Raw genomic sequence first — 115,343 nt, 5'->3', positions numbered from 1 at the left:
GGACGGGCCGGCGTTCTCCGCCTTCGAGGTGAACACCTCGACGGTGTCGCCGTTCTCCAGCGTCGACTCCAGCGGCACCAGCCGGCCGTTCACCCGGGCGCCGATGCACCGGCAGCCGACCTCGGTGTGCACCGCGAACGCGAAGTCCACCGGGGTGGCCTGCGCGGGCAGCGCTATCACGTCGCCCTTGGGGGTGAAGACGAAGACCTCGTTGCTGGACAGGTCGAAGCGCAGCGACTCCAGGAACTCGCTCGGGTCCTCGGTCTCCTTCTGCCAGTCCAGCAGCTGCCGCAGCCAGGCCATCTCGTTGACGGCGTCGGCCTTGTCGTGCTGCCGCCCGTGCGTCGGCGTGTCGGTGCGCACCTTGGAGGCGCCGGCCACCGCCCGCTGCTTGTACTTCCAGTGCGCGGCGATGCCGTACTCGGCGCGGCGGTGCATGTCGAAGGTGCGGATCTGCAGCTCGACCGGCTTGCCGCCGGGACCGATCACCGTGGTGTGCAGCGACTGGTACATGTTGAACTTGGGCATCGCGATGTAGTCCTTGAACCGCCCCGGCACCGGGTTCCACCGCGCGTGGATGGTGCCCAGCGCCGCGTAGCAGTCGCGGACGGTGTCGACCAGGACCCGGATGCCCACCAGGTCGTAGATCTCGGCGAAGTCCCGGCCCCGGACGATCATCTTCTGGTAGACCGAGTAGTAGTGCTTCGGCCGACCGGTCACCTGGGCGGTGATCCGGGCCCCGCGCAGGTCGCCCTGGACCTGGTCGATCACGGTCGCCAGGTACTCGTCGCGCTTGGGGGCGCGCTCGGCCACCAGCCGGACGATCTCGTCGTACATCTTGGGGTAGAGGATGGCGAAGGCCAGGTCCTCCAGCTCCCACTTGATGGTGTTCATGCCCAGCCGGTGCGCCAGCGGGGCGTAGATCTCCAGCGTCTCGCGGGCCTTCTTCTCCTGCTTCTCCCGCTTCAGGTAGCGCATGGTGCGCATGTTGTGCAGCCGGTCGGCGAGCTTGATCACCAGGACCCGCGGGTCCTTGGCCATCGCCACGACCATCTTGCGGACGGTCTCGGCCTGCGCGGCCTCGCCGAACTTCACCCGGTCGAGCTTGGTCACGCCGTCGACCAGCAGCGCCACCGCGTCGCCGAAGTCGGTCCGGAGCGTCTCCAGGCCGTAGTCGGTGTCCTCCACGGTGTCGTGCAGCAGGCCCGCCATCAGGGTCGGCGCGTCCATCCCCAGCTCGGCCAGGATGGTCGCCACCGCCAGCGGGTGGGTGATGTACGGGTCGCCGCTCTTGCGCTTCTGCCCGCGGTGCCACTTCTCGGCGACCGCGTACGCCCGCTCGATGTCCTTCAGCAGCCCGGGATCGGCCTTCGGGTCGTTGGCCCGGATCGTCCGGAACAGCGGTTCCAGCACCGGGTTGACCATCGAACTGCGCTGTCCGCCCAACCGGGCGAGGCGGGCCCGCATCCCGCCCGGCGAGGGACGGGAACTGGCAGCCGCAGCCGTGGGCACAACCTCGTCGGGCAAGGACACTCCTACGTGCAGACGGATCAACCTTCATCGTACCGGCGGCGCACCCCCGTGCGGCCCGCGCGCCCGCCCCGCGCGCCCCGCGCGCGCCCCGTACCGACGCAGGAGCCGTCCGCGAACAGGACCTGTTCCCGGACGGCTCCGCGCGGACCGGCTGCTCAGACCAGGATCAGCGTCTCCAGCGGCGCCCCGTGCAGGTGCGGGACCAGCCGCTCGCGGCCCGGCAGGAAGCCGAGCTCCATCAGCACCACCACGCCGACCAGTTCGGCGCCCGCCTCCCGGACCAGGTCCAGCGAGGCCGCGATCGTCCCGCCGGTGGCCAGCACGTCGTCCACCACCAGGACCCGCTCCCCCGGCGCGAAGGCGTCGCACTGGACCTCCAGCGTCGCCGAGCCGTACTCCAGGTCGTAGGAGCGGGAGAACACCTCGCCGGGCAGCTTGCCCTTCTTCCGGATCGGGACGAACCCGAGCCCGGCCGCGAACGCGGCGGGCGCGGCCAGCACGAACCCCCGCGCCTCCAGCCCGACCACCTTGGTGGCGCCGAGCTCCTTCGCCCGCCCGGCCAGCGCCCGGGTCAGCGCGCCGAACGCCTCGGCGTCCGCGAGCAGCGGGGCGATGTCCTTGAACAGGACGCCCGGCTTCGGGTAGTCCTGCACGTCCCGGATCCGGCCGGTGAGCAGCTCGGACAGGGCGGGGTCGGTGGTGGAGGTCACGGGGGTTCCTTTGGGGAAGGGTCAGTGCTTGCCGGACGGCCGTCCCTTGCCCCGGGAGCGGCCGGTCGGCTGGTTCCGCTGTCCGACCATACCGGCCGGGACGCCGTCCCCGTCCTCCTCGCCGCCCTCGAAGGTCTCGCCGCGGGCCTCCGCCTCGGCCGCGGCCTTGGCGTCGGCGGCACGGCGCTGTGCGACCCGCTTGGCCAGCGCCTTCATCTCCGGGCTCTGCTCCTTGAGCTGCGCGAGCAGCGGGGTGGCGACGCAGATCGAGGAGTAGGCACCGGCCGCGAGGCCGATGAACAGCGCCAGCGAGATGTCGTTCAGGGTGCCCGCGCCGAGGATGCCGCCGCCGATGAACAGCAGCGCGGCGACCGGGAGCAGGGCGACGACCGTGGTGTTGATGGAGCGCACCAGGGTCTGGTTGAGGCCGTGGTTGGCGGCCTCGCTGTAGGTGCGGCGGGACTGCTTGGTGAGGCCCCGGGTGTTCTCCTTCACGGTGTCGAAGACGACGACCGTGTCGTAGAGCGAGTAGCCGAGGATGGTCAGGAATCCGATCACGGTGCCCGGGGTGACCTCGAAGCCGACCAGGGCGTAGACGCCGATGGTGATCAGCAGGTCGTGGATCAGGGCGACCAGGGCGGCCACCGCCATCCGCCACTCGAAGGCGATCGCCAGGTAGACCGTCACCAGGACCATGAAGACGACCAGGCCGGTCAGCGCCTTCTTGGAGATGTCGGAACCCCAGGAGGGGCCGATCACCTGGGCGTTGATGTCCTTCTCCTGGACGCCGACCGCCTCGGAGAACTCCTTTGTGAAGGTGGTCGCCGACACCGAGTTCTCGGCGCTGATCTGGATCCGGACGTCACCCTTGTCGGTGGTCTGCACCAGCGCCGTGTTGGAGTTGATGATCTTGTTGGTGGCGTCCTTGGCCTGGGAGACCGTCAGCCCGGGCTTGTGCACGGTGTAGACCGAGCCGCCCTTGAACTCGATGCCCAGGTGCAGGCCCATCGCCAGGCCGATGCCGGCCACCAGGACGATGACTGCGGAGATCGAGTACCAGATCTTCCGCTTGCCCACGAAGTCGAAGGACACCTCGCCCTGGTACAGGCGGTGACCGATGTTGCGGAGCGACATGGGTCAGACCTCCTGGGTCTGGGACGGGGCCGAGGTCCGGGTCTGCTGGCCCGGGCGGCGGCGCGAGCTGCGCAGCGGCGGGCGGGCGCCGAGCCGCTTCGGGTCCAGGCCGGACCACGGGTGACCGCTGGAGAAGAACTTGGTGCGCGCCAGCAGGGTGATCAGCGGCTTGGTGAACAGGAAGATCACCACGACGTCGAGCACGGTGGTGAGGCCGAGGGTGAAGGCGAAGCCCTGCACCTTGCCGACCGAGACCAGGTACAGCACCGCGGCACACAGGAAGGACACGAAGTCCGAGACCAGGATGGTGCGGCGGGCGCGCGGCCAGGCGCGCTGCACGGCGGCCCGGAGCTGGGCGCCGTCGCGGACCTCGTCGCGGATCCGCTCGAAGTACACGATGAAGGAGTCGGCGGTGATGCCGATCGCCACGATCGCGCCGCAGACCGCGGGCAGGTTCAGCGCGAAGCCGATGCCCGCGCCGAGCAGGCTCATGATCGACCAGGTCAGGATCGCCGAGACGACCAGACCGGCGATCGAGACCAGGCCCAGGCCGCGGTAGTAGACCAGCGAGTACAGGACCACCAGGACCATGCCGATCAGACCGGCGATCAGACCGGCCTCCAGCTGGTCGGAGCCGAGCTGCGGGGAGACGGTGGTGACGTCGCTCTTCACGAAGTCCAGCGGGAGCGCGCCGTAGCTGAGCACGTTCGCCAGCGACTTCGCCTCCTCCTGGGTGAAGGTGCCGGAGATCACCGCGCTGCCGCCGGCGATCGCCTCCTGGACGTACGGGTGCGAGACGACCTGGCCGTCCAGCACGATCGCGAACTGGTTGGCCGGGGAGGGCTGGGTGGCGAGCTTGCCGGTGGTCTCGCGGAAGGCGTCGGAGCCGGTGCCGTTGAACGACAGGTCGACCATCCAGCCCTTGGCGCCCTGCTGGTCGTAGACGGCCTGCGCCTTGGAGACGTCCGAGCCGTTCACGGCCACGCCGCCGAGCGCGAACTTGTACCAGATGCCCTGCTCGGCGTCGTAGGAGCAGGCCACCGCGTTCGCGTTCGGGTCGTTGGTCTTCTGGTAGTTCAGGCGCTGCGCCTGCACCGAGCAGTCCAGCGCGGCGAACTGCTGCTGCACGTCGGCCGGGACGGTGCCCTGGGTCAGCGCGGCGCTCATGTCCGCGGCGCTCGGCGCGGAGGCGGCGGCGCTGGGGGCGCCCGAGGCGGGGGCCGAGGCGCCGCCGGAGGCGGCGGGCGTGCTCGGGTCGGCCTGCAGGGCGCCGGAGAGCGCGCGGCCGGCCTTGCTGGCGGACGCGGACGGCTGGGCGGCCGCGGAGGCGCCCGCGCTCGGCGCGGACGAGGCACCGGCGCTCGGCGCGGCGGAGCCGGAGGGCTGCTGGCCGGGCTGCGCGGTCACGCCCGTCATCGCGGTGGCGAGCACCGGACGGAAGTAGAGCTTGGCGGTGTCGCCGACCTTGTCGATGGACTGCTGCGTGTTACCACCGTCGGGGATGTTGACGATGATGTTGCTGTTGCCCTGGGTCTGGACCTCCGCCTCGGAGACGCCCATGCCGTTGACACGCTTCTGGATGATGCCGACCGCGGTGTTCAGATTGGTCTTGTTGACCGCGGAGGGGTCGTCCGACTTGGCGGTCAGCGTGACGCTGGTGCCACCGGCGAGGTCGATACCGAGACGCGGCTTGGTGTAGCCCGTCCCGAACATGAGGGCCACAAGGCCGACGGTGACCACCAGGATGAGCGCCAGCGCCCGTCCCGGGTATCCGTCGCGCGACCGCGACTTGGGTGTTGCCACCTTGCTCGTTTCTCCCTGTCCATGCCGCGCGGCGCCCGGTCCCTCCGCTCCCGGCCGGGAGCGGGGAGGGGCGACGGGCGCACGGCGGCCCAAGAGGTCCTGATGGGCTTGCGGCGGGTGCCGCCGGCCGGGGGAAGGCCCCGGGCCGTCCTTACTTGCTCTCGGGAGCCTCGGTGCCGGCCTTCGCCTCGTCCTTGGACAGGCTCAGCGGCTTCTCGTCGGCGTCCGCTTCCTCGACCGCGTCCTCGACCGACTCGTCCTCGGCGGGGCGACCGTTGATGATCGCGTCGTACTCGAGCGGCTCCAGCACGGCCGCGATCGCACCCTTGGTGTAGTGCGCCACCACGCCGGGGGCCACCTCCAGCTCGACGGTCTCGTCGTTGACCGCCTTGACCAGGGCGTACATGCCGCCGATGGTGCGCACTCCCGAACCCGGCTGCAGCGCGGTCTGCATGCTCTGCATCTGGGCCTGACGCTTCTTCTGCGAGCGGAACATCACGAACATCAGCAACAGGATCGGGACAAACATGATGTAAGAAAACACAGCAAGGGTCCTTTGTAGGCCGCCGGAGCGGCGGCCTGTGCGTGTACGTCGGCCCGTCGGGCGAGAGGGGCGGTCCGGCGGAGTCTAGGCGACCCGCACTGAACGGACAACGCCAAGCATGCCAGTGTGCCGCCGAAAGTGGCGAGCCTTGGCATGGACATAAACCACCGATAAGGCGGAGGTGTTATGCCTGGCCGTCCGCCCACAACCCGGCCTGCGCCCCGCCCCGTCCCCCGCGCGGGGCGCCCGGCGCCTGCGGCGGGGTGAGGCCGAGGTGCTGCCAGGCCGCCGCGGTGGCGATCCGGCCGCGCGGGGTGCGGGCCAGCAGCCCCTCCCGGACGAGGAAGGGTTCGGCCACCTCCTCGACCGTCTCGGCCTCCTCGCCGACCGCCACCGCCAGCGTGGACAGGCCCACCGGGCCGCCGCCGAACAGCTTGAGCAGCGCCGCCAGCACCGCCCGGTCCAGCCGGTCCAGGCCGCGGGCGTCGACCTCGTAGACCTCCAGCGCCCGGGCCGCGATCTCCGCGGTGACCAGCCCGTCGTGCCGCACCTGGGCGAAGTCCCGCACCCGGCGCAGCAGCCGGTTGGCGATCCGCGGCGTGCCCCGGGAGCGGCCGGCGATCTCCGCCGCGCCCGCCGGGTCGATCCGGACGTCCAGCAGGCCGGCCGAGCGGTGCACCACCCGCTCCAGCTCCGCCGGGGCGTAGAACTCCATGTGGCCGGTGAAGCCGAACCGGTCGCGCAGCGGCGGCGGCAGCAGGCCGGCCCGGGTGGTCGCGCCGACCAGCGTGAACGGCGGCAGCTCCAGCGGGATCGCGGTGGCGCCGGGGCCCTTGCCGACGATCACGTCGACCCGGAAGTCCTCCATCGCCATGTAGAGCATCTCCTCGGCGGGCCGGGACATCCGGTGGATCTCGTCGAGGAACAGCACCTCGCCCTCGGTCAGCGAGGACAGGATCGCCGCCAGGTCGCCGGCGTGCTGGATCGCCGGGCCCGAGGTGATCCGGATCGGGGCGTTCAGCTCGGCCGCGATGATCATCGACAGCGTGGTCTTGCCCAGCCCGGGCGGGCCGCTCAGCAGCACGTGGTCCGGCGTCGCGCCGCGCTGGCGGGCTGCCTGCAGCACCAGCGACAGCTGCTCGCGCACCCGCTCCTGACCGATGAACTCCTCCAGCAGCCGGGGCCGCAGCGCGGCCTCCACCGCCTGGTCCTCACCGTCGGCGGACGCCGTCACCAGGCGGTCGGCGGGCTCGGACTCGTACGGGTTCATCGGAAGACTGCTCCCCTTTGTTTTGTCGACTTGGTGACGGATCGTCAGACGGACATGGCGCCGATCGGCGGGCTCAGCGGGCCCGGTTCAGGCCGCGCAGCGCGAGCCGCAGCAGGGCGCCGACGTCCGGCACGGACTGCGCCTCGGCCTCCGGCGCCACCCGGGACACCGCCTCGTCCGCCTCCCGCGGAGCGTAGCCCAGGCCGACCAGCGCCTCGTGCAGCTGCTCGTTCCACGGGGCCGGGCCGGTGGCGACCGGCTTGCGGACCGGCGCGCTGCCGTGCGGGACGCCCAGCTTGTCCTTGTACTCCAGCAGCAGCTTCGCCGCCTTCGCCTTGCCGATGCCGGGCACCGCGATCAGCGCCTTCTCGTCGCCGCCGGCGACCGCCACCCGCAGCGCCTCCGGCGAGTGCACCCCCAGGATCGCCTGCGCCAGCTTCGGCCCCACCCCCGGCGCGGCCTGCAGCACCTCGAAGGTGGCCCGCTCGTCGTCGTCCGCGAACCCGAACAGCGTCAGCGAGTCCTCCCGCACCACCAGCGAGGTCGCCAGCCGCGCGACCTCCCCCACCCGCAGCCCGGCCAGCGTGTTCGGCGTGCACTGCACCGCCATCCCCACGCCCCCGACCTCCACCACGGCCACCCCGGCCCCCAGCACGGCCACGGGCCCCTGCACGAACGCGATCACGGTGAAGCCGTTCCTTCCACTGCTCGACTCGACTGTCCTGGACGCCCCGTCAGGGGCGCGGGGAACTGCGCGCCCGGCCCGGCGCCCTGCCGTACGCCGCGCGCGGTGCCGCCGGTGGCTGCTCGGCCGGTTCCGACGGCTGCGCGTGCCAGGAGCCGCCCGCGCCGTGCGCCTTGATCGCCGCCGTCAGGCGGTTGGTGGTGCCGCCGCGCCAGATGTGGCAGATCGCCAGGGCCAGCGCGTCCGCCGCGTCGGCGGGCTTCGGCGGGGCGTCGAGCCGCAGGATGCGGGTGACCATCGCGGTGACCTGGGCCTTGTCGGCCCGGCCGGAGCCGGTGACGGCGGCCTTGACCTCGCTGGGGGTGTGCAGCGTGACGGGGATGCCGCGCCGGGTCGCGCAGAGCACCGCGACCGCCGAGGCCTGCGCCGTGCCCATCACCGTCCGGACGTTGTGCTGCGCGAACACCCGCTCCACGGCGACGAGTTCGGGCCGGTACCGGTCGAGCCAGGACTCCAGGCCCTGCTCGATGGCGAGCAGCCGGGGGCCGATCTCGTCCTCCGCCGGGGTGCGCACCACGCCGACGCCGAGCATGGTGAGCTGCCGCCCGGGCAGCCCTTCGACCACCCCGACACCGCACCTGGTCAACCCGGGGTCCACACCCAGCACTCGCACGGGCCCGCCTCTCTCCGATCTGCGCAGGTTACCCCCGGCCACCGACAACCGGCCCCGGACACGCCTCCGCCCGGCGGCCAGCGACGGGCCACCGGGCGGATGCGCCGAGCGGGACTCAGGCGTCCAGCTCGGCCATGATCTCGTCCGAGACGTCGAAGTTGGCGAAGACGTTCTGCACGTCGTCGCTGTCCTCCAGCGCGTCGATCAGCTTGAAGATCTTGCGGGCGCCCTCGGCGTCCAGCTCGACCTGCATGCTCGGGACGAAGTTGGCGTCGGCCGAGTCGTAGTCGACGCCGGCGTCCACCAGCGCGGTGCGGACCGCGACCATGTCGGTCGCCTCGGAGATCACCTCGAAGGCCTCGCCGAGGTCGGTGACCTCTTCGGCGCCGGCCTCCAGCACGATGTCCAGGATCTTGTCCTCGTCCACCCCGTCGGCCTTGGGGACGATCACCACGCCCTTGCGGTTGAACAGGTACGAGACCGAGCCCGGGTCGGCCATGCTGCCGCCGTTGCGGGTCATCGCCACCCGCACGTCGGAGGCGGCCCGGTTGCGGTTGTCGGTGAGGCACTCGATCAGGACGGCCACGCCGTTCGGGCCGTAGCCCTCGTACATGATCGTCGAGTAGTCGGCGCCGCCGGCCTCCGCGCCGGAGCCGCGCTTGACGGCCCGGTTGATGTTGTCGATCGGGACGGAGCTCTTCTTGGCCTTCTGGATGGCGTCGTAGAGCGTCGGGTTGCCGGCCGGGTCGCCGCCGCCGGTGCGGGCCGCCACCTCGATGTTCTTGATCATCTTGGCGAAGAGCTTGCCGCGCTTGGCGTCGATCGCGGCCTTCTTGTGCTTGGTGGTAGCCCACTTAGAGTGGCCGGACATCGCCAGCTCCTTTTCGTCGCCAATGGGAAATGAACAGGGGAGATCCTACCGGTGCCGCCACTGCGAGGTGGCACACGGTCACCGTCCGGCGGCCTCGACCATGCGGACGAAGTACTCGTGGACCCGGTGGTCGCCGGTCAGCTCCGGGTGGAAGGAGGTCGCCAGCAGGTTGCCCTGCCGGACCGCGACGATCCGGGCGTCCGGGCCGTCGGCGGCGGGCACCTCGGCCAGCACCTCGACGTCCGCGCCGACCGCCTCGACCCAGGGGGCGCGGATGAACACGCCGGTGACCGGGTCGCCGGGCAGGCCCGCGAACGGGATCGCGGTCTCGAAGGACTCGTTCTGCCGACCGAAGGCGTTCCGGCGGACCGTCATGTCGATGCCGCCGACCGTCTCCTGGTCGTCCCGGCCGTCCAGGATCTTGTCCGCCAGCATGATCATGCCCGCGCAGGTGCCGTAGACCGGCATGCCGGCCGCGACCCGCGCGCGCAGCGGGTCCATCAGGCCGAACAGCACGGCCAGCTTGGAGATGGTGGTGGACTCGCCGCCGGGCAGCACCAGGGCGTCGACCTCGGCCAGCTCTTCCGGACGGCGGACCGGCCGGCCCAGCGCGTCGGCGGCGGCCAGCGCCACCAGGTGCTCGCGGACGTCGCCCTGCAGCGCCAGGACGCCGATGGTGGGGGTACTCACGGGTCTCACTACCTCTGTCGTCGAACTGTGCGGTGGGTCGGGAACGCCACGCAGCGGCCCGCCGCCCAGGGAACTGGCACGGCGGGCCGGAGCGGACGGGGCTTACCAGCCGCGGTTGGCGTACCGCTCGGTCTCGGGCAGGGTGTCGCAGTTGATGCCGACCATGGCCTCGCCCAGGTTGCGGGAGGCGTCCGCGATGATCTTCGGGTCGTCGTAGAAGGTGGTGGCCTTCACGATGGCGGCGGCGCGCTTGGCCGGGTCGCCGGACTTGAAGATGCCGGAGCCGACGAACACGCCCTCGGCGCCGAGCTGGCGCATCAGCGCGGCGTCGGCCGGGGTGGCCACGCCGCCGGCCGAGAACAGCACGACCGGGAGCTTGCCCAGCTCGGCGACCTCGCGGACCAGCTCGTACGGGGCGCGCAGCTCCTTGGCGGCCGCGTACAGCTCGTTGTTGTCGAAGCCGCGCAGCTTGGCGATCTCGTTCTTGATCTGGCGCAGGTGGCGGACCGCCTCGACCACGTTGCCGGTGCCGGCCTCGCCCTTGGAGCGGATCATGGCCGCGCCCTCGGCGATCCGGCGCAGCGCCTCGCCGAGGTTGGTGGCGCCGCAGACGAAGGGGGTGGTGAACGCCCACTTGTCGGAGTGGTTGACCTCGTCGGCCGGGGTGAGCACCTCGGACTCGTCGATGTAGTCGACGCCGAGCGACTGCAGGACCTGGGCCTCGACGAAGTGGCCGATCCGGGACTTGGCCATCACCGGGATGGAGACCGCGGCGATGATCTCCTCGATCATGTTCGGGTCGGACATCCGGGCGACGCCGCCGTCCTTGCGGATGTCGGCGGGGACCCGCTCCAGGGCCATGACGGCCACCGCACCGGCGTCCTCGGCGATCTTCGCCTGCTCGGCGTTGACCACGTCCATGATCACACCGCCCTTGAGCTGCTCGGCCATGCCGCGCTTGACCCGGGCGGTGCCGATCTGCGGCTGGTCTGCGGTGGTGGGGGTGCTGGACACGTAGGACCTCACTCAGAGATGAACCGGTGCTATCGATCTATCGTAGGCCGGGGGCTTTCCGAACCCATGTGCCACATGGTCCAGAGCCGTCCTCGGCATACGACAACTCGGCATACGACGAAACACGACGAAGCGGCCGGCGAACCGGCCGGGCGGCGAAACAGCGCCAAGCCTACGCGGGTGCGCCTTCGGGCGTGAGGGCCACCGGCGGTTCGTCGTCCATTTCGAAGGCCATCGGGAACGGCGCCCGCCCCGCCAGCCGGAAGTAGCGAACCAGCCGGTGCTCGCGGACCGCTCGGGCCGCCCGCACCGCGTCGTTGTGGAAGCGCCGCGCCATCGGCACCCGGCGCACCACCTCCACCAGCTCGCGGACCGCCTCCTCGCCGCCCGGCGCCGACCGCAGCGCCGCCACCTGCTCCGGCCCGTCCAGCACCGCCCGCAGCGCCAGGCTCAGCTCGCTCTCCGCGACCTCGCGCTGCTCGGCCTCCGCCTGCCGGGCCGCGTGCCCGGCCTCCAGCAGCAGGATCGAGGCGGCCGGGTCGAGCAGCGTCGAGGTGGCCAGTTCGGTCGCCACCGAGGCCCGGCGCAGCAGCTGGGCGTCCAGCGAGGCCCGGGCCGCGTCGATCCGGGCGTGCAGCCGGTCGAGCCTGCCCGCCGTCCAGCTCAGGTAGACGGCGAACAGGACGACGGCCGCGAGGCACCAGATCCAGGTAGTCACGGGGCGTTACGGTACCGGTTCAGCCGCCCAGGGTGGCCGCGCGGTACACCGCGCTGTCCAGCTCGCCGATCGAGACGGTGACCTGCACCGGCCCGGGCAGCGCCGGCAGGTACTCGGGCAGCGCCGCCAGCACCGCCTCGCCGAGCGCCGCCTTGGCCTCGGTCGAGCGCCCCGGGAAGATCCGGAACTCGACCGCGACCAGCGCGTACGTCTCGGCGTCCGCCCCGACCACCGCCTCCCCGGTCCGCCGGAACCAGGTCTTGCAACCGGCCGGCTTGGCGTCCAGCAGCTTCACCGCGAGCCGGTTCAGGGCCAGCCCGAAGCCGCGCCGGTCGAAGGAGTCGGCGATCCGGTCGGTGTAGTCGACGGTGATCAGCGGCATGGCACTACCTCTCGCACGGGGTCACCGGACCGGACGCGAACGCCGGCCGGACGGTTCGTCCTCGGCCACCGGCGGACGCCCGTCGGTGACCGTCTCGTACACCGACAGCACCTCGGCGCCGACGGTCTCCCAGTCGAAGCGCCGCACGTGCCGGGACGCCGCCGCGCGCAGCGCCAGCAGCCGGTCGGGGCTGCCCAGCAGCTTCACCGCCGAGGCGGCCAGCGCGTCCGCGTCCTCGACCGGGAACAGCTCGCCGGCCGCGCCGCCGTCCAGCACCTGGCGGAACGCGTCCAGGTCGCTGGCCAGCACCGGGGCGCCCGCCGACATCGCCTCGACCAGGATGATGCCGAAGGACTCGCCGCCGGTGTTCGGCGCCACGTACAGGTCGACCGAGCGCAGCAGCCGGGCCTTGTCGCGGTCCGAGACCATGCCGAGGAACTCGACCTGGGCCCGCACCTCGGGCGCCAGGCCCGCGACGGCCTCCTCCTCGTTGCCCTTGCCGGCCACCAGCAGCCGCGCCCCCGGGCGCTCCGCGAGGATGCGCGGCAGCGCGGCCAGCAGCGTCGGCAGGCCCTTGCGCGGCTCGTTGATCCGCCCGATGAAGCCGATCGTCCCCGGCCCGCCGTCGGCCGCGCCGCCCTGCCACTTCGGCTCCGGCTCGGCCTCCGCGAAGAACCGGACGTCCACCCCGTTCGGGATCACCACCGCGTCGCCGCCCAGGTGCTCGACCAGGGTGCGCCGGGCGTACTCGGACACCGCGATCCGGCCGGACATCTTCTCCAGGCCGGGCTGCAGGATCGGCGAGGCCGCGATCATCGCCCGCGAGCGCGGGTTCGAGGTGTGGAACGTCCCCACCATCGGCCCGGACGCCGCCCAGGCCGCCAGCATCGACAGCGACGGCGAGTTGGGCTCGTGCACGTGCAGCACGTCGAACCGGCCCTCGCGCAGCCAGCGCCGCACCCGGGCCGCCGACAGGATGCCGAAGCTGAGCCGCGCCACCGAGCCGTTGTACGGCACCGCGACGGCCCGCCCGGCCGAGACCACGTACGGCGGCAGCGCCTCCTCGTCCTCCGCCGGGGCCAGCACCGACACCTGGTGCCCCCGCCGGATCAGGTGCTCCGCCAGGTCCCGGATGTGGAACTGCACCCCGCCGGGCACGTCCCAGTCGTACGGGCAGACCACGCCGATCCTCACGGCGCCTCCCGACGGGGCGTCAGATCGGCCAGCCACAGCTTCTGCAGCATGTGCCAGTCCTCCGGGTGCTCGCGGATCGCCCCGGCCCAGACGTCGGCCATCGCCTGCGTCATCGCCGCGGTCTGCTCCTGCCTGGTGCCCGCTCCGGACGGCCGCACCTCGGGGTGCACCTCGGCCCGCAGCATCGGCCCGTCGTACCAGAGCGACACCGGGAACAGCGCCGCGCCGGTCCGCTGGGCCAGCGCCGCCGGACCGGCCGGCATCCGGGTCGGCTCGCCGAAGAAGTCCACCGGCAGGCCCGCCGCGGACAGGTCCCGGTCGCCGACCAGGCAGACCAGCTTCCCCTCCCGCAGCCGCCGGGCCAGCGTCCCGATCACCGACACGTCGGAGCCGGTCAGCGCCAGCACCTCCATGCCCAGGCTCTCCCGGTACGCCACGAACCGGTCGAACAGCGACTCCGGCTTCAGCCGCTCGGCGACCGTGGTGAACGGGAACCCGCCGGCCGAGGCGATCCAGGCGCCCGCCAAGTCCCAGTTCGCCATGTGCGGCAGCGCCAGCACCGCGCCCCGCCCGGCCGCCATCGCGGCGTTCAGCTCCTCGATGTTCTTCACCGTTATGGCACCGGCGATCCGCTCCCGGCTCCAGGTCGGCAGCCGGAACGACTCCCTCCAGTACCGCATGTACGAGCGCATCCCGGCCCGGGACAGCTCGCGCAGCCCCGCGGCGTCCGCGTCCGGGCGCACCCGCGCCAGGTTCGCCTCCAGCTGCCGCACGCCCTTGCCGCGCCGCCGCCACGCCTGGTCCGCGATGACCTCGAACAGGCCGCGGGCGGCCGGCTCCGGCAGGTGCTTCAGCCCCGCCCAGCCGGCCGCGTAGGCGGCGTCGACCAACCGTTCCTTCACCGGCCCCCCTCGACCGCGGCGGTCGCCGCCTCCAGCTCCGCCGACTCCCGGCGCACCGTGAGCATCCGCTGCGCCACCGTCACCAGGCTGCCCGCCGCAACCACCCACAGGGCGGTCGGCAGCAGCCAGTCGACGTACGGCACCCCGAAGGTCCGCAGGCCGGTGACGCCGGCCGCGACCAGGCTGATCACCAGCCGCTCGGCCCGCTCGACCAGCCCCGACACGTTCACCGGGAAGCCCAGCGCCTCGCCGCGCGCCTTGGTGTAGGACACCACCTGGCCGCTGGCCAGGCAGAAGATCGCCACCGCGCACAGCAGGTCGTTGTTCCCGCTCCCGGAGTACCACATCGCCAGGCCGCCGAAGATCGCCGCGTCGGCGACCCGGTCCAGCGTCGAGTCCAGGAACGCGCCCCACTTGCTGGAGCGACCGGCCTGCCGGGCCATGTTGCCGTCGACCAGGTCGGAGAAGATGAACAGGGTGATCGTGATGGTGCCCCAGAAGAACTCCCCGCGCGGGAAGAACACCAGGGCGCCCGCCACCGACCCGGCCGTGCCGATCAGGGTGACCGCGTCGGGGCTGACGCCCCAGCGCAGCAGCAGCGCGGCGAACGGGGTCAGGACACGTGTGAAGAAGGCACGCGCGTACTTGTTGAGCATGGCCTTCCGGTCCGCTCCGCTCCTCGGATTGGCGCCCGCGGACCGCTGGCCCGCCGGGCGTCCGCGCGGATGGCCCCGCCCGGCGGGACCATCGTATCCGCGCCGATCCGGCTGCCGGAGGCCAGCCATGCCGGTCCGGACGGGTCAGGACCGGCGCGGCACCGCGCAGGCCGGCGTCCCGCCCGGCAGCCGGTCCCGGTTCCGCGCCACCCAGCGGTAGACCAAGTCCGCCACCGGCCGCACCGGCGCCAGCGCCAGCAGGCCGCCCGCCCACGCCCACAGCCCGCCGGAGCGCATCAGCAGCCGCGCCACCGCCTGCGACCCGCCGTACACCCGCCGGTCCGGCGTGATCCACAGCACCTCGCGGACGGCCCGCTCCGCCGTCGCCTCCCCGCCGGTGAACGACTCCAGCGCCGCCAGGTCCGCGACCTGGAACGGCACCGCCTCCCAGCCCGCCGAGGACAGGCTCTGCCGCGGGTAGCGCTCCGCCCAGCGCACACAGCTGGAGCAGAACGCGCAGTCGCCGTCGAAAACCAGCACCGGCCCCGGTGCGTACCCACTCGTCATGCCGCCGATCCTCCCGCCCCCGCGCACCGTGCCGCAAACCCGTGGCGTCGAACCCACCGGTACGGGGCACCATCACCCCGGAGGCCCGCAAACCCGTTCGCCCGGCCGAGATGTGACCCCGGATCAGCTGATGATCCGCGCGCCCCGGCCGCCGCGCGGTACCCTGCGGCAGATCGACAAGGGGAGGAGGAGCTGCACAGGTGACTCAGCTCGACATGACGCCGGGCGCGCAGGTACCACGGACGGACATCGGCCACCAGACCGCGGTCACCCAGGCCTTCTCCTCCGCCGCCTACCGGACCGGCGACCTCGACGAACTCGCGGCCCTCGACGGCGTCACGGTCAAGAAGGGCAAGTTCGCGCTGTTCCGGCCGAGCGCCGGCGAAGCCTTCAGCCGCGCCCTGATCGACCGCACCCTCGGCGGCAAGCGCAAGCCGCTGGTCCCCTCGCCCGGGGTCGACGTCCGGATGGTGGTCGAGCACTGCCTCGCCGCCCAGGACCTGCGCGACGCCCGGGACCGCCGGATCTCCGGCATCACCGTGGTCTGCGGCCTGCTCTTCCTGCCCGGCACGCTGCTCTGGCTCGCCGCCTACCAGGCCCGGGCCTGGCTCGGCACCAAGAAGTCCGCCGCCCGGGACGGCTTCGTCGGCACCCTGGCCCTGCTGGCCGCCGTCGTGCTGGCCCTGCTCCTGCTGGTCCGCCCGCCGTTCGGCGGCCTGCTCGGCCTGTACTGCCGGATCGTCATGCTCGGCCCCGTGCTCGGCTGGTACCTGGCCAAGCGGACGGTGGTGGCCAGCGTGATGCAGCAGCGCGCCCGCTGGGGCGACCTGGTCGGCGGCAGCGCCGTCGCCGCCGTCGTCCCCAAGGCCGTCCCCAAGCACGACCTGGACAAGAAGGCCAACCTGCTGAAGTCCGCGCTGGACCGGCTCACCGCCGAGCAGAACACCAACATCCAGCACTACGCCGGCACCAAGGGCATCCTCGGCATCGGCGCCCGCTGGGCCGAGTGGTCGCTGCGCGAGGACCTCCGCCCGGCCGAGGGCCACCACGACTTCCGGACCTTCCACGTCTGGGACGTCGCCCGCCGGATCACCGACCGCCTCGGCGCGCTGTCCGGCAGCGAGGTCCCCGGCGGCGGCCTGCCCAAGCCGCAGATCAGCCAGTGGGTGGTGCTCGCCATCGGCGAGGGCGCCGACGAGATCGAGCGCCCCTCCGGCGCCGACATGGACGGCGACCGGATGCGCGACTTCGCCGTCCAGGAACTCGCCAGCAAGCAGAGCGTCGGCAGCGGCACCCGGCACCGCACCGCCGTCCAGTTCGTGCTGCACAACGGCCAGTTGGTCACCACCGTGGTGATCGACATCATGGTGCTGTCGCACAGCCTGCAGATCCACGTCACGGCGCACGCGCTCGGCCCGATCGCCGGCTACTTCACCGGCAAGCCCAAGGTCCCCGAGAAGGACGTCCCGCAGACCTTCCGGTTCTGGGAGAACCGCACCGTCCAGCTCCCGATCGTCACCGACGACGAGGTGGTCCGGGAGGCCGTCCGGGCCCCCTTCCACAAGATCCCCAACCTGCTGAAGTGGCTCGGCGGCTCGATCGCCTTCCCCGAGCCGCTCAGCCTCCGCCAGGCCTGGGCCTCCCCCGTCTGGGCCGACCGCTTCAAGGCCGACGACTCGATCTACCTCCCCACCCCCGTCGTCGGCATCGTGCACGCCGCCGTCGTCGAGTTCCTGGAGGAGCACGACGTCGCCGTCGACCGGATCACCAACCGCTCCAACATCCTGCGCTCCGAGATCCAGGGCTCCCGCCCCTACCGCGCCGACAAGTACGACGCCGGCTGACCCCGGCCGCACCCACCCGCACACGTCGGAGGGGCCCGGGCGGAATCCTCCGCCCGGGCCCCTCCGACGTTCCGTCAGCTCACGCCGACCACGCCTCGGCCAGCACCTTCCGGGTGTCCGCCAGCAGCTGCGGCAGCACCTTGGTGTGCCCCACCACCGGCATGAAGTTCGCGTCCCCGCCCCAGCGCGGCACCACGTGCTGGTGCAGGTGCGCCGCGATCCCGGCCCCCGCCGCCGCACCCTGGTTCATCCCGATGTTGAACCCGTGCGCCCCCGAGGCCGCCCGCAGCGCCGTCATCGCCCGCTTGGTGAACTCCCCGAGCTCCGCCGTCTCCGGCCCGTCCAGCTCGGTGTAGTCCGCGACGTGCCGGTACGGCACCACCATCAAGTGCCCGCCGTTGTACGGGTACAGGTTCAGCACCGCGAACACCGACTCGCCGCGCTGCACGATCAGCCCGTCCTCGTCGCTCAGCTTCGGGATCGAGCAGAACGGACAACCGTCGTCCGGAGCCGGGCCGGTGGGCTTGTTCTCGCCCTGGATGTACGCCATCCGATGGGGTGTCCACAGGCGGCGGAAGCCGTCCGGCTCCCCCACACCCCGCTGCAGTTCCGGCTCACTCGTCATGCCCGCCAGCATAAGCGGCACCGCTCGCGAAACGAGCAGTGCGGGACGGACTCCCGTGGGAGACCGCCCCGCACGTCACACCGGCAACGACCGTCAGACCTGCACCCGGCTGCGGACCGCCTCGACGATCTCCGCGATCGCCTCCGCCTTCGGCACGCCGTTCTTCTGCTCGCCGTTGCGGTAGCGGAACGACACTGCGCCGGCCTCGACGTCGTCGTTGCCCGCGATCAGCATGTACGGGATCTTACTGCGCTGGGCGTTGCGGATCTTCTTCTGCATCCGGTCGTCCGAGGTGTCCACGTCCACCCGGACGCCGTGCTTCTTCAGCTCCGCCGCGACCTCCTGCAGGTACGGCACGTGCTCGTCGGTGATCGGGATGCCGGTCACGGTGACCGGGGCCAGCCACGGCGGCATCGCGCCCGCGTAGTGCTCCAGCAGCACCGCGAAGAACCGCTCGATCGAGCCGAACAGCGCCCGGTGGATCATCACCGGCCGCTGCCGCGAGCCGTCCGCCGCGGTGTACTCCAGCTCGAAGCGCTCCGGCAGGTTGAAGTCCAGCTGGATGGTGGACATCTGCCAGGTCCGGCCGATCGCGTCCCGCGCCTGCACCGAGATCTTCGGACCGTAGAAGGCCGCGCCGCCCGGGTCCGGCACCAGCGGCAGGCCCTGCTTCTCGGCCACGCCGGCGAGGACGGCGGTGGCCTCCTCCCAGTCCGAATCCGTGCCGACGAACTTCTCCGGGTCCTTGGTGGACAGCTCCAGGTAGAAGTCGTTCAGGCCGTAGTCGCGCAGCAGGTCCAGCACGAAGGTGAGGGTCCGGTCCAGCTCCTCGGCCATCTGCTCGCGGGTGCAGTAGATGTGCGCGTCGTCCTGGGTGAAGCCGCGGGCCCGGGTCAGGCCGTGCACCACGCCGGACTTCTCGTACCGGTACACGGTGCCGAACTCGAAGAGGCGCAGCGGCAGTTCGCGGTACGAGCGGCCGCGCGCGTCGAAGATCAGGTTGTGCATCGGGCAGTTCATGGGCTTGAGGTAGTAGTCCGTGCCCTCGTCGAGCTGCATGGGGGGGTACATGCCGTCGGCGTACCAGTCGAGGTGGCCGCTGGTCTCGAACAGCTTCCCCTTGGTGGCGTGCGGGGTGTAGACGAACTCGTAGCCCTCCTCCTCGTGCCGCTTGCGCGAGTAGTCCTCCATGGTGCGACGGATGATGCCGCCCTTGGGGTGGAAGACCGCGAGGCCGGAGCCGATCTGCTCGGGGACGGAGAACAGGTCGAGCTCGGTGCCGAGCTTGCGGTGGTCGCGCTTGGCGGCCTCCTCGAGGAAGTCGAGGTGCGCCTTCAGCTCCTCCTTGGAGGGCCAGGCGGTGCCGTAGAGGCGCTGCAGCATGGGGTTGCGCTCGCTGCCGCGCCAGTACGCGGCGGCGGAGCGCATCAGCTTGAAGGCCGGGATGTGCCGGGTGCTGGGCAGGTGCGGGCCGCGGCAGAGGTCGCCCCAGCAGACCTCGCCGGTCTTCGGGTCGAGGTTGTCGTAGATGGTCAGCTCGCCGGCGCCGACCTCGACGTCGGCGCCCTCGCCGGCGGTCGCGGCCGAGCCCTTGAGGCCGATCAGCTCCAGCTTGTAGGGCTCCCCGGCGAGTTCCTCGCGGGCGGCCTCGTCGGTGACCACGCGGCGGGAGAACTTCTGCCCCCGCTTGATGATCTCCTGCATGCGCTTCTCGATGGTCTTGAGGTCGTCCGGGTGGAACGGCTTCTCGACGTCGAAGTCGTAGTAGAAGCCGTCGCGGACCGGCGGGCCGATGCCGAGCTTGGCCTCGGGGAACACCTGCTGGACGGCCTGGGCCATCACGTGCGCGGTGGAGTGCCGCAGGATGTCGAGGCCGTCGGGGCTGGAGATCTCGACCGGCTCGACCTCGTCGCCGTCCTGGACGGCGTACGCGAGGTCCTTGAGCTGCCCGGCGACCCGGGCGGCGATCACGGCGCGGTCGTCGGCGAAGAGCTCGGCGGCCGTAGTGCCCGTGGTCACCACGCGCTCTTCCCGATCGGGTTCGCGGTTGATGATGATCCGGACGTCCGTCACCGGTTCTCTCCTGACGTTCTGGCTACTGTGGCGCAGCAGGGAGCTGCGTTGTGCATGGTACCGAGCCGGGCCGTGTCCCCGCCGCCACGTTACGGCGGGGTGGGCGGTGATGGTCCGGTCACGTTCCGCGACAGTGCGGGCGGCGGGCACGGTTGACCGTCCGTCGAGTGCGGTATCACTTGAGCACGGCGCGGCCGCTGCACCGGTCCTCGGTGGCAGCGGCGCCCGGTTGAGGACCGTGCGGCGTCTGAGGGGGCGTCATGCAGCAGATCCGTTCCTGGCACTTCGGACCGCTGGCGTCCTTCGACACCGAGACCACGGGTGTCGACGTCGAGCGGGACAGAATCGTTTCGGCCAGCCTCGTGGTGCAGTCCGCACCCGGCGGGGCGGCCACCGTCCGCAACTGGCTGGCGAATCCGGGCGTCCCGATCCCGGAGCCGGCCCGCGCGGTGCACGGCATCTCGGACGAGCGGGTGCGGGCGCACGGCCGCCCGCCGCGCGCGGTCGCGGTGGAGGTGGCGCTCGCGCTGGCCGAGCAGGCCCGGGCGGGGCGGCCGCTGGTGGTGATGAACGCCCCGTACGACCTGACGCTGCTGGACCGGGAGTTGCGCCGGCACGGGGCGGGTTCGCTGGCCGAGGCGCTGGGCGGGGCGGAGCTGCTGGTGCTCGACCCCCGGGTGCTGGACAAGCAGTTGGACCGCTACCGCAAGGGCCGCCGCACGCTGACCGACCTGTGCGCGCACTACGGCGTCCCGCTGGTCGGCGCGCACGACGCGGCGGCGGACGCGCTGGCCTCGCTGGAGCTGGTCCGCGCGCTGGCCGTCCGGTACGAGGCGCGGCTGGCCGGGTTGACGCCCGCCGAGCTGCACCTGCGGCAGGCGGTCTGGTACGCGGCGCAGGCGCGCGGCCTGGAGCGCTGGTTCGAGCGCTCGGGTTCGCCGGAGCGGGTGGACACCGCCTGGCCGCTGCGCCCGGCCCGGTGCGGCTGCGGGGAGCGCCTGGAGCCGGGCCACGCCTGCGGGTTGGCGGCCTGACGGACCGTCGGCGGGCCGTCCGACGACCGGCCGGCGGCACTCGGCGCCCGGGAACGCCGAAAGCCCCGACCTGGTGGTCGGGGCCTTCGGTTGGTGCGCGGTGGGCGATACTGGGATCGAACCAGTGACCCCTTCGGTGTGAACGAAGTGCTCTCCCGCTGAGCTAATCGCCCGGGCAACGAGAAGAACTGTAGCACCACTTGGGCCCCGGCTCCCAATCCGTTCCGCCGGCGCTCCCCCAGTTCCCCTGCCCCGTACGGCCGCTGAATGCGCGTCAGCAGTTCGGCGGAGTGCGCCGGAAAAGACGTAGGGCCCCGACTCGATAAACAAGTCGGGGCCCTACGCCTTTGCATTCCGGTGGGCGATACTGGGATCGAACCAGTGACCCCTTCGGTGTGAACGAAGTGCTCTCCCGCTGAGCTAATCGCCCGGGTGCAGGGAAAACATTACCCCATCCGCGGGGGTGCTCCGAACACCCCGGCCCGCCGCCGCACCGCCCCTGCATGCCCGGTCCCGCCCCCGGCCCCGACCAGCGGGGTCGACCGGCCCCGGGGCGCGGGCGGCCCGGCCGGACGGGGCCGTCGGCGCAGGTTCGTGCGTTCCTCCAGCCGTCGGCGGGCCGGCTCCGGTGCGACCGCCGGTAATGCCCTGCCGTTACCGGCCCGCCACCCGTCCGGCCGGGCCGCCCGAACGATTCCGCAATGCGCCGGAAGGGGTACGACTCGCACCGGAATCGGGACAGACGGGTTTACACCGGGCTTTCAGGTGGGATGGTCCGTTCGCCGACGTGCGATTCCCCGAGCGCACACTGAGCGAAAGGCCCTGGCGCTTATGAACACCACGGTCAGCTGCGAGCTGCACCTGCGCCTCATCGTGTCCAGCGAGTCGTCACTGCCCGTCCCCGCGGGCCTGCGCTACGACACTGCCGACCCCTATGCCGTGCATGCGACGTTCCACACCGGAGCCGACGAGACCGTGGAGTGGGTGTTCGCCCGCGACCTCCTCGCGGAGGGGCTGCACCGACCGACCGGCACCGGCGACGTCCGGGTGTGGCCGTCGCGCAGTCACGGTCAAGGCGTGGTTTGCATCGCCCTGAGCTCTCCGGAAGGAGAGGCACTGCTGGAGGCCCCGGCCCGGGCGCTTGAGTCCTTCCTCAAGCGGACGGACGCCGCGGTCCCACCCGGCACCGAACACCGTCACTTCGACCTCGACCGGGAGCTGTCCCACATCCTCGCCGAGAGCTGAGCACCCCGATCGAGATACGGCCCGCCGTCGCGCGGCGGCGGGATCGCCTCGCTGCGCACCGTCCTACTCGGGGGCACGGTCGCAGTTCGCAGCCGCCCACCGCGGCCTCGGGGCCCGGCCCCGGGCGTCCCTCCCACCGGAGCGGACGCCCGGGGCCCAGCCGTGCGCCGGGGCGGGGCCGGGAGTGCGGGTACCCGCCCCGGTGACCGCCCGGGCCGGTAGAGTCGGCCAGCGATGACCGACGCGACGGCCCCCGGGCCCTCGCCGCGTGAGGAGCCCCCACGTGCTGATCACCCATGACACCGAGTGCGCGCTGAGCATCCTGGTGGAGCTGCTGAACACGGCGCCCGAGGCGTGCGGCAGCGAGCAACTGCCCGACGTGGCGGCGTTGAGCGGCTTCGTGGTCCGGCAGGAGATCAGCGAGATCGACTCGCTCGGCCCGGCGGACCTGGCGGCGGTGCACGAGCTGCGCGCCCGGCTGCGCGAGGTGTTCGCCGCCGAGTCGGTGGAGCAGGCGGCCGGGCTGGTGAACACCCTGGTCGCCGAGGCCGGGACGACGCCCCGGCTGACCAACCACGACCACCACGGCTGGCACATCCACTACTTCGCCCCGCACGCCGCGGTCGGCCGGCACCTGGCGGCCGAGCTGGGCATGGCGCTGGCCTTCATCGTGATGGCGGGCGAGCTGGAGCGGCTGCGCCGCTGCGAGGCGCCGGGCTGCGCCCGGGTCTTCGTCGACCTGTCCCGCAACCGCTCGCGCCGCTACTGCGACAGCCGCACCTGCGGCAACCGGCTGCACGTGGCCGCGTACCGGGCCCGGCAGCGCTCGGCCGAGGCGGTGCCGGCCGCCGGGCACTGACCCGGCCGGTCGGCGGCGGGCCGCCGACCTGGGAGACTTGGGGCATGAGCGATTCCCCCCTCCCCCGCGTCGAGTTCTGGTGCGACCTGCTGTGTCCCGACTGCCGTACCGCCCTGGACGACGTCCGGGCGCTGCGGGAGCGGTTCGGCGAGGCGCTGACCGTGGAGCTGCGGCACTTCCCGCTGGAGAAGCACAAGTACGCGTACCCGGCGGCGGAGGCCACGGCCGAGGCCTTCGAGCAGGGGCGCGGCTGGGAGTTCGCGGAGGCGGTGCTGGCCCGGCTGGAGGAGGTCGAGCGCGGCGGGGCCCCGGTGCTGGTGGAGATCGCCGCCGCGGTCGGGGTGGACGCGGAGGAGGTCGACACCGCGCTGATCGACGGCCGCCACATGCTCTGGGTCGACTCGGACGTGGCCGAGGGCCGGGCGATCGGCGTCAAGGGCACGCCGACGTACGTGGTGGCGGGGACGCGGCTGGACGGCGGGCAGTCCCAGGAGGGTCTGCGGGAGCGGATCACGGAGCTGCTGGGCGGCTGACGCCCGCAGCGGTCGGGAGCGGCCGGTCCGGCGCGGCGGGGCGGCGGTTCCGGAGCAGCGCGGTTCAGAGCAGCGGTTTGGCGAGCATCCGGCGGGTGGTCCGGTAGCCGAGCGAGTCGTACAGCGCGCGGGCCGGGGCGTTGCCGCTGAACACGTTGAGGCCGAGGTCGTGGACGCCGGCCGCCCGGCAGGCGTGCTCGGCGAGGTGCATCAGGGTGCGGCCGTGGCCGTGGCGGCGGTGTTCGGGGGCGACCTCGACCAGCATCACCCAGGCCAGCGGGCGGCCGTCCGGCAGGACGTCCTGGTGGAGCGTGACCCAGAGGCTGCCGAGCACCCGGTCGGCGGGGTCGAGCAGGTGGCGCAGCACGGTGTCGGGGGTGGCCGGGCCGGCCGGGAGGGCGCGGTCGTGGTCGCGGGCGGCCCGTTCGGCGGCCTCGGCGGGGCCGGCGCCGGCGGCGGTCAGGTGCTGCCGGTAGGCGGCGACGGAGGCGTCCCGCCAGGCCGGGTACTCGGCGGGGCCGATCGGACGGTGCGTCAGTTCCGTCGGCAGCGGCGGGAGTCGGCCGTCGAGCCGCTTGGCGAGGTTGCGCATCCGCTCGGTGTAGCCGAGGGCGCGGGCGAGTTGCAGGGCGGCCGCGGCCTCGGCGGGGACGGTGATGTCGATCCGGGTACAGCCCCAGGAGCGCAGCACCTCCTCGGCGGCCAGCGCGCCGATGGTGGCGCGGCCCCGCCGGTGTCCTTCGCGGACCTCCAGTTCGGCGATCGAGCCGGCCCGGGTGCCGGCCCGGGCGGGGGCGGCGCTGGTCCGCAGGCCGCCGACCGGGCGGCCGTTCACCATGATCCGCCAGCGCCGCGTCCGGCCTCCGTCCGCGCCGGTCTCCTCGGGGCCCTCGGGCCGCAGCGTGGTGGTCATACCGGCGGTGTTCCCCGTGGCCGGACGCTTGTACCGCCGCCGCCGGAACGACGCGGGGGCCTGCGGACCGGAGCGGTCCGCAGGCCCCCGGCCCGGCGGTGGGTCAGGCGGTGAACAGCGCGCCCACCTGCTCGGCGGTCAGGGCGTACGGGTACGTCCGTACGTCGCTCACCGCGCCGTGGGCCTGGTTGTCGATGGGGTACTTGGCGGTGCCGGTGGCGCCGATGGTGAGCGAGGTGGTCGCGTTCCAGGGCGTGGGGTTGGTGCCGGAGCCGGCGTACTTGCCGTTGACGTACAGCGTCATCACGTGGGTGGCCACGTCGTACGTCCCCACCAGGTGGGTCCACTGGCCGGTCTGGGTGGTGGCGGTGTCGGTGGCGTTGTAGTAGGCGCCGGTGGTGTAGGAGTCGGCGGCGGGCGCCACGAAGCTCCAGTGGCCGTAGGCCTTGGAGTACTGGAGGTAGAAGGCGCCGCGTTCGGAGCCGTTCTGGGTGACGAAGGTCTGGTAGTCGGTGAGGTCGTTGGCCTTCACCCAGGCGGAGACCGAGTAGCTGCGGCTGGTGTCGACCGCGGGCGCGGCCTTGAGGTAGCTGCCGTTGCTGACGTCGACCGCGGCGGAGGCCCGCCCCTTGTGGTCGGTGGTGAGGACGGCGGTGGACGGGCAGGTGTTGACGCCGTTGGCGTACTTGCAGAGGCCGGCCGGGTTGAGGCCGGTGTCGTCGAGGGCGGTGCCGTTGTTGGTGCTCGCGCCGTCGAGGGCCCAGCGGTCGGGGCCGGTGGAGGTGCTCAGCACCGGGGTGGGTCCGGTCTGCCAGGTGTAGCCGGGGGCGCTCGCGGTGCCCGCGGGCACGCCGGTCCAGATCTGGATGCTGTTGTCGGCGGTGATGCCCCACAGGGTGGAGTGGCCGCTGCCGGTGAGGTCGCCGTCGGAGCCCATCAGCGGCCAGCCGGCCGTGCTGGGGTCGACCTTGCCGATCAGGGTGTTGGTGGCCAGGGTCTTGAGGGTGGGGAAGGTGACGGACCCGCCGAAGCCGTCGTCGATGGCGACGGTGCCGGTGGTGAAGGTGTAGCCGCGCAGGTCGCCGTTGCCGTGGTTGCGGGCCCACAGGCCGGGTCGGCCCTGGTTCCACCAGTCGCCGGGCGCGATCAGGTCCCAGCCCTTCCAGCCGGTGGCGGAGAGCTTGGTCGGGGCGCCGAGCACGGCGTCGCCGACGGTCGGGTAGAACCAGAGCGCGCCGTCGCCCTCGGGGTTGGTCTCGACGGTGAACAGGCCGGTGCGGTTGAGGAACTTCTTGGCCGGGTCGAGGTTGGTGGTGCTGGGGTCGCCGCTGGCGGCGATCTGGAGCGTGGTCGTCCAGTCGCCGGTGTGGTAGCCGGTGCAGTCGGTGAGCGTCTGGTCGCAGGCGGGCTTGCCGAGCGTGCTCCTGGTGTCGAAGACGCCGGGAACGCCGGTGTTGCCAGGGTTCTTGTAGTAGTTGAGGACCGGGTCGCCGTCCTTGTGGACGATCAGGTCGTCGACGTTCTTGCCGCCGGTGAGGCTGCCGCGGTGGGTGGTGCGGTAGTTGGCCCAGGAGTCGCCGCCGGGCGAGTTGGCGCGCTTGGCCGCGATCTGGGTGGCCGGGGCCTTCGCCAGCGGGTTGCCGGGGACGGTGTAGGCGCGCAGGTTGCCCGCGGTGTCGGGGGTGACGATGTCGGGGGCGCCGTCACCGGTGACGTCGCCGAAGACCGGGGCCGGTCCGTTCGGGTTCCAGGGGGCGTAGAAGGAGTAGGAGTTGACCGGCGAGAGGTTGCCCGCGTTGTCCTCGGCCTGCACGTAGAGGATGTTGGTGCCCCAGTGGGTGGCGGTGATGCCGGGGATCTGACCGCCCGTCGGCATCGCGCCGCCGCAGTGCCAGGAGCCGTCGGCGATCTGCGAGTCCCAGCCCCAGCGCAGGCAGGCCAGGCCGGAGGTGTTCAGGCCGGACGGGTTGGGGTCGGTCACGGTGATCGGGACGGCGCCGCTCTGGCCCGCGTAGATCTGCGGGGTCTGGCCGTTGCCGGACGGCGGGAACTGCTTGCTCGGGTCGGTGACGGTGCCGGGGAAGGAGACCGTCGGCGCGGTCAGGTCGACCTTGAAGTAGCAGGTCGGGGTGGCCGCGGACCAGGAGACGCCGGCCAGCTGGTCGCTGGCCATCATGCTGTAGCCGTAGGAGTGGCCGTCCTTGATGGCGCTGCCGGGGACGGCGAAGGAGGTGACGTTGCCGGTGCCGACCAGGTTGGAGTACCCGGAGGCGACGTCGGGGGTGCCACTGATCTGGTAGTCCCAGATGTGGTCCCAGGACCAGAGCTGACCCTGGGTGGGGCTGGAGACGGTGGCGTTCAGCCAGACCGCGCCGTCCTGGTTGGTGCCGGCGCCGAGCCAGGCCCAGTCGTTGGAGTTGCCGTCGCCGCAGGACTGGGTGGTCTGCGCGGGGCTGACCGTCTTGGGCGCGGGCCAGACCGCCGGGCTGGTGGGGGTGTTGGGCGTGCGGTCGTACTCGACGTACAGGCTGGGGTGGTAGTCGAACCGCTTGAAGGCGTTCTGGTTGGTCTCGTTGCCGTACAGGCCGAAGGTCAACTGCCCGTTGTTGGTGTACTGCTGGAGGGTGCCGGTGATGTCGTAGTTGAACGGCACGTTGTCGTAGCAGCCGGTGTGGCCGGAGCCGCCGACGGTCCGCTGGCCGAGCGAACCGCCCACCTGCCAGGGCTGGTTGCCCCAGGTGGTGCCGCTGCTGATGGCGCTGGTCAGGTAGAGGTCCAGCGGGTACGCGTTGCCGCAGGTCCAGTCCGCGGAGACGTACTCCTGGAAGTTCAGCGTCGCGTAGTGGACCACCGCGCCGTTGAGCGGGTTGATGTCGTACTGGAAGAACGAGCGGTACTTGTCGGCGGGGCTGCAGGAGCCGCCGGCCGCGTAGTAGCCGCAGATGCCGACGCCGGGGTGGTCGGAGTCGGCGCTGCCGGACCGGTTCCAGTTGGCGGTGCCGGGGTAGGCGGACTGGATCCAGGTCCAGGCGTTGTTGCCCTGGGTCCACGGCACCCAGGCGGGGTCGACGTAGAACGGCGCGGTGCCGTTGGCGATCAGGTCCTGGTCGGGCGTCAGGTCGATGCCGCCCTTGTCGGCCTTGACCGGCATCGCGGCGACCTTCGCGGACCGGCCGGGGCCGGCGGCGTCGCTGTGGTCGTGGCCGGGCTGCGGGGCGGGGGCGGCTGCGACGTCGCGGGGGGCGCCCTGGGCCTTCGCGGTCTTCGCCGGTGCGGCGGGTGCGGGCGCGGCGGCGGAGCTGTCCCACATCTGCGGGGTCGGCGCGGTCCACCGGGCCCTGCCGTCGGCGCCCTTGGCGGTGAGGTTGCCGCCGTGGTCGCTCTCGACCGTCACGCCGTCGACCACGGTGTCGAAGTGCAGGGTCCGCACGGCCGGGTCGGCAGCCGCGGCCTTGGTGCGCAGGACGAGGACGGTGGTCAGGCCGCCGGCCTTGGTGGCGGTGACCTTGAGGTCGGTGTCGGGACGCACCCCCGGGTAGAGCACGCTGTCGCCGTCGACGACCGGGGCGGTGAGCCGGAACGGGGCGGTCAGCGCCAGCTTCTTGCCGTCCGAGCTGGTCATGGTGGCCAGCGGGCCGTCGCCGCCCTTGGACAGCACCAGCGAGGAGGCGGCCGACTTCGGCGAGAAGGTGCCGTCCTGGTTGGCCGTCAGGGTGGCGTCCAGGGGCTGCCAGGTGCCGTCGCGCTTCACCCGCTGCTGGTCCGGGTGGCCGGTCAGGCCGAGGTGGCCCTCGGGCGTGGCCACCGTCTCGCTGAACTCGGTGGTCAGCGAGGCGACCGGGACGGGCCTGCCGGTGGCCTTCGCCTCGGCGAGGGCGCGGTCGGCGTCGCCCGCGGGCGGGCGCTCCTTCATCCGTTCCGCGGTCGCGGCGTCGATCTGCCGGCGGGAAAGCAGGGTCGACGGTCCGCCGACGGCCGCCGCCGGAACCGCGAGTGCCGCGAGAACCACGGCGGCCACCGCCACGGAAATGGGTGCATGCGAAGCGCCGCTACTACGGCGTCTGGACAAAGGAATCCCCCCTCGGGGTGAGCTCAAATTGCCTCGATGCCATGGGGTGCAGAGGCCGGGGACACCGTGCCAAAATCGGCGGTGCGGAGCAAATCAATTCGGCCCGGCGGATGCGATTTGAGCGGACACGCCCCTTTCGTGAGGGGTGTGAGAAGTCTCACCCGACTCTCATATGTGCAGGTCATTGCCATGATCACCGGGCCGCCCATAGCATCCGCCCGCTCTCGCGGGGGAAATGAACCGAGAGTCGATACCTATTTCTGGAGAGGGCTTTACCTTGCCTTGGGAAAATAGAAATGGCGCGCCTCGGCGCACCCTTCGAAAAGTCCGGCGGAGATTGGCGGCAATCACCGCCGCCGCCGTCATCGGTTCACTGCTCGCGCCGGTCTCGGCGGCCGTTGCGGCGCCCGGCCCGGACTTTTCCCGGAAGTGGTCGCCGCAGCACACTCCGCTGCCGAAGACCCCGGGGGTGAAGGGCGCGGAGGCCGCGCGCGAAAAGGCCCCGGCCCCCGCGCACCCGGTGCCGGCGACCTGGCAGCCGGCGAAGTCCCGGCCCGCCGCGCCGCACGGCCGGGCGAGCGTGACGCTGGGCGCCGCGCCCGCGAAGCCGACCGCCCCGGCGGACGCCGAGTCCGCGTCCGGCGTGGAGTCCGCGTCCGGTGCCGAGTCCACCGCGGCCGGGCTGCCGGTCTCGCTGGCGCCGCTGGCGGGCTCCGCCGCGGCCGGGCAGACCGTGCAGGTCGAGGTCGCGGACACCGGTTCCACCTCCGCCGCCGGCATCCCCGGTCTGGCGATGACGCTGACCCGGACGGTCAAGGGCGACGCCGCGCCGGTCCGCGTCGGCGTCGATCTCGCCGCGCTGGCACCCGCGTTCGGCGCCGACTGGGCCGGCCGCGCGCAGGTGGTGGCCCTGCCGAACTGCGCGCTGAGCGCCCCGCGCACCGCCGGCTGCCTGGACCGCCGCCCGGTGCCCTCGCACGTCGAGCCCGGTACCGGCAAGCTGGTCGCGGACGTGGTGCTGCCGGCCGACGACGGAGCGGTGCACACCGGCGTGCAGGCGCTGTCGGCGGCCTCGGCGGCCGCTTCGATGACCCTGGCGGTGGTGTCCGGCGCCTCCAGCGGGGCGGGCAGCTACGCGGCCACCCCGCTGAACCCCTCGCAGGCCTGGTCCGCGGGCGGTTCGTCCGGCGCCTTCACCTACTCGTACCCCCTGGCCGTGCCCCCGGCGCTGGGCGGTTCCGCGCCGAGCGTGGCGCTCGGCTACGACTCGGCCTCGGTGGACGGCAAGACCTCCTCCACCAACGCGCAGGCGTCCTGGATCGGCGACGGCTGGGACTACGGCGCCGGTTTCGTGGAGCGCTCGTACAAGCCCTGCTCGAAGGCCGGCATCACCAACTCCGGTGACGTGTGCTGGGCGGGCGCCAATCTGACGCTGTCGCTGGCCGGGCACTCGGGCGAACTGGTGCCCGACGACGCGTCCTGCCAGAGCGGCGCGGCCGCGACGCTGGAGCAGTCCAACTGCACCTGGCGGCTGAAGGACGACGACGCGACCAAGGTGCAGTTCCTGACCGGCGCCACCAACGGCACCTGGAACGGCTCGTACCTGAAGGTCACCGACACGACCGGGACGGTCTACTACTTCGGCCTGAACCACCTGCCCGACGCGTCCGGCAACCCGTCCACCAAGGGCGCGGACTCCGGCTCCGCGTGGACGGTGCCGGTGTACTCCCCGAACGCCGGGGACCCGTGCTACGACGCCGCCAAGGGCAAGTCGTCCTGGTGCCAGGCGGCCTGGCGCTGGAACCTCGACTACGTGGTCGACCCGCACGGCAACCTGACCACCTACACCTACACCCCGGAGACCAACTCCTACTCCCGGGGCGGTGCGCAGAACAACGGCACCGGCACGCTGACGCAGTACACCCGCGGCGGCGTCCTCCAGTCCATCGGCTACGGGCAGCTGCTCTCCGACCAGATCGCCGCGAACGGCGCCTACAACCCGGCGGCGAAGGTCGTCTTCTCCTCCGGCGAGCGCTGCGTCACCTCGACCCTGGCCTGCGACCCGGTCAACCGGACCACCGCGCACGCGGGCGACTGGCCGGACGTCCCGCTCGACCAGCAGTGCGCGAGCACCGGCACCTGCACCGTCTATGGGCCGACCTTCTGGACCACCAAGTGGCTCAGCTCCGTCACCACCCAGGTCCGCAGCGGCGGCGCCTACCGTGACGTGGACTCGTACGCGCTGACGCACACCTTCGTGAACGTGCAGAACGCGACCGAGAACACCCAGGTCCCGTGGCTGGCCAGCGTGCAGCGGACCGGCAAGGACAGCCAGGGCGGCGGGAGCGCCGTCACGCTGCCGCCGGTGTCGTTCACCGCGATGCTGCTGCCGAACCGGGTCGACGGGACCAACCTGGTGCCGTCCCGTCCGGCGTACAACCGGCCGCGGATCCAGCTGATCACCACCGAGACCGGCTCCACCATCGGCGTCGACTACAAGGCCGCGGACTGCTCGCGGGTCACCAACGTGATGCCGGCCTCGGCCGACAGCGACACCCGCTCCTGCTACAACGTCAAGTGGCACGTCCCGAACGAGGCGCAGGGCGCGCAGCCGGTCGACGACTGGTTCCTGCGCTACCCGGTCAGCACGGTGACCTCCAGCCCCAACACGCCCGGCGCGGCACCGATCACCACCGCATACAGCTACGGCAACGCGGCCTGGCACCGCAACGACTCGCAGCTCACCGAGAGCACGGACCGCACCTGGGACCAGTTCCGCGGCTACGCAAGCGTCACCACCGTCACCGGCAACGGCAACGACGGGCCCAAGTCGCAGAAGTCGGCCACCTACTACCAGGGCATGGACGGCGACTACAAGGCCGACGGGACGACCCGCAGCGTCAGCGTCGCGGGCCCGATGAGCGGTCAGGTCACCGACTCCGACTGGCTCTCCGGCCAAGCGCTGGAGACCGACACCTGGACCCAGGCCGGCGGGACGATCACCGCGTACACGGTGAGCACCGCGACCGGCCCGGTCACCACCGCCACCCACAACCGCGCCGGGCTGCCCGCGCTGCTCGCCCGCTACACCGCGACCTCCTCCAGCGCTGTGACCAAGTCGCTGAAGGCGGACGGAAGTTGGCGCTCGGCCGGGAAGACCACCGGCACCGACTCCGGGCACGGCAACCGGATCACGACCTCGCTGGACACCGCGGACGGCCTGCCCGACATCTGCACCCGCACCGGCTACGCGGCCGGCGCCGACCCGCAGGTCCTGGCGGTCCCCTCGGAGACCGTGGTGGTCAGCGGCGCGAACGCCTGCACCGCCACCCCGGACGCGGGCAACACCGTCGGCTGGAGCCGCACCCTGTACGACGGGAAGGCGTTCGGCCTGCTCGGCACCGCGCTCGACCCGACGTCCAGCCTGACGATCGATCACTACAGCGGCACCACGCCGCAGTTCACCACCCACACGGCCGCCTTCGACGGCTACGGCCGACCGACCGCCGCCACCGACCCGAACGCCACCGACAACGCGCACCCCGGCGGCGCGGTGGTCACCACCGGCTACACCCCGGCCCAGGCCGGTGAGCTGCCGACCAGCACCACCGTCACCACCCCGGCCCCGGACGGCGCCGCGGACGTGGCCGCCGGCCGCACCACCACGACGACGATGGACCCGGCCCGCGGTCTGCCGACCTCGGTCACCGACCCCAACGGCCGGGTCACCACCGAGGCGTACGACCAGCTCGGCCGCCTCACCTCGGTGTGGATGCCCGGCCGGACGGCCCCGGCCACCGCCAACCAGACGTTCGCCTACTCCGTCCCCGGCGTGGTCAACGGCGTGGTGGTCCCGGCCACCGTCACCAGCTCGCAGCTGCGCACCGACGGCTCGTACGCGCTGTCCGTGCAGATCATGGACGGCATGGGCCGGGCGATCCAGACCCAGGCCAGCCCCGCGGCGTCCGCCTACACCGGCCGGATGATCTCGGACGTGGCCTACGACTCGCACGGCCGGGTGATCCGCTCCAACTCCTCCTGGTACGAGCCGACCACCGGCCCGTCCGGCGCGCTGTACCAGACCACCACCAACCAGGTGCCCGCCCAGTCCCACACCGTCTTCGACGGCCTCGGACGCGCGGTCACCACCGAACTGCTGGCCTACGGCACGGTGCAGTCCAGCACCACCACCGCCTACCCGGGAGCCGACCGCACCGACGTCACGCCCCCGGTCGGCGCCACCCCGACCAGCACGGTCGTGGACGCCCGCGGCCGCAGCGCGCAGCTGTGGGAGTACCGGACGCCGACCGCGACCGGCAACCCCGCGGACGCCGACGTCACCACGTACACCTACGGCGCCGACGGCAACCTGGCCACCCAGAAGGACGCGGCGGGCAACACCTGGACCCACGGCTACGACCTGTCGGGCCACGAGACCGCCTCGACCGACCCGGACACCGGCAGCAGCAGCCGGAAGTACGACGCGGCGGGCCGGGTGGCCTCGTCCACCGACGCGCGCGGCCGGACCGTCGCGTTCAGCTACGACCTGCTGGGCCGCACCACCGGCAGCTACGACGGCACGGTGAGCGCGGCCACCCAGCTGACCGGCTTCACCTACGACACCGTCCTGAAGGGCCTGCCCGCCACCTCGACCCGGTACGTCGGCGGCGCCGGGGGCAGCGCGTACACCAGCGCGGTGCTCTCGTACGACACCGCGTACCACCCGACCAAGACCACGGTGACCATCCCCGGCAGCGAGGTCGGCACCGGCTCGACCCCGTTCAGCTACACCTACCAGGCCAGCTACGACCCGATCACCGGCGCGCTGAAGGCCGACAACCGCTCGGCGGTCGGCGACATCGCGGCCGAGACGGTCACCTACTCGTACGACGTCAACGGGCCGCTGTCCTCGTTCGGCGCGTTCGGCGGCTCCACCTACGACCTGTCCTCCGACTACGACGCCTACGGCCGCAACATCCGCTCCACGATGAACCCGTGGGGCACCCAGGTGGTCGTCACCAACACCTACGACAACACCACCGGCCGGCCGCTCCAGCAGTTCGTCGACAAGCAGACCGCCGCGACCGGGGCCGTCCAGCAGACCACCTACGCCTACAACGCGGCCGGGCAGGTCACCGCCGTCCGCAGCATCCCGGACAACGTCCCGGCCAACACCGACCTGCAGTGCTTCGGCTACGACTACCTCGGCCGCCTGACCACCGCGTGGTCCGACACCGGGACGCTCGCCCTGCAGGCCCAGCCGACCGTCGGCAACCAGGGCGGGTGCGCCAACGCCACGCCCACCAGCGGCGTCACCGCCCCGGCGAAGACCACCGTCGGCGGCCCCGGCGCGTACTGGCAGACGTACGGCTACGACCTGACCGGCAACCGCAAGCAGTTCGTCCAGCACGACCCGGCGGGTGACACCACCAAGGACACCACCGTCACCCAGACCTTCCAGCCGGCCGGCACCGTCAACACCCGGACCACCGCCTCCAACACCGGCGGCGGCACCGGCGGTCCGCACGCGCTGATCGGCTCCACCACCACCGGCCCGGCGGGCACCACCTCGTCGAACAGCCAGTACGACGAGGCCGGCAACACCACCGCGGTCACCGACACCTCGGGGACGGCGGCGCTGACCTGGGACGGTGAGTCCAAGCTCACCTCCTACAACAAGACCGGCAGCACCGGCGCCACCACCTTCCTCTACGACGCCTCCGGCCAGCAACTGATCCGGCGCGACCCCGGCCGGACCACCATCACCCTCGGCGGTGACGAGCTGGTCTACGACACCAACGCCCGGACCACCACCGGCGTCCGGTACTACCAGATCCCCGGCGGCACCACCCTGGTCCGCCAGGGCGGCAAGTCCACCTACCAGATCGGCGACCTGCACGGCACCGGGACGCTCGCCCTGGACGCCACCACGCTCGCCGAGAGCCGCCGCCTCACCGACCCGTTCGGCAACCCGCGCGGCACCCAGCCCACCGGCTGGGCCGGCGACCGCGGCTACGTCGGCGGCAGCAAGGACGACGCCACCGGCCTGACCAACCTCGGCGCCCGCGAGTACCAGCCGGCCACCGGCCGGTTCCTCAGCCCCGACCCGGTCATCGGCCTGGGCAACCCGCAGCAGTGGAACGCCTACGCCTACAGCAACAACGACCCGGTCGGCTCCAGCGACCCGACCGGCCGCTACACCTGCCGCAACGGCCACGAGGGCTGCGACGAGCACGGCAACGCCTGCGGCGGCAACTGCAGCGCCGACGCCACCATGGTCGGCGACTGCGTCGAGACCGAGTGCGGCCACAGCGAGATCAACCAGAACCCCGACCACACCATCGAGGAGCAGAAGCAGGCCCGGCTGAAGAAGATCCTCAAGCAGCTCGACGACTACCAGAACAAGCGGGTCTGCAAGGGCCTCGGGAAGGGCACCCGCTGCCAGTCCCAGGAGGGCTGGGACCGCGACAACGCCAGCTCGGCGGCCTTCTGGAGCGGCATCGGCGACATGACCTTCGTGGTCCCGTGGGCGCGCTGCACCTTCCAGCACGACGACCACGAGTGCGACGTCGCGGGCACCGCGGCCTCCACCATGGACCTCGGCGGGATCGCGGTCGGCACCGAGGAGGCCGGCGCGGCCTACCTGAGCGCGCTGCTCACCCGGGCCGCGTCCAAGGACACGCCGCCGGTCCTGAAGAAGATCCTCCAGGCCCTCGCCGGGCTGTGCCAGGCCAACAGCTTCCCCGGCGACACCCGGGTGCAGCTGGCGGACGGCGGCTCCAAGCCGATCGAGGAGGTCGAGGTCGGCGACACGGTGCTCGCCACCGACCCGCTGACCGGCCGCACCAGCGCGGAGAAGGTCACGGCGGTGGTCACCACCCCCACCGACGCCGACTTCACCGACCTGACCGTGGCCACCCCCGCCGGCGACCGGACCCTCACCTCGACCCGGCACCACCCGTACTGGGACCGGTCGACGCAGCGCTGGACCGACGCCGCCGACCTCAAGGCCGGCGAGGAGCTCCAGCAGCCGGACGGCGCGGTGGTGCGGATCGCCGAGGTCCGCAGCTACACGAAGCCGGTGTTCACCTACAACCTGACGGTCGACCAGCTCCACACGTACTACGTGCTGGCCGGTCCGACGGCGGTCCTGGTGCACAACGCCCCCGCCAACTGCAAGATGTCGAACACCATCGGCAAGCTCGCCGACGGCAGGTTCGGCGACATCCTCACCAAGTGGTTCCCGACCTCGAAGATCGAGTCGCAGTTCCCGATCTGGACGCCGTACGGCGTCCGGGAGGCCGACTACGCCGTGGCGGACGGAAAGGGCGGGTACCAGTTGTACGAGGTGAAGGCCAACGGGTCGAGGTACACCGCGATCCAGCGGAAGAAGGACGCCTGGATCGCCCAGAACCTCGGGTGGCAGACCACGGTGATCCGGATGAGCCAACCTTGTCCTTCCGGTTGCTGAACCCCGTTCCGCCGGACCCCGTTCCGCTGGACCCCGTTCCCCGAGAGATGGATCGACCCGATGAGCATTGACGTCTGCTTCTGGTGGCGCGGCGAACCGTCCGCGTCGCCCGAGGAGCTCTACGAGGAGGCGGCCGAGGGCATCCCGGACCGCTTCGAGCCCAGCCCGCTCGTCACCGCGTTCCGCGAGCGACTGACCCTGGAGTGGCCCGGGATCGAGGACTCGCTGGAGCCGCTGACCTACGACCCGGACCTGGAGGAGCAGGAGGACCTGTCGCGGTTCGTCCTGCTCACCCTGTCCCACGGCCGGGCCGACGCGCTGCCGGACATCGTCGAACTGGCCCGGTCCTGCGGGCTGACCGGCTACGACCCGCAGAGCGGCGAGGCGATCGACGGGGACTGAGCCCCCGCGGAAGCCGTGATGACCGATGACCCCGGTGGGTCGGCGCGTGCCGACCCACCGGGGTCGCGCGTTCAGAGGGCCCGGTCGACCGGGTCGCGGTCCTGGGCGGCCCGGGCGGCGAAGACCTCGACGGCCTTGCGGGTGACCGGGCCGGGGCCGGTGAGTTCGCGGTCGTCGATCCGGGTGACGGCCTGGACGTCGCGCAGGGTGGAGGTCAGGAAGACCTCCTCCGCGTCGGCCAGGGCCTCGAACGGGAGGTCGGCCTCCTCGGCGCCGGTCCAGTCGACGACCAGGTGGCGGGTGATGCCGGCCAGGCAGCCGGAGGCGAGGGTCGGGGTGAGCAGGCGGCCGCCGAGGACGACGAAGACGTTGGAGCCGGTGCCCTCGCAGAGCAGGCCCGCGGTGTTGGCGAACAGCGCCTCGGAGGCGCCGGCCCGGTGGGCGGCGGCGAGCGCGACCACGTTCTCGGCGTACGAGGTGGTCTTCAGCCCGGCGACGGCCGAGTGCTCGTTACGGCGCCACGGCACGGTGACCACGGCGGTGGTGTCGGGCCGGGGCTTGGCGGTGCCGAGGGCGACGACCAGGCTGGGGCCGCTGTCGCCGCGCTCGGAGCCGAGCGGGGAGGTGCCGCCGGTCCAGGTGATCCGCAGCCGGCCCAGCGGCAGCGGCTTGGCGGCCAGGACGGCGGCGCAGGCCGCCCGGACCTCGTCGTGGTCCGGGTCGGGCAGGCCCAGGCCGCGGGCGGAGCGGGTCAGCCGGTCCAGGTGGCGGGTGAGGGCGAAGAGTTCGCCGTGCTCGGCCTTGACGGTCTCGAAGACGCCGTCGCCGACGGTGAGTCCGTGGTCGAGGACGGAGATCGCGGCGTCGTCCTCGGCGGTGAGGGTTCCGTTGACCCAGATCATCGGCGGGTTGCTCCTAGCGGGGTGCGGTCGGGCGGGCGGGGCGCGGTCAACCGAGCGGGCGGACGACGGTCGGTCGAGCAGGCGGTGCTCAGTCGAGCGGGCGGTCGGGGGTGCCGCTGGAGGCTATCGCCACCAGGCGGGCGGCCTTGAGTTCGGTCTCCTGCCACTCGCGTTCGGGGTCGGAGTCCCAGGTGATGCCGGCGCCGGTGCCGAACCGGAGCACCGGCGGGGCGCCGGCCGGGCGCTCGATCCAGAAGCTGCGGATGCCGACGGCGAGTTCGGCCTCGCCGCGGTCGGCGTCGACCCAGCCGAGGGCGCCGCAGTAGGGGCCGCGGGGGGCGGTCTCCAGTGCGCGGATGATCCGCAGTGCGCTGCTCTTGGGGGCGCCGGTGACCGAGCCGGGCGGGAAGGTCGCACCGAGCAGGTCGGCCCAGCCGGCGTCCGCGCGCAGCCGCCCCTCGACGGTGGAGACCAGGTGGACCAGGCCCGGGTGCTTCTCGACCGCGCACAGGTCGGGGACGGTGACGGTGCCGGTGTCGCAGACCCGGCCGAGGTCGTTGCGGACCAGGTCGACGATCATCACGTTCTCGGCGTGGTCCTTGTCCAGCAGGTCGGCCTCGGTCCGGCCGGTGCCCTTGATCGGCCCGGAGCGGACGGTGCGGCCGTGCCGGCTCAGGTACAGCTCGGGCGAGGCGGTGGCGATCTCCACGCCGTGCTCGGGCAGGCGGATCGTTCCTGCGTACGGCGCGGGGTTGTGGGCGGCGAGCAGGCCGGTGAGGGCGTCGATGTCGCTGCGGTCGGGGTCGGGCAGCGGCGCGCTCAGCACCCGGCAGAGGTTGGCCTGGTAGACCTCGCCGGCCGCGATGTGCTCCCGGATCCGGCGGACGCCCGCGCGGTAGGCCCCGGCGTCCAGCGAGCTGCGCCAGTGCGCCGGGTCGGGTCCGCGCCAGCCCTCGGTGGCGGGCGGGGCCGGGTCGGGGCGGACGTCGGCGAACCGGGCGCAGGTGAGCCGGCCCTCGAAGTCGTGGGCGACGGCCCAGAATCCGCCGCGGTCGAGGGCGGCCGGGTCGTGGGTGACCTCGCGCAGGCCGGTGGCGAGGCGTCCGGCGAAGCGGGCCATCGGCTGGTGCGGGCTGAGCGGGGCGGTGCGGCCGGACACGGTTCTCCTGCGCGGATTTCGGTGCTGCCCGGGCCCGCGCGCTCGGCGCCGGGGCGGGCCCCGGGGGATCGCCCCGGTACGGGAAAGTCTAGGTCGGGGGCCTGCCGGAACGCCCGGGGCGGCCGCGCGGGGCCGGCATCCGACGGCCACCCCCGCGCCACGCTGCGGGAACGGATTTTTCAGCTGGGCCGGGCATCCGCTAGAGTTCAACACGTCGCCAGGGAGCGCCGCCGGGAAACCGGAGGGGCCCGCTGGAAGACAGGCGGACGTGGCTCAGTTGGTAGAGCATCACCTTGCCAAGGTGAGGGTCGCGAGTTCGAATCTCGTCGTCCGCTCGATGGGAAACAGGGTAAGATCGTTTCCCGGAGTTGCCTGGTGGAGTGGCCGAGAGGCGAGGCAACGGCCTGCAAAGCCGTGTACACGGGTTCAAATCCCGTCTCCACCTCCAAGAGGAAGCGCTCGGTTCGACCGAGGTTCCCTCCCCGCGCGATTAGCTCAGCGGGAGAGCACTACCTTGACACGGTAGGGGTCACTGGTTCAATCCCAGTATCGCGCACCGGCCTTCGGGCCCCGGTCCTTCGGATCGACCCGCGCGATTAGCTCAGCGGGAGAGCACTACCTTGACACGGTAGGGGTCACTGGTTCAATCCCAGTATCGCGCACTCGGCACGCTCCCTCGGGGCGTCCGGCGCACCCGCGCGATTAGCTCAGCGGGAGAGCACTACCTTGACACGGTAGGGGTCACTGGTTCAATCCCAGTATCGCGCACCACAGTTGAGAGCCGCCGTCCGGTTTCGGACGGCGGCTCTCGGCGTTCGCGCGGCTGGTACGTGTTGCTCGTAGGGCGTTCCTCGCACAGCGTTGCTCGCACGGCGTCGCTCGTAGGGCGCGGTGGTGGCGGCGAAGAGTGGTGGCCGGGAACGGCACGCCCTCACCGACGTGTCGTTCCCGGCCATCCAGGGGGCCGGAGCTGCAGCCATGCTCCTCACCTCGTCCGTCCACGACAGGTGAGGACTGCTCCGGCCGGCGCGATCCCTACCCCATGCGGGATCAGCGCCCGATCAGGTCGGCGACGGCCTTGGTCTGCGTCGCCAGTTGGTCCCACGCGCCGAACAGGGCCAGCAGCAGGACGGCACAGGGGAGCACGATCGCCAGGGCGACCATCGGGTGCCGGGTCTCCGCGTCGCGGAGGGGCCGACGGCGAAGGGCTCTGCCGAGCGGTGCCATTGCGGTACTCCTGCCGGACTGTGGTGCTGCGGTCGGGTCGGTGGGTGGTGCTCGGTCGGTGCGGGGGCGGGTTTCTCGGGGGACGAGCGGGGCCCGCCCTCGCTGTGCACAACGTTAGGCGGCAGGGCTTTCGGCCACGTCATGCCCGCGTACCGTTCCCAGCGCCTCCGCTGGTAGGAGGAGCGGCCCGGTGGCGTACTCCTGGAGGCGGAGACGGGGACCCGGACACCCTGACGCCAACCCTGAGGGCGGCCCCTGGGGGGCGGCTCGATCGAGGCTGGGGCGACGGGGTCTGACGGTGCGTCGGGTGGCGGGGAGGGCGGTCCGGGCGGGCTCGGCACGGGCTCGGTGGCGGGGGCCGGACAGACTCGGTGGCGAGGGCCGGGCAGGCTCGGCACGGGCTCGGCGGTGGGTGCCGGGCGGAGGATAACGCTCATATCCGACAATCCCACCGGCGGTTCGCGTGTTGCGTGTCGACGCGCGACCGCTACCAGTCCGTAAGCTGTCCCGAGACGGTTGTCTGACGGTGGCCCGGACCGACGGGGCCCCACCACCCCACGGGTCGACAGAACGGGAACGGGTACGGGCGGATGGCAATGATGCGGCTGCGGCGTGAGGACCCCCGCATCGTCGGTCCGTACCGGCTGCACCGGCGGCTCGGCGCGGGCGGGATGGGCGTGGTCTACCTCGGCTCGGACCGCAAGGGGCAGCGGGTCGCGCTGAAGCTGATCCGGGCCGAGCTGGCCGAGGACGCCGAGTTCCGCACCCGCTTCGCCCGGGAGATCGCCGCCGCCTCGCGGATCCGTGGCGGCTGCACGGCCCGGGTGGTGGGCTCCGACATCGAGGCCGACCGGCCGTGGCTGGCCACCGCGTACGTGCCCGGGCCCTCGCTGTACAAGCAGGTCTCCGACGAGGGGCCGATGGCCTGGCCGGACGCGGCCCGGATCGGCGCGGCGCTGGCCGACGGGCTGGTGAAGGTGCACGAGGCGGGGGTGGTGCACCGGGACTTGAAGCCGTCCAACATCCTGCTCTCCCCCAAGGGCCCGCGGATCATCGACTTCGGCATCGCCTGGTCGCGCGGCGCCTCCACCCTGACGCACGTCGGCACCGCGGTGGGCTCGCCGGGCTTCCTGGCGCCCGAGCAGGTGCGCGGCGCGGCCGTCACGCCCGCCACCGACGTGTTCGCGTTCGGGGCGACGCTGGCCTTCGCGCTGACCGGGGAGTCGCCGTTCGGGTCGGGGGCCTCCTCCGAGGTGATGCTGTACCGGGTGGTGCACGAAGAGCCGGACCTGACGGGCATCCCGCCGGTGCTGGCCCCGCTGGTGCGGGCCTGCCTGGCCAAGGAGTCCGCCGAGCGCCCGCCCGCGGCCGCGCTGCACGAGCGTCTCAGCGAGCTGGCCGCGCGCGGCGGCGGGCGTCCGGGCCGGGCCGAGGGCGGTCGGATCGAGGCCGGTCGGACCGAGCCGGGCCGGGCTGCGGCGGGCCGGGGCGCGGAGCGGGCGGCGGAGGGCGCGGGCGCCGAGCGACGGGCCGGGGCGGGGGCCGGGCGGCGGCCGGAGTCCCGGGCCGAGGCGGCGGCCGCGGTGCGTGCCGGGGCCCGGCCGGAAGTCCGGGACGGGCGCCCCGACGGTGCGTCGGCCGCCCGGCCGGCCGCCGCCGGGTCGGCGGGCCCGCCCGCGATGCCCCGGCAGGACGTCCGCCCGGAAGGCCGGCCGGAGGGTCGGCCCGCCGGGCGCCCGGCGGGTGGCGGGCCGCGCCGCCCCGCGCGGGACGGCGACACGGTGCGCGAGCGGCGCCCGGCCGGGCGGGAGCGCACGCCGGTGCCGGGCCGCGACCGCACTCCCCCGCCCGGACGCACCCCGCACCCGACCCTGGGCGGGCGGCCGACGGCCCGTCAGCGGCTGCTGCGCCAGCGCCTGGTGGTGTTCGTCACCGTCACGCTGGGCGTGGCGCTGGCGATCGCGGTGGCGCAGGGTTGCGAGAACCGGGACGCGCAGGGCCTGGCGCCGCTGCCCGCGGTGACCGCGCCGGGGCCGGACGCCGGGGCGACGCTGTCGGTAGACGGCGCGTCGGTCCGCAGCGGGGCGGGCCTGGGCCCGTCGCTGGGCGGGCAGCCGCAGGTCGACTGGCCGAACCTGAGCTACCCGGACCCGGCAGGCGGCCCGGCGATCCGGCTGCACGACGGCCGGGCCACCGGGGCGGGCGCCCCGGTCTCGCTCTCGGCGGTGCTGCCGGCCCGCTACCGGGACGCGCAGGCCGCGCTGGTGGTGCTGCGCCGGGTCGAGGGCTCGGTCCCGGTCGACCTGGTCCAGCTGTACGGCTTCACCGGCGACGCGCCGGTGCTGATCGCGGACCGCGCCTCCACCGCCAACCCGGAGGCCGGGGCGGTCTGGCGGGTGGAGAACGGCGCGCTGATCCGCGAGGAGCGGGTCGACCGCACCGGCGCGGTCTCCTCGACCCGCTACACCGTCCGCCCGGACGGCGGCCTGGAGGAGTCCTGGCCGGGCGCGGGCGTCTCCGGCTCGGCGAGCTGACGGCCCCGCCGGGCTGACGGCGGTCGGGCCCCGGTGGGTGGTGACGTGCTGTCAGTGGGCGGCGGCAGCATGTGCGCATGATGTGGACGACCGACGCGATGCACGTCGCGTACTGCCAGTACTTCCTGTACGGGCCGGAGCTGCCGGCGGGCTGGGACGGGCACGCCTTGGACCGGCTGTTCCACGGGAACGGGGTGGCGGCGGGGTGCCCGGACCACCTGACGGTGCTGTGCGGGACGCACACGGGGCTGATCCGGCTGGGGGTGGAGCGGTGCGCGGCGCGGCCGCCGGAGCCGGGGCCGGAGTGGGAGAGCGCGGTGGAGCTGTCGCTGCACAGCAGCGGGGAGTTGCGACTGCGGGCCTGGGACGGGGTGGAGGTCGCGGCGGCCGGGAACCTGGCGCACGCCGGGCGGGGCTGGTACCGGGTGCGGGTGCAGACCCGGGGGCGGGACAAGGGGCGGGAGGCCGACACGGCGGCCCGCCCGGTGGAGGAGCACCGGCTGACGGTGTGGCCCGCTCCCCCGGCGCCCGACCTGGTGCTGCGGGTGGGCGACCTGACGGGCCGTCGGCACCACGACCCGCGACGGCCCGCGCCGCAGCCGATCCGGCCCCCGGCGACCCGCCGGGCGGCGTAGCGCGGGCTCTCCGGCCCCACCCCGAGCCCCGCGGTTTCTCGGCCTCCGGCCGGTCCCCTCAAGTTCGTACTCTCGACACACCGGGCGGAGCTCCTCGTCCCCGGGCTTCCGGCCGACGCCGGGCGGTGTAGCACCCGCCCTCCGACCCCCAGCGTGCCGGGCCGTGGGAGGTCGTGCCGAGGGCCGGCGGGGTGGTGCGTGGTGTTCGGTGGGGGCTGCGTGCGGTGGATGCGTCCCGGCCGTCGGAGAATGGCCGCAGCGCGCGCCGGTTCCGGCGGTTGCGGTCGGCGGAGCGGGAGGTGCGGGAGCGATGGGCCTGGTGGAGGGGCAGCGGGTCGGGCTGGCCGAGGATCTGGTGCTGGGCGAGGCGTCCGCGGGCGCGGACGGGGTGGTGGCCGGGGTGCTGCTGCTGGGGGCCGGGGCCGGCGGTGTCGTGGAGCGGGTCCGGGAGGTGCCGCCGCCCGCGGAGGTCCGCGAGTACGAGCGGCTGCGGGCGCTGTTCGAGGACTACGGGCACACCATGCCCGCGGAGAGCCTGCGCCGACTGGAGGCGGAGGTCGCCGAACTGGAGCCGCACTGGCGGGAGTTCACCGCCCGGGGCCCGCAGGTGTCGGTCCGGGTCCGGTTCGACAACGGCTTCGTCCTGGACGGCGCGGACGAGGCGGTGCTGACGGCCGGTGGCTGAGCGCGGTCCGGCTCAGCCGTGGCTGACGGCGTAGAAGGCGATCGCGGCGGCGGCGCCGACGTTGAGGGAGTCGATGCCGTGCGCCATCGGGATGCGGACCCGCTGGTCGGCGGCGGCGAGGGCCTTGGGGGTGAGGCCGTCGCCCTCGGCGCCGAGCATCAGGGCGGCCTTCGGGAGCAGGTGCGGGCGGGCGGCGGTGAAGTCCTCGGCCCCGGAGGGCGTCAGCGCGAGCAGTTCGAAGCCGGCCTCCCGGACGGTGCCGAGCGCGTCCGGCCAGGGGTCGAGCCGGGCGTAGGGGACGGAGAAGACGGCGCCCATCGAGGTCTTGACGGCCCGTCGGTACAGCGGGTCGGCGCAGTCCGGGGAGAGCAGCACCGCGTCCATGCCGAGCGCGGCGGCGGAGCGGAAGATCGCACCGAGGTTGGTGTGGTCGACCAGCCCTTCGAGGACGGCGACCCGGCGGGCGCCCGCCAGCACCTCGGCGGCCGCCGACAGCGGCTTGCGCTCCATCGAGGCGAGCGCGCCCCGGTGCACGTGGTAGCCCGTGACCCGCTCGGCGAGGCCGGGTTCGACCAGGTGGACGGGCGCGTCGGCGGCCTCGATGACATCGGCCATCACGCCCAGCCACTTCGCGGTGAGCAGCATCGACCGCATCCGGTAGCCCGCCGCGAGGGCGCGGCGGATCACCTTCTCGCCCTCCGCGATGAACAGCCCCTCGGCGGGTTCGCGCCGCCGGCGCAGTTCGACGTCGGTCAGGTCGGTGTAGTCGCTCAGCCGGGGGTCGGCGGCGTCGGTGACGGTCAGTGGCTCGGACACCGCACGATTTTCGCACGTCGCCGGGCCCCGGCTCCCCGGCGGACGGGGGGCCGGGCGGGCCGGACGCTCGGACTTGGCCGCAGATTCGGCCGAGGACGCAGCCTCAGCCGAGGACGTGGACGACCTCGCCGATCACGATGACGGCCGGCGGCTTGACGCCTTCGGCGGCGACGGTCTCGGCGACGGTGGCCAGGGTGGCGTCGATCCGGCGCTGGGCGGCGGTGGTGCCCTCCTGGACGACGGCGACGGGGGTGTCGGCGGCCCGGCCGTGGGCGACCAGTTCGGCGGCGATCGCGCCGATCTTGTCGACGGCCATCAGCAGCACCAGGGTGCCGGTCATCCCGGCGACGGCCCGCCAGTTGGTGAGCGAGCGCCCGCCGGGGCCGACGTGGCCGGAGATGACGGTGAACTCGTGGGTCAGCCCGCGGTGGGTGACGGGGATGCCGGCGGCGGCGGGGACGCTGATCGAGGAGGAGATGCCGGGGACGACCGTGACGGGGACGCCCGCCTCGACGCAGGCCAGCAGCTCCTCGCCGCCGCGCCCGAAGACGTACGGGTCGCCGCCCTTGAGCCGGACCACGAACTTCCCGGCCTTGGCGTGCTCGACCAGCGCCTGGTTGATCGCCTCCTGCGCCATGTAGCGGCCGTAGGGGATCTTCGAGGCGTCGATCACCTCGACGTGCGGCGGGAGTTCGGCGAGCAGTTCGCGGGGCGCGAGGCGGTCGGCGACGACCACGTCGGCGTCGGCGAGCAGGCGGCGGCCGCGGACGGTGATCAGGTCGGGGTCGCCGGGCCCGCCGCCGACCAGGGCGACGCCGGCGCCGCGCGAGCGGTACTGGCGGGCGGCGAGCGAGCCGTCCCGCAGGCCGGCCACGATGGAGTCGCGCAGCGCGGCGGAGTGCCGGGGGTCGCCGGTGAGGACGGCGACGGTGGCGCCCGCGTCGTGGCCGGAGGCGGGCGTCCAGGCGGTGGCGGCGGAGGCGTCGTCGCTGCGCGAGCAGAACACCCGCAGCCGCTCGGCCTCGGCGGAGATGGCGGTGTTGACGGCGGGGTCGTCGGTGGCGACCAGGGCGTACCAGGTGTCGGCGAGGTCGCCGTCCGCGTACGGGCGCCGGTGCCAGGTGATCTCGCCGGCGTCGGCCATCGCGGAGACGGCGGGGGTGGTGGCCGGGGATATCAGGTGGATGTCGGCGCCGGCCGCGATCAGCGCGGGCAGCCGGCGCTGGGCGACCTGGCCGCCGCCGAGCACCACGACGCGGCGGCCGGTGAGCAGCAGCCCGACGGGGTACGGAGTGAGCCCCTGGGTGGTGGGGTGCGGGTGCGGGGTGGGCGCGGTCATGAGGGGGAGCTCCTGGGTGGGCGGCGGTGCTGGGCGGTCCGGTGGCGGGCCGGACGGCCCCGTGGCGGGGAGCCGCCCCGTGGCCGGCGCGCCCTTGAGCCGGTGACGGGCCGGCCGTGAGCCGGTGCGGTCCGGCGGGGCGGCCGCCCCCGTGCGCACGCGGGGGCGGCCGGACGCCGGTGGCGGGTCAGGCCTTCTCGGTGACTCCGGCGGAGTCGAAGGTGGCTACATCGTGCATCGCCCGGGCCGCGCTCTGCACCAGCGGGAGGGCCAGCAGGGCGCCGGTGCCCTCGCCGAGGCGCAGGTCGAGGTCGATCAGCGGGCGCAGGCCGAGCTTGGCGAGGGCGGCCTGGTGGCCGGGCTCGGCGGAGCGGTGCCCGGCGATGCAGGCGGCCAGCACCTCGGGGGCGATGGCCTTGGCGACCAGCGCGGCCGAGCCGGCGATGACGCCGTCCAGGATGACCGGGGTGCGCAGCGAGGCGGCGCCGAGCAGGAAGCCGGCGATCGCGGCGTGCTCCAGGCCGCCGACGGCGGACAGCACGCCGATCGGGTCGGCCGGGTCGGGCTTGTGCAGCTCCAGCGCCTGCCGGACCACCTCGACCTTGCGGGCGTGGGTCTCGTCGTCGATGCCGGTGCCGCGGCCGGTGACCTCGACCGGGTCGGTGCCGGTGAACACCGCGATCAGCGCCGCCGAGGCGGTGGTGTTGGCGATGCCCATGTCGCCGGTGATCAGCACCTTGTTGCCGGCCGCGACCAGGTCGCGGGCGGTCTCGATGCCGACCTCGATCGCGCGCAGCGCCTCGTCCCGGCTCATCGCCGGGCCCTGCGTCATGTCGTCGGTGCCGGGCTTGACCTTGCGCGGCAGCAGGCCGGTGGTGCGGCCCTGCTGGATGGCGTCGGGCAGTTCGGCGGCGACGCCGACGTCGACCACGCACACCTCGGTGCCGATCTGGGCGGCGAAGGCGTTGACCACCGCTCCCCCGGCCAGGAAGTTGCCGACCATCTGGGCGGTGACCTCCTGCGGCCACGGGGTGACGCCCTGGGCGTGCACGCCGTGGTCTCCGGCGAAGATCGCCACGCAGCCGGGCTCCGGGATCGGCGGCGGGCACTTCCGGGCCAGGCCGGACAGCTGGGCGGCGATCAGTTCGAGGACGCCGAGCGAACCGGCGGGCTTGGTCATCCGCTTCTGCCGGTCCCAGGCCTCGCCGAGCGCCTTGGCGTCCAGCGGGCGGATGCCGCGCAGGGTGTCGGAGAGCAGGTCGTGCGGCTCCTCGCCGGGCAGCGCGCGGTTGCCGTACTGCTCCTCGTGCACCACCCAGGACAGCGGGCGCTTCTTCGCCCAGCCCTGCTGCTGCAGCTCGGGCTCGTCCGGGAAGGCGTCCACGTAGCCGACGCACAGGTAGGCGACGACCTCCAGGTGCTCGGGCAGGCCGAGTTCGCGGACCAGCTCCTCCTCGTCGAAGAAGCTCACCCAGCCGACGCCCAGGCCCTCGGCGCGGGCGGCCAGCCAGAGGTTCTCGACGGCGAGCGCGGCCGAGTACGGGGCCATCTGCGGCTGGGTGTGCCGGCCCAGGGTGTGCCGGCCGCCGCGGGTGCGGTCGGCGGTCACCACGATGTTGACCGGCGTCTCCAGGATCGCCTCGATCTTGATTTCCTTGAACTGCTTCGCCCGGCCCTTGGGCAGCGAGTCGGCGAACGCCTCGCGCTGGCGCTCCGCCAGTTCGTGGATCTTCCGGCGGGTCTTCGCGGAGCGGATCACCACGAAGTCCCAGGGCTGCGAGTAGCCGACGCTGGGCGCGGTGTGCGCGGCCTCCAGCACCCGGATCAGCACCTCGTGCGGGATCGCGTCCGACCGGAACCCGTTGCGGACGTCGCGCCGCTCCCGGATCACCTGGTGGACGGCCTCCCGCCCGGCCTCGTCGTAACCGGGGGCGGCGGGCGCGCGCTCCTCCTCGGCCGACTCGGCCGACTCGGCGGGCTCGGGGGCTTCGGCGACCTCGACGGTGTCGGCGGGGGCCTCGACGGCCTCGGGGGTTTCCGTGGCTTCGACGGCCTCAAGGGCTTCGGGCGCCTCCGCGACCGCAACGGGCACGGCGGCCTCGGCGACGTCCGCCGCCGCCTGCTCCCCGGTCACCGGCTCGACGGCGGCGACCTCGGAGGTCCGGACGGCCTCGGGGGCGTCGACCGGCTGCTGCTCGACCACCGGCGCGGCCGTCTCCACGGACTCGACGGCCTCGGTGGGTTCGACGGCCTCGGCGGTCCCGGCAGCGGGCTCGACGGCCGGCGCCTCGGGCGCGACCGCGGGCTGCTCGGCGACCGGCTCGACGGCCTCGGCGGCGACCGGCTCGGCCTCCAGCAGCGGCAGGCCGGCGGGCGCGGCGAGGAACGCGGAGATCCGGCGGTGCGCGCCACGGCCACCCGACTTGGCGGGGGCGGGCTGCTCGGCGGCGGGCTCGGCGGCCACCGGTTCGGCGGCGGTCGGCACGGCCTCGGGCTGCGCGGCGACCGGCGCGGCCTGCTCGACCGGTACGGCCTCGGGCTGCGCGGGGGCCTCGGGCTGCGCGTCCGACGGGGCGTCAGTTCCGGTGGCGGGAGCGGCCTCCGCCCCGGGCCCGGCGACGGCCTCGGCCGGGGCCTCCACCGGCGCGCCGACGGCAGCGGGCTGCTCAACAACCACGGCCACGGGCGCGGGCGCGGCGACGGCGGCGGGCGCCTCCACCGGCTCGACGAAGACCGGCACCAGCGGGACGGCCACCGGGGCCGCGACCGGCGCAACGCGCTCGACGGCGGCGGGCGCCTCCACCGGGGCGGCCGCGGCGGGGGCCTCGGCCACCGGCTCGGGCTCGACGGCCGGCGCCTCGGGAGCGACCGGCTCGGCGGTCGCGGCGGCGGCCTCGACCACGTGCGGCTGGACGGGCGCGGGCACCAGCACGGTGGGCGCCACGGCGACGGGCGCCGGCACGGGCTGCGGGGCCGCCACCGGCCCCTGCTGCTGCACCTGCTGCACCGTTTCGGCGGGGAGCACGGGCACCCCGAAGGCGGGGGTGCCGCCGGGGGTGGACGGGCCGCGGTCGGCGAGCGAGCGGACCGGGACGTGACCGGTCATCAGCGAGGGGTCGGGGATCGGCGGACCGGCGTGCAGCGGGCGGCGCGGCTGCGGGGGCACCGGCTGCGGACCGGCGGCGAGGTGCAGGGTGCCGGGCGCCTCCGGCGCGGCGACGGCCTCGACCGGCGCGACCGGCACGGCCTCGACCACCGGGACGACCGGTGCGGCCGGGGCCGCGGCCTCGACCGGCACGGCGGGCCCGGCCTCGACCACCGGGGTGACCGGCGCGACCGGAGCAACCGGGGCGTCCGGCGCGACGGGCGGCTCCGCCCCGGGCTGCGGGGCGGCGGCCACGGGCGGGGCGAGCGGGGGCCAGGACGGCGCGACGGGGGTGCCCGCGGGCTGCTGCTCGGCGGCCTCGACGACGCCGTGCACGGCGTCGCCCCAGGCGGTCTGGGGGGCGGGCATCAGCAGTTCGTCGTCCTCCTCCTCGCCGTCGGGCTGGTCGAGGAAGGTGTAGGCGGGGCGCTGTTCGCCGTGCCAGCCGGGGCCGGCCGCGGGCGGAAGGGGCGCGCCGAGGTGGTGCTCCGGGACAGGTCCGCCGGGCCCGGGTTCGGGCGCGAGGGGACCGGCGCTGGGGGCGTGTCCGCCGTCGGTCATGTCAATGCTCCTTCCAGGGCGCTTGCGCGTCCTCGGCGGGTCCCTGGGGCTCCGCCACTTCGCCGGGGCGGGCCCGCACCGACCCGTCCCCCTTACTCCATCGGCCGTCACCCGCACGGGTGGCGCACCATCAGAAACAACGACAGCCCCGAGAAACCGGCACGACGGCGCGGCCGCTTCGGACCCTCACGGCATTCTTCCGGGCCGGTGCGCACCGCGTCGAATGCCCGCGAACCGGGCCGTACGGGTGGCAACCCGTCAAATGGGTGGCAACCGGGCCGGATCGGACACGGTGCCGCTTCGACGGGCGGGCCCCGGGCAGAACCCTACCGGCCCGGGGAGGGCCGTTCTCGAAACCCTGTCCGGATGCGACGGGGATCACCGTACCCGCGGGGTCGGACAGCGGGTCGAGCCGTCCAGCGGGTGGTCAGTCGTGGGGTTCGCCCCAGATCAGCAGGGTGTAGTCGCCCCGGCCGAAGGACGGTCCGGCTCCGCTTCCCGGTTCGGCGCGCAGCGGGGCGGACTGCAGCAGCAGGCCGTCGGTGCGGTAGCCGGCGGCGTCCAGGGCCTGCCGGGTCTCGGCGGCCTCGGCGAGGCTGCGGGCGACGGCGACGACGCGTTCGGGCTTGCGGGCGGCGACGGCGCGGACCAGGGCGGGGCCGCCGTGCTCGACGGCGACGGCGTCGGGTTCGGGGAGGGCGCCGAGGACTTCGGGTCCGCTGCCGGCGGCGGTCTCGATCTCGACGCCGGCCCGGCGGGCGTTGGCGGCGATCCGGGCGCAGTCGGCGGGTTCGGCCTCGACGGCGACGACGGCGGCGCCGAACCGGGCGGCCTCGACGGCGAGCGCGCCGTCGCCGGCGCCGAGCGTCCACAGCAGGTCGCCGGCGGTGGGGGCGAGCCGGGCCAGGGCGAGCGCGCGGACGTGCGGCGGGAGTGCGCGGGGGCGCCGGGTGTCGGCGTCCGCCCCGGCGTACGCCCGGTTGGGGAGCGCCCAGCCGCGCTGGGCGCCGGGGTGGTCGAGCGGTCGGCCGGCCAGCCAGCCGGCGGCGGCCTCGGCGGGCGGGACGTTGCCGATGACCAGGACGACGGAGGGGTCGCGCCAGTCGTGGTCGGGGACGCGTTCGGAGGTGAGGACGGTGACGTCCTCCTCGGGGGTGCCCAGGGCCTCGCAGACCACGAAGGTGCGGGGGACGCCGCGCAGCATCAGGGCGAGTTCGCTGGGCCCGGCGTCGGCGGTGGTGAGGACGGCGACCTTGGGGTGGGCGCGGCAGACGTTGGCGGCGCGGCGCAGGCGGCCGCCGTGGGCGGAGACCACCTGGGCGTCCTCCCAGGCCATCCCGGCCCGGGCGAAGGCGGTGGCCACCGAGGAGACGGCGGGCAGCACTTCGAGTTCGAGGCCGTACTCGGGGCGGCGCAGGGTGCGCACGACGCCGAAGAAGCCGGGGTCGCCCTCGGCGACGACGACGGCGGTGCCGCGGTGCTCGGCGAGCCGGCGGGCGGCGGCGGGCAGGTCGGCGAGGCCGATCCGTTCGGCGCGTTCGGGGACGGGGAGGGCGGCGAGCTGGTAGCCCGCTCCGGCGACCAGGGTGGCTCCGGCGAGCGCGCCGGCGGCGGCCTGGGTCAAGGGGGTGCCGTCCCACCCGACGACCGTGATCCGGTCAGCCATCTGCGGCTGTTCTCCCTACGCCGTGTTCCGCCCCTGGAGGGGGAGTTGCCGCCGTGCGGCGGGTCCCCGGGCAGAGGCTACCGCGTGGCCGGGGTGGTGCGGAGGTGCGGCGCGGGCGGTGCCCGGCCGGGTCGGTGGCGCGGCGCGGGTCAGTGGCGCAGCGCGGGTCAGTGGCGCAGCGCGGGGTAGTGGTCGGCGGGGTGCCGGGGGTCGGGCGGGTCGAGGTCCTCGGGGAGCAGGCTCCAGACGATCAGGTCGGTGTGCTCCTCGGGGCCGGGGCCCCACTCGCCGCCGCGGACTATGGCGGCGTTGCGCAGCACGCCCTCGCTGATCGCGCCGGTCTTCTGGGCGACCTGCTGGGCGGCGGTGTTGCCGGCGGCGGTGCGCAGTTCGAGGCGTTGGAAGCCGCGGTCCTCGAACAGCCACTGGGCGGTGGCGAGGACGGCCTCGGGGGCGTAGCCCTCGCCGCGGGCCCAGGGGGCGGTGACGAAGCGGACCTCGGTGGCGCGCAGGTGCCAGTCGGTGCGGTCGAGTTCGAGCAGGCCGACCAGGCGCTGGGTGAGGTGTTCGGTGACGGCGAAAACGATTCCGCGACCGCGGGCGCGCCGCTCGGGGGCCTGACGGGTGATCAGGTCCCGGGCGGTGGCGGGGGTGTAGGGCCGGGGGTGGCCGGTCCAGGTCTGGACCAGCTCGTCGGCGAGCATCGCGGTCAGCGCGGGGGCGTCCGGCTCCTCAAGGGCGCGCAGCAGCAGCCGTTCGGTGCTGATGGCTGTCTCGGGGAAGTTCGCAACCATGCCGTCTCTCCTCGCCGGGTCGTGGACACACCGTACGCCCCGTCCCTCCGTCGGGCGTGCCAGCGTACCCGCTCGCGGCCTCACGCCCCGTCAGCGCGGTGCCCCCGGCGGGGAGGCCGGGGGCGGCGCGGATGCTGAGCGGGTGTCAGAACGCGGGGATGACGGCGCCCTGGAAGTTGTCCTGGATGTACTTCTTGACCTCGGGCGAGTGCAGCAGCTCGGCGAGCTTCTTGACCCGCGGGTCGTCCTGGTGGCCCTTCTTGACGGCGAGGATGTTGGCGTAGGGGTTGCCCTCGGCCTTCTCCAGCACCAGCGCGTCGGTGGCGGGCTTGAGGTTGGCGCCGAGGGCGTAGTTGCCGTTGATGACGGCGGCGTCGACGTCGTCGAGGGAGCGCGGCAGCTGGGCCGCCTCCAGCTCCTTGAACTTGAGGTTCTTCGGGTTGCCGGTGATGTCCTGGACGGTGGCGGTGGTGCCGGCGCCGCCCTTGAGGGTGATGACGTTGTTGTCGGCGAGCAGCTTGAGCGCCCGGCCCTCGTTGGTGGCGTCGCTGGGGACGGCGATCTGGGCGCCGTCCTTGAGCTCGGCGACGGACTTGACCTTCTTGGAGTAGACGCCGAGCGGCTCCAGGTGGACGGTCTCGACCGACACGATGTTCGTGCCGTTCTTCTTGTTGAAGTCGTCCAGGTAGGGCTGGTGCTGGAAGTAGTTCGCGTCCGCGGAGCCGTCCTGGACCGAGGTGTTGGGGGTCACGTAGTCGCTGACCTCCTTGATGTCCAGCTTGAGGCCGGCCTTGTCCGCCAGGTTGTCCTTCACGTACTTGAGGATCTGGCCGTGCGGGGTGGGGCTGGCGGCGACCACCAGGGCCTTGTTCGGGTCGGCGGAGGCGCCGGAGTCCGAGGAGCCGGAGGAGCAGGCCGCGAGGGTGAGCGCGAGGCCGGCGGCGGTGGCGGTCAGGGCGGTGGTCTTCAGAACGTTACGCACGAAAAGTGCCTTTCTGCGGGGTGCGAACGGCCCTGGTGGGGCCGGGGCCCGTCCCGGGGTGCGGGGCGGGGGTCAGTGGGAGGAGAGCAGGTCTTCCTCGGTGTCCTTCGGCTTCGCGTGGGCGGAGCGGAAGAAGGCGAGCGGGCTGCGGTAGTCGCCGCGGTGCGAGAGCCGGCGGGCGGCGAAGTCACCCAGCAGCTGGATCGCGGTGACGATGACCACGAGTTCGGCGACGATGACCCACATGAAGGCGGTCTCGAAGCGCTGGTAGCCGTAGCGGATGGCGAGGTCGCCGAGCCCGCCGCCGCCGACGGTGCCGGCCATCGCGGAGTAGCCGATCAACGCGATCACCGTGGTGGTGGCGGAGGCGACCAGCGAGGGCAGCGCCTCGGGCAGCAGGGTCTTGCGGACGATGGTGCCGGTGCCGGCGCCCATCGACTTGAGCGCCTCGATCAGCCCGCCGTCGACCTCGCGGACGGAGGTCTCCACCAGCCGGGCGTAGAACGGGATCGCGCCGATCGCCAGCGGGACGCTGGCGGCCTGCCAGCCGAGCGTGGTGCCCGCGACCGCCCGGGTGACCGGGAGCAGCGCGACCATCAGGATCACGAACGGGACGGAGCGGCCGAGGTTGACGATCGCGCCGAGCACCCGGGCGACCGCGAGGTTCTGCAGCAGTCCGCCCTTGTCGGTGAGGACCAGCAGCAGCCCGATCGGCAGGCCGATCACCAGGGCGATCAGGCCGGCGATGCCGACCATGCCGAGGGTCTCCCAGGTGGCGGGCCACATCAGTTCCTGCATCTGGTCCCAGGTCATGCGGCCGCTCCGTTCGACTGGTCGAGCACGTCCACCTGGAGCCCCTGCTGGCGCAGGTAGCCGATCGGCACCACGTTGTCGGTGTGGCTGCCGGGCAGGGCGACCCGCATCCGGCCGACCAGGCGGCCGGCGATGGTCTCGACGGCCGCGCCGAGGATGTTGATGTCGATCTGGTAGGTGCGGGCGAGCTGGGAGACGAACGGCTGCGCGGGGGCGTCGCCCTGGAAGGTGATCTCCAGGACGGTGCGGTCGGGGCCGGCGGTGCCGAAGGCGCCGAGCGGGAACAGGTCGCGGGCGATCCGCGAGTGGCCGTCCGCGAGCAGGTCGGTGAGCTGCCCGGTCTCCACCACCCGGCCGCCGCGCATCAGGGCGGCGGAGTCGCAGACCGACTTGATGACGTCCATCTCGTGGGTGATCAGCAGGACGGTCAGGCCGAGCTGCCGGTTGAGGTCGCGGAGCAGTTCGAGGATGGAGCGGGTGGTCTCCGGGTCGAGGGCGCTGGTGGCCTCGTCGGAGAGCAGCACCTTGGGATCGCCGGCCAGGGCGCGGGCGATGCCGACGCGCTGCTTCTGGCCGCCGGAGAGCTGGCTCGGGTAGCTGCGGGCCTTGTCGGCGAGGCCGACCAGGTCGAGCAGTTCGGCGGCCTTGCGGCGGCGGTCGTGCCGGTCCAGGCCGATGATCTCCAGCGGGAGTTCGACGTTCTGCCGGACGGTGCGCGAGGACAGCAGGTTGAAGTGCTGGAAGACCATGCCGATCCGCTGCCGGGCGGCCCGCAGTTCGCGGCCGGCCCGTTCCTCGCTGCCGGGCAGCGCGGTCAGTTCGACGCCGTCGACGGTGACGGTGCCGGCGGTGGGTCGCTCCAGCAGGTTGACGCACCGGATCAGGGTGGACTTGCCGGCGCCGCTGGTGCCGACGACCCCGAACACCTCGCCCTGCCGTACGTGCAGGTCCACGTCGTCCAGCGCCCGGACCTCGCGGTCCCGGGAGCGGTAGACCTTGGTCAGGCCCTTGGTGGTGATCACAGCTGCTTCCGTAGTTCGTCGGCGGACGGCCGTGGGGGCGTCCGCGCCAATGGCGGGAGGGGCACGCGGGGGTGCCGGGAGGGGATCGGGGGTGCTGCCGTCGTGTCGATCATGACCGCCGGACGGGCGGTCCGCTCGCGGGCCTAGCCCTGACGAGTCATCAGCGGACGGTGGGTCAGCAGGCGCTGGGCGGAGGCCCTCAGCGGCAACACATTCGACGGCCGCACATGCGCGACTCACCTGCCGGCGTCGCGCCGGTGGGGATGCATGTCGTCGTCGTGGTCATGGAACCCAGTAAATCAGACAATTGGTCCACGTCCCAGTTTTCAGGACTTGGCGTCCGGCATGCGGACACGGCCCTTGCGGCACAAGCACGGCGGCGCCCGACCCCTCGTTCGAGTCGGGCGCCGCGGCGGTGCGTGGAAGGTGGGTGGCAGCGGTTCAGGCGGCCAGCGAGGCCGCCACCGGCTTCGCCAGCGTCACGATCGACAACCGGCGGGAGACCTCGCGCACCTCGGTCTCGCGGTAGCCGAGCTTGCGGTAGAGCCGCAGGTTGCCCAGGCTGCGGTGGCCGGTGAACAGTTCGAAGCCGCCGCTGGCGCCGTCCTCGGCCAGCTGCGCCTCCAGCGCCTCCAGCAGGCGGCGGCCCAGGCCGTGCCGCTGCATCCGGGGGTGCACCACCAGTCGGCCGATCCGGCCGACGCCGTTCTCGTCCACCCAGCCGCGGACGCTGCCCACCACCTCGTCGCCGAGGCGGGCGACCAGCACCCGGTGCTCGGCGAACTCGGCCCGCAGGCTCTCCAGGGTCTGGGTCAGCGGCTCCAGCGTCCAGTCGCCGTACAGCTCCGCCTCGCTCTGGTACCCGAGGTACTGGAGCTTGAGGACCTGCTCCGCCTCCTCCGGTCGCGCCGCTGCGATGATCACACTCATGCCCATGTGCGGGGGCCTCCATCGTTAAGTGCCCGGCGCGCACGAGTGAGGGTCCGGCACCGGTTCCTGTCCGAGGTGTGCCCGGACGGGGATCGGCCCGGCCCGGGAAAAGCGCGACACGCCCCGCCGGACGGTGGTCCGGTACACCGGGGCTGACGCGCGCTCACGCTCAGTATCCGGGCGGCCGGGCGACCGTCAAGAGAGACGTTCGCCACCGCTCTACCCACACGACAGCCGCCCTCAACCTTCCGGACGCCCCGACGTGGCGAGCGTCACGCCCGGGCGGGTGGCGGCGTCACCCGCTCGGGCGGATGTTCTGGTTGACCCGGAACAGGTTCGTCGGATCGTAGCGGTCCTTCAGCGCCACCAGCCGCTCGTACATCGGCAGCCCGTACGCCTCCACCACCCGGGCCGGGCCCTCCTGCCCCATCAGGTTGACGTACGCCCCGCCCGAGGAGAACCGCCGCATCGCCTCCCAGCACTCCCGCACCCACGCCACCTGGGGCTCCGCCGGGCCGTCCGTCCACCGCCCGGACGCGCTCAGCAGGTACGGCGCCGAGCGGTACGCGTACGCCGTGTCCTCCGGCCCCACCCGGGCCACCGCGCCGCCCAGGAACGCCAGTTGGAGCTGCGCGCCCGGGCCGGGCAGCGCCGCGACCCGCTCCGCCAGGCAGTCGATCGCCGCCCCGTCCAGCACCGACAGGAACTCCGAGCGCCCGTAGTTGCCCGCGCCCGGGCCCCGGCCCTCGTCCAGCATCCGCTGCCAGCGGGTGTACGGGCGGGTCTGCACGGTGTCCAGCAGCACCCCCGGCAGCGCGCGCAGCGGGGCGAGCGCCTCCCGGCCCCGGTCCGCGCGGCCCGACCAGCACATCCCGACCCGCAACGCCGTCCGGGCCGGCAGGCCCGGCACCCCGCGCGGCGGGCCGAACTCGATGGCCGCCGTCAGCCCGTCCGGGGCCTGCGCCATGAAGTCCCGCACCGCCGCCACCGTCGGCACCAGCCGCTCCACCGGCAGGTACACCGCCCCGCACAGCACGTGCGGGCCCACCCGGTGCAGCCGGTACGTGAACGAGGTGACCACCCCGAAGTTGCCGCCGCCGCCGCGCAGGCCCCGGAACAGCTCCGGGTGCGCCGACGCGCTCGCCACCAGCAGCCGCCCCTCGGCCGTCACCACGTCCGCCTCGACCAGGTTGTCGCAGGTCAGGCCGTACGCCCGGGCCAGCCAGCCGACTCCCCCGCCGAGCGTGGTGCCCGCGATCCCGGCCGCCGAGTACGGCGCGCCGGGCGTCGCCAGCTCGAAGGCCTGCGTCTCGTGGTCGAACAGGCCCCAGGTCACCCCCGGCTGCGCCCTGGCGGTCCGGCGCTCCGGGTCCACCCGGACCCCGCGCATCCCCGACAGGTCGATCAGCATCCCGCCCTCGCACGTCCCCAGCCCGGCGAGGCCGTGCCCCGCGCCCCGCACCGCCGCCACCAGCCCGTGCTCCCGCGCCACCAGCACCGCCCGCAGCACGTCCGCGGCCCCGGTGCACCGGGCGATCACCTCCGGCCGCCGGTCCACCGCCGCGTTCCACACCCGCCGCGCCCCGTCGTACCCCGGGTCCCCGGGCACCAGGATCTCCCCCCGGAACCCCTCTGCCAGCGCCACGGCCGCTTCCGCCATACGTCCAGCGTAGGAAGCGGTTCAGCAATCGGCGCGCCAGAACTCCAGGTGCTCGCGGACTTCGGCCAGCAGGGCGTGGTCGGGCCCGAGCGACTCGGTGAGCGCGCCGAGCACGGCCGCCAGCGCGGCCCGCGGCACCGCCGGGTCGCCCTCGGCGCCGCGCAGCGCGGCGAGTTCCGCCGCCGCCCGGGCCGGGTCGCCCTCCGCCGCCGCCCGGGCCGCCCACTCCCGCAGGTCGCCGATCGCCTCGTGCTGCGCGGCGAGGTCGGCGAACGTCTGCGCGGTGACCGGGTGGTCGGGGCCGAGCGCCGGGAGCAGGTCGAGGAGCAGTTCCGCGAGGGCGGCGACCGCCTCCCCCCGGCGCCCCGCGTCACCGATCGACCCGCCGATCGTCCGGCGGGTCTCGAAGGTCCGGGGGTGGTCCGGGCCGAACACCCGCCGCAGGCGCGGCAGCAGGCCCTCCAGCACGGCGCGGCCGGCGTCCGGGCCCTCCTGGAGCTCGACGCAGAAGGAATGCAGCAGGTGGGTGTCGAAGGAGTCCACGTGGTCCGGTCCGAGGGCCGCCGTCTCGTCGGCGAGCAGCCGGGCGATGGCGTCCAGGGCCTGCGGGTAGCGGCCGGAGCGCACCAGCACCAGGACGATCGACCGGCGGGTCCGCAGGGCGGAGCGGTCGCCGGGGCCGAACCGCTGCTCCTGGGCCCGCAGCACCTCGGTCAGCTCGGCGAGGTCGGCGTCCGCGGCCGAGTCCCGCTCCGTGCCGCCCCCGAGCCGGTCCAGCGCCTCGCGGACGGCACGGACCTCGGGGTCGTCGGCGCCCAGGTCCTCCTCCCAGTAGGCCAGCAGCTCGCGCACGACCTCGATCAGCTCGGCCCGGAGGAAGGGGGCCCCGTCGAGCAGGGCCGCGATCCTGCGCAGGGTGTCGAGCCCGTCGCGGTCCGCGTGGCCGAAGGCGTCGATCTGCGCCGTGAGCAGGCCCAGCAGGTCCTCCAGCTGCCGGGTCGGGTCCACGGACGTGCGCAGGTCGACCAGGATGGCGCGGGTCCTGAGGGTGTCGCGGTGGTCGGCGCCGAGGAGGCGGGTCTGGTCCGCCAGGACGGCGGCGAGCTCGGTGGCGTCGATGCGGCCGGGCCCGGCCCAGATCTCCCGGTAGTAGCGGGCGTTCAGGGTGTCCCGGTGCTCGGGGCCGAGCAGGCGGTGCGCGGTCTCGGCGTACCGGACGAAGTGGGCGCGGGCGTCGGCCCGTTGCTCGGCCCGAACGGTGCTGATGCCTTGGCGCAGCAGCAGCGGGTGGGCGCCGTCCCGGTAGAGGGCCGGTTCGGCGTGGCCGATCAGGGCGGTGGTGGAGGCCCGCAGGGCCTGGGCGTGCACGGGGTCGGTCTCGACCGCCGGCCAGTCGGCGAGCAGCGCGTCGGCGGCGACCCGGGCGTGCGCGCCGGGCTCCGCGAGGGCGCGCGCGGCGTGCTGGACGAGCTGGTGGACCCGGACGGCCTGGTGCGGGGTCTCGGGGCTGTGCCGGACCAGGCCGAGGCGGTGCAGGGTCCGTACGGCGTGGGCGGCCCGGTCGACCTGGTCGGTGCCGAGGTGGTCGAGGACCGGACGGGCCGTCAGGACGGTGTCGGGGATGCCGTTGGGGTCGAGCAGGGCGGCCAGCAGGAGCAGTTCGCGGGCCGGGCCGGTGGCGCGTTCCACGGCGAGGGCGAGGGCGGCGGCGACGGTGTGCGGCTGGTCGTCGGGCAGGTAGTACGGCGCCAGGTCGGCCCGGGCGGCGAGGCGTTCGCGGTAGGCGGCGGCGCCGAGGTGTTCCTGGACGAGGTACACCGCGGCCTGGGAGAGCGCGAGCGGCAGGTGCCCGAGTTCGGCCGCAAGGGCCCGCAGCTGCTCGGCGGGTTCGACCCGGTGGTGCCGGGCCAGGGCGCGGGCGAGCTGGTCGGCGGCCTCGTCCGGGGTGAAGGGGCCGATCTCGACGCCGGGGCGGTGCGAGGCGGTCAGGGCGGCGTCGCGCAGCCGGGTGGTGATCAGGGTCCGCCCGTGCGGGTGGGGCGGCGGGAGCAGTCCGCGCAGGTCGTTGGGGTCGGTGACGTCGTCCAGGACGATCAGCCAGCGGCACGGGCGTTCCTGTCGGCGCGGGACCAGCCAGGCGCGGAACTCGGCGGCGGCGTCGGCCCGTTCGGCGCCGAGCAGTTCGACTCCGGCCCGGGTGTAGCCGTCGGTGACGGCGGCGGCGCCGGTGGCGGTGATCCAGACCACCGCGTCGAGGGTGCCGTCCTGGAGGCCGGAGCGGGCGTGTTCGGCGGCGAGCTGGGTCTTGCCGGAGCCGGGGAGTCCGGTGAGGACGGCGCCGCCGGCGGCGAGCGCGGCGGCCAGTCGGGCGGTCTCGGTGCGGGTGCGGTAGTCGTCGGCGCGCAGCGGGACCGCGCCGACCAGGTGCGGCCAGGGTGCGGGCCGGCGGCCCGGAGGGTGGACGTGCACCTCGCCGATCCGCTGGGCGGCGACGCTGCCGTCACCGCTCGCCGTGATGTGCAGGTTCTCGTGTTCCACCGCTCCCCCGTGCTCGCCGCCCGGATTCGATGGTAGCGAGCCGGCGGTGCGTCAACCCGCGCCGTGCGGCGAAGGGTTGACGCACCGAGGGGCGGTTCAGGCCAGCCAGTCCTGCTGGGCGGCCAGGTCGGCCTTGATCTCGGCGAGCTGGACGGCGACGGCGGACGGGGCGGTGCCGCCGCGGCCGTTGCGGGAGGCGATGGCGCCGTGCACGGAGAGGACGGTGCGGACGTCCGGGGTGAGGTGGGGGGAGATGGCGGCGAACTGCTGGTCCGTCAGGTCGGCGAGTTCGATGCCCTCGGCCTCGCAGACCTTGACGCAGGCGCCGGCCACCTCGTGCGCGACCCGGAACGGGACGCCCTGCTTGACCAGCCATTCGGCGATGTCGGTGGCGAGCGAGAAGCCGGCCGGGGCGAGTTCTTCGAGGCGCTCGCGGTGGACGGTCAGGGTGGCGATCATGCCGGTGAAGGCGGGGAGCAGGACCTCCAGGGTGTCGCAGGAGTCGAAGACCGGCTCCTTGTCCTCCTGGAGGTCGCGGTTGTAGGCGAGCGGCAGGGCCTTGAGGGTGGCGAGCAGGCCGGTCAGGTTGCCGATCAGGCGGCCGGACTTGCCGCGGGCGAGCTCGGCGATGTCGGGGTTCTTCTTCTGCGGCATGATCGACGACCCGGTGGAGAAGGCGTCGTGCAGCGTGATGAAGCCGAACTCCTTGGTGTTCCAGATGATGATCTCCTCCGCGATCCGCGAGAGGTTGATGCCGATCATCGCGGTGACGAAGGCGAACTCGGCGACGAAGTCGCGGGAGGCGGTGCCGTCGATGGAATTGCCCACCGAGCCGCGCTCGAAGCCGAGTTCGGCGGCGACGGCCTCCGGGTCGAGGCCGAGCGAGGAGCCGGCCAGCGCGCCGGAGCCGTACGGGGAGACGGCGGTGCGGGTGTCCCACTGGCGCAGCCGCTCGGCGTCCCGGCCGAGGGCCTGGACGTGGGCGAGGACGTGGTGGGCGAACAGCACGGGCTGGGCGTGCTGGAGGTGGGTGCGGCCGGGCATCGCGGTGTCCGGGTGGGCCTCGGCGAGGCCGACCAGGGCGTGCTGGAGGTCGAGGACCAGCGCGCCGATGGTCCTGGCGTGGTCGCGCAGGTACATCCGGAACAGGGTGGCGATCTGGTCGTTGCGCGAGCGTCCGGCCCGGAGCTTGCCGCCGAGGTCGGCGCCGAGGCGCTCCAGCAGGCCGCGCTCCAGCGCGGTGTGCACGTCCTCGTCGGCGACGGTGCCGACGAACGCGCCGGACTCGACGTCGGCCAGCAGCTGGTCCAACCCGGCCAGCATGGCGTCGAGTTCGGCCTCGTCGAGCAGCCCGGCCTTGTGCAGCACCCGCGCGTGGGCCTTGGAGCCGGCGATGTCGTAGGGGGCGAGCCGCCAGTCGAAGTGGACGGAGGCGGAGAGCTTGGCCAGGGCCTCGGAGGGGCCGTCGGCGAAGCGCGCGCCCCAGAGTCGGACGTCTGCGGGCTGTTCGGCGGTCATCGCGTGGGCTCCTTCGGGGGCTGTGGCGGTGCCCCGGCCGCGGGGTGCGGCCGGGGCGGATTCTGACGGTGGATCAGGCCAGGTCGCGGCGGGCGGCGATCTTCGAGGACATGCCGAAGATCTCGATGAAGCCCTTGGACATGGACTGGTCGAAGGTGTCGCCGGTGTCGTAGGTGGCGAGGTTGAAGTCGTACAGCGACTGGTCCGACTTGCGGCCGTTGACGACGGCGCGGCCGCCGTGCAGGACCATCCGGATCTCGCCGGAGACGTGCTGGTTGGCCTCGTTGACGAAGCCGTCCAGGGCGCGCTTGAGCGGGGAGAACCACAGGCCGTCGTAGACCAGTTCGGCCCAGCGCTGCTCGACCTGCCGCTTGTAGCGGGCGAGTTCGCGCTCGACGGTGACGTTCTCCAGGGCCTGGTGGGCGGTGATCAGGGCGATCGCGCCGGGGGCCTCGTAGATCTCGCGGGACTTGATGCCGACCAGGCGGTCCTCGACCATGTCGAGCCGGCCGACGCCCTGGGCGCCGGCGCGCTTGTTGAGCTCCTCGATGGCCTGGAGCACCGTCACCTTGCGGCCGTCGATGGCGACCGGGACGCCGGCGTCGAAGGTGATGACCACCTCGTCGGCCTCGCGCGGGGTGGCGGGGTCCTGGGTGTACTCGTAGACGTCCTCGATCGGGGCGTTCCAGATGTCTTCCAGGAAGCCGGTCTCGACGGCGCGGCCGAAGACGTTCTGGTCGATCGAGTACGGGTTCTTCTTGGTGGTGACGATCGGGAGGTTCTTGGCCTCGGCGAAGGCGATCGCCTTGTCGCGGGTCATCGCGTAGTCGCGGACCGGGGCGATGCACTTCAGGTTGGGGGCGAGCGACTGGATGCCGACCTCGAAGCGGACCTGGTCGTTGCCCTTGCCGGTGCAGCCGTGGGCGACGGTGGTGGCGCCGTGCTTCTGCGCGGCGGCGACCAGGTGCTTGACGATCGCCGGGCGGGAGAGCGCCGAGACCAGCGGGTACTGGCCCTGGTAGAGGGCGTTGGCCTTGAGGGCCGGCAGGCAGTACTCGTCGGCGAACTCGGTGCGGGCGTCGGCGACCTCGGCCTCGACGGCGCCGCAGTCCAGGGCGCGCTGGCGGATCGCGTCCAGGTCCTCGCCGCCCTGGCCGACGTCGACGGCGACGGCGATGACCTCGGCGCCGGTCTCCTCGGCGATCCAGCCGATGCAGACGGACGTGTCCAGACCGCCCGAGTAGGCGAGTACGACGCGATCGGTCACGGCTATCTCCATTCACGAACAAGGTTCCATGCGGCGTTAGGCATAAGTATGCACCACCGCGTATGAGTTCACAAACCAGTACCGCACACCGGGTTTGAAAGGTGCCGGAGGCTACTGCGACTTGGCCTGGGCGAGTTGCATCAGGTGGTCGGCCAGCGCCTGCCCGCCCGCCGCGTCCCGGCTGATCAGCAGCACGGTGTCGTCGCCGGCGATGGTGCCGAGGATCTCGAACACCTCGGCGGTGTCGATCGCGGAGGCCAGGAACTGGGCCGCGCCGGGCGGGGTGCGCAGCACCACCAGGTTGCCGGAGGCGGTGGCGGAGACCATCAGCTCGCCCGCCAGCCGGGCCATCCGGGCCTCGCTGGCGGACTCGCCCATCGGGGCGCGCGGGGTGCGGTCCCCGCCCTCGGCCGGGACGGCGTAGATGAGCGCGCCGTCCCGGTTGCGGATCTTCACCGCGCCGAGCTCGTCGAGGTCCCGGGAGAGGGTGGCCTGGGTGACCACCAGCCCGTCGTCGGCGAGCAGCTTGGCGAGCTGGCTCTGCGAGCGGACGGGCTGACGGGTCAACAGGTCCACGATCCGCCGGTGGCGCGCGGTGCGGGTCTGCGGGACCTGCGGCGTGGGGCCGGCGGCGGCGGGCTCGGGGCGGGAGTCGGTCATAACAGAAGATTCTCCTGAAAGGCGCTCAGCTGTTCGCGCCGGGGGCGGCTTCGCGGACCGTTCGGAGGATCGCGGGCAGCGCGGCCAGGAACGCGTCGGCCTGCTCCTCGGTGAGGACCAGCGGCGGGACCAGCCGGACGGCGTCCGCGACGGCGGCGTTCACCAGGAAGCCGGCCTGCTGCGCGGCGGCCTGCACCTGGGCGGCGACGGGGGCGGTGAGCACGATGCCGAGCAGCAGGCCCCTGCCCCGGACGTGGTCGACCAGCGGGTCGCCGATCGCCTCGACGCCGGCCCGCAGCCGCTCGCCGAGCTTGGCGGCGTGCTCCAGCAGGCCCTGCTCCTCGATGGTGCGCAGCACGGCGAGGCCGGCCGCGGCGACCACCGGGTTGCCGCCGAAGGTGGTGCCGTGCTGGCCGGGGCCGAGCAGGTCGGCGGCCTCGCCGAAGGCGAGCACGGCGCCGATCGGCAGGCCGCCGCCGAGGCCCTTGGCGAGGGTGACGACGTCCGGGTCGACGCCCTCCTCGGCCTGGTGGGCGTACCAGTGGCCGGTGCGGCCGATGCCGGTCTGGATCTCGTCCAGGACCAGCAGGGTGCCGGTGGCGCGGGTGATCTCGCGGGCGGCCCGCAGGTAGCCGTCGGGCAGCGGGATCGCGCCGTTCTCGCCCTGGATCGGCTCCAGGAAGACTGCGGCGGTGTCGGTGGTGACGGCGGCCCGCAGCGCCTCGACGTCGCCGAACGGGACGTACGTGACGTCGCCGGGCAGCGGCTTGAACGGGTCCTGCTTGGCGGGCTGCGCGGTGAGTGCGAGGGCGCCCATGGTGCGGCCGTGGAAGGCCCCCTGGAGCGAGACCAGGTGGGTGCGGCCGGTCAGCCGGGAGATCTTGAAGGCGGCTTCGTTGGCCTCGGCGCCGGAGTTGCAGAAGAACACCCGGCCGGGGCGGCCGGCCAGTTCGACCAGCCGCTCGGCGAGCCGGATCGTAGGCTCGGCCGTGAACAGGTTGGAGACGTGGCCCAGAGTGGTGATCTGCTGCGTGACGGCCTCGACGATGGCGGGGTGGGCGGTGCCCAGCGCGTTGACGGCGATGCCGCCGACCAGGTCGAGGTACTGCTTGCCGTCGGCGTCCCAGACCAGCGAGCCCTCGCCGCGGACCAGCGGGATCCGCGGCGTGCCGTAGTTGTGCATCAGCGTGTGCTCGTACCGCTCGATGATGGCTTCGTTGCTCATGCCAGGCCCCCCAGTACGGTGGTCTCGTCGTCGGGCACGACCATGGTGCCGATGCCCTCGTCGGTGAAGATCTCCAGCAGCAGGCTGTGCTGGACCCGGCCGTCCAGGACGCGGGCGGTGCCCACGCCGGAGCGGACGGCGCGCAGGCAGCCCTCCATCTTGGGGAGCATGCCGGTGGCGAGGGTGGGCAGCATCTCCTCCAGCTCGCCGGCGTTCAGCTGGCTGATCACGTCGTCGGAGTGCGGCCAGTCCTTGTACAGGCCCTCGACGTCGGTCAGCACCACCAGCATCTCGGCGCCGAGCGCGACGGCGATCGCCGAGGCGGCGGTGTCGGCGTTGATGTTGTAGACGTGGCCGTCGGCGCCGCGGGCGATCGAGGAGATCACCGGGATCCGACCGTCGGCGATCAGCGCCTTCACCGCGCCGGACTCGACGTTGACGATGTCGCCGACCAGGCCGATGTCGACCTGCTCGCCGTCGACCACGGCGTAGCGCTTGACGGCGGTCAGGGTGTGCGCGTCCTCGCCGGTCAGGCCGACCGCGAACGGGCCGTGCGAGTTGAGCAGGCCGACCAGTTCGCGCTGGACCTGGCCGGCGAGCACCATCCGGACCACGTCCATGGTCTCGGGGGTGGTGACCCGCAGGCCGGCCGTGAACGAGGACTCCAGGCCGAGCTTCTCCAGCTGGGCGCTGATCTGCGGGCCGCCGCCGTGCACCACGACGGGGTGCAGGCCCGCGTAGCGCAGGAAGACCACGTCCTGGGCGAAGGCCGCCTTCAGGTCCTCGTCGACCATGGCGTTGCCGCCGAACTTGATGACCACGGTCTTGCCGTGGAAGCGCTCCAGCCAGGGCAGCGCCTCGATCAGGGTGCGGGCCTTGGGCAGGGCGGCGTTGCTGCGGGCCTGTTCGCCCTTGGGTGCGATCTGCATGGCGGTGGGACGACCCCCCTCGGGTCAGCTGGAGTAGGCGCTGTTCTCGTGCACGTACTCGGCGGTCAGGTCGTTGGTCCAGATGCTGGCCGAGGCCGGACCGGCCTTCAGGTCGGCGGTGATGACCACCTCGCGGCCCTTCATCGAGACCAGGTCGCGGTCCTCGCCGACGCCGCCGTCGCGGCACACCCAGACGCCGTTGATGGCGACGTCGAGCGTGTCCGGGTCGAAGGCGGCGGAGGTGGTGCCGATCGCGGACAGCACCCGGCCCCAGTTCGGGTCCTCGCCGTGGATGGCGCACTTGAGCAGGTTGCTGCGGGAGATCGTCCGGGCGACGTCGACGGCCTCGTCCTCGGTGGCGGCGTTCACCACGTCGATCCGGATGTCCTTGGAGGCGCCCTCGGCGTCGCCGATCAGCTGCCGGGCCAGGTCGGCGCAGACGGTGCGCACCGCCTCGGCGAACTCGCCCTGTTCGGGGGCGAGTTCGGAGGCGCCGGAGGCGAGCAGCAGCACGGTGTCGTTGGTGGACATGCAGCCGTCGGAGTCGACCCGGTCGAAGGTGGTGCGGGTGGCGTCGCGCAGCGCGGCGCCCAGGGCGGCGGAGTCGACGTCGGCGTCGGTGGTGAGCACGACGAGCATGGTGGCCAGGCCGGGGGCGAGCATGCCCGCGCCCTTGGCCATGCCGCCGACCGTCCAGCCCGCGGGGGCGGTGACCTGGGCGGTCTTGTGCACGGTGTCGGTGGTCTTGATGGCGATCGCGGCGCTCTCGCCGCCGGTCTCCGACAGGGCGGCGACGGCGAGTTCGACGCCGGGCAGCAGCTTGTCCATCGGCAGCCGGACGCCGATCAGGCCGGTGGAGCAGACCGCGACCTCGATCGCGCCGATGCCGAGCTCGGCGGCGACCTTCTCGGCGGTGGCGTGGGTGTCCTGGAAGCCCTCGGGGCCGGTGCAGGCGTTGGCGCCACCGGAGTTGAGGACCACGGCGGTCAACTCGCCGTCGTTCAGCACCTGCCGGGACCACTTGACCGGCGCGGCGTGCACCCGGTTGGAGGTGAACACGCCGGCGGCGGCGTGCCGCGGGCCGTCGTTGACGACCAGCGCGAGGTCGGGGGTGCCGGACGCCTTGATCCCGGCGGTGACGCCCGCCGCGCGGAAGCCCTTCGCCGCCGTGACGCCGAGGTTCGCGTTCTGAGGGTCCGTCACGGTGCGACTCCGTTCAGCGGGAGGCCGAGCTCCTCGGGCAGTCCGAGGGCGATGTTCATGCTCTGCACCGCGCCGCCCGCGGTGCCCTTCACCAGGTTGTCGATCGCGGAGATCGCGATGATCCGCCCGGCGTGCTCGTCCAGCACCACCTGCAGCACGGCCGCGTTCGAGCCGTAGACCGAGGAGGTGTGCGGCCACTGCCCCGCGGGCAGCAGCTGGACGAACTTCTCGTCGCCGTACGCCTGTTCGTAGGCGGCCCGGAGGCCCTCCTGCGTGGTGCCGGGCCTCGCCCTGGCCGAGCAGGTGGCGAGGATGCCGCGCGGCATCGGCGCCAGGGTGGGCGTGAACGAGACGGTGACCGGCTCGCCCGCCAGCGGCGTCAGGTTCTGCGCCATCTCCGGGGTGTGCCGGTGGCCGCCGCCGACGCCGTACGGGCTCATCGAGCCCATCACCTCGCTGCCCAGCAGGTGCGCCTTGGCGGCCTTGCCGGCGCCCGAGGTGCCGGACGCGGCCGTGATCACGGCCTCCGGCTCGGCCAGGCCCGCCGCGTACATCGGGTACATGGCGAGCGTGACGGCGGTCGGGTAGCAGCCCGGCACGGCGATCCGCTTCGCCCCCTTCAACGCCTGCCGGTGGCCCGGCAGTTCGGGCAGGCCGTAGGGCCAGGTGCCGGCGTGCGGGGAGCCGTAGAACTGCTCCCAGTCGGCCGAGGAGCTCAGCCGGTGGTCGGCACCCAGGTCCACCACCAGGACGTCCTCGCCCAGCTGAGCGGCGATCCCGGCGGACTGGCCGTGCGGCAGGCCGAGGAACACGATGTCGTGCCCCGCCAGCGTCTGCGGGTTCGTCGGCTCCAGCACCCGGTCGGCCAACCCGATCAGGTGCGGCTGCAGCCCGCCGAAGCGCTGCCCCGCGTTCGAGCCGCCGGTCAGCGCCCCGATCTCGACCTCCGGGTGCCCCTGCAGCAGCCGCAGCACCTCACCGCCCGCGTACCCGCTCGCACCGGCGACGGCAACTCGCAATACCATGGCATTCCCTCCTGAAGCCCAGCATGAATATACGCAGCGAAGCAAAATCATGCAAGGATGCGCGGCGGGTCGGCCGGGTGCGCCGGGCCCGTGCGCCGCACGTCGGTGGGGCCGCCTAGGGTGCGGGTATGACCGAACTCGCCGTGCTGGCCCGTGTGGTGACCGATCCCGAATTCCCGGTGGAGCAGCTGAGCTGCCACCCCCGGCTGCCGCTGGCGGCCGGGACCGACGCCGACGGCCGGACGGTCCGGGTCTGGGACTGCTCCGGCGGGCGGCTGCGCGAACTCCCTTCGCTGGAGCGGGTGTCGGAGGAGGACAACAGCCCGTGGTGGCGGCCCGAGGCCGTGCCCGCGCCCGCCTGGCACCCCGAACTGCCGCTGCTGGCCGTCCCGGACGGGCCCACCGTGGCCCGCTGGACGCCGGACGGGACGCTCGCCCCGCTGCCCGCGCCGACCGCCTACCAGGCGCTGGCGTTCAGCCCCGACGGCCGCACCCTGTGGGCGGCCGGCTTCGACGACGCGGAGGAGTACACCTCGTACGCCGTCGACCCGGAGACCGGCGCGGCGACCCCCGCCCCCGGCTGGGACACCGGCGTCGCCACCCACCCCTCCGGCGCGCTCGTCGCCACCCTGATCAGCGACCAGGGCGCCACCCTCTGCCGGTTCGCCCGCCCCGCCGACGGCCCCGGCCCCGGCCCGATGCGGCCGCTGCGCCAGACCCTCGTGCTGGACGTCGACGGCTACGGCACACCGCTGTTCAGCTCCGACGGCCGCTACCTCGCCGTCCGCGGCAACGCCTACGTGGAGAGCGTGGACGTCTTCGCGTTCCCCTCGCAGCGGCTGGTCACCCGGATCGTCCTGCCCGAGGAGGACGGCCTGCCCGAGTGGTCCCGCCACAACCTGGCCTTCGCCGCCGACCCGGGCGTCCTGTGGATCGGCCTGCCCACCGGCACGCTGCTCGCCCTCGACCTGGCGGCCGACGAGGCCGTCACCCACGAGACCCTGACCGGCCCGCCGCTCACCGCGCTGGCCGCGACCGCCGCCGGCGAACTCCTGGTCGCGCACGACAACGGCGACCTGGTCCTGCTCTCGGTCTCCCCGCCGCCCGCCGCCGTCGAGCCCGTCGACCTCACCGCCTTCCTCGCCGACGCCGAGGACCTGACCCCCGAGGACGACCGGAACGCCGACCTGATCCTCACCGACGGCTCCGACACCTGGGACCCGGACGACCTCGCCCGCGTCACCGAGACCTCCCCCGACGACCCGACCTGGCTCCAGCTCCAGGCCCACCTCAACCGGGCCCGGACCCGACCGGACGGGGCCGACGCCACCCCCGGAGCCTGACGACCCGTCAGTCGAAGGACCGTCAGCCGAAGGCCCGGCCCGCGGCCTCCCGGATCGCGTCCGCGAGCAAGTCCGGCGCGGTGACGTGGGCGAGGTGCCCCTGGCCCGGGAGGGTGACGGTGCGGGCCGCCGGGAGGGTGGCGGCGAGGTCGGCGGCGATGCCGTGCAGGTGGCCCGGGCTGGTCCCGCCCGTCAGCAGGGTGGTGGGGAGGGCCAGCCGCCGGTAGCGGTCGGTGCCGGGGCCCAGCGCGTCGATCGCGTCGAGGTCGGCGAACTGGGCGGCCGCGCCCGCGGTCAGCGCCGCGCGCTCCGCCGGGTCGGCCAGCAGCAGGTCGACCAGGGCGGGCGGCATCCCGGCGACCTCGACCAGGTGGATGCGCATCGCCCCCGCCGGGTCGCCGCCCGCCAAGGCCGCCCGGGCCCGGCGCGCCGCGGCCCCGCCGACCGGACCCGCGGTGGGCAGCGCCGGCTCGTAGAGCACCAGGCCCGCGAAGGCCCTCGGGCGGGCCGCGGCCGCCTCCAGCGCACCGGCCCCGCCCGAGGAGTGCCCGACCAGCAGCGCGGGCCGCCCCAACCGGTCGGCGACCGCCAGCAGGTCCGCGGCCTCGACCGCCACCGGGTGGGCGGGCGCGGCCCCGGGCCCGCCCAGGTACCGGCGGCGCCGGACCCGGACGGCCCGGAAGCCGGGCAGCCGGCCGACCACCGCGTCCCAGGACTCGGCGCCCCCGCCGCTGCCGTGCACCAGCAGCAGCGGTGGCCCGGCGCCGTCGTCGAGAGCGGTGACGGCCGTGCCGTCGAGCGAGTGTGCGAGAAGTTCGGCCATGACCCCGAGCCTGCCGCCGCGCTCTGTCACCGCACCGGCAAACCGCCGTCACCACAGGTCGGCCCGGAGCGGGTGCGGGCGGTGTGCGGTGTTGCGTGCCGCCGCGGGCGCTGGTGCACAGTGGTGGTGCGGGGGTCGGTCTCCCCCGAAGTTCCCGAGCGAGGAGTCCGGATGCCGCCCGTCACCGTCGTCGGTTCGGTCAATCGCGATCTGGTGCTGACCGTCGAGGAGTTGCCGTCGCCCGGGGAGACCGTGTCGGCGCGGGGCTTCGTGGAGGGGGTCGGCGGCAAGGGCGCCAACCAGGCCGTCGCGGCGGCCCGGCTCGGGGCGGAGGTCCGGCTGGTCGCCCGGGTCGGGGCGGACGGCGGGGCGATCCTGCGGGCGCTGGCCGCCGAGGGCGTGGACATCGCCGGAGTGCTGACCTCTGCGGGGGCCGCCACCGGGATCGCCTCGGTGGTGGTCGACCGGTCCGGCGAGAACACCATCGTGGTCAACCCGGGCGCGAACGCCGCCCTGTCGGTCGCGGACCTGCCGTCGCGGCTCGTCCGCGCCCCGGGCGAGGTGCTGCTGGTGCAGCACGAGATCGCCGCCGAGGTGGTCGCCGCCGCCGTGCTGCGGGCCGGGCAGCAGGACGGCACCGTCGTCCTCAACCCGGCCCCGGCCCGGCCGGTGGCGCTCGAGCTGCTGGCCGCCGTCGACGTCCTGGTCCCCAACCTGGGCGAACTCGCCACGCTGCTCGGCACCGCGCGACCGGACGGCCTCGACGGGGCCCGCGCCCTGCTGGAACGGGCCGAACTCCCGTGCGGCGCCGTCGTGGTGACGCTCGGCGCGGACGGAGCCCTGGTCAAGCGCTCCGGCGTCCCCGGCCTCGTGCACCTGCCCGCCCCGGCGGTGGACGCCGTCGACACCGTCGGCGCCGGCGACACCTTCTGCGGCGCCCTCGCCGAAGCCCTCGCCCGCGGCACCGACCTGCCCACCGCCGCCGAACGCGCCGTCCGCGCCGCCGCCCTCGCCGTCACCGGTCTCGGCGCCCAGTCCTCGATGCCCACCGCGGCACAGCTCGACGCCGCCTTCCCCGCCTCCTGACGCCCCGCCGGCCGCCCCGCGCCGGGCGGCGGACCGGCGGCCGTCTGCGAGCATTCCGGCATGGCCTCGCATCCCGACCACGCCCTCGCCGCCCTCGCCCCCGACCACGCCCTCGCCGAGCTCGGCGAGCCCGTCCTGGCCGTGGCGGACGCGCCGCGCGGGCTGCTGGCCGTCGCGGGGGCCGACCGGTACGGGCAGGCCCTCCGCCTCGGGGTGTTCAGGACCGGGGCCCGGCCGGCCCTGCTGCGGGAGTTCGCCTGCGAGTACCCGGTCAACGCGCTGGCCTTCCACCCCGACGCCCCGCTGCTGGCCGTCGGGACGGGCGAGTACGACGGCGGGTACGCGTTCCTGGGCGAGCTGCTCCTGATCCGGCTGGACACCTGGGCCGTCCGCCCGGTGTTCGCCGAACGGTGCGGCCGGAGCGTCCTGGACGTGCACTGGGAGGACCGGCACCGGCTGCGCCTGCACCTCGCCCCGTACGACGACGACGGCGACGAGGCCGCCCACGAGGAGGCCCACCGCGTCACCGTCGAACGCGCCCACTGGCCCACCGTGCCCGCCCACTCGCTGACCGGCGACCGCCTGCACGGGCCGCGCGTCCCGTACCCCCACCCCACCCCCGACAGCACCGCCGCCACCGAGGCCCGCCGCCTGACGGACCGCCTGCTGCGGCCCCCCACCCATCGCCACCACCGCTGACCCTGCTGTCCGCACCCCGCCCTTCACTTCCCCGGCAGGTCCGCCAGCAGACGCAGCAGGTCGGCGACCGGGAGGGACGGGTTCGCGGCGGCGGTCGTGGCGACGACCGGGTCGGGGTCGGCGAGGAGGGCGCGCAACCGGTCGGGGGGCAGGGCGGGGTGGGCGGCGGCCCGGCGGCCGGCGCGGCGGTCGCGGAGGCAGGCGGTGAGGACGTCCGCGTCGGCGGCGGGATGGGTGGCGAGGGCGCGCAGGGTGGCGACGTTGTGGTCGGCGGCGAGGAGTTCGTGCAGCAGTTCGGTGGGCGCGTCCGGGTTGGCGGCGATGCCCGCGGCGACGGAGCGGCCGTGCCGGGCGTGCAGGGCGCGCAGTTGTGCCGCGGTGAGTCCGGGGTGCGGGGCGACGGCGGCGGCGACCTTGGCGTCGGGGTCGGCGGCGAGGCGGTCCCGGACGGGGGCCGGGAGGTCGCGGTGCAGCGCGACGAGGCGGCGGGTCCGGGCGTCGGGGCGGCCGGCGAGGTGGTCGAGTTCGGCCGGGTCGGCGGCGGCGATCCGGGGCAGCAGTACGTCGCCGAGGCGTCCGGTGGCGGCGAGCCGGTCGAGGACGTCGAGCGGCACCCGGGGGTTGTGGGCGGCGGCGCGGTACACGAAGTCGTGCGGGTGGTCGGCGAGTCGGCGGATCAGCTCCTCCCCGGCGGCCGGGTTCTCGGCCAGCGCCGACAGCACCCACAGCTGCTCGTCGGCGGCGAGCGCCCGGTACGCAGCCGGGTCGAGGTCGGTGCGTCCGGCGAGAGCGGCGCGCAGGAACGGCGAGGGGTGGTCCAGGTACCGGGCGGCGTCGGCGGCGGGCGCGGCGGGGTGTCCGAGCGCGGCCTGCAGGATGCTGTGCCGGGCGTACTGGTGGCTGCCGTCGCAGGCGGCGCCGCCGGGCAGGTCGCAGTCCGGGTCGGGGCAGTCCGGCGGGTGCGTCCACGGCACGGGGTGTTTCCGGCAGACCTCGCAACTCTCCAGCGCGGGAAGGTCGTTGATCAGGTCGGCGAGGACGTGGGGCGGCGTGGCGGGGTTCACCCCGAGGCCCTGCCGGACGTGTTCCGAGGGGTGGGCGGCGAGCAGTGCGGCGATCTGGGGGTCGTCGGTGGATTCGGCGAGTTCGACAGCGACCGCGGGGTCGGGATCGGCGGCGAGCCTGCGCGCGACCCCGCCGGGCAGGCCGGGGCACTGTGCCAACTCGACTCTCAGCTCGGGCAGTTCGACCAGCGCGCGGGCCCACTCGACGGGGGCGAGGCCGGCCCGCAGCAGGGCGAGGGCCGCCCGGGGCCGCCGCTCCGGGTCGACCTGCCCGGCCCGCAACCGGCCGCTCTCGACCAGCAGGGACGCCGCCACCCCGTCCCGCTCCGCGAGCTCCCGTACCTGACGGTCCGTCAGGTCACCCCGCTCGGCGAGTTCCCGCCGCACCGAGGAGTCGTCCACCGCCATCAGCCGTGCCACGGCCTCGGCCGGCAGTGCGGGGTTGGCGGCCGCCCCGGCCCACAGATGAAGCATCCCGGCATCCTCCCCCGGGATCCCCCCGCCCGCCTTCCCTTTTCCACCGCGCGGCCTTCCACCGCACGGAGCCCCCTCACGTCCGGCCCGGTCGTCACCCGCCGAACAGGCCCTGCTGCCGCGGGATGTCCCGGACGAACAGCACTCCTTCCACCCCGCCCAGCGCGTCCGGGTCCAGTCCGAAGTACGTGTGGTCGGCAGGGACCCGCGCCACCGCCCGTCCGGCGACCGCCGCGGCGAGCAGGCGCGGGTCCAGGACGGAGCGGGCGTCGGGGAGGGTGGTGAGGATCCCTTCGAGGCTGTCGGGGTCGGGGCGGTCGTCGGTGCCGCGGTTGCCGAAGGTGCAGGCGAGGTGGGCGTAGCCGTCCTCGTGCGACGCGAACAGCGCTCCGGCGCTCCACCAGCGGAGTTGGTGGTCGCCGAGCGGGATGCGGCTGGCTTCGCGCTGGAGGTGTCGGTTGTGCGCGAAGACCAGGGTCGGGCCGCGCCGGTCCTCGCGGCGGACGATCGCCCGCAGGTTCTCGGCCATCATCAGGTCCCGCTGCCGCATCAGCGAGCCGATCCGGTCGGGCCCGGCATCGGCGACGGCCGCGTGGTAGCGCAGCAGACCGAGCGCGGTGCGGGCGTCCGACTCGGCCCGCCAGAGCGCCTCCCCGCCGTCCTCCGCCGCGAACTGCGGGCGGTGCGCGGCCAATGTTCCGGCCAACTCATCGGCCAGCAGGCGCAGTCGACCTGCCTCGGGGGTGCGGCCGACCGAACGGGACGGGTCGCGGACGGCGGCGGGTTCGGTCCAGCGCGCGTCGGGGCCGTGCAGGAGCACCAGCTCCTCACGCGCGGGTAGGAGTTCAGCGGGGAGCCGGGCGGCGAGGCAGTCGTGCAGGCGCAGCAGCGCGGGGCCGGGCGCGGCGGCGCCGGTGATCTCCAACGGGCCGTCCGCACCGTACAGGCGCAGCCACTCCCCTTCTGCCGACTGCTCATTGAACTCCCGCATCCAACGGATGAGTTCACGGTTTCCCCGGTACTCGCCGAAGCCGTGCGACAGGCCTTCGCGCACCACCGCGCCGAGCTCTCCGTCGCCGCCCTGCACGTACGCGTCGACGGCGAGTGCGGCCAGGCAGTCGCTCTCCAGGGCGAGGGAGCGGTAACCGTGTTCGGCGACCAGGTGGCGGAAGAGCGCGTTGCGCAGGTCGAGGAACTCTTCGACGCCGTGGGTGGGTTCGCCGAGGGCGAGCAGCCGGGTGCCGGCGGGGACCAGGGCGGTGGCGGCGGCGGGCGAGAAGGGGCGGGCGGCGGCCCGCAGCGGAAGATCCATGGCTTCCACCGTATCCTTGAAGCCTCGGTGTAGACTTTTCCGCTTCCAGCCCGGATTTCGAGCAGAAAAGTCTCCATATGCCGCTCCGTCCGATCGACCTGGCCCGGGAGCACGGCCTGTCCACCCAGGCGGTGCGCAACTACGAGGAGGCGGGGATCCTCCCGCCGGCCGGGCGCTCCCCGTCGGGGTACCGGCACTACGGCGAGCGGCACGCCGCGGCGCTGCGCGCATTCCTCGCCCTGGTGCCGGGGCACGGGCACCGGGAGGCGGCCGCGATCCTGTGCGCCGTCAACTCGGGTGCCCTGGAACGGGCGTTGCGGCTGCTGGACGAGGGTCACGCCCGACTCGCCGAGGACCGCCGCACGCTGGCGGCGGCCCGCACCGCCCTCGCCCACCTGCCCGACGACCCGCCACCGGCCGCCGCCGACCGACCGACGCACATCGGGCCGCTCGCCCACCGCCTGGGGCTGCGCCCGGCCACCCTGCGGGAGTGGGAGCGCGCGGGCCTGGTCGCTCCGTCCCGGGACGCCCGCACCGGGTACCGGGTCTACACGCCCGCACAGGTCCGCGAGCTCCGGCTCGCCGAGCAACTGCGGCGCGGTGGGCACGGATTGGCCGCCACGGCGGAGATCCTGCACCGGCTGCGCGACGCGGGCGGCCCGGAGGCCGTCCGCCCCACCCTGACCGCCTGGCAGGCCCGGCTGACCGCCCGCGGTCGCGCCCTGCTGTCCGGCGCGGCCGCCCTGCACGCCTGTCTCGACCTCATGGAACGGCCCGCGACGGGCGACCACCCCGACGGACTCTGACCGGTGGCCGCCGCGCCGTTCGACGCCATGGCGACGGAACCGGCGGGGGACGGCAGGGAGCGGCAGGAGACGGCACGCACCCCGGCCCCCTGACACTGCGTCACTGTGGGAACCGCACAACGCCCGCGCGGGCCCCCGGACCGCTCCCGGCCCGGGAACCGCCCCGCGACCAGGCCCTATGACCACCCCCGGCCTTGTATGTAATGCACAACTCCACCGTGCACGACTCGGTCGCCATCGACGCCTCCGGTCACTCAAGTCCCTTGGCAGAGTGGGCCGCATCGACCAGGCCCGCCGACCACCGGCGGGCCGGTCCTTGTGCTGCCACCACAACGGGAGGACCACCATGCCCGCACCGCACCCCACCGCCGTGAGGATCACCGGCCTCGGCGCCACCACCCCGCTCGGCGGGACCTCGCCCGCCACCTGGCAGGCCATGCGCGAGGGCCGCAACGGCATCCGCGCCCTGGACCGCCCGTGGGCCGCCGACCTCCCGATCCGGATCGCCGGCCAGCTCGCCGTCGAACCCTCCGAGGTCCTCGACCGGATCGAGGCCCGCCGCCTCGACCGCGCCGAACAGCTCGCCCTGATCGCCGCCCGCGAGGCCTGGGCCGACGCCGGCCGCCCCGCCGTCGACGGCGAACGCCTCGCCGTGGTGATCGGCACCGGCACCGGCGGCGCCGTGACCATGCTCGACCAGGACGACGTGCTGGAACGCTCCGGCGTCCGCAAGGTCTCCCCGCACACCGTCCCGATGCTGATGGCCAACGGGCCCGCCGCCTGGGTCTCCATCGACCTCGGCGCGAAGGCCGGTGCCCACACCCCCGTCAGCGCGTGCGCCTCCGGCGCGGAAGCCGTCGCCCTCGGCCTGGACCTGATCCGCCTCGGCCGCGCCGACGTCGTCCTCGCCGGCGGCACCGAAGCCTGCCTGCACCCCCTCCCGCTGGCCGGCTTCGCCCAGGCCCGCGTGCACTCCCTGCGCAACGACGACCCCGCCGGCGCCTCCCGCCCCTTCGACACCGCCCGCGACGGCTTCGTGATCGGCGAGGGCGCCGCCGTCCTCGTCCTCGAACGCGCCGACCTGCGTCCCGGCACCCGCTCCTACGCCACCCTCGCGGGCGCGGCCGTCACCTCCGACGCCCACCACATCACCGCCGGCCACCCCGACGGCCAGACCCGCGCCGTCCTCGGCGCCCTGGCCGACGCCGGCCTCTCCCCCACCGACATCGGCCTGGTCCACGCCCACGCCACCTCCACCCCCAAGGGCGACCTCACCGAAGCCGAAACCCTCACCCGCGTCTTCGGCCCGCACCGCCCCGCCGTCACCGCCGCCAAATCCATGACCGGCCACCTCTTCGGCGCCGCCGGAGCCCTCGCCGCCCTCGCCGCCGCCCACTCCCTCCACGACCAGTACGCCCCGCCCATCCGCAACCTCACCACCCCCGACCCCACCCACCCCCTCAACCTCCTCCCCCAGGGCCGCCCCCTCCCCACCACCGCCACCCTCGTCAACGCCTTCGGCTTCGGCGGCCACAACGCCAGCCTGATCCTGACCACCTGAAAACCCCGCGCCCGGGGCCCGACCGAGCGAGGCCCTCAAACTCCGGCCAAGCAAAGCCCCCCCCGGGAGCGAAGCTCCAGGGGCCCGGGGAACGGCGGCGCCGACCACGCAGGCGACCAACAGGCCGCGAAGCGCCGACCCCGTTTCCGGCCGAAGGCCCTACCGCCCCCACCCCTTCGCGTCGAGCGCCACCGCCATCCCCGCCAACTCCCCCGCCCGCAGCACCCGCCCGGTCGGCGGCAGCGGCACGTGCAACGGCCCCACCCACTCCGCCGGGATCGCCGCCGCCCCGTACACCGCCCCCGCCAGCCCACCCGTGACGGCGGCCGTCGTGTCGGTGTCGCCGCCGAGGTCCACCACGGCCCGCAGCGCGGCGGCGAAACCGTCCGTCGTGCGCAGCGCCCAGAGCGCCGAGCCGAGACAGGCCCACACCGCCCCGTTGCTCTCGGTGGCCTGCGACGGGTGCCACCCGTCGTCCAGCACCGTGGCCCACCGCTCCCGGTGCTCCTCCCGCACGGCGTCCAGCACGGACGGCACCGCCGCCACCGGATCGTCCCCGTCCAACGCGACCCGCAGCAACTCGTGCAGGATCGCCGTGCCCTCCCAGGCGGCCCCGTCGCCGTGGGTGAGCGCGGTGATCCGGCGGGCCGCGTCCATCGTCGCCGCCCGCCCCTCGGGCGCGAACCGCACGGCGGCGGGGGCGGCCCGCATCAGCGCACCGTTGCCGGCCGCCCGCCCCTCGGTCTGGAAGTGGATCGCGGCGGCCAGGTCCCAGGGCAGCCCGCTGCCGAGCACGATCTCGGTCTGGATGCCGATGTCCTTGGGGTCACCGGCCGCCCAGGCCCGGAAGCGCGCGAAGATGTCGGGCAGGTCGAGCCCGCCGGGGCAGGCCAGCAGCGACTCGCCGAGGTGGACGGCCAGCTGCGTGTCGTCGGTGGCCTCCCCGGGATCCCAGCCGCCACCGCCGTCCATCGTCACCGCGCCGGGGTACCGGGCACTGAGCATCCCGGCGGGCCCGAACTCGAAGGGCGCCCCGAGCGCGTCCCCGACCGCCGACCCCAGCACCGCACCGACCAACCGCTCGGACCGCTCCACCACGTCCCCCTCCACTCACCATCTCCACCCACCGTCTCCACCGGCCGGTGGCCCGGCCGCCCTCCGATAGCCTGGAGGCACGATGAACTGTTTCACCACCGCCTGGGGCGCGTTCGAACTGGCCCGCTTCCCGGAGGACCCGCGCGAGCTGCTGCGGGCCTGGGACGCCTCCGACGAGTACCTGCTGCGGCACCTGGCGGAGGAGCGGCCGGACGCCGTGGCGGGGGCGGTGACGGTGCTCGGCGACCGCTGGGGCGCGCTGTCGACGGCGCTCGCGGGGCGGGCCGACACGCTGACGGCGGTCACCGACTCCTACCTCTCCTCCCGGGCGATCGCCGCGAACCTGGCCCGCAACGGCCTGGACCCGGCCCTGGTGGACGTCCGCAGCACCCAGGACCCGCCGCCGGACCGGATCGACCTGCTGCTGGTGCGGGTGCCGAAGAGCCTGGCGCTGCTGGAGGACCAGCTGCACCGGCTGGCCCCGGCGGTGCACCCGGACACCGTGGTGGTCGGCACCGGCATGGTGACCGAGATCCACACCTCCACCCTCCAGCTGTTCGAACGCATCCTCGGCCCGACCCGCACCTCGCTCGCCGTCCGCAAGGCCCGCCTGATCCACACCACCCCGAGCACCGACCCCACCCCGGACCGCCCGGCCAACCCGTGGCCGCTGCGCTACCGCCTCCCGGACGGCATCGGCGAACTGTCGGGCCGTCAGGTCACCAACCAGGCAGGCGTGTTCTGCGCCGACCGCCTCGACATCGGCACCCGCTTCTTCCTCCAGCACCTCCCCGAGCCCTCCGCTTCCCCCACGCCCCGTCGGATCGTCGACCTGGGCTGCGGCAACGGCATCGTCGGCACCGCCGCGGCCCTGCGCGACCCGAACGCCGAACTCCTCTTCGTGGACGAGTCGTTCCAGGCCGTGGCGTCCGCCGAGGAGACCTTCCGGACCAACCTGGGGCCGGACGCCCGCGCCGAGTTCCTGGTCGGCGACGCCCTCGCGGACGTCCCGGACGCCTCGGCGGACACCGTGCTGCTGAACCCGCCGTTCCACTCGCACCAGGCGACCACGGACGCGATCGCCCGCCGGATGTTCACCGGCGCCCGCCGGGTGCTGCGCCCGGGCGGCGAACTGCGGGTGGTCGGCAACCGGCACCTGGGGTACCACGTGACGCTGCGCCGGGTGTTCGGCAACTGCCGTACGGTGGCGGGCAGTCCGAAGTTCGTGGTGCTCAGCGCCGTCCGCCGCTGACCGCCCCGGCAGGAGCGGCGTCCGAACCGTGCCCTAGGGTGAGCGCCGATTCGCCGCCGAACCACCCGGACGCAGGGCCCCTCGGCGGGCATCGCCGCCACGCCCCAGGGGAGGAACCGCCATGGACCACGCACAGCCCGCACCGGACAGCCCGAGCACCGGGGACCGGCCCCCGGCCCCGGTCTGCTTCCGGCACGCCGGGCGCGAGTCGTACGTGCGCTGCTCGCGCTGCGAGCGCCACGTCTGCCCGGACTGCCGGCGCGAGGCCGCGGTCGGCTACCAGTGCGTGGAGTGCGTCAAGTCCGGCCACCAGGGCGTCCGGCGGGCCCGGACGGCGTTCGGCGGGCGGATCACTTCGCGGCCGTACGGCACGATCGGGCTGATCGTGCTGAACGTCGCCGGGTACCTCGCCGAGATCGCGGGCGGGCAGGACTTCGTCAACCGCTTCGCCATGCTGGGCCTGGGCGTTCTGCGGCCCGCCGACCCGGAGAGCTGGGACGGCGTGTCGCCGCTGCCGGTCGGCGGCGTGGCGCACGGCGAGTGGTACCGGCTGATCACCGGCAGTTTCCTGCACCTGCAGCCGACCGAGGCGCCGTTCGGTGTCGCGCACCTGCTGATGAACATGTACTGGCTGTGGATGCTCGGCCGGGTGGTCGAGGACCGGCTCGGCGTGCTGCGGATGGTCGCGCTGTACCTGCTGTCCGCGCTCGGCGGCTCCGCGCTGACCCTGCTGTTCGCCCCGCACGCGCTGACGGTGGGCGCCTCCGGCGCGGTCTTCGGCCTGGTCGGCGGCTACCGGGTGCTGAGCCGCCGCCAGGGCTACGACCCGCTGGGCGGCGACCAGTTGATGGTGTTCTTCATCGTCTGGATGGTGGTCTCGGCCGGCTTCGCCTCCTGGACGGGCCACCTCGGCGGCCTGCTGGCCGGCCTCGCCGCGGGCGCCGCCCTGGCCTACGCCCCGCGCGAGCAGCGCGGCACCGTCCAGGCGATCCTCCTGACGGCCGTCCTGACACTGATCGCGGTCGCCTCGGTGATCGGCGTGGACCGGCTCGTCCCCATCAGCTGACCGCACCCCCCAGCCCGCCCACGTCCCGCACCGCCCCGCCCGCTTCCCGCACCGTCCCGCCCGCTTCCCGCACCGCCTCACCGAGCAGCGCCGCCGCCTCGCGCAGCCGCTGTTCGGGGAGCCCGGCGCAGCCCAGCGCGAGCGCCGGACCGCCCGGGGCGAGCCGCCCGGGCCCGACGGTGGCGACCCGGACGCCGCGCCGCGCCGCCGCGTCCGCGACGGCCTGCTCGTCGGTGTCGGCCGGCAGGTCGGCGTACAGGTGCAGGCCGGCGGCGACGCCCTGCAGGCGGGCCTGCGGCAGGTGGGTGCGCAGCGCCTCGGCGAGGGCGTCGCGGCGGGCCCGGTAGCGGGGGCGGACGGTGCGCAGGTGGCGGTCGTAGCCGCCGCTCTCCAGCAGGGCGGCGAAGGCGAGTTGGTCGATCGCGCCGGTGCCGAGGTCGGCGTACTGCTTGGCCTGCCGGAAGTCCTCGGCGAGCCGGCCGGGCAGCACCGCCCAGCCGAGCCGCAGCCCGGGGGCCAGGGTCTTGCTGAGCGAGCCCAGGTACACCGTCCGCTCGGGCGCCAACCCCTGGACGGCGCCCAGCGGTTCGCGGTCGTAGCGGAACTCGGCGTCGTAGTCGTCCTCGACCACCAGCCCGCCGGCCCGGGCCCAGGCGGCGAGTTCGGTGCGGCGGCGGGCCGACAGCACCACCCCGGTCGGGTACTGGTGGGCGGGCGTGACCAGCACGGCCTGCGCACCGCTCGCCGCCAACTCCCCGACCCGCAGGCCCTCTTCGTCGACGGGGACGCCGATCGGCCGGACGCCGTGCGCGCGCAGCAGCGCCAGGGTGCCGGGCGAGCCGGGGTCCTCCACCGCGATCCGCGGCCGCCCCCGCCGGGCCAGCACCTGCACCAGCAGCGCCAGCCCCTGCCCGACGCCGTTGATCGCCATCACCCGTTCCGGCTCCGCGACGACCGCCCGCACCCGGCCCAGGTACGCCGCCAACTCCCTTCGCAGCTGCGGCAGTCCGGCCGGGTCGCGGTATCCGAGGTCCCGGTTCTCCGCCCCCTGCAGGGCCCGCCGCACCGCACCGGCCCAGGCTGCCCGGGGGAACATCCCGAGATCGGGCGTGCCCGGCTTCAGGTCGTACCGGGGCTCCGTCTCGACCACCCGCGCGGGCGGCCGGGCCCCGCCGTCCGCGACCCCCGCCGCGACCCGCGTTCCCGACCCCTGCCGCCCCACCAGGTAGCCCTCGGCGGCGAGTTGCTCGTACGCCTCGACCACCACCCCGCGCGAGACGCCCAGTTGGGCCGCCAGCACCCGACTCGCGGGCAGCCGCTCCCCGGCCACCAGCCGCCCCTCCCGGACGGCCGCCCGCAGCTCCCGGACCAGCCGGCCCGCCAGCTCGCCCCCGCCGTCCCCCCACGTGATCAGCAACTCCCGCACGCCCCCACCCTGCCAGAAAGCACCACCGCCGGGGGCCCGGGCAACGGCACCCCGCCTCCCCCGGCCCCCCGAATTGGTCCTCTCCAACACCCATCCAGTGGCCCTGTATCCCGGACCACTCTGCTCCTAGCGTTTCCACCGTGACCACCTCCTCCTCCCCCGTGCTCCCCGCCCCGGCGCCCGCCACCGCCGACCGCTCCCGGCTGGCCGGTTCGCTGCGGGCCGCCGCCGCGATGACGCTGCTCGGCGGCTCCACCGGCGTGACCGCCCTGGCCTCGTCCTATCCGCTCGCGGCCGGCCAGACCGCGCGCTACGCCCTCGCCTCCGCCGTCCTGCTGCCGCTCGCCCACCGCCGGGGCCGCCTGGTGCCGCGCCTGACGGCCCGTGAGTGCGGCCTGCTGCTGGCCCTGGCCGGCACCGGCCTGTTCGCGTTCAACCTGCTGCTGGTGACGGCACTGCGGCACACCGACGCGGCGGTGGTCGGCAGCGTCGTCGGCTGCACCCCGCTGCTGCTGGGCGTGCTCTCGCCGCTGCTGGCCCGCCGCCGCCCGGCGCCCCGCCTGCTCGCGGCAGCGGCCGTGGTGGTGGCGGGCGCGGCGCTCACCCAGGGGTTCGGGTCGGGCGACGCGACGGGGATGCTGTGCGCGGCCGGCACCCTGTGCTGCGAGGCGGCGTTCTCGCTGCTGGCCGTCCCGCTGCTGCCGCGGCTGGGGCCGGTCAGGGTCTCGGCGTACACCACCGCCCTCGCCGTGCCGATGTTCGCCGCGGCGGCCGCGTTCTCGCCGAGCCCGCCGCGCCTGCCCAGTGGCACGGAACTGCTCGCGCTGCTCTACCTGGGGCTGGTGCTGACCTGCGTGGCGTTCCTGCTCTGGTACTCGGCGCTGACCAGGCTCCCGGCCGAGCACGCGGGCCTGTTCGGCGGCCTGATCCCGCTCACCGCGACCGCCTCGGGCGCGGCCTTGACCTCCGCCGTCCCGAGTCCGCCGCAGCTGCTCGGCGCGGCCCTGGTCACCGCCGCCCTGCTGCTCGGCCCCGGCCGCCCCGTCACGACGTGACCTCACACCCCGTCAATCCTCCCACTGCGGTGCCCCGACCGGGCTCCGGCGCACCGGGTCGCCACCTGCGCGCCACCCGTCCGGGCGGTGGCCGTTGTCGTCCGGCCGAAACCTGCGCATAGGCTGGGTCCCGATGAGTGTCGACCGCCGCAGTGTCCTGCGTTCCACCGCCCGTCTGGCCGCGCTGAGTGCCGCCGGGGGCTTCGCCGCCGCCTGCGGCAGTTCCGCCGGGAACACCGATCCCGCCGAGCCCTCGATGGCGGCGCGCTCGCAGCCCTCGCACCTCGCCGAGAGCGCCGCCCCGTCCCCGACCGCGGTGCCGTCCGCGGCCCCGAGCCCGACGGCGTTCGCGCTGCCGCCGCTGGCCGCGAACACCCCGCAGGAGGTGGTGACGGGGCCGCGCACCAGGTCGCAGCTGGCGCTGACCTTCCACGGCCAGGGCGATCCGGCGATCGCCGAGGCCCTGCTGAAGACGGCGGAGCAGCACGGCGCCCGGCTGACGGTGCTGGTGGTGGGCAGCTGGCTGGACCAGCAGCCGCAGATGGCGCAGCGCATCCTGGCGGGCGGCCACGAGCTGGGCAACCACACCCAGAACCACCTGGACATCTCCTCGATGCGGCCGCAGCAGGCGCACGACGAGATAGCGCAGTGCGCGGAGCGCCTGCAGCGGCTGACCGGGTCGATCGGGCGCTGGTTCCGGCCGTCGGCGGCGCAGTACGCGAACGCGATGGTCAAGGAGCAGGCCCGGCAGGTGGGGTACCAGCACGTGCTGTCCTTCGACGTCGACCCGCACGACTACGCGGACCCGGGCGCGGACGCGGTCACCCAGCGGGTGCTGAAGTCGGCGGCGGCGGGTTCGGTGGTGGCCCTGCACATGGGGCACCCGGGCACGGTGCAGGCGCTCCCGGCGATCCTGGACGGCCTGACCGCGAAGGGCCTGCACGCGGTGACGGCCTCCGAACTCTGCGCCTGACAGCCGCACCACCCGCTGACCCTCCCGCACCTCCCGGGCCGGGCCCGTGCGATGCTCGGCCCATGCGCTACGTGATCCTCGGGGCCGGCGCGGTCGGCGGCACCATCGGCGGCCGGCTCCACCAGTCCGGCCGGAACGTCCTCCTGGTGGCCCGCGGCCCGCACCTGGCGGCGCTGCGCGCCGAGGGCTTGCGGCTGAGCACCCCGGACGGCGTGCACCGGCTGCCGGTCCCGGCGGTCGGCGGGCCGGAGGAGGTCGCGCTGGCACCGGACGACGTCCTGGTGCTGGCGGTGAAGACCCAGCACTCGGCGGCCCTGCTGGACGCCTGGGCGCCGCGCCCGGTCGCGGGCGGCGGCACGGCGGCGGAGCGGCTGCCGGTGGTGTGCGCGCAGAACGGGGTGGCGAACGAGCGGCTGGCGCTGCGCCGCTTCGAGCGGGTGTACGGGATGCGGGTGTGGCTGCCGTCGACGCACCTGGAGCCGGGCCGGGTCTCGGCGGCGGGCTCGCCGCGCTCGGGGATGCTGCACCTGGGGCGCTACCCGCACGGCGCGGACGCATTGGCCCGCCGGGTGGCGGCCGACCTGGCGGACTCGTACTTCGACGCGCCGGTGGTCGAGGACGTGATGGCCTGGAAGTACGCGAAGCTGCTGGGCAACCTGGGCAACGCGCTGGAGGCGGTGGCCGGTCCGATCGACGGCGAGCCGCGGATGCGGGTGTGGCGGGGCGTGCGGGCGGAGGGCCGGGCGGTGCTGGCGGCGGCGGGCATCGCCCACCCGTCGGAGGAGGAGCAGCGCGCGGCGCTCGGTGACCGGGTGACGCTGCTGCCGGTGGAGGGCGAGCGGCGCGGCGGCGGTTCGTCCTGGCAGTCGCTGGCGCGCGGCACCGGCGACATCGAGGCGGACTACCTGAACGGCGAGATCGCCCTGCTGGGCCGGCTGCACGGGGTGCCGACGCCGCTGAACGCGGCCCTGCAGCGGCTGGCCGCGGCCTTCGCCCGCGAGGGCCGCCCGGCGGGCTCCCTCCCGGAGACCGACCTCGCGGCCCTGGTCGCCCTGGCCGACCTCACCGACTCCTGACGGCCCGTCAAGCCATCGGGTCGTCCGGCCCGTAGGGGCGCAGCCGCAGGGTGCGGGCGTCGGCGGAGCGGATCGCGCCGGCGGAGGCGATCAGCGTCTCCAGGTTGTCCCGGCCGGCGTGCAGGAAGCGGCCGTGCAGGCAGTCGAAGCGGCCGCGGGCGGCGTCGACGGTGACGGCGACCATGTAGGGGATCGAGCCCCAGGCCTTCATGTCGCGGAACATCGGCATGCCGGCGGTCATGTCGGTGGCGACGGCGCCGGGGCTGATGTCGAGGACGACGATCCCGTACCGGCCGACCGAGTCGGCGATGTTGTCGGAGAGCTGGAGCAGCGCGCCCTTGGAGGTGGCGTAGGCGGTGTAGTTGCCGTCGGGGCGCAGCGCGAAGCCGCTGTTGAGGTTGACGACCCGGCCGCGGCGGCGCTGCACCATGCCGGGCAGGACGTGCCGCAGCAGGTTGTAGGGGCCGCGCAGGTTGGTCTCGACGACCTGCCACCACTGGGCGGGGTCGGTCTCCCAGATCGGGGTCTCGGCGCGGTCGACCTGCCCGGCGTTGTTGATCAGCAGGTCGACGGGGCCGAGGTCGCGCTCGATCGAGCGGACGGCCTCGCGGACGGCGCCGGGGCGGGCGACGTCGGCGGTGACGGCGACGCCGCGGGCGCCGTGCCGGACGCACTCCTTGAGGGTCGCGGTGAGGCGGTCCTGGGTGCGGCCGACCAGTCCGACGGCCATGCCCTCGGCGGCGAGGCCGATGGCGATCTCCCGGCCGATGCCGCGCCCGGCGCCGGTGACCAGTCCGACCTGTCCGGCGAGTGATCCGGTCCCCATCTGCCTGCTCCCTCCGGTCCCTCCTGCGGCTGGACCCTCGCATTCTGGTCGCCCGCCCGGGGGCGCACGGGGAGCGCGCGGCGGTACGCCGCCCGGCCCCACCCGTTCGGCCGAGCCCCCGCGCCGCCCGTCCGGCGAACCCGCCGGGGACGAGGCGGGGTGAACGGGCGTCAAGGCAGGTAGTACCGTCGTCCGGGCGGGCCGCCCGCCCCGGGAGGGGGTCGGGGGGCCGTGACAACAGCGGGCCGGGCGATCCCCGGCTCCTCGTGAAGGGCATCTGAGTGAGTGACATCGCGCGCGTCGGAGTAGTCGGCTGCGGCCTCATGGGGTCGGGCATCGCCGAGGTCTTCGCCCGTTCGGGCCTGGACGTGCTGGTCTCGGAGGCCAGTGGCGAGGCGCTGGAGCTGGGCCGGACCAGGCTGACGAACTCCCTGGAGACGGCCGTGCGGCGCGGCAAGCTGTCGGAGGAGGACCGGGACGCGGCGCTGGCCCGGCTGGCGTTCACCACCGATCTCGCGGACTTCCACGACCGGGACCTGGTGGTCGAGGCGGTCGCGGAGCGCGAGGACATCAAGGTCAAGATCTTCCAGACCCTGGACCAGGTGGTGACCCGCCGGGACGCGATCCTGGCCTCCAACACCTCCTCGATCCCGATCGTGAAGCTGGCCGCCGCGACCGGCCGCCCCGAGCAGGTGATCGGCCTGCACTTCTTCAACCCGGCGCCGGTGCAGAAGCTGGTCGAGGTCATCCCGACCCTGACCACCTCCGCCGAGACCACCACCCGCGCCGAGCAGTTCGCCGTCGAGGCGCTCGGCAAGGAGCCGATCCGCGCCCGCGACCGGGCCGGCTTCGTGGTCAACGCCCTGCTGGTGCCGTACCTGCTCTCCGCCGTCCGGATGTTCGAGTCGGGCGTGGCGACGGCCGCCGACATCGACAAGGGCATGGAGGCGGGCTGCGCCCACCCGATGGGTCCGCTGCGGCTGTGCGACCTGATCGGCCTGGACACCATCGTCTCGATCGCCGAGTCGATGTACGACGAGTACAAGGAGCCGCTGTACGCGGCCCCGCCGCTGCTGTCCCGGATGGTCGACGCGGGCCTGCTGGGCCGCAAGTCCGGGCGCGGCTTCTACGACTACACCGCGACGGCCTGACCCCCCGCCACCCCTCCGAGGGCCGCCCGGCAGCAGCACGCCGGGCGGCCCTCGCCGCGCCGACGGAGCCCCGACGGAGTGCCGCCGGGGCGTCAGCGGCCCTTGAGCGTGTCCGGGGTGGCGTAGCGGGCGACGTCGGCGACCCGGCAGCTGACCGGGCCGCGCGGCTCGGCCAGGCCCTGGGCCTGTTCGAGGGTGTCGTGGCCGGGGGCGAGGGCGGTGGCGCCGGCCACGCCCGCGGCGACCTGCTGGCCGGTGCCGTCGAGGAAGGCGATCTGCACCACGTAGTTGCTGGTGACGGCGGTCCGGTTGGTGATCCGCACGGTCGCGGCGGGCCAGCGCAGTTCGGCGTCGACGGCGCAACCGGTGACCTCGACGTCGCCGGCGGCCTGCCCGCCGACGGGGGCGTCCGCCGGTCTGTCCCCGTCGGCTGGCTCGCAGCCCGTCGCCGCGAGCACGGCGGCGGTCAGGCAGAGGGTGGCGAGGACGGCTCGGATGCGCATGGTCTCCCCTCGGGACGGCGTGGTCGGTGCCGACGCTACCGAGCCCGGGGGCCCGGCCGTCCCGGATGTGTCCAAGCTGTAACCACCGTGCGGAGCAAGTGTATTGACGGAGCGTCAACAAACGAACGGGCCCGGCACCGCGAGGGTGCCGGGCCCGGAGCCGGGGATCGGCCGTCGAACGGCCGCCGAACAGCCGAGGGTCAGCTGTTGATCTGGTACGGGTCCCCGTAGACCTTCCACTTCAGCGGCGGGTTGAGGTCGAAGTTCTTGTTGTTCAGGAAGACCCGCTGCTCGGTGTCGACCCGGCTGGTGTCGGCGTGCGCCTCCTCCTGCTTCATGATCACCTTGCGGGCGTCCAGGAAGGCGTTCAGGTAGGTGGCTTCGTCGCCGCCCTGGGCCGGGGTCTTGGCCTTCTTCATCGCGGCGGCGCGGATGCCGCCGAAGCTGTCGGAGCTGTTGCCGGGGCCGTGCATCACGATGGCGTCGTAGTAGGCGAACTGGCCGAGCGCCCGCAGGCCGTCCGACTTGGCCTGCTTGACCGCCGGGTTGAAGTACACCCGGTCGCGCTCGTCGTTCTGCGCCTGCTGGAAGACGGTGTCCTTGGCGGCGGTCTTCCAGTCGTTGACGAAGGCGCTGCCCAGGCCGGAGTGCGACTCGGTGCCGTTGACCTTCTTCAGGGCCGGCAGGTACTTCGCCAGGACGTTGCCGGGCTTGAGGTCGGTGTAGTGCTGGACCAGCTCCAGCATGTCGCCGGTGCCGGAACAGAAGCCGATGATGCCGGCGGTGTAGCCGCGGCCGTCCTTGATGTCCTCGATGTACTTGTACTGCGCCTTCCAGTCGAGCGAGGAGTTCTCCGCCGAGGAGACCAGCTCCATGGCGATCTCCTTCTTCTTCGCGTCGTCGAGGCCGACCGACGCCGCGTGGCCCGTGCCGGCGGTGGCCAGGGTCAGCGGGAGGGCCCCGATCAGGACGGCGAGGGCGGCTCGGGTGGTGCGGGCGGTGCGGTGCTTCGTGCTGGGCATCTGACGCTCCGTCTGCCGGTCGCGGACATGGGGGTGCCCGCGGGAGGGGGTTAGGAAAGTTTCCTAACAAGGATTGAAGCGCCCGCTCCCGCGCCCCGCAAGACGTGCGACCGAGAATGTCAGGTCCCCGCCACCGGACGGCGCGGAAAACCGCCACTCAACGCCCGCCCCCGAGAACGGAGTTACCCGTGCACGTGTGCGCACGGTCTGGCACAGTGACGGCCATGCGATCATCCGTCATCACGCGAACCGCCCTCGGCTGCCTGGCCGTCGGCCTCGCCCTCACCCTCGGCGCCTGCAACTCCTCCGGCAGCGGCGGCAGCGGCAGCAAGGGCGCGAAGACCGGCGCCGCGCCCGCCGCCTCCCCCTCCGACGACCACGCCTTCGACGGCCTCGGCGAGCAGCTCGCCCTGCTGAACACGCTGGAGAAGGAGTTCCCCGGCATCACCGAGGACAAGCAGAAGGCCGTCGACTCCGCCGACGAGCTCTGCAAGGACATCCGCAAGAACGACGGCACCGACCTGGGCATGGTCGCCGCCTCGCTGTTCGCCACCACCACCGTCTCGCTCGGCCCCGCCGACGGGCAGCGGATCGTCGCCGCCGTCAAGGCCAGCACCTGCCAGTGACGCCGCCGTCAAAGCCGGCACCGGCCGGTGACCACGACGGAGCCCCGCCGCGCAGCACGCGCGACGGGGCTCCACCCGTACATCCGTCCGACCGTCAGGCCCCGCGCAGCACCGCGCCCGTCCGCTCGGCCGCCACCGCGACCGCCGACTCGCGGGCCGCCGACGCCTCGTCCGCCGTCAGCGTCCGGTCCGCGGCCCGGAAGCGCAGCGTGTACGCCAGCGACTTCTTGCCCGCGCCCGCCTGCTCGCCGGTGAACACGTCGAACAGCCGGATCGCCTCCAGCAGTTCGCCCGCCCCGTCGCGCAGCGCCGCCTCCACGTCCGCCGCGTGCACGTCCGCGTCGACGATCAGCGCCACGTCCTGGGTCGCCACCGGGTAGGCGGAGACCGGCGGGCCGGAGACCCGGCGGCCGTCCTCGAACAGCAGGTCCAGGTCGAGCTCCATCGCGCTGGTGCGCTCCGGCAGGTGCAGCGCCTTGACGACCCGGGGGTGCAGCTCGCCGGCGTGGCCGACGACCTCCTCGCCCACCAGCAGCTCGGCGCACCGGCCCGGGTGCCACGGCGCGTACTGCGCCTGGCGGACCGTCAGCTCCACGCCCGCGGCGGCGGCGACCACCCGGGCCGCCTCGACCGCGTCCGCCCAGCCGGACGGCGCGCCCTTGCCCCACCAACCGGACGGCAGCCGCTCGCCGGTCAGCGCGACCGCGACCCGGCGCGGCTGGTCCGGGAGGGCGGCGTCCAGCTCGGCGAGCTGCTCCTCGGTCGGCCGGCGGTCCACCGGCAGCCGCGGCGCGACCTTCCGCTCCGCCTTCGGCAGGAACACCGTGCCGGTCTCGAAGATCGCCAGGTCGGTGTTGCCGCGGCCGACGTTGCGCCGCAGCGCGCCCAGCAGGCCCGGCAGCAGCGTGGTGCGCAGCGCCGGCTCGGCGTCGTTCAGCGGGTTGACCAGCTTCACCGTGCGGCGGCGCGCGTCGTCCGCCGCCAGCCCGAGGGCGTCGAACGCGGCGTCGCCGACGAACGGGTACGCGTTGATCTCCACGTAGCCCGCGCCCGCCAGCGCCACGCCCACCCGGCGGTGGAAGCGCTGCGCCTCGGACAGGCCGCGCCCGGGCGGGGTGACCGGCATCCGGGCGGGGACGTTGTCGTAGCCCTCCAGCCGGATGACCTCCTCGGCGAGGTCGTACGGGTCGGTCAGGTCGGGTCGCCAGGACGGCGGGGTGACCTCCAGGATGTCGGTGCCGACGACCGTGCAGCCGACCTCCTGCAGGCGGCGGGTGACGGTCTCGCGGCCGTACTCGGCGCCCGCGACCCGGTCCGGCAGGTCCGCGTCGATCGGGATGGTGCGCACCGGGTGCGGGGCCGCGATGTCGGTGACCCCGGCCTCCGCGGTGCCGCCGGCGATCAGCACCAGCAGGTCCACGGCGCGCTGCGCGGCGGCCCGGGCGGCCTCCGGGTCGACGCCGCGCTCGAAGCGCTTGGACGCCTCGGAGGGCAGCTTGTGGCGCTTCGCGGCCCGGGCGATGGTGACCGGGTCGAAGTGCGCGGCCTCGACGATGATCTCGGTGGAGCCGGTGACGGCGCCGGTCTCCGGGTCGACGACCGGGTCGAGGATCTCGGTGCTGGCGCCGCCCATCACGCCGGCCAGGCCGATCGGGCCGGAGTTGTCGCAGATCAGCAGGTCCTCGGCGGACAGCTTGCGCTCCACGCCGTCCAGCGTGGTGAGCTTCTCGCCCTCCTCCGCCCGGCGGACCTGGATCGGCCCGTCCAGCCGGTCGCGGTCGTACGCGTGCAGCGGCTGGCCGACCTCCAGCATCACGTAGTTGGTGATGTCGACGGCCAGCGAGATCGGCCGGATGCCGGACTTCTGCAGGCGGCGCTGCAGCCAGATCGGCGACTTCGCGGCCGGGTCGACGCCGGTCACGGTGCGCGCCACGAAACGGTCGCAGCCCGCCGGGTCGGCGACCTTCACCAGGTGGCCGTACGAGTTCGCCGGCGGCACGTCCAGCAGCGCCGGGTCGGCCAGCGGCAGCCCGTACGCGGCGGCGGCCTCCCGGGCCACGCCGCGCATCGACAGGCAGTAGCCGCGGTCGGGGGTGACCGCGATGTCGAGGACCTCGTCGACCAGCTGGAGCAGCTCGATCGCGTCGGTGCCGGCCTCGAACTCCGGCGGCAGCACGATGATCCCGTTGTGGTCGTCGCCCATGCCGAGCTCGCGGGCCGAGCAGATCATGCCCGCCGAGGTGTGGCCGTAGGTCTGCCGGGCGGCGATCGGGAACGGGCCGGGCAGCACGCCGCCGGGCAGGATCACCACGACCTTGTCGCCGACCTGGAAGTTGGTCGCGCCGCAGACGATCTCCTGCGGCTCGCCGGTGCCGTTGGCCGCGCCCACGTTCACGAAGCAGTGCCGGATCGGCTTCTTGAAGCCGGACAGCTCCTCGATCGAGAGCACCTCGCCGACCACCAGCGGGCCCTTGAGGTCGGTGCCGAGCTGCTCGACGGTCTCGACCTCCAGGCCCGCGCGGACCAGCCGGGCCGCGACGTCGCGTCCGGTCTCGCCCGCCGGCAGGTCGACGTACTCGCGCAGCCAGGAAAGCGGGACGCGCATCAGATCTCCATCCCGAACGGGAGGGTGAAGCGGACGTCACCCTCGACCATGTCGCGCATGTCGGCGACGTTGTGACGGTTCATCAGGATCCGCTCCAGGCCCAGGCCGAACGCGAACCCGCTGTAGCGGGACGGGTCGATGCCCGCGGCGACCAGCACCCGCGGGTTGACCACGCCGCAGCCGCCCAGCTCGATCCAGCCCTCCGAGGAGCAGGTCCGGCACGGGCGGTCGGGGTTGCCCACCGAGGCGCCGCGGCACACGAAGCACTGCAGGTCGATCTCGGCGGACGGCTCGGTGAACGGGAAGTACGAGGGCCGCCAGCGCAGTTCGAGACCGCCGCCGATCAGCTTCTCCACCAGCACCTCGATGGTGCCCTTCAGGTGACCGAAGGTCAGGCCCTCGTCCACCGCGATCGCCTCGACCTGGCGGAACACCGGGGTGTGCGTGGCGTCCAGCTCGTCGGTGCGGTACACCCGGCCCGGGCTGACCGCGTACAGCGGCGGCTCGCCGGCCAGCATGGTGCGGATCTGCACCGGGGAGGTCTGGGTGCGCAGCACCATGCCGGAGTCGGCGGTGCCGTCGGCGGCCTCGACGAAGAAGGTGTCCTGCATCGAGCGGGCCGGGTGGTCGGCGTGCAGGTTGAGGGCGTCGAAGTTCAGCCACTCCGCCTCCACCTCCGGGCCGGACGCGACCTGGTAGCCCATCGCGATGAAGGTGTCCTCGATCCGCTCGGCCAGCGTGGTCAGCGGGTGCCGGGCACCGCGCGGGACCCGGCCGAACGGCAGCGTGACGTCCACCGCCTCCTCGACCAGCACCCGGGCGTCGCGCTCCGCCTCCAGCTCGACCTGACGCTTCGCCAGGGCCTGGTTGACCGCGCCGCGGGCCTGCCCGATCAGCTTGCCCGCGGCGGCCTTGGCCTGCGGGGGCAGTGCGCCGATCTCGCGGTTGGCGAGCGACAGCGGGGAGCGGTCGCCGGTGTGCGCGACCTTCGCCTGCTTGAGCTCGTCGAGGTCGGCGGCGGCGGCGAAGGCGGCGATCGCCTCGTCCCGGGCCTGTTCCACCACCTCGGGCTTGAGGGCCTCGACCTCGACCGGGTCGTACGACTTGTTGGGTGCCGACATCTCTATCTTTCCCGTGCTCCTGCTCGTGATCAGGTCCTGCTGCCTCGCCGGGCGTACCGGAACGCCAAAGGTCGAGTGTAGTCGCAGCCCGCAACCGGATACGGCGGGTGACCGGGTCCGGCGGGGGGTCAGAGCATGAAGGGCGGGGGTCAGAGCATGAAGTCCGGGACGCCGGCGGGCAGCACGAACCGGAACCTGGCCCCGCCGCCGGGCGCCCGGCTCACCCCGATCACCCCGCCGTGCGCCTCCACGATGCCCTTCACGATGTACAGGCCCAGGCCCGTCCCGCCGCGCTTGGAGCCCCGCCAGAACCGGGTGAACACCCGCGGCATCGCCTCCTCCGCGATGCCCGCGCCCTGGTCGCTGACGGTGACGGCGGTGCCCTCGACCACCCGCGGCGGCGTCCCCGCCCGCTCGACCAGCTCCTTCGCCGGGCCCAGCTCGATCGTCACGGTGCCCTCGCCGTGCCGGACCGCGTTCTCCAGCAGGTTCGCCAGCACCTGGTCGACCTTGTCCGGGTCGCCCCACTGCTCGCCCAGCGGCCCCGCCACCCGGATGTCGAACCGCTCCGCCGGGATGCCCGCCGCGACCTTCCCGTCCACGTGCCGGCGCACCGCCGCCGCCAGGTCCAGGCGCTGCCGGCGGATCTCCAGCCGGCCCGCGTCGATCCGCGAGATGTCGAGCAGTTCGGCGATCAGCCGCACCACCCGGTCGGCGTCCGCGTCGACGGTCTCCAGCATCACCCGCTTCTGGCCGTCGTTGAACCGCTCCCACTTCGCCAGCAGCGTCGCGGTGAAGCCCTTCACACTGGTCAGCGGGGAGCGCAACTCGTGCGCGACGGTGGCGATCAGTTCGGCGTGCGAGCGCTCGGTGCGCCGCCGGGCCTCGGTGCCGCGCAGCGTCACCACCACCTGCCGCACCGGCCCGCCGGGCCGCTCCCGCACGTACCGGGCGCACACCAGCACCTCGCGGCCGCCCGGCAGCAGCAGGTTCCGCTCGGGCTGCCCGATGCGCACTGCCAGCCCGCCGTACGGGTCGGTCAGCGCCCACCAGCGGCGGCCGTCCAGGTCCTCCAGCGGCAGCGCCGCCTCCAGCGCGGTGCCGATCGCGTGCCGGGCGGAGCGCCCGGTCAGCCGCTCGGCGGCGCGGTTGAAGACCGTCACCGTGCCGTGCGCGTCCGCGACGACCAGCCCGTCCGGCAGGTCGTCGGGCCCGATCGGCGCGCCGTACGGCCCGTCCGGTGCCCCGTTGCCGCCGCCCATGGGTGTCCTCCCCCGCCCGGCCCCCTCGCCGGCCCAGGAATCGACCCTAGCGCTATCGGGCCCCGCCGCGACACCCGCCCGGGGAGCGCTGGGCGCGCGCGGAGGCGTACAGGCACACGGCGGCCGCCGTGGCGAGGTTCAGGCTCTCCGCGTGCCCGTGGATGGGGACCCGCACCACCTCGTCCGCCAGCGCGCGCGTCTCCTCGGGCAGGCCCCACGCCTCGTTGCCGAACACCCAGGCGCACGGGCTCTCCAGGGTGCCCTCGTCCAGCTCCTGGTCGAGGTCGCGCTCCCCGGCGCCGTCCGCGGCCAGCACCCGCACCCCGGCCGCGCGCAGCCGGGCCACCGCCTCCTCGACCGGCACCCCGGTCGCCACCGGCAGGTGGAACAGGCTGCCCACCGAGGCCCGCACCGCCTTCGGGTTGTACGGGTCCACCGAGGCGTCGGTCAGCACCACGGCGTCCGCCCCGGCCGCGTCGGCGGTCCGCAGCACGGTGCCCGCGTTCCCGGGGTCGCGCACGTGCGCGAGCACGGCGACCAGCCGGGGCCGGGCCGCCAGCACCTGCTCGAACGGGGTGTCGATGAACCGGCACAGCGCCACGATGCCCTGCGGGGTGACGGTGTCGCAGATGTCCGCGACCACCTCCTCGGTGGCGGTCAGCACCGGCCGGCCCGCCGCCCGCGCGGCCGCCACGATCTCGGCGTGCCGCTCGGCGGCCTCCGCCGTCACGTACACCTCGACCACGGCGTGCTCCCCGTCCGGCAGCCGGCCGAACGCCACCGCCTCCCGGACGGCCTGCGGGCCCTCGGCCAGGAAGCGCCGCTCCTTGCCGCGCTGGTTGCGCTTGGCCAGGCGGCGGGCGGCGACGACGCGCGGGGAGCGCAGGGAGGTCAGCAGGGGGGTCTCGGTGCTCATGCTCACGATCTTCGTCACGGGAGGGCGGGGGCGCGATACGCGACGGACCCGCAGGCCGGGCGGCCTGCGGGTCCGGGAGGACAACGCTGCGGTGCGAGCACCTGGGTCAGGCGGCGACCTTGGGGGCGTTGACGTCCTCCGGCAGCGCCTTGCGGGCGACCTCGACCAGGGCCACGAAGGCCACCGAGTCGTTGACCGCGAGGTCGGCCAGCATCTTGCGGTCGATCTCGACGCCCGCGGCCTTCAGGCCCTGGACGAAGCGGTTGTAGGTGATGCCGTTGGCACGGGCAGCGGCGTTGATGCGCTGGATCCAGAGCTGGCGGAAGTCACCCTTGCGCTTCTTGCGGTCGTTGAAGTTGTAGACCAGCGAGTGGGTGACCTGCTCCTTGGCCTTGCGGTACAGGCGCGAGCGCTGACCGCGGTAGCCGGAGGCCCGCTCGAGGATGACCCGGCGCTTCTTGTGGGCGTTGACTGCCCGCTTGACGCGTGCCACTTGATTACTCCTTGTTTCCGGACCCCGGATGGTGCCGCCGGCCCGTTATTCGATTCGGTCGGTAAGGATCAGCTGGTGCCCGCGGCGCGGCCGCGGGCGGGCGATCACTTGCCGAGAAGCTTCTTGATCTTCTTCGCGTCGCCCGGGGCCAGCTCAACGGTGCCGGCCAGCTTGCGGGTCAGCGTCGAGGGCTTGTGCTCGAGCAGGTGGCGACGGCCGGCACGCTCGCGCAGCACCTTCCCGGAGCCAGTGATCTTGAAGCGCTTGCTGGCGCCGCTGTGCGTCTTCTGCTTCGGCATGTCGCCGTATCTCCTCGTCGTCCGTTCCGGCCCGCACCCGGGGGTGCGGGCCGGAACTGGATGGATCTCGTCTCCGGGGCGGTTGCCCCGGAAGCGTTGCCGATCCCGCCCGGCGTCCTGAACCCTGGGGCTCAGGCGTCCTGGGCGGCCTCGGCGGGCTGCTCGGCCTCGGCGACCTCGGCGGTCTCCGCGGCCTCGACCTCGGCCTCGGCGGCCTCCACCTCGGTCTCCTCGACCTCGGTCTCGATCGCCTCGGCGGCCTCATCGGCCTCGTCCGCCTCGGCGGACGGTCCGCGGCCCTGCCGCTCCGCCTTGCGGGCGTCGGCGAGCGCGCGGGCCTCGGCCATGGCCTCGGTCTTCTTCTTGTGCGGGCCGAGAACCATGATCATGTTTCGGCCGTCCTGCTTCGGGGCGGACTCCACGAAGCCCAGCTCCTGGACGTCGTCCGCGAGCCGCTGCAGCAGCCGGAAGCCCAGCTCCGGGCGGGACTGCTCACGACCGCGGAACATGATCGTGATCTTGACCTTGTCACCCTGCTTGAGGAACCGGACGACGTGACCCTTCTTGGTGTCGTAGTCGTGCGGGTCGATCTTCGGCCGGAGCTTCATCTCCTTGATGACCGTGTGCGCCTGGTTCTTGCGCGCCTCACGGGCCTTCATCGCCGACTCGTACTTGAACTTGCCGTAGTCCATGAGCTTGCACACCGGCGGGCGCGCCGTGGCGGCGACCTCGACCAGGTCCAGGTCGTACTCCTGGGCAAGCTCCAGCGCCTTCGCGAGCGGGACGATGCCGACCTGCTCGCCGCTGGGACCGACGAGTCGCACCTCGGGGACGCGGATCCGGTCGTTGATGCGGGGCTCGGTGCTGATGGGGCCTCCTCGGTTGCACCTTTTCCGATGCGGCCGTCGGGCGGCGGTCGCACGTAGTGGTATTCGACCACTGGGCGGGGCTTCATTCATGCTCCGCTGCCCGTCGAGGGCACCGAGCGCACGAAAAAAGCCCCGCACGGTACAGGCGGGGCTCCACACGTTCCGGACGCCCTCTCGGGCACCACTGGCGACGAGCACTCCCTCACGGGCGCCTGTCGCGGACCGGACCCGTCGACCCTTCGGCCGATCAGGTGGGAGACTGCCGCGGCCGCCCTTCCGGGCCTCCGCGAGGTGGAGCCTCCACTTGCTGGCCGAGCACTCCGAAGAGCCCCCGGCCGGTCAGTCTCGAATCATACCAGCGTTCCGGGCCCGACCGGTATTCCGGCCCCTCCCCGCCCGCCTTGTACGCTCCTTCCGTACCGCGCCTTCGCACCAACCCCTCCGGAGTGACACCGTGACCAGCCAGCCCGACCACGCGCCCGAGTCCGACCAGGCCCTCGGCTTCGACGACCTGACCCGCGACATCGCCGAGGTCCCCGCGGTCGAGGTGATCACCACCGTCGCCGTCCACCTGATGAGCGCCGCCGCCGTCAAGTGCGGCCTCGCCGAGGGCGGCGAGGCCGACAAGGACCTCGACGAGGCCCGCAAGCTGATCACCGCCCTGGCCGGCCTGGTCACCGCCGGAGCCCCCGAGATCTCCAACTTCCACGCCGCCCCCCTCCGCGACGGCCTCCGCTCCCTCCAGCTCGCCTTCCGCGAGGCCTCCCTCGTCCCCGACGCCCCGGGCGCCGGCCCCGGCGAGAAGTTCACCGGCCCCGTCTACTCCTGACCCCCCGCCCGGGCGCGGGGAACCGCGCGCAGCGGAAGACACCAACGCCGAAGCCGCTCGCCGAGGGAACTCCCCGGCGGGCGGCTTCTCTGTTCCCCTCCCCCTCCCCTTCCCCCTCCCCCTCGCCGAAGGCGTCTCCCTCCCCGCCCCGCCAGGGGCGCGGGGAACTGCGCGCAGCGGAAGAGCACACGGAGAAGCCGCCCGGCCGAGGGAACTCCCCCGGCCGGGCGGCTTCCGCCGTTGCGCCTACGCCTCGTACTCGTCCAGCGGCGGGCACGAGCAGACCAGGTTCCGGTCGCCGTACGCGCCGTCGATCCGCCGCACCGCCGGCCAGTACTTGTCCGCCGGGTTGACGCCCGCCGGGAAGACCGCCTCCTCGCGGGTGTAGGGGTGCGCCCACTCCCCGGCCAGCATCGACGCGGTGTGCGGGGCGTTGCGCAGCGGGTTGTCGTCCGCCGCCCACTCGCCCGCGCCGACCTTCTCGATCTCGCCGCGGATGGCGATCATCGCCGCGCAGAAGCGGTCGATCTCGTGCAGGTCCTCGGACTCGGTCGGCTCGATCATCAGCGTCCCGGCCACCGGGAACGACATGGTCGGCGCGTGGAAGCCGTAGTCGATCAGGCGCTTGGCGATGTCGTCGACGCTGACGCCGGTCTCCTTGCTGAGCGGCCGCAGGTCGATGATGCACTCGTGCGCGACCAGCCCGCCGGGGCCGGTGTAGAGCACGGGGTAGTGCGGGGCGAGCCGCTTGGCGATGTAGTTGGCGTTCAGCACGGCGACCTGGGTGGCGCGCTTGAGGCCCTCGCCGCCCATCAGCCGGACGTACGACCAGGAGATCGGCAGGATCGCCGCCGAGCCCCAGGGCGCGGCCGAGATCGGGCCGACACCGGTCGCGGGGCCGGCCTCGGCCTGCAGCGGGTGGTTGGGCAGGTACGGCGCGAGGTGCGCACGGACCGCGACCGGGCCGACGCCGGGGCCGCCGCCGCCGTGCGGGATGCAGAAGGTCTTGTGCAGGTTCAGGTGCGAGACGTCCGCGCCGAACTTGCCGGGCTTGGCGAGGCCGACCAGCGCGTTCAGGTTGGCGCCGTCGACGTACACCTGGCCGCCGGCCTCGTGGACCAGCGCGCAGATGTCGGTGATCTGGGTCTCGAACACGCCGTGGGTGGACGGGTAGGTGACCATCAGGACGGCCAGCTGCTCGCCGTGCTGGGCGATCTTCGCCTTCAGGTCCTCGACGTCCACGTCGCCGTCGGTCAGGGTCTTGACGACCACGACCCGCATGCCGGCCATCGCGGCCGAGGCGGCGTTGGTGCCGTGCGCGGAGGACGGGATCAGGCAGACGTCGCGCTGGGTGTCGCCGTTGGCGCGGTGGTAGGCCCGGACGGCCAGCAGGCCGGCCAGCTCGCCCTGGGAGCCGGCGTTCGGCTGGATCGACACGGCGTCGTAGCCGGTGACCTCGACCAGCTGCTGCTCCAGGCCGCGGATCAGGGTCAGGTAGCCCTCGGCCTGGTCGACCGGCGCGAACGGGTGCAGCTGGCCGAACTCGGGCCAGGTGACCGGCTCCATCTCGGTGGTCGCGTTGAGCTTCATGGTGCAGGAGCCCAGCGGGATCATGCCGCGGTCGAGCGCGTAGTCGCGGTCCGAGAGGCGGCGCAGGTAGCGCAGCATCGCGGTCTCGGAGCGGTGGCTGTGGAAGACCGGGTGGGTGAGGTACTCGTCCTCGCGCAGCAGCGCGGCGGGCAGCGCGTCGGCGTCCTCGGCGACCTCCGCGGAGATCCCGAAGGCGGCGAACACGGCGGCCAGGTGCTCGCGGGTGGTGGTCTCGTCGCAGGAGACCGAGACCCGGTCGGCGTCGACCCGGAACACGTTGACGCCGCCGGCCAGCGCCGCGGCGACGACCTGGTCGGCCCGGCCGGGGACGACGGCGGTGACGGTGTCGAAGAACGCGTCGTGCGCCAGCTCGACGCCGCCCGCGCGCAGGCCCGCGGCGAGCGCGGCGGCGTAGCGGTGGGTGCGGCGGGCGATGTCGGCGAGGCCGTCGGGGCCGTGGTAGACGGCGTACATGGAGGCCATCACGGCGAGCAGCACCTGCGCGGTGCAGATGTTGGAGGTGGCCTTCTCGCGGCGGATGTGCTGCTCGCGGGTCTGCAGGGCGAGCCGGTAGGCGCGGTTGCCGTCGGCGTCGACGGAGACGCCGACCAGGCGGCCGGGCAGGTTGCGGGCGTACGCGGCGCGGACGGCCAGGTAGCCGGCGTGCGGGCCGCCGAAGCCCATCGGGACGCCGAAGCGCTGCGAGGTGCCGCAGGCGATGTCGGCGCCGAGCTCGCCGGGCGAGCGCAGCAGGGTGAGGGCGAGCAGGTCGGCGGCGACGGCGACGACCGCGCCGAGCTCGTGGGCCCGGTCGATGACGGGCTTGAGGTCGCGGACGGCACCGGACGCGCCGGGGTACTGGAGCAGCACGCCGAAGACGCCGCGCTCGGCGATCTCGGCGGGGATGCCCGCGGACAGGTCGGCGGTGACGACCTCGACGCCGGTCGGTTCGGCGCGGGTCTCGATCACGGCGAGGGTCTGCGGCAGGGTGTCGGCGTCGACCAGGAAGACGCCGCCCTTGACCTTGGTGACGCGCCGGGCCAGGGCCATCGCCTCGGCGGCGGCGGTGCCCTCGTCGAGCAGCGAGGAGCCGGAGGTGTCGAGGCCGGTGAGGTCGGCGACCACGGTCTGGAAGTTGAGCAGCGCCTCCAGGCGGCCCTGCGAGATCTCCGGCTGGTACGGGGTGTAGGCGGTGTACCAGGCCGGGTTCTCCAGCACGTTGCGGAGGATCACCGGCGGGGTGAAGGTGCCGTAGTAGCCGAGGCCGATCATCGAGGTGAGGACCTGGTTGCGGCCGGCCAGCTCGCGCAGCTCGGCGAGGACCTGGGCCTCGCTGCGGCCGGCGGGCAGGCCGAGCGCGGTGAGGCTGCGGATGGCGTCGGGGACGGCGGCCGCGGACAGCTCGTCGAGCGAGCTGTAGCCGATGTGGGCCAGCATCTTCTGCTGGGCGTCGCTGTCGGGACCGATGTGGCGGTGCTCGAAGGGGCTGGCCTGCTCAAGGTCGCTGAGCGTCGGCTGGGCGTTCATGGGGGTCGGGCCTCCTGGTCGCGGACCGGCGGTGGTACGCACGCGGTCGGCGGCCGTGGGAGCGCCTGGGCGTACGAACCCGTCAGCCTCCCCCTCTGTCATCGGTACCTGAGAGCTTCGCGCGCCCGGGTGGTGGCCCGGTCGGCTTGCACCGTCGGCGAGGGTGGGGCCCGGTGGCAATCGGTGCCGGCGGTCCTGCCCTGCTTTCCAGAGTGACCTGGTCCCGTTCGGTACGGATGCCTGAGAGATTCCGGGGAGGGGTTGCTCCTTCGGCGCCCCGCTTCCCCCTGTTCCGGCGGGGTCGGGACTCTCCCGAGCGGGCTCGGCGGTCGCCTCCGAGGTTACCAGCGCGGGCCTCCCGGTTCACCGGTCCGGCCCTGTGATCTGCCCCGGACGGCGGCTTCCGGAGTGCCACCGTCCGTTACGTGCCGTTTGGTGTGGAGTGGCGGTCCGGCACGCTCCTCCGGCCGCCCCTTCTCACGGTCCATCGAGGAGCAGCAGGACTGGAGGACAGCGTGCAGACCGATATCGATCCGCGCGACCTGATCGGACACAAGGCGGTCGACCGGAACGGTGACAAGATCGGCACGGTCGACGAGGTCTACCTGGACGACGCCACCGGCGAACCGGAGTGGGCGGCCGTCCGCACGGGGATCTTCGGCCGGGACGCCTTCGTCCCGCTGACCACCAGCGAGTTCGCGGGCGACGAGTTGCGCGTCCCGTACGACAAGTCGCTGATCAAGGAGTCCCCGGACTTCGGGGTGGGCCAGCACCTCTCCCCCGCCCAGGAGTTGCAGCTGTACCGCTACTACGGGCTGGACGCCGGTGGTACGGACGCCGGCTCGGCGCCGGGCGGCCCGACGGCGGCGAAGGCGGCCGGTCCGGCGGCGGCGGGCACCGCGGCGGCCGACGGCGCGAAGGAGCACCCGGCGGAGGCGGCCGCGCCGGCCCGCGACCGGGACTTCGGCACCGTCGCCGCCGACCGCCCGGCCCCGGCCGGCAGCGGCACCAACACCGTCGCCGCCCCGGCCGCCTTCGCGGCGGCGAAGGCCGGCGCCGACAAGCAGCCCCAGGAGCGGCCGGCCACCGCCCCGGCGCCCGGCGCCCAGCAGCGCCCCGGCTCGGTGGAGCCGACCGCGCCGGTGGAGATCACCTGCCGGGAGGAGCGGATCGACATCACCACCGAGTGGCACGCGGTGGGCACCACCCGGCTGCGCAAGTACGTGACCACCGAGCAGGTGGAGCGCCGGGTGCCGGTGGTGCGCGAGCGGGTCCGGGTGGAGCGCATCCCGGTGTCGGACGCGGAGCGGGCGGCGCTGAGCGACCAGGAGATCGCCGAGGCGGTCGAGGAGGTCACGCTGCGCGAGGAGCGCCCGGTGGTGCGCAAGTACCTGGCGCCGATCGAGCGGGTCCGGCTGGTGGTGGAGCGGTACACCGAGGAGGAGGTGGTCCGCGAGGAGCTGCGCCGCGAGCAGGTGGAGGTGCACGACGCCGCGATGGACACCGACGGCGCGGCCCCGCAGCGGCACCAGCCGTGGAACGCGCAGCCGCAGTCCCCGGCGGCGGCCCGGACGCAGCCGCAGCCGGTGCCGGTGAACGGCGGCGGTGGCAGTGGCGGCGAGCACGCCCGGCCGGAGCCGCTGCGCTCGGCCTGACGGGTCGGCCCGACGGGCCGTCGTCCCCGGCCCCGGTCCGCCTCGGCGGGCCGGGGCCGGGGACTTTGCCAAAGCTTCACCATTAGATATTTGACAGATTGAAGCACCTCCCGACATCGTTACTTCAGTTCATGCACTATCGCCTGTCTGAAGCAACGTTTCCGGAGGAGTCCCCGTGAGTGAGGCACCACAGCCCACCGCCGCGGCCGCCAAGCCCACCAGTGCCCGGGTCCTGCCCGCCCTGATCCTGGCCATGCTGGCCTTCAGCGTGGTGCAGACCGCGGTCGTCCCGATCCTGCCCGGCCTGGCCCGCGAGTTGGACGTCTCCGGCTCCACCGTCACCTGGCTGATGACCGCGAACCTGCTCTCCGCGGCCGTCCTGACCCCGCTGCTCGGCCGCTTCGGCGACCTGCGCGGCCGCAAGCCGATGCTGCTGGTCTCACTGGCCGGCCTGGTCCTCGGCTCCGGCCTCGCGGTCAGCACCCACTCCTTCACCTGGCTGGTCGTCGCCCGCGTCCTGCAGGGCGCCGGCGGTGGCGTGCTGCCGCTGGCGATCAGCATCGTCCGCGACGAACTGCCCAAGCAGAAGGTCACCGGCGGCGTCGCCGCCATCTCCGCCTCCATGGGCGTCGGCTCCGGCCTCGGCCTGGTCGCCACCGGCCTGCTGCTGGAGCACTGGAGCTACAAGTCGATCTTCTGGATGGGCCTGGTCTTCGGCCTGCTCGCGGTCGCCCTGGTGGTCCTCCGGGTGCCCGCCGACCCGGTCGTCGACAAGGAGGGCGGCGCCGACCCGCTCGGCGCGCTCACCCTGGCCGGCTGGCTCTCCGCCCTGCTGATCGCCGTCAGCCAGGGCAACCACTGGGGCTGGACCTCCAACCGCACCCTCGGCCTGTTCGCCGTCGCCGCCGTGGTCGCCCTGCTCTGGATCGTGGTCGAGTCCAAGGTCGCCCACCCGCTGGTCGACCTGTCGATGATGGCCCGCCCCGCCGTCGCCTTCACCAACATCTCCGGCCTGCTGATCGGCTTCGGCATGTACGGCTCGTTCATGGTGATCAGCAACTTCGCGCAGACCCCGGAGAAGCTCGCCCACTACGGCTTCACCGCCACCGTCCTGCACGCCGGCATCATGCTGCTGCCCTCCGCGATCGGCTCGATGGTCGCCGCCCCGCTCGGCGCCCTGCTGATCGCCCGCCGCGGCCCGCGCCTCCCGCTGGTCCTCGGCGGCCTGCTCGGCGCCGTCTCGATGGCCTACCTCGCGCTGCGCCACGGCACCGAGTTCGACATCTACTTCTCCTCCGCGGTCTTCGGCCTCGGCGTCGGCCTCGCCTACGCCGCGATGCCCGCCTACATCAACGGCGCCGTCCCGGCCGAGCAGTCCGGCATCGCCAACGGCATGAACGCCGTCCTGCGCACCGTCGGCGGCGCGATCGGCACCGCCGTGATGGCCGCGATCCTCACCGGCGACACCCTGAAGCTGCCCATCCCGGTCCAGCTCCCCACCCTGGACGCCTACCGGCACGCCTTCTGGGTCGCCGGCGCGATGTGCCTGGTCGCCGCGGTCGTCCCGTTCGCCATCCGCCGCATCAAGCCCACCGCCACCCCCGCCGAGCGCCCCGCCACCGAGCCCGCGCTCACCCCGGCCGACGCCTGACGGCGTCCCTCGCGTCCTGGACACACGCGAGCCCCACGGACACCCCCGCCACGGGCATCGGCGGGGGTGTCCGCGCATTCCCCCTCACCCCCGACCACGCCACCCACCCGCCAATGGGGCACGAGGAACTGCGCGCCCGACCACCCCGCGCCGCGCCCACCTCACCGATCCCCCGCTCACGCCTCCGGCTCGCGCAGCGGCAGCGCTCCCGACGCCGTCAGCTCCTCGTCGTCGACCGCGAACGTCCGCACCCGCCCCACTCCCGACCACGGCGTCTCGAAGCGCACCGTCACCCGGCCCACCCCGCTGCCCTGGACCCATCCCGGCCCGTGCTGACGATGCGTCACGTCCTGTCCGGGCCACCAGCGGCGGGCCGCCGGCGCCTCCGGTTCCTCCGCCACCGCCGCCGGCTCCTCGACGGCCGCGGCCACCGCCGCCAGCTCCTCCCGCTCCGCCTGCGCGAACAGGTCCTCCTGGGTGAAGTCCGCGAGCTGCGCGACCCCGACCCCCAGCAGCCGCACCCCGCCCGTCACGTCCACCCCCAACGCCAGCCGCCGGGCCGTGGCGGCGATCACGTCCTCGTCGTCGGTGGGCCCGCGCAGCGTCTCCGAGCGGGTCAGCGTGGAGAAGTCGAAGCGCCGGACCTTGAGCACCACCGTCCGCCCGGAACGCCCGGTCGCCCGCAGCCGGCGCACGCAGCGCGCGGCCAGCAGGTCGACCTCGCGCAGGATCCGGTCCCGGTCGGCGAGGTCGACCTCGAAGGTGTCCTCCACCGAGACCGACTTGGCGTCCCGGTCCGCCACCACCGGCCGCTCGTCCCAGCCGAGCGCCATCCGGAAGACGCCCGTGCCGTGCGCCTTGCCCAGCAGCCCGACCAGCTCGTCCGACCCGGCCTCCGCCAGGTCCGCGACGGTCGTCAACCCGGCCCGGCGCAGCGCCTGTTCGGTCGCGGGGCCGATCCCGGGCAGCGCCCGCACCGGCATCGGGGCCAGCACCGAGCGCTCCGAGCCGGGCTCGATCAGCACCAGCCCGTCCGGCTTGGCCTGCTCGGAGGCGATCTTCGCCATCAGCTTCGAGCCCGCCGCCCCGACCGAGGCGGTCAGGCCCGTCCGCTCCACGATGTCGGCCCGCAGGTCCTCGGCCAGCGCCAGCACCCGCTGCGCGCCCTCCGCAGGCGTCACCTCGTCGAACGCGGGCCCGTACGGCCCGGCCGCCAGGTCGACGAAGGCCTCGTCCAGGCTGAGCGGCTCGACCAGCGGCGAGCGCTCCCGCAGCAGGCCCATCACGATCTCGCTGTTGGCCCGGTACGCCTCGAAGCGGCCGCTCAGGAACGCCGCGTTCGGGCAGAGCCGGCGGGCCTGCGCCATCGGCATCGCCGAGTGCACGCCGAACCGGCGGGCCTCGTAGGAGGCGGTGGAGACCACGCCCCGGCCGCCGAGCCCGCCGACGACGACGGGCTTCCCGCGCAGGCTCGGCTTGGACGCCTGCTCCACCGCGGCGAAGAAGGCGTCCATGTCGAGGTGGATGATGCTCGGCACGGTCCGCACCGCCCGATCATCCCGCGCGCCACCGACATTCCCGGGGGCACCCGGCCGGTCCCCCGCCGACCCGCCGCCCGCGCCGCTCAGCCACCCGCCCCGCTCAGCCGCGCGCCGCGTCCGCCAGCGCCTTCGCCACGCCCTCCTCGTGCGGGCCGAGCAGCGCCGGGTCCGGCGTCAGCAGCACGTTCACGGCGGCCTTGACCGCGCCGGGGATCTCCCGCAGCCCGCCGTACTTCCAGGTGGTGTCGTGCCACTCCTCGACGCCGACCGCGTACGCGTCGATGCCGGCCGCCCCGCACAGCGCCAGCGCCCGGCGCACGTGGAAGGTCTGGCTGACCAGCACCGCCCTGTCCACGCCGAAGATCCGGTGCGCCCGGGTGCAGGAGTCCCAGGTGTCGAAGCCCGCGTAGTCGCCGACCACCCGCACCGCGGGCACGCCGTGCTCGATCAGGTAGCCGCGCATCGCGTCGGTCTCGTCGTACTCGACGGTGCCGTTGTCGCCGGTGACCAGCAGCGCCCGCACCTTCCCCGCCCGGTACAGCTCCAGCGCCGCGTCCAGCCGGTGCGCCAGGTACGGGGAGGGCTTCCCGTCGACCAGGCCGGCCCCGAACACCACCGCCACCGGCGCGTCCGGCGCGCTCGCCACCGTCCCGACCCGCGCGGACTGGCCCAGGTACAGCCAGGCGCTCGGCGCCAGCCCCAGCACCGAGCACAGCACCGCGGCCTGGAACCAGCGGCGCTGCCCGCGCCGGCTGCCCCACCCGGGCAGGCCGCGCGCCCGCAGCGCCCGCCACCGGCGCCCCAGCCACCTCATGATCGTCAGCACACCGAGCAGGACGACCGGCCGCCCCGCCCCGGTTCCGCCCCGGCCCCCGGACGCTCCCGACGGGCCGTCAGACCGCCCGGTTGCGGCGCTGCGCCAGCTCGTCGGCCGGGTCGTGGCCGACCAGGGTCTCCCCGGTGTCGGTGCGCTCGCCGTGCAGGCGGCCCAGCGTCGCCTCCAGCTCCTGCCGGACGGCGCCGACCGCGATCCCGAACACGCCCTGGCCGCCGTTCAGCAGGTCGACCACCTGCTGCGGCGAGGTGCACTCGTAGACCGTCGCGCCGTCGCACATCAGCGTCAGCCCGGCCAGGTCGGTCCGCTCCGCGGACTGCAGGTGGCCCACCGCCACCCGGATGTTCTGCAGCGACACCCCGGCGTCCAGCAGCCGCTTGACGATCTTGAGCAGCAGGACGTCGCGGAAGCTGTACAGCCGCTGGGCGCCCGCCGGGTACGCCGAGCGCACCGAGGGCTCCAGCAGGCCGGTGCGCGCCCAGTAGTCGAGCTGCCGGTAGGTGATGCCCGCGGCGGCGCACGCGGTCGGGCCGCGGTAGCCGACCAGCTCGGACGTCGGTGCGATCCGCTCGATCGCGGGCTGTCCGGGCTGGACGGCGGGGAAGCGGCCGACCAGCCGCGGCGGCTCCTCGCCCTCGGGCTCGGGCCGCCAGGGCCGCCCGATCAGCGCACGGCCGGCCCGCGGCAGGTGCACCGCGCACAGCGATCCGGAACGCGTCTCGTCGCCGGTGCCGTTCATCGCCCACCTCCGTCCATTCCGTCCCCGGGCTCCGCGGGGCCGGTGCGGGCCCGAACGGGGCCCCCGGTCCACGGGTGGCCCACGGCGGGCCATCACCTGACGGTAGGCAGTCGCCCGAGGACCGTCAACGATCGCCACGCCGGGGGCTTCCGCAAACTTCACACCATCGTGTGGTTATTCGTGCCCCATGCGTGGGTAGCGGAACGGTTTTCCCGCACCTCCGAGTTGCGACGCTCCGCCGGTCCGGCTAACGGGCCGTCACCGGCCGGCCGCTACTGCTGGCCCCCGCCGAAGTCCTCCGGCGAGACCTGGTCCAGGAACTCCCGGAACTTCTCGACCTCGTCCTCCTGCTCGTCCGGGATCGAGATGCCGGCCTCCGCCAGCACCTCCTCGCTCCCGTAGATCGGCGTACCGGTGCGCAACGCCAGCGCTATCGCGTCCGAGGGGCGCGCGCTCACCTCGACACCACCCGCGAACACCAGGTCCGCGTAGAAGACGCCGTCCCGCAGGTCGTTGATCCGCACCTCGGTCAACTGCTGCCCCAGCGCGCCCAGCACGTCCTTGAACAGGTCGTGCGTCAACGGCCGCACCGGAGTCATGCCCTGCTGGGCGAAGGCGATCGCGGTCGCCTCGCCCGGACCGATCCAGATCGGCAGGTAGCGGTCCCCACCGACCTCCCGGAGCAGCACGATCGGCTGGTTGGAGGGCATCTCCACCCGGACACCCACGACGTCTAGCTCATTCACACCAGCAACCCTATGGCGCGCGCTCCCGATAGGAAAGCGCAGCAGGCAGCGGCCACCGCGATCCGGACGCCGCCCGCCCCGCCGGGTCAGGACCGGGCCCGCAGCCCCGCCTGCACCATCGCCGCGTGCAACCGCACCGACAGGGTGGCCAGTTCCCGCGCCGTCGCCTCCGCGTGCGCCCTGGTCTGCGGATTGCGGTGCCGCCGCAGCGGCGCCACCACCTGGTCCACCAGCGCCACCTCGCGGTCCGCCGCCGCCTTCATCGCCCGCAGGTGCCGCGGCTCCAGCCCGAACCGGCCCAGCTCCGCGATCAGCCGCGCGATCTGCAGCGCCTCGCCGTCGTACCCGCCGTCCGGCCCGGACTGCACCAGCCCGTACGCCTCCCACTCGACGAGCTCGCGCTCCTGCGCCTCCGCGGCCGCGATCAGCTCCGCCCGGCCCAGCCGGACCCCGCCCGCGGCGGCCGCCCCGGCCACCAGCTCCCGGTCCGCCTCCTCCAGCGGCCCGGGCCTGGCCTCCGCCCCCGGCAGTGCCGGCGGCTGCTCGCCGCGCTCGATCGCGTCCAGGTGCTCGCGGATCACCCGCAGCGGCAGGTAGTGGTCGCGCTGCATCCGCAGCACGTACGCCAGCCGCTCCAGGTCCGCCGAGGAGAACTTCCGGTAGCCGGACGGGGTGCGCTGCGGCTCGACCAGGCCCTCCGCCTCCAGGAAGCGGATCTTGGAGATCGTCACCTCCGGGAAGTCGTCCCGGAGGAAGGCCAGCACCGCGCCGATCGACAGCAGTTCGTCGCCCCGCCGGCGCGCCTCGCCCGCGCGGCGCGAGGCCGGCACGGGCGAGGTCCCGAGGGACGGGGTCGGAGTCTGTGGGGTCACTCGGGCTCCCAACGGAGAAGTGGTCAGTACCCCCGGTGGTGGCTGGCGAAGAACACCAGCCGGTACTTCCCGATCTGCACCTCGTCGCCGTTGCCGAGCAGCACCTCGTCGATCCGCTCCCGGTTCACGTAGGTGCCGTTCAGGCTGCCCACGTCCGCGACCGAGAAGCCGCCGTCGGGCTGCCGGCGGAACTCCACGTGCCGACGCGACACCGTCACGTCGTCCAGGAAGATGTCGCCCTGCGGGTGCCGCCCGGCCGTGGTCAGGTCCGAGTCCAGCAGGAACCGGCTGCCCGAGTTCGGGCCGCGCTGCACGATCAGCAGGGCCGAGCCCGGCGGCAGCGCGTCGATCGCCGCCATCACCTCGGCCGACAGCGCCGGAGTGGCGCCCGTCGAGGTGGCGTTCGGGTCGTACGACTCGATGCCGGAGATCGAGATGGTCGAGGTGGTCTCGGCCGCGCCCTCCGGGAAGCCGCCACGCAGCTGCGTCCCGCAGTTCGAACAGAAACGGGCCATCGCCGGGTTCTGGTTCCCGCACCGCGGGCAGGGGCTGGTGCCAGCCATGTTCGCAGCCTCCTGGCGCGGCACACCCGACTGGACGTGCGGGGCATAGGGGTCCGGGGCAAACCCTCCACCGGAGGTTGAGGGTCCTGACGCGAAACCTATGCGCGGCCCGCCCGCCGAATCAACCGACGCGCCGTAACCGGCGTCGAACTGCCCGGTCGGGATGCCCGCGCCCTGGGTCACGTCGTCCCGGTACAGCGGACGCTGCCCGTCCGGCGCCGGACGCATCGGCGGCACGCCCGCCTCGTCCTGCCGGTAGCGCGCCGTCGGCGCCTCCGCCGCGGCCTGCTTGTTACGGCCGAAAAGCTTCGAGAAAAAACTCACGGGCGAATCCCCTTGCGTGTGACAGAACCGCCCGCGGGGCAGGGTTCAAGGCTCGGTGTGGCGGTGGGCCCGGCATCGGACCGGGGACTGACGATCGGTAAGACCCAGTGTCGCCGATCCGCCGCGGCCACCCACCACCGGGGGCCGACCGCAGCTGACGAACCGTACGGAGCGCGCCCCGTCACTTCGCCGCCGGCTTGCCGTACTGCAACGGCTTCGGGGTGGCCAACGCGTCCACCACCACTTTCTGCTGCTGGACGATGGTCGCCCGCGCCTGCTGCTTCTCCAGGCTGCGCACCACACCACCGGGGATGTTCAGGGCCGGGGTCAGGTCCTGCGGATTGCCCACCACGACGAAGCGGAACGGCTGCGAGACGCTCTTCCCGTCGATCTGCACGCCGCCGCCCGACGCGTTGTCGGTGAAGTACGTTCCGGCCACCACGCGCACGTCGTTGATCTGAATCGCCTCCGCCCCCGCCGCTCGGAGTTCCTGCAGGGTGTCCAGCAGCATATCCGCCTTCACCAGCCCTTGGGGATCATCGATCGTCAGCACGATCCCCGGGCCGGTCGCCCTCTCCGTCCCCGCCAGCACCCCCAGCTCGGCCGCCTTCTTCCTGGTCTGCTCCTGCGCCTCCTTGGCCTGGTTGGACGAGTTCTCCAACTGCGCCAGGGACTGCTCCAGCTGCGTCTTCTCCAACTGGAGACGCTGCTGGCGCCCGTCCAGTTCGTCCAGGATCCGCACCAGGTCCTCCTGCCGCGCCCCGCGCAGCTGGCTGTGGTCGTTCGTCGACCGCACCTGGATCGCCAGCGCCAGCCCCAGCGCGAACAGCAGCAGCGCCACCACCAGCTGCCCCCGCGAGACCCGCGGCGGCCACATCGCCGCCTTCAGCCGCGCCCGCCCCTCCGAGGGCAGCCGCACCGGCTGACGCCCCGTCACCGGCCCGTCCTCCTCCGGCCGTTCCGGCTCCTCCGACGGTTCCGGCTCCTCCGGCCGGGTCTCGGCCACCGGCTCCGGCTGCTCGACGGCCGGCTCCTCCGCCGCCCTCTCGGTCTTCGCCGGCTTCTCCGCCTTCGCCTCCGGGCCCTCCGGCACGGCCCGCTCCGGCTGCTCCTTCTCCTCGTCCACAGCCGCTCCCTACGCCCGGAACACGTGCCGGCGGATCGCGGCCGCGTTCGAGAAGATCCGGATGCCCAGCACCACGACCACACCGGTCGACAGCTGCGACCCCACCCCCAGCTGGTCGCCCAGGAACACGATCAGCGCCGCCACCACCACGTTCGACAGGAACGACACCACGAAGACCTTGTCGTCGAAGATCCCGTCCAGCATCGCCCGCACCCCGCCGAACACCGCGTCCAGCGCCGCCACCACGGCGATCGGCAGATACGGCACCACCGCGTTCGGCACCTCCGGCTGCACGAACACGCCGACGACCACGCCGATCACGAGACCCAGTACGGCAATCACGGTGCAGCAGCTCCTGTTCCGGAGGGGGTGGACTTCACGGTCGACCGCCCCGACGGCGTCCTCGACGCCTTCGCGGACGGGGAGGGAGAGGGGGACGCCGACGGGGACACCGGGGCGGACGGGGACGGGGAACCGGACGGCGCGGACGACGGCGCCCCGGACGACTCCGCCCCGGCCACCCGCAGCGTCACGCCCAGCGCGGCCGGCAGCGTCAGCGACTTCTGCGCCGTCACCGTCGACCTGATCCCGTAACTGTCCTGGATGATCTTCAGGTAGCGGCCGCCCTCGTTGTCCTGGAAGGACTGCGCCAGCCGCGGCCCGTCCCCGATCGCCAGCACCGTGTACGGCGGCACCAGCGGCCGGTTGTCCACCAGGATCGCGTCACCGGCCGCCCGGATCGCCGACAGCGCGGTCAGCCGCTGCCCGTTCACCGCCACCGCCTCCGCCCCGGCCAGCCACAGGCCGTTCACCGCGTACTGCAGGTCGTGGTCCTTGACCCGGCCGCTGTTCCCGAAGCTCTCCGCGTTCCGCGGGTCGCTGACGTTGCCGCCCGCGCCCGTCCCCGAGGCGTCGTCGATCACCAGCTTCACGCCCGGCCCGGTGATCTCCCCGGTCCCGGTCCGCGCCGCCAGCTCGGCCACCCCGCCGTCGTCGCCGGACGCCAGCGCCTGGGACTGCGCCTGCTCGACCCGGTCGCGGTCCTGCTCGACCTGGCGCTGCAGGGCGTCCGCCGCCTTGTTGGCGTCGTTCACCCGGGTCACCAGGGCGTCCCGCTCCTTCGCCAGCACCGGCGCCGCGGCCTGCGTGTTCACCGCCCCGACCGTCACCACCGCCCCCGCCAGCGCCAGCCCCAGGGCCAGCACCAGCCGCCCCCGGGCCGTCGCCGGCAACCGCGAACTGCCCTCCGCGCCGCGCGCCCGGGCCGCCTCCGCGTACCCGTCGTCCAGCGAGTGGTCCATCACCGTCGTCAGCAGGGACATCGAGGCGTCCGGGCGGCGGAAGCGCCCCTCCGGGTCACTCGGCGTCGACGTTGCTGGCATGCGGCACATCGTTTCACGACCGGAAGCCGCCGGACGACCAGGCACCGGCCCGGCAGGACGGTTTCGGCACAGGATCGTGACAAACCCCGGTGGGGGCGGGACCGGTCGGTCCCGCCCCCACCGGCGCGCTACCGCCCGGCGCCGTCCACGACCGCCGCCCACTCGTCGAGCAGCCGCTCCGTCGCCTCGTCGTCCGGACCCTCCGCCCACAGGTGCGTCACGGCCTCCGCCGGGTCCGGCAGCACCAGCGTCCACCGGCCGTCCGGCTCGACCACCCGCACACCGTCCGTGGTGTCCAGCTTGCGGTTGCCCGCCGCCTCCACCACCGAACGCATCACCATGCCCTTCGCGGCCCACGGCGTGGCGATGTCCCGCTTCTGGATGTGCGCCTGCGGGATCCGCGCGTCGATCTGGCTCAGCGTCAGCTGCGTCCGCGCCACCAGGCCGACCAGCCGCACGAACGCCGCCGCACCGTCCAGCACCCCGGAGAACTCCGGGACCACGAAACCGCCGCGCCCGTCCCCGCCGAAAATGGTGTGGTCCGCCGCCGCGGCCTTCGCCAGGTCGTCCGGCGAGGTCGTCGTCCAGATCACCTGCGTGCCGTGGTACGCCGCCACCTGCTCGGCGATCCGCGTCGTCGTCACCGGCAGCGCCACCTGCCCGGAACGGCGCTCGGCCGCCACCAGGTCCAGCAGCACCAGCAGCGCCCGGTCGTCCTGGATCACCCGGCCGAGCTCGTCCACGAAGGACACCCGCTCGCCCACCGGGTCGAACCGCACCCCGAACGCCGCCCGCGAGGACGCCACCAGCTCGCCCAGCCTGGCCAGCGCCGCCTTCCGGGTGTCCGCGTCCTCGGTCGGCCGCGCCTCGTCCAGGCCGCCGGCCACCGTCAGCGTCTCCACCCCGAGCCGGCCCAGGATGCTCGGCAGCACCAGCCCGGCACTGCCGTGCGCCGCGTCCACCACGACCTTCAGCCCGGCCTCCCGCACCCCCGAGGTGTCCACCGCCCGCAACAGGTTCGTCGCGTACGAGTCGAACACGCTCGCCGGGTGCAGCAGGTCGCCGATCTCGCCCGGGAACGCCCGCCGGAACTCCTGCCGCGAGTACACCCGGTCCAGCTTCCGCTGCCCGGCCTGCGACAGGTCCGCCCCGCGCTCGTCGAAGAACAGGATGTCCAGCGAGTCCGGCACCCCGGGCGTCGTCCGCAGGAAGATCCCGCCCGCGCTCCCCCGCGCCGTCGCCTGCCGGGCCACCGGCATCGGCACGTTCTCCAGGTCGCGGACGTCGATCGCACTGGTCTGCAGCGCCGAGATCATCGCCCGCTTCAACGCCCGCGCACCCCGCGAGTGGTCACGCGCGATGGTGACCGTCGCCCCCTTCTTCAAGGTGGTCGCGTACGCCCCCGCCAGCCGCACAGCGAGCTCCGGCGTGATCTCCACGTTCAGGATGCCCGACACGCCGCGCACCCCGAACAGGTGCTCCTGCCCGCGGGACTCCCAGATCACCGAGGTGTTGACGAACGCGCCGGCCTCGATCGTCTTGAACGGGTAGACCCGGACGTTGCCCGCGATCGCCGACTCCTCGCCGATCAGGCACTCGTCACCGATCACCGCCCCCTCGTCGATCCGCGCGGCCCGCATCACGTCGGTGTTCTTGCCCACCACGCACCCGCGCAGATTGCTCTGCGGCCCCACGTACACGTTGTCGTGCACCACGGCCTTGTGCAGGAACGCCCCGCGCTTCACCACCACGTTCGAGCCCAGCACGGTGTGCTCGCGCAACTCCACCCCGGCCTCGACCTTGGCGTAGTCACCGATGTACAGCGGTCCGCGCAGCACCGCCTCCGGGTCCACCTCCGCGCCCTCGGCCACCCACACGCCGGGCGAGATCTCGAACCCGTCCAGCTCGACCTGGACCTTCCCCTCCAGGACGTCCGCCTGCGCCTTCAGGTAGCTCTCGTGCGTGCCCACGTCCTCCCAGTAGCCCTCGGCGACGTAGCCGAACACCGGCTTGCCCTCCTTGAGCAACTGCGGGAACACGTCGCTCGACCAGTCCACCGACTCGCCGGCCGCGACGTAGTCGAAGACCTCGGGCTCCATCACGTAGATACCGGTGTTCACGGTGTCCGAGAAGACCTGCCCCCAGGTCGGCTTCTCCAGGAAGCGCTCGACCTTCCCCTCGTCGTCCGTGATGGTGATACCGAATTCCAGCGGGTTCGGCACCCGGGTGAGACACACCGTCACCAGTGCGCCCTTCTCCCGGTGAAAGGCAATCAACTCGGAAAGGTCGAAGTCGGTGAGCGCGTCGCCGGAGATCACCAGAAACGAATCGTCCCGCAGCGCGTCCTCGGCGTTCTTCACGCTGCCCGCCGTCCCCAGCGGCGTCTCCTCGTTCGCGTAGGTGAGGTGCATTCCCAGTTCCTCACCGTCACCGAAGTAGTTCTTGACCAACGAGGCCAGGAACTGCACCGTGACCACGGTGTCGGTGAGGCCGTGCTTCTTCAGCAGCCGCAGCACGTGCTCCATGATCGGCCGATTGGCAACAGGCAACAGTGGCTTGGGCATGCTGGAGGTCATGGGGCGGAGTCGAGTGCCCTCCCCGCCCGCCATCACAACGGCTTTCATTACGGGTGCGTCCTCCTTCGCGGTGGTGAACCCCTTCGGGTCCATCAAACCGGTCCGACGCATCCCTACCCGGAACAAAGAATCCGACTCACCGTGAGGGCCGTGTGAAACGTCTCAGGCCGGTCTCAAACGGCAGCCGCCCGCTCCGTCCTCAGGATCTGCCGGGCCTGTACCGCATACAAGGCGCCGGCCCACCAGTACAGCGTCGTCCCCCACCAGATGAACGCCCAACTGACCGCTCCCGCAACCCGGTGCACCCACCCGTCACCGACTCCCAGCAGCAACAGCGGGAACGCGTACATCAGATTGAACGTCGCCGCCTTCCCCAGGAAGCTCACGTTCAACGGCGCGTACCCCGCCCGGTTCAGCCGCAGCAGCACCACCCCGACGAACAGCTCCCGCGCCACCAGCACCGCCGTCAACCACCACGGCAGGATCTCCCGCCAGGTCAACCCCACCAGCGTCGACAGGATGTACAACCGGTCCGCCGCCGGGTCCAGCAACTGCCCCAACCGGCTGATCTGCCCCCACCGCCGGGCCAGCTTCCCGTCCAGGTAGTCACTGACCCCGCTCAGCATCAGAATGACGATCGCCCACCCGTCATTCCGCGGCCCCCCGAAAACCGGCCACAACACCAACCACAGAAAGATCGGCACGCCCACCAGCCGAGCCATGCTCAGCAGGTTCGGGATCGTGAGGACCCGGTCGGTCTGGACTCGCGTCTCCTGGACCTCCACCTTGGGGAGCCTCCTGTGTTACCAGCGACAAGTGTGCGGAATGACCCTACAGCAAAGAAGCCCCCTGACTTCCCGTCAGGGGGCTTCTCCACAATGATTGTTCGGCGGCGTCCTACTCTCCCACAGGGTCCCCCCTGCAGTACCATCGG

Annotated in this window: 92 protein-coding genes, 7 tRNA genes, 2 pseudogenes and 1 riboswitch (1 of these 102 running past the window's edge); of the genes and pseudogenes, 30 read left to right on the top strand and 71 right to left on the bottom strand. The window is 73.8% G+C overall.

The window, feature by feature from the left end; genetic code table 11:
- The 17 genes and pseudogenes from ACIOHG_RS16905 to ACIOHG_RS16825 form a co-directional block, all read right to left on the bottom strand.
- Positions 1-1,467, bottom strand: a pseudogene (locus tag ACIOHG_RS16905) (RelA/SpoT family protein) (its annotated part extends 822 nt beyond the left edge of the window); the annotation flags it as partial.
- Between the two features lie 221 nt (positions 1,468-1,688).
- Positions 1,689-2,243, bottom strand: coding sequence for an adenine phosphoribosyltransferase (locus ACIOHG_RS16900; protein ID WP_400950821.1), 555 nt, complete (start codon positions 2,241-2,243; stop codon positions 1,689-1,691).
- A 21-nt stretch (positions 2,244-2,264) separates the two neighbouring features.
- Complete coding sequence (gene secF / locus ACIOHG_RS16895; RefSeq protein WP_400950818.1) at positions 2,265-3,377, bottom strand: protein translocase subunit SecF; 1,113 nt, start codon at positions 3,375-3,377, stop codon at positions 2,265-2,267.
- A 3-nt stretch (positions 3,378-3,380) separates the two neighbouring features.
- Positions 3,381-5,180, bottom strand: coding sequence for a protein translocase subunit SecD (secD, locus tag ACIOHG_RS16890; protein WP_400950816.1), 1,800 nt, complete (start codon positions 5,178-5,180; stop codon positions 3,381-3,383).
- Between the two features lie 151 nt (positions 5,181-5,331).
- Positions 5,332-5,709 carry a preprotein translocase subunit YajC gene (yajC, locus tag ACIOHG_RS16885; RefSeq protein WP_400950814.1) on the bottom strand — a complete coding sequence of 126 codons (378 nt, stop codon included), beginning with the start codon at positions 5,707-5,709 and terminating at the stop codon, positions 5,332-5,334.
- Positions 5,710-5,908: 199 nt separating this feature from the next.
- Positions 5,909-6,994 carry a Holliday junction branch migration DNA helicase RuvB gene (ruvB, locus tag ACIOHG_RS16880; RefSeq protein WP_400950811.1) on the bottom strand — a complete coding sequence of 362 codons (1,086 nt, stop codon included), beginning with the start codon at positions 6,992-6,994 and terminating at the stop codon, positions 5,909-5,911.
- Positions 6,995-7,067: 73 nt separating this feature from the next.
- Positions 7,068-7,679 (bottom strand): Holliday junction branch migration protein RuvA, encoded by a 612-nt coding sequence (gene ruvA / locus ACIOHG_RS16875; RefSeq protein ID WP_400950809.1) that lies wholly within the window; start codon positions 7,677-7,679, stop codon positions 7,068-7,070.
- Positions 7,680-7,728: 49 nt separating this feature from the next.
- Positions 7,729-8,352: a crossover junction endodeoxyribonuclease RuvC gene (gene ruvC / locus ACIOHG_RS16870; RefSeq protein WP_400950807.1), complete on the bottom strand. Its 624-nt coding sequence runs from the start codon at positions 8,350-8,352 to the stop codon at positions 7,729-7,731.
- Between the two features lie 115 nt (positions 8,353-8,467).
- The gene (locus ACIOHG_RS16865; protein WP_400950805.1) at positions 8,468-9,223 is read right to left on the bottom strand and encodes a YebC/PmpR family DNA-binding transcriptional regulator; all 756 of its coding nucleotides are present in this window, start codon (positions 9,221-9,223) and stop codon (positions 8,468-8,470) included.
- 78 nt (positions 9,224-9,301) lie between these two features.
- On the bottom strand, positions 9,302-9,913 hold the full coding sequence (pdxT, locus tag ACIOHG_RS16860; protein ID WP_400950803.1) for a pyridoxal 5'-phosphate synthase glutaminase subunit PdxT: 612 nt from the start codon (positions 9,911-9,913) through the stop codon (positions 9,302-9,304).
- 102 nt (positions 9,914-10,015) lie between these two features.
- A complete protein-coding gene (gene pdxS, locus ACIOHG_RS16855) occupies positions 10,016-10,939 on the bottom strand; it encodes a pyridoxal 5'-phosphate synthase lyase subunit PdxS (RefSeq protein ID WP_400950800.1) in 924 nt (307 codons plus the stop codon).
- Between the two features lie 160 nt (positions 10,940-11,099).
- Positions 11,100-11,645, bottom strand: coding sequence for a hypothetical protein (locus tag ACIOHG_RS16850; protein WP_400950798.1), 546 nt, complete (start codon positions 11,643-11,645; stop codon positions 11,100-11,102).
- A gap of 19 nt (positions 11,646-11,664) precedes the next feature.
- Entirely contained in the window at positions 11,665-12,027 is a 363-nt protein-coding gene (locus ACIOHG_RS16845; RefSeq protein ID WP_400950796.1) for a 5-carboxymethyl-2-hydroxymuconate Delta-isomerase, read from the bottom strand.
- A gap of 21 nt (positions 12,028-12,048) precedes the next feature.
- The gene (locus tag ACIOHG_RS16840) at positions 12,049-13,221 is read right to left on the bottom strand and encodes a glycosyltransferase family 4 protein (RefSeq protein ID WP_400950794.1); all 1,173 of its coding nucleotides are present in this window, start codon (positions 13,219-13,221) and stop codon (positions 12,049-12,051) included.
- The gene (locus ACIOHG_RS16835) at positions 13,218-14,123 is read right to left on the bottom strand and encodes a phosphatidylinositol mannoside acyltransferase (protein ID WP_400950792.1); all 906 of its coding nucleotides are present in this window, start codon (positions 14,121-14,123) and stop codon (positions 13,218-13,220) included. Before ACIOHG_RS16835 ends, ACIOHG_RS16840 begins: the two co-directional genes overlap by 4 nt.
- Positions 14,120-14,779 carry a phosphatidylinositol phosphate synthase gene (gene pgsA / locus ACIOHG_RS16830; RefSeq protein ID WP_400950789.1) on the bottom strand — a complete coding sequence of 220 codons (660 nt, stop codon included), beginning with the start codon at positions 14,777-14,779 and terminating at the stop codon, positions 14,120-14,122. The genes ACIOHG_RS16835 and pgsA overlap by 4 nt, the downstream gene beginning before the upstream one ends.
- Positions 14,780-14,923: 144 nt before the next feature.
- Entirely contained in the window at positions 14,924-15,346 is a 423-nt protein-coding gene (locus ACIOHG_RS16825; protein ID WP_400950788.1) for a thiol-disulfide oxidoreductase DCC family protein, read from the bottom strand.
- Between the two features lie 200 nt (positions 15,347-15,546).
- Here ACIOHG_RS16825 and ACIOHG_RS16820 point away from each other — a divergent pair, with 200 nt between their 5' ends.
- Positions 15,547-17,190: a hypothetical protein gene (locus tag ACIOHG_RS16820; protein WP_400950785.1), complete on the top strand. Its 1,644-nt coding sequence runs from the start codon at positions 15,547-15,549 to the stop codon at positions 17,188-17,190.
- A 79-nt stretch (positions 17,191-17,269) separates the two neighbouring features.
- Here the strand turns inward: ACIOHG_RS16820 and ACIOHG_RS16815 are convergent, their stop codons facing one another.
- Together ACIOHG_RS16815 and thrS are read right to left on the bottom strand one after the other, a co-directional pair.
- On the bottom strand, positions 17,270-17,827 hold the full coding sequence (locus tag ACIOHG_RS16815) for an HIT family protein (protein WP_400950783.1): 558 nt from the start codon (positions 17,825-17,827) through the stop codon (positions 17,270-17,272).
- An 81-nt stretch (positions 17,828-17,908) separates the two neighbouring features.
- Positions 17,909-19,888, bottom strand: coding sequence for a threonine--tRNA ligase (gene thrS / locus ACIOHG_RS16810; protein WP_400950781.1), 1,980 nt, complete (start codon positions 19,886-19,888; stop codon positions 17,909-17,911).
- A 269-nt stretch (positions 19,889-20,157) separates the two neighbouring features.
- On the opposite strand from thrS, the gene ACIOHG_RS16805 reads away from it, so the two are divergent.
- Positions 20,158-20,922 carry a 3'-5' exonuclease gene (locus tag ACIOHG_RS16805; protein ID WP_400951189.1) on the top strand — a complete coding sequence of 255 codons (765 nt, stop codon included), beginning with the start codon at positions 20,158-20,160 and terminating at the stop codon, positions 20,920-20,922.
- Positions 20,923-21,023: 101 nt separating this feature from the next.
- On the opposite strand, the gene ACIOHG_RS16800 is transcribed toward ACIOHG_RS16805, so the two are convergent.
- Both ACIOHG_RS16800 and ACIOHG_RS16795 read right to left on the bottom strand, forming a co-directional pair.
- Positions 21,024-21,095: transfer RNA gene (locus ACIOHG_RS16800), tRNA-Val, on the bottom strand.
- 185 nt (positions 21,096-21,280) lie between these two features.
- Positions 21,281-21,352: transfer RNA gene (locus tag ACIOHG_RS16795), tRNA-Val, on the bottom strand.
- A gap of 401 nt (positions 21,353-21,753) precedes the next feature.
- On the opposite strand from ACIOHG_RS16795, the gene ACIOHG_RS16790 reads away from it, so the two are divergent.
- From ACIOHG_RS16790 to ACIOHG_RS16780, 3 genes are all read left to right on the top strand, one after another.
- Positions 21,754-22,167 (top strand): SsgA family sporulation/cell division regulator, encoded by a 414-nt coding sequence (locus tag ACIOHG_RS16790; RefSeq protein WP_030056266.1) that lies wholly within the window; start codon positions 21,754-21,756, stop codon positions 22,165-22,167.
- Between the two features lie 283 nt (positions 22,168-22,450).
- A complete protein-coding gene (locus ACIOHG_RS16785; RefSeq protein ID WP_400710039.1) occupies positions 22,451-23,026 on the top strand; it encodes a CGNR zinc finger domain-containing protein in 576 nt (191 codons plus the stop codon).
- A gap of 44 nt (positions 23,027-23,070) precedes the next feature.
- Complete coding sequence (locus ACIOHG_RS16780; RefSeq protein ID WP_400950779.1) at positions 23,071-23,559, top strand: DsbA family protein; 489 nt, start codon at positions 23,071-23,073, stop codon at positions 23,557-23,559.
- Between the two features lie 64 nt (positions 23,560-23,623).
- Here ACIOHG_RS16780 and ACIOHG_RS16775 read toward each other — a convergent pair whose 3' ends face one another.
- Together ACIOHG_RS16775 and ACIOHG_RS16770 are read right to left on the bottom strand one after the other, a co-directional pair.
- Positions 23,624-24,472 carry a GNAT family N-acetyltransferase gene (locus tag ACIOHG_RS16775; RefSeq protein WP_400950776.1) on the bottom strand — a complete coding sequence of 283 codons (849 nt, stop codon included), beginning with the start codon at positions 24,470-24,472 and terminating at the stop codon, positions 23,624-23,626.
- 103 nt (positions 24,473-24,575) lie between these two features.
- A complete protein-coding gene (locus ACIOHG_RS16770) occupies positions 24,576-28,481 on the bottom strand; it encodes a LamG-like jellyroll fold domain-containing protein (RefSeq protein ID WP_400950775.1) in 3,906 nt (1,301 codons plus the stop codon).
- A gap of 397 nt (positions 28,482-28,878) precedes the next feature.
- On the opposite strand from ACIOHG_RS16770, the gene ACIOHG_RS16765 reads away from it, so the two are divergent.
- Positions 28,879-36,012 (top strand): polymorphic toxin-type HINT domain-containing protein, encoded by a 7,134-nt coding sequence (locus ACIOHG_RS16765; protein ID WP_400950772.1) that lies wholly within the window; start codon positions 28,879-28,881, stop codon positions 36,010-36,012.
- Positions 36,013-36,072: 60 nt separating this feature from the next.
- Entirely contained in the window at positions 36,073-36,414 is a 342-nt protein-coding gene (locus tag ACIOHG_RS16760; RefSeq protein WP_400950769.1) for a hypothetical protein, read from the top strand.
- A 71-nt stretch (positions 36,415-36,485) separates the two neighbouring features.
- On the opposite strand, the gene ACIOHG_RS16755 is transcribed toward ACIOHG_RS16760, so the two are convergent.
- Positions 36,486-37,316: an aminotransferase class IV gene (locus ACIOHG_RS16755; RefSeq protein ID WP_400950767.1), complete on the bottom strand. Its 831-nt coding sequence runs from the start codon at positions 37,314-37,316 to the stop codon at positions 36,486-36,488.
- Between the two features lie 88 nt (positions 37,317-37,404).
- Positions 37,405-38,436, bottom strand: coding sequence for a chorismate-binding protein (locus tag ACIOHG_RS16750; RefSeq protein WP_400951187.1), 1,032 nt, complete (start codon positions 38,434-38,436; stop codon positions 37,405-37,407).
- Positions 38,437-38,737: 301 nt separating this feature from the next.
- Here ACIOHG_RS16750 and ACIOHG_RS16745 point away from each other — a divergent pair.
- From ACIOHG_RS16745 to ACIOHG_RS16725, 5 genes are all read left to right on the top strand, one after another.
- Positions 38,738-38,810: transfer RNA gene (locus ACIOHG_RS16745), tRNA-Gly, on the top strand.
- A gap of 39 nt (positions 38,811-38,849) precedes the next feature.
- Positions 38,850-38,923 (top strand) — tRNA-Cys (locus ACIOHG_RS16740).
- A 36-nt stretch (positions 38,924-38,959) separates the two neighbouring features.
- A tRNA-Val gene (locus tag ACIOHG_RS16735) sits at positions 38,960-39,031 on the top strand.
- 34 nt (positions 39,032-39,065) lie between these two features.
- A tRNA-Val gene (locus ACIOHG_RS16730) sits at positions 39,066-39,137 on the top strand.
- A gap of 34 nt (positions 39,138-39,171) precedes the next feature.
- Positions 39,172-39,246: transfer RNA gene (locus ACIOHG_RS16725), tRNA-Val, on the top strand.
- A 279-nt stretch (positions 39,247-39,525) separates the two neighbouring features.
- Here ACIOHG_RS16725 and ACIOHG_RS16720 read toward each other — a convergent pair.
- Positions 39,526-39,702, bottom strand: a complete 177-nt coding sequence (locus ACIOHG_RS16720; protein WP_400950764.1) for a hypothetical protein — start codon at positions 39,700-39,702, stop codon at positions 39,526-39,528.
- A gap of 590 nt (positions 39,703-40,292) precedes the next feature.
- On the opposite strand from ACIOHG_RS16720, the pseudogene ACIOHG_RS16715 reads away from it, so the two are divergent.
- The 3 genes and pseudogenes from ACIOHG_RS16715 to ACIOHG_RS16705 all read left to right on the top strand — a co-directional run.
- Positions 40,293-41,681: pseudogene (locus ACIOHG_RS16715) on the top strand (serine/threonine-protein kinase); the annotation flags it as partial.
- Between the two features lie 632 nt (positions 41,682-42,313).
- The gene (locus tag ACIOHG_RS16710) at positions 42,314-42,871 is read left to right on the top strand and encodes a hypothetical protein (protein ID WP_400950762.1); all 558 of its coding nucleotides are present in this window, start codon (positions 42,314-42,316) and stop codon (positions 42,869-42,871) included.
- Positions 42,872-43,181: 310 nt separating this feature from the next.
- Entirely contained in the window at positions 43,182-43,556 is a 375-nt protein-coding gene (locus ACIOHG_RS16705; protein ID WP_400950759.1) for a hypothetical protein, read from the top strand.
- Between the two features lie 12 nt (positions 43,557-43,568).
- Here ACIOHG_RS16705 and ACIOHG_RS16700 read toward each other — a convergent pair whose 3' ends face one another.
- From ACIOHG_RS16700 to argC, 18 genes are all read right to left on the bottom strand, one after another.
- On the bottom strand, positions 43,569-44,372 hold the full coding sequence (locus tag ACIOHG_RS16700; protein ID WP_400950757.1) for a TrmH family RNA methyltransferase: 804 nt from the start codon (positions 44,370-44,372) through the stop codon (positions 43,569-43,571).
- 103 nt (positions 44,373-44,475) lie between these two features.
- Positions 44,476-45,711 carry a uroporphyrinogen-III C-methyltransferase gene (gene cobA, locus ACIOHG_RS16695; RefSeq protein ID WP_400950756.1) on the bottom strand — a complete coding sequence of 412 codons (1,236 nt, stop codon included), beginning with the start codon at positions 45,709-45,711 and terminating at the stop codon, positions 44,476-44,478.
- A 187-nt stretch (positions 45,712-45,898) separates the two neighbouring features.
- Positions 45,899-49,417: a nicotinate-nucleotide--dimethylbenzimidazole phosphoribosyltransferase gene (gene cobT / locus ACIOHG_RS16690; RefSeq protein WP_400950753.1), complete on the bottom strand. Its 3,519-nt coding sequence runs from the start codon at positions 49,415-49,417 to the stop codon at positions 45,899-45,901.
- Between the two features lie 427 nt (positions 49,418-49,844).
- Positions 49,845-51,083: a precorrin-6y C5,15-methyltransferase (decarboxylating) subunit CbiE gene (gene cbiE / locus ACIOHG_RS16685; RefSeq protein WP_400950752.1), complete on the bottom strand. Its 1,239-nt coding sequence runs from the start codon at positions 51,081-51,083 to the stop codon at positions 49,845-49,847.
- A 167-nt stretch (positions 51,084-51,250) separates the two neighbouring features.
- Positions 51,251-51,877 carry a GNAT family N-acetyltransferase gene (locus tag ACIOHG_RS16680; RefSeq protein ID WP_400950749.1) on the bottom strand — a complete coding sequence of 209 codons (627 nt, stop codon included), beginning with the start codon at positions 51,875-51,877 and terminating at the stop codon, positions 51,251-51,253.
- 145 nt (positions 51,878-52,022) lie between these two features.
- A complete protein-coding gene (locus tag ACIOHG_RS16675; protein ID WP_400950747.1) occupies positions 52,023-52,859 on the bottom strand; it encodes a MetQ/NlpA family ABC transporter substrate-binding protein in 837 nt (278 codons plus the stop codon).
- Between the two features lie 72 nt (positions 52,860-52,931).
- The gene (locus tag ACIOHG_RS16670) at positions 52,932-53,672 is read right to left on the bottom strand and encodes a methionine ABC transporter permease (RefSeq protein ID WP_400950744.1); all 741 of its coding nucleotides are present in this window, start codon (positions 53,670-53,672) and stop codon (positions 52,932-52,934) included.
- The gene (locus ACIOHG_RS16665; protein ID WP_400950741.1) at positions 53,669-54,694 is read right to left on the bottom strand and encodes a methionine ABC transporter ATP-binding protein; all 1,026 of its coding nucleotides are present in this window, start codon (positions 54,692-54,694) and stop codon (positions 53,669-53,671) included. Before ACIOHG_RS16665 ends, ACIOHG_RS16670 begins: the two co-directional genes overlap by 4 nt.
- A gap of 441 nt (positions 54,695-55,135) precedes the next feature.
- Positions 55,136-55,630: a GNAT family N-acetyltransferase gene (locus ACIOHG_RS16660; RefSeq protein WP_400950738.1), complete on the bottom strand. Its 495-nt coding sequence runs from the start codon at positions 55,628-55,630 to the stop codon at positions 55,136-55,138.
- Between the two features lie 289 nt (positions 55,631-55,919).
- Entirely contained in the window at positions 55,920-57,284 is a 1,365-nt protein-coding gene (locus tag ACIOHG_RS16655; protein WP_400950735.1) for an FAD-binding oxidoreductase, read from the bottom strand.
- Between the two features lie 21 nt (positions 57,285-57,305).
- On the bottom strand, positions 57,306-59,822 hold the full coding sequence (locus ACIOHG_RS16650; protein ID WP_400950734.1) for an NB-ARC domain-containing protein: 2,517 nt from the start codon (positions 59,820-59,822) through the stop codon (positions 57,306-57,308).
- Positions 59,823-59,918: 96 nt separating this feature from the next.
- A complete protein-coding gene (gene argH / locus ACIOHG_RS16645; RefSeq protein ID WP_400950732.1) occupies positions 59,919-61,340 on the bottom strand; it encodes an argininosuccinate lyase in 1,422 nt (473 codons plus the stop codon).
- 73 nt (positions 61,341-61,413) lie between these two features.
- Complete coding sequence (locus ACIOHG_RS16640) at positions 61,414-62,607, bottom strand: argininosuccinate synthase (RefSeq protein WP_400950730.1); 1,194 nt, start codon at positions 62,605-62,607, stop codon at positions 61,414-61,416.
- Positions 62,608-62,718: 111 nt separating this feature from the next.
- Positions 62,719-63,267, bottom strand: coding sequence for an arginine repressor (locus tag ACIOHG_RS16635; protein WP_400709964.1), 549 nt, complete (start codon positions 63,265-63,267; stop codon positions 62,719-62,721).
- 25 nt (positions 63,268-63,292) lie between these two features.
- The gene (locus ACIOHG_RS16630) at positions 63,293-64,492 is read right to left on the bottom strand and encodes an acetylornithine transaminase (RefSeq protein ID WP_400950727.1); all 1,200 of its coding nucleotides are present in this window, start codon (positions 64,490-64,492) and stop codon (positions 63,293-63,295) included.
- Entirely contained in the window at positions 64,489-65,421 is a 933-nt protein-coding gene (gene argB, locus ACIOHG_RS16625; protein ID WP_400950725.1) for an acetylglutamate kinase, read from the bottom strand. The genes ACIOHG_RS16630 and argB overlap by 4 nt, the downstream gene beginning before the upstream one ends.
- A 24-nt stretch (positions 65,422-65,445) precedes the next feature.
- Positions 65,446-66,624 carry a bifunctional glutamate N-acetyltransferase/amino-acid acetyltransferase ArgJ gene (gene argJ / locus ACIOHG_RS16620; RefSeq protein WP_400950723.1) on the bottom strand — a complete coding sequence of 393 codons (1,179 nt, stop codon included), beginning with the start codon at positions 66,622-66,624 and terminating at the stop codon, positions 65,446-65,448.
- Entirely contained in the window at positions 66,621-67,649 is a 1,029-nt protein-coding gene (gene argC / locus ACIOHG_RS16615) for an N-acetyl-gamma-glutamyl-phosphate reductase (protein WP_400950722.1), read from the bottom strand. The genes argJ and argC overlap by 4 nt, the downstream gene beginning before the upstream one ends.
- 128 nt (positions 67,650-67,777) lie before the next feature.
- Here argC and ACIOHG_RS16610 point away from each other — a divergent pair, with 128 nt between their 5' ends.
- Positions 67,778-68,992, top strand: coding sequence for a hypothetical protein (locus tag ACIOHG_RS16610; RefSeq protein WP_400950720.1), 1,215 nt, complete (start codon positions 67,778-67,780; stop codon positions 68,990-68,992).
- Positions 68,993-69,014: 22 nt separating this feature from the next.
- Here the strand turns inward: ACIOHG_RS16610 and ACIOHG_RS16605 are convergent, their stop codons facing one another.
- On the bottom strand, positions 69,015-69,815 hold the full coding sequence (locus ACIOHG_RS16605; RefSeq protein ID WP_400950718.1) for an alpha/beta fold hydrolase: 801 nt from the start codon (positions 69,813-69,815) through the stop codon (positions 69,015-69,017).
- Positions 69,816-69,986: 171 nt separating this feature from the next.
- Here ACIOHG_RS16605 and ACIOHG_RS16600 point away from each other — a divergent pair, with 171 nt between their 5' ends.
- A complete protein-coding gene (locus tag ACIOHG_RS16600; protein WP_400950715.1) occupies positions 69,987-70,901 on the top strand; it encodes a ribokinase in 915 nt (304 codons plus the stop codon).
- Between the two features lie 60 nt (positions 70,902-70,961).
- A complete protein-coding gene (locus tag ACIOHG_RS16595) occupies positions 70,962-71,600 on the top strand; it encodes a hypothetical protein (RefSeq protein WP_400950713.1) in 639 nt (212 codons plus the stop codon).
- Between the two features lie 23 nt (positions 71,601-71,623).
- Here the strand turns inward: ACIOHG_RS16595 and ACIOHG_RS16590 are convergent, their stop codons facing one another.
- Together ACIOHG_RS16590 and ACIOHG_RS16585 are read right to left on the bottom strand one after the other, a co-directional pair.
- Positions 71,624-73,138 carry a hypothetical protein gene (locus ACIOHG_RS16590; protein WP_400950711.1) on the bottom strand — a complete coding sequence of 505 codons (1,515 nt, stop codon included), beginning with the start codon at positions 73,136-73,138 and terminating at the stop codon, positions 71,624-71,626.
- Positions 73,139-73,232: 94 nt separating this feature from the next.
- Positions 73,233-74,450, bottom strand: a complete 1,218-nt coding sequence (locus tag ACIOHG_RS16585; protein ID WP_400950708.1) for an erythromycin esterase family protein — start codon at positions 74,448-74,450, stop codon at positions 73,233-73,235.
- A gap of 77 nt (positions 74,451-74,527) precedes the next feature.
- Here ACIOHG_RS16585 and ACIOHG_RS16580 point away from each other — a divergent pair, with 77 nt between their 5' ends.
- Positions 74,528-75,256, top strand: a complete 729-nt coding sequence (locus ACIOHG_RS16580; RefSeq protein WP_400950707.1) for a MerR family transcriptional regulator — start codon at positions 74,528-74,530, stop codon at positions 75,254-75,256.
- Positions 75,257-75,602: 346 nt separating this feature from the next.
- Positions 75,603-76,817, top strand: coding sequence for a beta-ketoacyl-[acyl-carrier-protein] synthase family protein (locus ACIOHG_RS16575; protein ID WP_400950704.1), 1,215 nt, complete (start codon positions 75,603-75,605; stop codon positions 76,815-76,817).
- Between the two features lie 159 nt (positions 76,818-76,976).
- Here ACIOHG_RS16575 and ACIOHG_RS16570 read toward each other — a convergent pair whose 3' ends face one another.
- Entirely contained in the window at positions 76,977-77,912 is a 936-nt protein-coding gene (locus ACIOHG_RS16570) for an ADP-ribosylglycohydrolase family protein (RefSeq protein ID WP_400951184.1), read from the bottom strand.
- Between the two features lie 82 nt (positions 77,913-77,994).
- Between ACIOHG_RS16570 and ACIOHG_RS16565 the strand changes: the two genes are divergently transcribed.
- Together ACIOHG_RS16565 and ACIOHG_RS16560 are read left to right on the top strand one after the other, a co-directional pair.
- Positions 77,995-79,164 (top strand): methyltransferase, encoded by a 1,170-nt coding sequence (locus ACIOHG_RS16565; protein WP_400950701.1) that lies wholly within the window; start codon positions 77,995-77,997, stop codon positions 79,162-79,164.
- Between the two features lie 121 nt (positions 79,165-79,285).
- On the top strand, positions 79,286-80,230 hold the full coding sequence (locus ACIOHG_RS16560; protein ID WP_400950699.1) for a rhomboid family intramembrane serine protease: 945 nt from the start codon (positions 79,286-79,288) through the stop codon (positions 80,228-80,230).
- Here the strand turns inward: ACIOHG_RS16560 and ACIOHG_RS16555 are convergent.
- Positions 80,223-81,656: a PLP-dependent aminotransferase family protein gene (locus ACIOHG_RS16555; protein WP_400950696.1), complete on the bottom strand. Its 1,434-nt coding sequence runs from the start codon at positions 81,654-81,656 to the stop codon at positions 80,223-80,225. The genes ACIOHG_RS16560 and ACIOHG_RS16555 overlap by 8 nt on opposite strands.
- Positions 81,657-81,796: 140 nt before the next feature.
- Here ACIOHG_RS16555 and ACIOHG_RS16550 point away from each other — a divergent pair, with 140 nt between their 5' ends.
- From ACIOHG_RS16550 to ACIOHG_RS16540, 3 genes are all read left to right on the top strand, one after another.
- Complete coding sequence (locus tag ACIOHG_RS16550; protein ID WP_400950693.1) at positions 81,797-82,711, top strand: EamA family transporter; 915 nt, start codon at positions 81,797-81,799, stop codon at positions 82,709-82,711.
- Between the two features lie 133 nt (positions 82,712-82,844).
- A complete protein-coding gene (locus tag ACIOHG_RS16545) occupies positions 82,845-83,684 on the top strand; it encodes a polysaccharide deacetylase family protein (RefSeq protein WP_400950690.1) in 840 nt (279 codons plus the stop codon).
- 62 nt (positions 83,685-83,746) lie between these two features.
- On the top strand, positions 83,747-84,760 hold the full coding sequence (locus ACIOHG_RS16540; RefSeq protein ID WP_400950688.1) for a ketopantoate reductase family protein: 1,014 nt from the start codon (positions 83,747-83,749) through the stop codon (positions 84,758-84,760).
- 7 nt (positions 84,761-84,767) lie between these two features.
- Here the strand turns inward: ACIOHG_RS16540 and ACIOHG_RS16535 are convergent, their stop codons facing one another.
- Positions 84,768-85,586 carry an SDR family NAD(P)-dependent oxidoreductase gene (locus ACIOHG_RS16535; protein ID WP_400950685.1) on the bottom strand — a complete coding sequence of 273 codons (819 nt, stop codon included), beginning with the start codon at positions 85,584-85,586 and terminating at the stop codon, positions 84,768-84,770.
- A 281-nt stretch (positions 85,587-85,867) separates the two neighbouring features.
- On the opposite strand from ACIOHG_RS16535, the gene ACIOHG_RS16530 reads away from it, so the two are divergent.
- Positions 85,868-86,737, top strand: a complete 870-nt coding sequence (locus ACIOHG_RS16530; protein WP_400950683.1) for a 3-hydroxybutyryl-CoA dehydrogenase — start codon at positions 85,868-85,870, stop codon at positions 86,735-86,737.
- Between the two features lie 92 nt (positions 86,738-86,829).
- Here the strand turns inward: ACIOHG_RS16530 and ACIOHG_RS16525 are convergent, their stop codons facing one another.
- Both ACIOHG_RS16525 and ACIOHG_RS16520 read right to left on the bottom strand, forming a co-directional pair.
- Positions 86,830-87,240 carry a hypothetical protein gene (locus ACIOHG_RS16525; RefSeq protein ID WP_400950681.1) on the bottom strand — a complete coding sequence of 137 codons (411 nt, stop codon included), beginning with the start codon at positions 87,238-87,240 and terminating at the stop codon, positions 86,830-86,832.
- 200 nt (positions 87,241-87,440) lie between these two features.
- Complete coding sequence (locus ACIOHG_RS16520) at positions 87,441-88,262, bottom strand: chitosanase (protein WP_400950678.1); 822 nt, start codon at positions 88,260-88,262, stop codon at positions 87,441-87,443.
- 224 nt (positions 88,263-88,486) lie between these two features.
- On the opposite strand from ACIOHG_RS16520, the gene ACIOHG_RS16515 reads away from it, so the two are divergent.
- Positions 88,487-88,888 (top strand): hypothetical protein, encoded by a 402-nt coding sequence (locus ACIOHG_RS16515; RefSeq protein WP_400950675.1) that lies wholly within the window; start codon positions 88,487-88,489, stop codon positions 88,886-88,888.
- Between the two features lie 94 nt (positions 88,889-88,982).
- Here the strand turns inward: ACIOHG_RS16515 and pheT are convergent, their stop codons facing one another.
- The 7 genes from pheT to infC form a co-directional block, all read right to left on the bottom strand.
- Positions 88,983-91,493, bottom strand: a complete 2,511-nt coding sequence (gene pheT, locus ACIOHG_RS16510) for a phenylalanine--tRNA ligase subunit beta (protein WP_400950673.1) — start codon at positions 91,491-91,493, stop codon at positions 88,983-88,985.
- Complete coding sequence (pheS, locus tag ACIOHG_RS16505) at positions 91,493-92,614, bottom strand: phenylalanine--tRNA ligase subunit alpha (RefSeq protein WP_400950672.1); 1,122 nt, start codon at positions 92,612-92,614, stop codon at positions 91,493-91,495. The genes pheT and pheS overlap by 1 nt, the downstream gene beginning before the upstream one ends.
- A 149-nt stretch (positions 92,615-92,763) precedes the next feature.
- On the bottom strand, positions 92,764-93,876 hold the full coding sequence (locus tag ACIOHG_RS16500) for an ATP-binding protein (RefSeq protein ID WP_400950669.1): 1,113 nt from the start codon (positions 93,874-93,876) through the stop codon (positions 92,764-92,766).
- Positions 93,877-93,928: 52 nt separating this feature from the next.
- Positions 93,929-94,792 (bottom strand): TrmH family RNA methyltransferase, encoded by an 864-nt coding sequence (locus tag ACIOHG_RS16495; RefSeq protein WP_400950666.1) that lies wholly within the window; start codon positions 94,790-94,792, stop codon positions 93,929-93,931.
- 106 nt (positions 94,793-94,898) lie between these two features.
- Positions 94,899-95,285 (bottom strand): 50S ribosomal protein L20, encoded by a 387-nt coding sequence (gene rplT, locus ACIOHG_RS16490; protein WP_400709880.1) that lies wholly within the window; start codon positions 95,283-95,285, stop codon positions 94,899-94,901.
- A 104-nt stretch (positions 95,286-95,389) separates the two neighbouring features.
- Positions 95,390-95,584: a 50S ribosomal protein L35 gene (gene rpmI / locus ACIOHG_RS16485; RefSeq protein ID WP_014134668.1), complete on the bottom strand. Its 195-nt coding sequence runs from the start codon at positions 95,582-95,584 to the stop codon at positions 95,390-95,392.
- 131 nt (positions 95,585-95,715) lie between these two features.
- Entirely contained in the window at positions 95,716-96,408 is a 693-nt protein-coding gene (gene infC / locus ACIOHG_RS16480; protein WP_400950663.1) for a translation initiation factor IF-3, read from the bottom strand.
- A 499-nt stretch (positions 96,409-96,907) separates the two neighbouring features.
- On the opposite strand from infC, the gene ACIOHG_RS16475 reads away from it, so the two are divergent.
- On the top strand, positions 96,908-97,282 hold the full coding sequence (locus tag ACIOHG_RS16475; protein ID WP_400950660.1) for a DUF1844 domain-containing protein: 375 nt from the start codon (positions 96,908-96,910) through the stop codon (positions 97,280-97,282).
- Between the two features lie 246 nt (positions 97,283-97,528).
- On the opposite strand, the gene gcvP is transcribed toward ACIOHG_RS16475, so the two are convergent.
- Positions 97,529-100,399 (bottom strand): aminomethyl-transferring glycine dehydrogenase, encoded by a 2,871-nt coding sequence (gene gcvP / locus ACIOHG_RS16470; protein WP_400950658.1) that lies wholly within the window; start codon positions 100,397-100,399, stop codon positions 97,529-97,531.
- Between the two features lie 218 nt (positions 100,400-100,617).
- A riboswitch (glycine riboswitch) is annotated at positions 100,618-100,724 on the bottom strand.
- A 190-nt stretch (positions 100,725-100,914) separates the two neighbouring features.
- Here gcvP and ACIOHG_RS16465 point away from each other — a divergent pair.
- Complete coding sequence (locus ACIOHG_RS16465; protein WP_400950655.1) at positions 100,915-102,054, top strand: PRC and DUF2382 domain-containing protein; 1,140 nt, start codon at positions 100,915-100,917, stop codon at positions 102,052-102,054.
- 175 nt (positions 102,055-102,229) lie between these two features.
- Complete coding sequence (locus tag ACIOHG_RS16460; RefSeq protein WP_400950652.1) at positions 102,230-103,705, top strand: MFS transporter; 1,476 nt, start codon at positions 102,230-102,232, stop codon at positions 103,703-103,705.
- Between the two features lie 176 nt (positions 103,706-103,881).
- Here the strand turns inward: ACIOHG_RS16460 and ACIOHG_RS16455 are convergent, their stop codons facing one another.
- The 11 genes from ACIOHG_RS16455 to ACIOHG_RS16405 all read right to left on the bottom strand — a co-directional run bounded on the left by ACIOHG_RS16455 (position 103,882) and on the right by ACIOHG_RS16405 (position 115,194).
- Complete coding sequence (locus tag ACIOHG_RS16455) at positions 103,882-105,252, bottom strand: DNA polymerase IV (RefSeq protein ID WP_400950649.1); 1,371 nt, start codon at positions 105,250-105,252, stop codon at positions 103,882-103,884.
- Positions 105,253-105,346: 94 nt separating this feature from the next.
- On the bottom strand, positions 105,347-106,060 hold the full coding sequence (locus ACIOHG_RS16450; RefSeq protein WP_400950647.1) for a vancomycin high temperature exclusion protein: 714 nt from the start codon (positions 106,058-106,060) through the stop codon (positions 105,347-105,349).
- Between the two features lie 79 nt (positions 106,061-106,139).
- Complete coding sequence (locus tag ACIOHG_RS16445; protein WP_400950644.1) at positions 106,140-106,820, bottom strand: MerR family transcriptional regulator; 681 nt, start codon at positions 106,818-106,820, stop codon at positions 106,140-106,142.
- 272 nt (positions 106,821-107,092) lie between these two features.
- Positions 107,093-107,566, bottom strand: a complete 474-nt coding sequence (locus ACIOHG_RS16440; protein ID WP_176186287.1) for a bifunctional nuclease family protein — start codon at positions 107,564-107,566, stop codon at positions 107,093-107,095.
- 86 nt (positions 107,567-107,652) lie between these two features.
- Positions 107,653-108,396 (bottom strand): MerR family transcriptional regulator, encoded by a 744-nt coding sequence (locus ACIOHG_RS16435; protein WP_400951182.1) that lies wholly within the window; start codon positions 108,394-108,396, stop codon positions 107,653-107,655.
- 65 nt (positions 108,397-108,461) lie between these two features.
- Positions 108,462-109,325 carry an FHA domain-containing protein gene (locus ACIOHG_RS16430; RefSeq protein ID WP_400950642.1) on the bottom strand — a complete coding sequence of 288 codons (864 nt, stop codon included), beginning with the start codon at positions 109,323-109,325 and terminating at the stop codon, positions 108,462-108,464.
- Positions 109,326-109,506: 181 nt separating this feature from the next.
- A complete protein-coding gene (locus ACIOHG_RS16425) occupies positions 109,507-110,451 on the bottom strand; it encodes a DUF881 domain-containing protein (protein ID WP_400950639.1) in 945 nt (314 codons plus the stop codon).
- A gap of 9 nt (positions 110,452-110,460) precedes the next feature.
- A complete protein-coding gene (locus tag ACIOHG_RS16420; RefSeq protein WP_043908904.1) occupies positions 110,461-110,793 on the bottom strand; it encodes a small basic family protein in 333 nt (110 codons plus the stop codon).
- The gene (locus ACIOHG_RS16415; protein ID WP_400950637.1) at positions 110,790-111,842 is read right to left on the bottom strand and encodes a DUF881 domain-containing protein; all 1,053 of its coding nucleotides are present in this window, start codon (positions 111,840-111,842) and stop codon (positions 110,790-110,792) included. Before ACIOHG_RS16415 ends, ACIOHG_RS16420 begins: the two co-directional genes overlap by 4 nt.
- Positions 111,843-111,961: 119 nt before the next feature.
- A complete protein-coding gene (locus tag ACIOHG_RS16410; RefSeq protein ID WP_400950634.1) occupies positions 111,962-114,457 on the bottom strand; it encodes a sugar phosphate nucleotidyltransferase in 2,496 nt (831 codons plus the stop codon).
- Between the two features lie 125 nt (positions 114,458-114,582).
- The gene (locus tag ACIOHG_RS16405; RefSeq protein ID WP_400950631.1) at positions 114,583-115,194 is read right to left on the bottom strand and encodes a CDP-alcohol phosphatidyltransferase family protein; all 612 of its coding nucleotides are present in this window, start codon (positions 115,192-115,194) and stop codon (positions 114,583-114,585) included.
- Between the last annotated feature and the right edge of the window lie 149 nt (positions 115,195-115,343).

Origin of the sequence: Kitasatospora sp. NPDC088134, from assembly GCF_044741705.1 — a bacterium.
Lineage (GTDB): Bacteria > Actinomycetota > Actinomycetes > Streptomycetales > Streptomycetaceae > Kitasatospora.
Note: the sequence above shows the minus strand (reverse complement) of the source record. Positions and strands in the feature narration are given on the sequence as shown.

What these genes read in the sequence shown, in the direction of transcription:
- secF (WP_400950818.1), bottom strand. Translation starts at nt 3,377, where the DNA reads ATGTCGCTCCGCAACATCGGTCACCGCCTGTACCAGGGCGAGGTGTCC.
- yajC (WP_400950814.1), bottom strand. Translation starts at nt 5,709, where the DNA reads ATGTTTGTCCCGATCCTGTTGCTGATGTTCGTGATGTTCCGCTCGCAG.
- ruvB (WP_400950811.1), bottom strand. Translation starts at nt 6,994, where the DNA reads ATGAACCCGTACGAGTCCGAGCCCGCCGACCGCCTGGTGACGGCGTCC.
- ACIOHG_RS16865 (WP_400950805.1), bottom strand. Translation starts at nt 9,223, where the DNA reads ATGTCCGGCCACTCTAAGTGGGCTACCACCAAGCACAAGAAGGCCGCG.
- ACIOHG_RS16845 (WP_400950796.1), bottom strand. Translation starts at nt 12,027, where the DNA reads ATGCCGCTGATCACCGTCGACTACACCGACCGGATCGCCGACTCCTTC.
- pgsA (WP_400950789.1), bottom strand. Translation starts at nt 14,779, where the DNA reads ATGCTCAACAAGTACGCGCGTGCCTTCTTCACACGTGTCCTGACCCCG.
- ACIOHG_RS16825 (WP_400950788.1), bottom strand. Translation starts at nt 15,346, where the DNA reads ATGACGAGTGGGTACGCACCGGGGCCGGTGCTGGTTTTCGACGGCGAC.
- ACIOHG_RS16815 (WP_400950783.1), bottom strand. Translation starts at nt 17,827, where the DNA reads ATGCTGGCGGGCATGACGAGTGAGCCGGAACTGCAGCGGGGTGTGGGG.
- ACIOHG_RS16790 (WP_030056266.1), top strand. Translation starts at nt 21,754, where the DNA reads ATGAACACCACGGTCAGCTGCGAGCTGCACCTGCGCCTCATCGTGTCC.
- ACIOHG_RS16780 (WP_400950779.1), top strand. Translation starts at nt 23,071, where the DNA reads ATGAGCGATTCCCCCCTCCCCCGCGTCGAGTTCTGGTGCGACCTGCTG.
- ACIOHG_RS16775 (WP_400950776.1), bottom strand. Translation starts at nt 24,472, where the DNA reads ATGACCACCACGCTGCGGCCCGAGGGCCCCGAGGAGACCGGCGCGGAC.
- ACIOHG_RS16760 (WP_400950769.1), top strand. Translation starts at nt 36,073, where the DNA reads ATGAGCATTGACGTCTGCTTCTGGTGGCGCGGCGAACCGTCCGCGTCG.
- ACIOHG_RS16755 (WP_400950767.1), bottom strand. Translation starts at nt 37,316, where the DNA reads ATGATCTGGGTCAACGGAACCCTCACCGCCGAGGACGACGCCGCGATC.
- ACIOHG_RS16750 (WP_400951187.1), bottom strand. Translation starts at nt 38,436, where the DNA reads ATGGCCCGCTTCGCCGGACGCCTCGCCACCGGCCTGCGCGAGGTCACC.
- ACIOHG_RS16720 (WP_400950764.1), bottom strand. Translation starts at nt 39,702, where the DNA reads ATGGCACCGCTCGGCAGAGCCCTTCGCCGTCGGCCCCTCCGCGACGCG.
- ACIOHG_RS16710 (WP_400950762.1), top strand. Translation starts at nt 42,314, where the DNA reads ATGATGTGGACGACCGACGCGATGCACGTCGCGTACTGCCAGTACTTC.
- ACIOHG_RS16705 (WP_400950759.1), top strand. Translation starts at nt 43,182, where the DNA reads ATGGGCCTGGTGGAGGGGCAGCGGGTCGGGCTGGCCGAGGATCTGGTG.
- cobA (WP_400950756.1), bottom strand. Translation starts at nt 45,711, where the DNA reads ATGACCGCGCCCACCCCGCACCCGCACCCCACCACCCAGGGGCTCACT.
- cobT (WP_400950753.1), bottom strand. Translation starts at nt 49,417, where the DNA reads ATGACCGACGGCGGACACGCCCCCAGCGCCGGTCCCCTCGCGCCCGAA.
- cbiE (WP_400950752.1), bottom strand. Translation starts at nt 51,083, where the DNA reads ATGGCTGACCGGATCACGGTCGTCGGGTGGGACGGCACCCCCTTGACC.
- ACIOHG_RS16680 (WP_400950749.1), bottom strand. Translation starts at nt 51,877, where the DNA reads ATGGTTGCGAACTTCCCCGAGACAGCCATCAGCACCGAACGGCTGCTG.
- ACIOHG_RS16670 (WP_400950744.1), bottom strand. Translation starts at nt 53,672, where the DNA reads ATGACCTGGGACCAGATGCAGGAACTGATGTGGCCCGCCACCTGGGAG.
- ACIOHG_RS16660 (WP_400950738.1), bottom strand. Translation starts at nt 55,630, where the DNA reads ATGGGCATGAGTGTGATCATCGCAGCGGCGCGACCGGAGGAGGCGGAG.
- ACIOHG_RS16655 (WP_400950735.1), bottom strand. Translation starts at nt 57,284, where the DNA reads ATGGCGGAAGCGGCCGTGGCGCTGGCAGAGGGGTTCCGGGGGGAGATC.
- argH (WP_400950732.1), bottom strand. Translation starts at nt 61,340, where the DNA reads ATGACCGCCGAACAGCCCGCAGACGTCCGACTCTGGGGCGCGCGCTTC.
- ACIOHG_RS16635 (WP_400709964.1), bottom strand. Translation starts at nt 63,267, where the DNA reads ATGACCGACTCCCGCCCCGAGCCCGCCGCCGCCGGCCCCACGCCGCAG.
- ACIOHG_RS16630 (WP_400950727.1), bottom strand. Translation starts at nt 64,492, where the DNA reads ATGAGCAACGAAGCCATCATCGAGCGGTACGAGCACACGCTGATGCAC.
- argB (WP_400950725.1), bottom strand. Translation starts at nt 65,421, where the DNA reads ATGCAGATCGCACCCAAGGGCGAACAGGCCCGCAGCAACGCCGCCCTG.
- argC (WP_400950722.1), bottom strand. Translation starts at nt 67,649, where the DNA reads ATGGTATTGCGAGTTGCCGTCGCCGGTGCGAGCGGGTACGCGGGCGGT.
- ACIOHG_RS16610 (WP_400950720.1), top strand. Translation starts at nt 67,778, where the DNA reads ATGACCGAACTCGCCGTGCTGGCCCGTGTGGTGACCGATCCCGAATTC.
- ACIOHG_RS16605 (WP_400950718.1), bottom strand. Translation starts at nt 69,815, where the DNA reads ATGGCCGAACTTCTCGCACACTCGCTCGACGGCACGGCCGTCACCGCT.
- ACIOHG_RS16600 (WP_400950715.1), top strand. Translation starts at nt 69,987, where the DNA reads ATGCCGCCCGTCACCGTCGTCGGTTCGGTCAATCGCGATCTGGTGCTG.
- ACIOHG_RS16595 (WP_400950713.1), top strand. Translation starts at nt 70,962, where the DNA reads ATGGCCTCGCATCCCGACCACGCCCTCGCCGCCCTCGCCCCCGACCAC.
- ACIOHG_RS16590 (WP_400950711.1), bottom strand. Translation starts at nt 73,138, where the DNA reads ATGCTTCATCTGTGGGCCGGGGCGGCCGCCAACCCCGCACTGCCGGCC.
- ACIOHG_RS16585 (WP_400950708.1), bottom strand. Translation starts at nt 74,450, where the DNA reads ATGGATCTTCCGCTGCGGGCCGCCGCCCGCCCCTTCTCGCCCGCCGCC.
- ACIOHG_RS16580 (WP_400950707.1), top strand. Translation starts at nt 74,528, where the DNA reads ATGCCGCTCCGTCCGATCGACCTGGCCCGGGAGCACGGCCTGTCCACC.
- ACIOHG_RS16575 (WP_400950704.1), top strand. Translation starts at nt 75,603, where the DNA reads ATGCCCGCACCGCACCCCACCGCCGTGAGGATCACCGGCCTCGGCGCC.
- ACIOHG_RS16565 (WP_400950701.1), top strand. Translation starts at nt 77,995, where the DNA reads ATGAACTGTTTCACCACCGCCTGGGGCGCGTTCGAACTGGCCCGCTTC.
- ACIOHG_RS16560 (WP_400950699.1), top strand. Translation starts at nt 79,286, where the DNA reads ATGGACCACGCACAGCCCGCACCGGACAGCCCGAGCACCGGGGACCGG.
- ACIOHG_RS16545 (WP_400950690.1), top strand. Translation starts at nt 82,845, where the DNA reads ATGAGTGTCGACCGCCGCAGTGTCCTGCGTTCCACCGCCCGTCTGGCC.
- ACIOHG_RS16540 (WP_400950688.1), top strand. Translation starts at nt 83,747, where the DNA reads ATGCGCTACGTGATCCTCGGGGCCGGCGCGGTCGGCGGCACCATCGGC.
- ACIOHG_RS16535 (WP_400950685.1), bottom strand. Translation starts at nt 85,586, where the DNA reads ATGGGGACCGGATCACTCGCCGGACAGGTCGGACTGGTCACCGGCGCC.
- ACIOHG_RS16525 (WP_400950681.1), bottom strand. Translation starts at nt 87,240, where the DNA reads ATGCGCATCCGAGCCGTCCTCGCCACCCTCTGCCTGACCGCCGCCGTG.
- ACIOHG_RS16520 (WP_400950678.1), bottom strand. Translation starts at nt 88,262, where the DNA reads ATGCCCAGCACGAAGCACCGCACCGCCCGCACCACCCGAGCCGCCCTC.
- ACIOHG_RS16515 (WP_400950675.1), top strand. Translation starts at nt 88,487, where the DNA reads ATGCGATCATCCGTCATCACGCGAACCGCCCTCGGCTGCCTGGCCGTC.
- pheT (WP_400950673.1), bottom strand. Translation starts at nt 91,493, where the DNA reads ATGCGCGTCCCGCTTTCCTGGCTGCGCGAGTACGTCGACCTGCCGGCG.
- pheS (WP_400950672.1), bottom strand. Translation starts at nt 92,614, where the DNA reads ATGTCGGCACCCAACAAGTCGTACGACCCGGTCGAGGTCGAGGCCCTC.
- ACIOHG_RS16500 (WP_400950669.1), bottom strand. Translation starts at nt 93,876, where the DNA reads ATGGGCGGCGGCAACGGGGCACCGGACGGGCCGTACGGCGCGCCGATC.
- ACIOHG_RS16495 (WP_400950666.1), bottom strand. Translation starts at nt 94,792, where the DNA reads ATGAGCACCGAGACCCCCCTGCTGACCTCCCTGCGCTCCCCGCGCGTC.
- rpmI (WP_014134668.1), bottom strand. Translation starts at nt 95,584, where the DNA reads ATGCCGAAGCAGAAGACGCACAGCGGCGCCAGCAAGCGCTTCAAGATC.
- gcvP (WP_400950658.1), bottom strand. Translation starts at nt 100,399, where the DNA reads ATGAACGCCCAGCCGACGCTCAGCGACCTTGAGCAGGCCAGCCCCTTC.
- ACIOHG_RS16450 (WP_400950647.1), bottom strand. Translation starts at nt 106,060, where the DNA reads ATGAGGTGGCTGGGGCGCCGGTGGCGGGCGCTGCGGGCGCGCGGCCTG.
- ACIOHG_RS16445 (WP_400950644.1), bottom strand. Translation starts at nt 106,820, where the DNA reads ATGAACGGCACCGGCGACGAGACGCGTTCCGGATCGCTGTGCGCGGTG.
- ACIOHG_RS16415 (WP_400950637.1), bottom strand. Translation starts at nt 111,842, where the DNA reads ATGTGCCGCATGCCAGCAACGTCGACGCCGAGTGACCCGGAGGGGCGC.
- ACIOHG_RS16410 (WP_400950634.1), bottom strand. Translation starts at nt 114,457, where the DNA reads ATGAAAGCCGTTGTGATGGCGGGCGGGGAGGGCACTCGACTCCGCCCC.